The organism is Arcobacter sp. ISO1 (genome assembly GCF_058105185.1).
In genome coordinates this window covers 1,960,704-2,076,046 of record NZ_CM176573.1, presented here as the reverse complement: position 1 = coordinate 2,076,046, position 115,343 = coordinate 1,960,704, and the positions used below count along the sequence as shown (strand labels likewise).

Below are 115,343 nucleotides of genomic sequence, written 5' to 3'. Positions count from 1 at the left end.
TCATATAGAGAAAATGAAGCCCAATTGATTATGGCTAGCTATGAAAAGTCTATTGCTCAAGCAAGATTAAAACTAGCCCTTGGAAAAAGCTTAAGAGATTAAAGGATTATAAGCAATGAAAAAAAAGTTAATAACTTTAATAATATTCTTAACAAGTGTGATAAATTTAAATGCACTTGAATTAAGTGGAACGGTAATTTCTGATAATGAAAAAATAATTACAAGTAGATATATGGGATTTATTAAAAAAGTATATGTAAGTGAAGGAGATTTTGTTAAAAAGGGTCAGCTTTTATATAAAATAGATTCTTCAAATATTGACAGTTTAAAACGGGAAGCTCAATTAAATCTTCAAATCCAAGAAAACAATTTTAACAATGTAAAAACAAACTATGCAAGATATAAAAGATTATATGAAAAAGATTTAGTTCCAAAATATGATGTTGAGCAACTAGAACTAAAACTAAAAAATATAAAAAATATGATAGCAATTGCAAAGGCAAAATTAAAAGAGGTAAAAGCCCAATATGATTACTTAAAAATAGTTGCTCCAAATGATGGACTAATTATTAAAAAAAGTATTAAAAGTGGTGAGATGGCCATGCCTTCAAGTCCTGCAATTATACTTTCTGATTTAAATTCACTTAAAATTAAAACTGATATTAGTGAAAGTAATCTAAAAAAGATAAAAATTGGAAAAGAAGTAGAAGTTCAAATTGAATCATTAGATTTAAATACAAAAGGGAAAGTTGCCTCAATTATTCCAAACGTACAAAATATGACCCATTCTTTTACCATAAAAATTTCTTTTGACGCAAAGGGTATGAATATATACCCAGGTATGTATTCAAGAATATTTATTAAAGTGGATGAGAATGGAAAACAATAATCTAAATATTGCAGGAAGACTTGCACAAACTTTTATAGACCACCCTTTAACTTTTATATTAGGAACATTTACTTTAATTTTGGGAATATTATCTTTGGAGTTTATGCCAAGGGAAGAAAATCCACAAATAAAAGTTAGTGGTGGTGCCGTAATTGTTGCCCTACCAGGAGCAAAACCAAGTGAGATAAAAAAAGTAGTAATTGAACCTTTAGAGAAGAAGATAAAAGAGATTAAAGGTGTTGAACATATCTATTCTTATGCTAAAGATTCTGTGGGTATAGTTCAAGCGCAATACTACATAGGAGAAGATAAAGAGGAATCAAATCTTAAACTTTATAATCAAATAATGAGAAATATAGATATGCTTCCAAAGGGTGCTATGCAACCTATAGTTAAAACTATGGATATAGATACAGATATTCCAATAGCCACAATAGCTTTTTATCCAAATGAAAAAAAGATTTCCCAAACTGAACTTTTTAATGAAGTAAATAAAATAGCTTTTGAGATTAATAAGATTGATCAAGTTGCCCTTGTTGCTTTAAAAGGAGAAAGAAAAGATCAATACAATATTGAAGTTAATGCTAGTAAATTGTCAGCTTATAATTTATCTCTAGGACAAATTGCAAAACAAATTAAAGCTTTATCTTTAACCACTCCAAATATGGTATCAGATAATTTGCAAGATTCACTAACTGTCTTAAGTATAAAAAATGCAATTGAAAAAAAAGAAGACTTAGAAAATATAATCATTTCATACAATTTTAATACACCAATCTATTTAAAAGAAGTTGCAAAAATTTCTAGAAGTTTTGATATACAAAACAAAAAAGAGGCACTTATTTATACAAAAGATTATAAAAAAGGCTTAAATCAAGTAACCTTAACAGTATCAAAACTAAAAGGTGCAAATTCTGTTACTATAAATGAAAATATTTTTGGATATATTGATTCTATAAAAACTGATTTAGAAAAGAAAAACATAAAAATGGTAATTACAAGAGATGATGGGTATACTGCAAATAATGCAGTTAACTCTTTAGTTCAAAATCTACTTATCTCTATATTGATTATTGCAATATTACTTATATTTTCTTTAGGTTTTAAAGAAGCAATGATTGTTTCACTTCTTGTTCCATCAATTTTGTCAATTACCCTTTTTGTAGGATTTATGATTGATGAAACCATAAATAGAATCACTTTATTTGCATTGATTGTAAGTCTTGGGATGCTTGTTGATGCAGCAATTATTGTGATTGAAAATATAGTTAGACATAAAAAAGAAGATGCTGGTAAAACTGATATAAAAACTATTTCAATTGAAGCTACAAATGAAATAGGTAATGCCACAAATGTTGCAACAATAGCTATTATTATGACATTTATTCCTATGTTTTTTGTAGGAGGAATGATGGGGCAATTTATGCACCCTCTTCCTGTATTTGTTCCCATTGCTCTAATAGTTTCACTATTTGTAGCCTATGTTTTTACACCATACTTTGTAAAAAAATTCTTATAAGGAGATAATAAATGAAATTAGAAAAATTTATTTATAATATTATTGAATCTCCTTTTAAATCAATGTTAGTTTATCTAATAACCTTAGGGCTTTTTGCCCTTTCAATTGCAACATTTCCAACTGAGATTATAAAAGCTAAAATGCTTCCAAGCAAAGATTCTGATACCTTTTCTGTTTATGTTGATTTAAAAGATGGAAGTTCAACAAGACAAACTAAAGAGGTGACTTCTTGCATCTCACAAAAACTAATATCAAAGGACATGGTGACAGATGTTTCTGTATTTATTGGAGAGGGACAACCCCTTGATTTTGCAGCATTAGTTAAACAAAGTGCTTTAAAAGATAAAGAGTCTCAGGCTGAGATTATGGTAAATATCAAAAAAGCTCATAATAGAGATATGAGTAGTTATAATTTTGTTAGTGAAGTTCGAGATGAATTACAATCTTGTTCTAAATATGATGCTAATATTAAGTTAATAGAACTGCCTGCTGGACCCCCAGTATTAGCATCAATAGTTGCAGAAATTTATGGAGGAAATTCTTTTGAAAGTAGAAGAGAATTTTCAAAAAAAATTGCAAAAATCTTAGAGAAACAAGAAACTTTAGTTGATGTTGATATTATGGCAGATGATGAGTATTCTAAATTTGAAATTGAATTAGATAATAATAAAATCATTAAAACAGGTATCTCTTTAGAACAAATTAAAAATGTACTTTATATAGCCTATGAAGGTGTAACCTTATCAGTTGTCAATGAAAATGATACAGAATCACAAGTTCCAATTTTCTTAAGGCTTGATAACTCAAGGGTTTTTAAATCTAATAGTGTTGAAGATATATTAAATAAATTATCTACTCTTAAACTTATGAGTAAAAATGGTTTTTCTGTTCCCCTTAGTGAACTAATAAGTGTAAAAAAAGTGATTAAAGAACCAACCTTAACTTCGAAAAATTTAACACCAATGATAAATGTTATTGCTGAAACAAATAAAGATAGTCAAATATACCCTTTATTAGACGCTAGGGATGCTTTTCTAAACGATTTTGACACAAACTATGAAGTGAGTAAATCTAAGCTTTTAAACCTAGAATTCAAAGATAAAAATACAGGTGAAAAATTTAAACTTGTATGGGATGGAGAACTTAAAGTTACTATTGACACATTTATTGATTTAGGAGGAGCTTTTATTATCGCTTTAGTTTTAATATTCTTCCTTATGGTTATGTATTATAAATCTTTTGCAATCTCTGGTGGAATAGTATTAGCTTCATTTGTCTCAATTATTGGAGTTATCTTTGCACACATAATTATGGATATAATTACAACAGATACATTTTATTTAACTGCAACTTCACTTATAGGATTTATAGGGCTTATTGGTATTAATTCAAGAAACTCTACATTAATCATTGATTTTTCTAAACAATTAGTTGAAGACAAGGGATTAACAATAAATCAAGCAATAGCACGGGCAACAGCCACAAGGTCAAAACCAATTATTCTTACAGTTTTAACTATGGTTTTTGCTTCATCTTTACTTGCAACAGATGCTGTATTTGGAGGATTAGGAGTTGCACTTATTGGAGGAACATTAATCTCCTATGTTGTTTCAATGTTTTTTGTTCCTGTAATTATTAGAAATCAAATGAAAAAAGTTATAAAAAATTAATCAGCAATATGGATTATAAATTCTAATCCATCGCTGAGATTTTTAGCACTAATTTCTCCCCCAATTTTTTCCACAATATTTTTTACTAGATATAAACCTATTCCTGTTCCTTCATCTTTTGTAGTATAATGTTTATCAAATAATCTTTCTAAAGTATAATCACTTACTCCACCCGCATTATCTTTAAAGATAATGCTAAAACCTCTTAAATCTTTTTTTGTATATATATCTATATTTCTAATTCTGCTTTTATTTTGCACAAAGGCATCAATTGAGTTGTTTATTAAATTTATAAACACATGGGTAAACTCATTTTGGTGTACATGTATACAAAAGTCAGGATCTATATCAATATTTAAAATTACATTGTTTTTTACTAAAACATCTTTTAGAAGCATTCTTACATATGTAATTAGCTTCAAAAGTTTAACACACTGTAAATCACCTTTTGGTTTTAAAAAGTCTCTAAACTCCCTAAGTGTAGTGATTAAGTGATCAATGTTATCAATTTGCTCTTGGGCATAGTTCTCAATAATATTTTTATCAATTTTTTCTTTTTTGCACTCATTTTTTATAAACTCTGTTTTAAGCTTAATTCCATTTAATGGGGATATCCATTGATGAATAATTATCTCAATTAACTCACCCATAGAAGCTAATCTTGACTGTTCTTTTAACATTTCAAGTTGTGTAGAACTTTTCTTCATCTCCTCATCAACTTGGTGTTGAAGATTTTCTTTTCTTTCATATTGTTCTTGAATATCTACCAATATAAAAAAATAAAGTTGTTTATTTGTAGGATGTTCTATTGCTTTAATTTGAAATTTTCTAGTTGAATTATCATAACACTTAAAATCAACTTCCAAATCATTTATCAAATAGTCTTTATAAGTCATCCAATTACTAAAAGTACCTAATAAATCCTTTTGTATTAAAGAGGTAATTTTTGTGTTTGTATCAATTTTTTTAAAATATTTTTCCACATAGTTATTAGTTTTTTCTATTTTAAAGTTACTATCTACTATAAAACATGGGATTGGAGCATTAAGAAAAAGGGTTGTAAATTCTTCCTTATTTTCAAGTATATTATCTGGTAATTCTTCATTTTTATATGTTTTAATCTCTTGAATAATACTACGTATATCTTTCTCACTAATAGTATTACTAAGACTCTTATTATTTTTGTTCAATCTTAAAAAGATTTCATGGCTTAAATTATCTTGCATAATTAAATTTTATAAATTATCAAGTTAGCTTTAGTATGCAGTTAAATTACAATAATTTATAATCTCCTATTTATTATTATAAATAACATCTTATCATATATTTTTAATATTTTTTATTAATTTTTTAATATTTATTAAAAAAATATTAAAATATTTAACTATTTTGTATAATTAAGACTAATAATTTCAGGTGTTTTTATAAAGTTGTATTGTAAAAACAGCTCCATTATCTCCATTTCTAACCTTTAAAGAACCTCCACAGTGATCATTTATAATAATTTTACTCATATACAAACCAAGTCCGGTTCCATCTTTTTCACTTTTTGTTGAAAAATATGGATCAAAGACTTTATCAATAATATCTTGCTTAATCCCACTACCATTGTCACTTATCTCAATATAAACATTTTGCTCATCACTATATGTTTTTATTTTTATTTTTGAATCTAGAACTAAGTTTTCAACTAATACATCTTCAGCATTCTTTATTATGTTTAATATAACTTGGTTGATTTCAGTTGCATGAACCATTATCTCTTCATTTGAATTTAGTTCTATTTCTAATTTTATGTTATTTGAATCTAATGAGCCTTTTATGATTGAAACTGAATTATTAATAATATTCTCAAGACTAATAAGAATTTTTTCCTTATCAGTTTTAAAGAAATTTCTAAAGTCATCAATAGTAGTTGATAAGTGAATAGAGTAATCACTTATTAAAGACAACTCTTTTTCTAACTCTTTTTTAGGAAGATTTTCATCTAACATCAATCTTATTAAAATATTATTTGTAGTTGCCGAAATTGCTGTTAAAGGTTGTCTCCACTGGTGGGCAATCATTGATAACATCTCACCCATTTGAGCCAACCTGCTTTGTTGTATCAACTGTTTAGTTTTTTCTTCATTTTTTGCAATCTCTTTTTGGACTTTTTCTTCAAGTTTAATTGTTAAAGAGTTTAATTCTTCTTCAATATCTTTTCTTTTTTGAATATCTCTCCATACATTATGGATTAGTTTTTTATTTTGAAATTCAATTGCTGTAACTACAACATCAAGCCATATTAAAGAGCCATCTTTTTTCTTATGAAGCATCTCAAAAGTGCAATAACCCTCGTCTAATGCTCTTTGTAAATATTTATCTATTAACTCTAAAGAATGACTTCCATCAGGCTGAAAAGTTGGTAAAACATTTTTTCTATGACTATTTATAAACTCTTCTTCATTTTCAAAGCCTAATAATTCATATGATTTAGAATTACATTTTACTATCTTAGGCTCTCCATCTATTGTTGCTAAAAAAACACCATCAGATGATTCATTAAAAGTTTTTTCAAAAAGAATTTTTTGAGAATGTAGTTCTAAGGTCTTTTCTTCAAGTTCTTTTGATTTTGATTCAATGTTTTTATTTGCTTCTTGGAGTTTTTTATTATGAGTATTTAATACTATTTGTCTATATATCATAATTATAAGAATAATTAAGATTACAATAGCAATTTGCCAAAACTTTGTATAATCAATGAAATTCTCATATTTTACAGACATCCATTTATTTTTTAATTCTTGTACCTTTGCAATTGAAATAGATTTGATAGCTTTATTTACAATTGAAACTAATAAATCATAATCATCTCTAATCATAATTCTAAAATCAAGATTGAATTCTGTAGTACCTGATATTTTTATATCATTAAAACCATATTTTCTAATATAGTGTGATAATTCAGGAAGAATACCTATAGTTGCATAAACCTCATTGTTTGATAATGCTTTTAAAGCATTAAATTTATTATTATAACTTGTGAACTTAATTTTAGGATATTTATCAATTAAAATTTTATATATTCCTGTACCCTTTACTATACCAACAGTTTTCCCATCTAAAATAGCTGTATTAGTAATATATCTTTTATCAAGTTTAGTTGCAATTGCAAGGGGATAAGACATATATGGAATTGAGAATTTACTATACGAAAGTTTATCCTCTGTTATAACTGCAGCAATTGATAAATCAGCCTCTTTATTTTTTATTTTCTCTTCAATTTCTTCAAAACTATCGACAACCTTACAAGAAGAATCAATCAAGGCTTTTTCTTTTATTATGTTCCAAAAATCAACAGATATTCCAGAAGGCCTATCTTTTATAAAAATAAATGGATGCCAATTAGTAGAGATACATTTAAATTTTTTCTCAACTAAAAATAATCGTTCATCTACTTCTAGCTCATCAATAATATTAATTTTCTCTTTCTCAAAACCATAGGTATCAATCCATTTTTTTCTTAAATTTGTCCACTCTATTTTAGAAATAGAATCAAAAGATTTTTTCATGATTTCATAAAGAGTTTTATTCTCTTTTGTTATTCCAAACCTTAAATCTGTTTTGTTTAGGTTTGGTAGATTTAATTCATCTAACACTTTCATATTAGTGTACTGTTTATTTTTAATTGCATTTTGAGTACTTAAAAGGTGTCCAAAAATAATATCTACTTCACCAAAAGCTAAAGCATCTAATTTTTTCTCAAAACTATCATATTCAACTATTTCAAATAAATTTAGATCTTCAATCATTTTTTTATAGAAAATATTTTTTGTCATACCCAATCTCATGTTTTTTAATGAGTTTAAATCTTTGTAGTCTGTTAAATCTTTTCTTGAAAAAATCATTAAAGGGATTTCATAATAAGGTTTTGTGTAGTTTGTAAAACTTAATCGATTATCTTTGTAAGAGATTGCATCGATTATGTCAATTTGTTTTTCTTTAAATTTCTTTAGATTAATTGGCCACTTATTAACTTCATATTCAAAGGTTAAAGAACTCTTTTCTGATATTAATTGTAAAATATCATAAGAGAATCCTTCTAGTTTTCCATTTTTTAAAATAGAAAAAGGTGGAAAGTCAGGTAACATTGCTACCTTAACTTTATTCTTTTTTATATAATCTTTTTCTTCTTGTGTAAAATTTAGTTCTGCAAATAGTGTAAGGTTAAATATTGATAGTAAAAGTAAGAGTTTTAACAATCTACTCATAAATCATAAACCATTGCAATTTCATCACAAATAGGAAAGTGTTTACATCTAATACAATCAGCCCATATTTTATGTTCTGGTATCTTCTCTTTCTCTATTTCATAAAATCCCAATGATTCAAAAAAACCTTTTTGATAAGTTAATGAAAGTATTTGTTGTAAACCTAAGGATTTAGCCTCTTTTATACAAGCTTCAACCAATTTCTTACCTAATTTTAAACCTCTAAAGTTTTTAGACACAACTAAACTTCTAACTTCTGAAAGTCTTGCAGAATGCACATGTAAAGCAGTAAAACCTGCCATTACACTATCAACTTCCACAACTGTATATGATCTAATTGTATTAGCCATTTCATCTTCTGTTCTAAGAAGAATAATTCCATTCTCAACCTCTTCTTTAACTAAAGATTGCATTGTTTCAATATGGCTAACATCTGGTTTATAAAATTTAATTTCCAAAAAGATATCCTGTAATTCTGTCTTGAAGTTCTTGTAAACCTCGTTTTTTTAAATTTGAAATAAAAATACCCTCTGGGTATTCTCTTTTTAATTTTTGTAAATCATTTTGTTTCAATTTATCAATTTTTGTAAAGGCATTTATGATAATTTGATCACCTCTTTTTATTGTCTTTAAAAACTCATCAACATTTTGATCAATTACTAAATCTGTATGTCTAGCATCAATCAAATGAACAAAAATCTGTAAACATGGTCTTTGTTCTAAGTATCCAGTTAAATTTTTATTCCAATCCCTTTTTAAACTTTTTGAAACCTTTGCATATCCAAAACCTGGTAAATCAACAAACCTAGAATAAACATAAGGCAACTCTTCACTTTGGGTTTTAAATTTAATATCAAAATAGTTTATTAACTGTGTTTTTCCTGGAGTAGAAGATGATTTAGCTAAACCTTTTCTATTTGTAAGGGTATTTAATAAAGAAGATTTTCCAACATTACTTCTTCCTAAAAAAGCAACTTCTGCCTTATCTGGACTTGGAGAGTCCATAATACTTTGGGCTGAAGTTAAAAACTGTGCATCAACGATTTTCATTATTTCTTCTCTTCTTTATTTTTATCATTATTATTAACATTAATAATAAATCTTACTGGTTTATTTTGAGTTCCCTTAACTTTTGCATTACCTGTTAATTGATTAATAAAAATTGTTTCCCCAAAAAGTTCCCTTTGCTCTATTTCTTCTTTTACATAACCATTACCAATGATTGTATATTCCTGTTTTTTTGGAGAATAGATAACTCTATTTCCTTTCCCTTTATATACTTTTCCATTACTATGAATTTCAAAATCTGCATTTCCTGAAGCTACATATTTAAATGGTGTATTTGACTTAGCCTTTTTATTAGCTTCCATAAAAATCTCTAATTTGTAAGCATTAAGTTTATCTTTACCCATTTTTAATTTTACATTTCCTGTAAAAATAGTTATCCCTTTTGAATCATCTGATTCAAAACTATCAGCATCAATAATTAATTTATCATTTGCAAAAATCAAAGTTGTAAAAAACAACAATGTTATAAAAAATTTCATTTATTAATTTCCTTTATTTGTATCAATTTCAAAATGAGTATTCTTAGCACTCATATAATATTTATTTAAATCAAGATAAATATTTTTACCCTTTATATAGTTTTCATAATAATTGCCATCAAAAGGTTTTGAATTAAACGCAATTTTTGTTTTTGCATTATAATCTAATTCATCAGTATTTAAATTAATATAATCATTTCTAGTAAACTTTACATTATTTAAAAACTTAAATTCATCTGCTCTTTTCACAATTTTATCAGCTACTAGTGTATCAGTTATAATATCACCATTTGAATTTGTATTTCTTGTAGTTAAAGAGCCATTATGCAATACATCTCTTGTTTTATATCTAATTGCCTTCGTTGAGTAAACTATCCTATTCATATTTTGTGGACTTAATGTGTACATTATTGAATCATCAAATACTAAAAGGGGCAAATCTTTAATTGATTCTTTTTTGTCAATTCTATCAACAGGGATAAAGTAACTAAAAGTTGCAAGAATCAATAAAGCTAAAACAAAAACTCTTATAACCATGCTTTAATAAAATCCTCTTCTATTCCATCTTCTTTTATGATATGTTCAATCATTTCTCTGACTGCGCCTTTACCACCATAAGAGTTGCACTGGATATTTACAATCTTTTTTATATATTTTGAGCCATTAGCTGGAGTAAAAGATATTCCAGCTTTTTTTAACATATTATAATCGTTCAAATCATCACCAATAGCTGCAACTTCACTCCAAGAGATACCCTCTTCTTCTAAAATTTTTTCTAAAACTTCATCTTTATTATGAACACCTTGATATAGATGTTCTATTTTTAAATCTTTTGCTCTTCTTTCAACTATTAAAGAGTTTCTTCCAGTGATAATTGCAGCTTTTTTACCAAGTTTTTTTGTCCATGTTGCAATTGCTAAACCATCTGCAACATCAAAGGTTTTAAGTTCATCACCACTATTTGAATATGTTATTCCACCATCTGTTAATGTTCCATCAACATCAAGAACAATTAACTTAATCATAAAACACCTTTTGTACTTGGAACTCCAAGCTTTTCATTTTTTGCTAGTGCTCGTCTTAAAGCAACAGCAAAGGCTTTAAAACTAGCCTCTAAAATATGATGTTTATTTCTTCCTCTTTCATTTATGATATGTACAGTTAGACCTGCATTTCCTGAAAGTGCATGGAAAAACTCTTCAGCTAACTCAACATCAAACTCTCCAACTTTTCCAGTTACATTAACCTCATAAACTAAAAAAGGTCTATTTGATAAATCTAAAGCACATGTTGTAGCTGCTTCATCCATTACAACTGTTGCATTTCCATATCTTTCAACATTTTCAATTGGGAAAATTTCATCTTTTAAAGCTTTTCCTAAAACAATACCACAATCTTCAACTGTATGGTGAGCATCAATATGCAAGTCACCTTTACAAGTTAAATCAATATCAATACCACTATGCTTTGAAAGTGCTTCAAGCATATGGTCAAAGAAACCTACTCCTGTATCTATTTGAAAAGAACCATTTCCTAATATATCAACTCTACATTTAATATTTGTTTCTTTAGTTTGTCTATTTAATTCTGTCATCTATTTTCCTATTCAGCAATAATCATTGCCCCAGTTAAACCATTTTTATTTCTATAATCTCTAGCTTCTTCTTCTGATCTAAATCCAGCAATCCAAACTCTATTTATTGGTCTACTTTCAAAAATGCCTTCTTTAATAACAACATTATACCTATCTTCTAAAGCTATTTCAAATTTTCTTTTTGTAATTTTTGCACCTTCAAGTCTTCTAAAAGCACCAACTTGAATATAATATTTACCAACAGTTGCTGTCTCTTGTTTTTCCTCTTTTGTTCGGGCAATTTTTGCATGGAATCCTAAAACTGTAATTTTAACCCTTGCAGTTCCTTTTTTTACCATATCTATATCATGGGCAGCTTTATTTGAAAGGTCAATTATTCTTCCACTAACAAATGGTCCTCTATCATTAACTCTAACTATTGTTGATTTTCCATTTTCTAAATTTTCAACTTTAACCATTGAGTTCATCGGTAAAGTTTTATGGGCAGCAGTTTGAGCATACATATCATAAATTTCGCCATTTGAAGTTCTTTTTGCATGAAAATTTGGGCCATACCAAGAGGCAATACCCCTTTGTGTATCCCCAACCTTTGCTAAAGTTGGATAATACCATTTTCCAGCAATTTTATATGGTCTCATAGTTGCTCTATGCATAGCTTTAGAGTTTTTGATTTTTTGAGTTCCAAGTGGTTTATTCACTTTTTTACCAAGTATAGGTATGTAACTACTATAATTTGTCGATTTTGAAGAACACCCAGTAAATATTACTCCAAAAGCCAAAGCTGAAAAACCAAATTTAATTATTTTATCTGATAACAAGTCTATCCCCTATTTTAAGAAAACTACTTTTTAGATTATTGTCCTTCATAATTTTCTTCACATCAACCTTATATTTTCTAGCAATTGAATATAAAGAATCTCCACTTTTAACAGTGTATCTTTTTTTAGAAGGTCTACTACTAATTTTGAAAATATTCCTATTTTTTATCATATCATTTGGAATAGGTAATAAAAGTTTTTGCTTTAACGATAGAAAAGATGATTTTAATTTATTTTGTTTTTTTATCATTGCAACTGTAATATTATACTTTCTTGCTATACCAATTAAAGTATCTCCACTTCTTACAGTATGAACAGCATAAACTGTATCTTTAATGCTATTTTTATTTAAATTAAATCTACTTAATCTACTATAAGGGATATTAATTGTGTAGAATTTTTGGCTAGGTGGAACAATTCCTCTTTTAAGATGTTTATTTAATTCATATAACTCTTCATATTTCATCCCAATTGCTTTTGCAATATTGTTTAAATGCCAACCACCCTTTACAGGAACAGTTGCTATTGTTTTTGAAATACCAATATTTAGTAGGTGCGAGTTATCATTGTTTTTTATAAAATTTTGAGAATTCAACATAGCTAATGAGATGATTTTTCTAATATATCTTCTTGATTCCTTTGGAAGATATTGTCTATCTAAACCTTTTTGCTCCTGAAGTAAATCTTCAATATCAGGAGTTATTCCCCAAGTTTTAACCTCCTTATACACTTTTCTTAATTTATAATAAGAGATTCTTCTTTTTTGATATTTTGCAATAGTTTTTCTAAATTCATATATCTTTTTACTTCTTTTTTGTGATGGGTGTTTTTCAACATAAATATCTAAAATAGCTCTTGTTAATGCTTCAACAACCCTTCCTTCACCACAGTTATATGCAATTGCAGCTAAGTACCATTTATCAAATCTACCATGTAATGCATTTAGATATTTTGCAGCAGCAACAGTTGATTTAACAAGATCCATTCTCTCATCAACATAAAAATCATTTTTTAATCCATACATTTTTGCAGTTCCATGCATAAATTGCCAAAGACCAGTTGCTCTTACATAAGATTTAGCATCAATATCAAAGTTTGATTCTGCCATTGCCATATAAATAAATACATCTGGAATATTTTGTTGTCTTAGTATATCTTTTACTCTTGGTACAAATAATGATGCTTCATTAAGTTTTTCTACGTAATTATGGGAATTTCTTCTATTTTGAAATTGCTCATACACCTCTTGAAGTTTATAGTCAGTTATAAAAGAAGATTTTATATCTAAATCTTCTAAAATTTGTAAATCTCTTTGTGTGAAATTTGAACCTATTAAGGATGCATAAGAATAAATAGAAAAAACAAAAATAAGTAATAATAGTTTTTTCAAATTCACTTTCCTATATATAAAAATAGACAATATCATATCTAAATTATCGTAGAAAGTTCCTTAAATAGCCTTATTGCATTATTAGTAGTAAGATCTTCAACCTCTTCTTTTGTCATATCTAATAATTCAGCCATCTTACTAGCTACTAGATTTGTATAAAAAGGTTCATTTCTTTTCCCTCTATGAGGATGCGGTGTTAAGTACGGACCATCAGTTTCAATAATAAGCTTTTCCTTTGGAATCTTTGGTAAAACCTCTACAAGTTTTTTTGCATTTTTAAATGTTAATACTCCACCTATTCCGTAATAAAAATTATGTTCAGCTAAAGGCAGTAGATGTTCACTTGCATTATAGCAATGTAATACTCCACCAACCTCTTTTGCATTTGTATCAATTAATATTTCTCTTGAATCATTAGAAGCATCTCTAATATGAACAATAAGAGGTTTATTTACTTTTTTTGCAAATTCAATTTGAGCTTTAAAAACCTCTTTTTGTTTTTTTATATTTAGTTTTTTTTCTTCTTCATCTTCAGGGAGTCTAAAATAATCAAGTCCACATTCACCAATTGCAATACATTTTGGATGATTAACATATTTTTCCATAATTGTTTCATCATACATATCAATATCATAAGGATGAATTCCAACAGCAAAAAAAACTTCATCATATTTTTCTGCTAGCTTTATAGCTTGAGGTAAGTCATTAAAATCTGCCCCAGGAATCAAAAAGCCTTTAACTTCATTTTCAAGTGCACGATTTATAACTTCATCTATATCTTCATAGTATTGTTTATTATCAAGATGTATATGTGTATCTATTATGATGCGAAATACCTTTTCTCAATTAAGTTTAATAAACCATTGATATCTTCAATATCATCAGTTTTAATCCAAGCATCAACTCCAAAGTTTTTGAAGGCATCAAAATCACCTTCATCATCAATCAATGCAATAGAAGTAAATTTTTCAGAACACGCTTCTGACTTGTTTTCTTCAAAATCAAATATTGTGTTAATATCTATAATAGCAATTTGTGCATCACCACTACTACTATTTTCAAAATGCTCAACGTCATGCTTAGAATCTATTACAGATTCATCAAAATCACAAAAAGTTACAATTTTCATATACGACTCCTAAAGAAGGTTTTATAAATTCTATCCAAAAAAAAATAATAATAAATTAAAAATTAGATTTTTTAAAGAATATATCTCGCTGTATCCTCATTTTCTACAATATCTTCAAGTTTCTCTTCCACAAGTTCTTTTGTGATAATAACTTTTTCACCTGACATTTCATCAGCTTCATATGAAATATCTTCAATAACCTTTTCAATCACGGTATGAAGTCTTCTTGCCCCAATATCTTCAGTCTTTTCATTGGCACTTACTGAATATTTTGCAAAGGCTTTAATAGCTTCATCATCAAACGCTAATTCAACTTTTTCTACTTCTAAAAGTGCCTGATATTGTCTTAAAAGAGAATTCTTTGTATTAGTTAATATTTTATATAAAGCTTCTTCATCAAGGTTTTCTAATTCTACTCTTAATGGAAATCTTCCTTGTAACTCAGGAAGTAAGTCACTTGGTTTACTAACATGAAAAGCCCCAGCTGCAATAAATAAAATATGATCAGTTTTAACTTGACCAAATTTGGTATGAACTGAACTTCCTTCAACAATTGGAAGTAAATCCCTTTGAACACCCTCTTTACTTGGGTCTTGATTTTGAGATTTTGTTCCTGTAGCAATTTTATCAATCTCATCTAAGAAGATGATTCCACCATTTTCAGCTCTTTTAACTGCTTCTATTTTAATAGCTTCATGGTCAAGTAAAGAATCACTAGCTACATCTTTTAATAATACTTTTGCATCTTTTATTGTAACTTCTTTTTTGATTTTTTCTTTATTTAAACCACCAAGCATCTTACTTAAACTTTCTTGCATAGAGCTCATATCCATTGGCATTGATGAATCAATAATTTCAACATGAGTCTTTTTAGGAACTTCAATCTCTATCTTTCTTTCATCAAGTTCGCCACTCAGAAGTTTTTGTTCCATTTTATTATAAGTTTTAATAAATGATTCTCTTGCACTATCACTTGCACCTTCAGGAAGTGGTGGCACTAGTTTTTCAATTATTTGCTTATTTACTTCATCATCAATTTTATCTTTGATTTTTTCTTCAAACTCTTTTGTTACTAAATTAATTGATTCATAAACTAAATCTCTAATCATAGATTCAACATCTCGACCAACAAATCCAACTTCAGTATATTTTGAAGCTTCAACTTTAATAAATGGCAATCCCATCATTTTTGCAAGTCGTCTAGCAATTTCTGTTTTACCAACCCCTGTGCTTCCAATCATCAAAATATTTTTTGGCATTATCTCTTCACGTAAGATTGGCTCAACATTCATTCTTCTATATCTATTTCTCAAAGCTAGGGCAATAGTTTTTTTAGCATTATCTTGCCCAATTACATAATCATCTAAATATTTTACAATTTGCTTTGGTGTCATTTCCATTTAATATTAATCCTCTATCTCTAAAATCTTTATATTTTGATTTGTATATATACAAAGTTCACCAGCTACCATTAATGATTCTTTAACTAAATCTACTGGTTTTAAATCTGAATGTTTAGCAAGAGCCCTTGCTGCACTAATAGCAAAATTTCCTCCACTACCAATAGAAGCAATTTGTCCATCTTCAGGTTCAACTACATCACCTGTTCCACTTAGAATAAAAATATGTTCTTTATTTAAAACTATCATCATAGCTTCTAATCTTCTTAGAACCTTATCTTTTCTCCACTCTTTTGAAAAAGCAACAACTGCTTTTAATAAATCACCTTTAGAATTTTCTAAGTGACCTTCAAACATATCAAATAGATTAAAAGCATCTGCAGTACTTCCTGCAAAACCTGCTAAAATCTGATTTTTATATAATCTTCTAATTTTTGTAGCATTTCCTTTTAAAACTGCATTTCCAAAGGTAACTTGTCCGTCACCTCCAATTACAGCTTGTCCTTGGCCTTTATATGCAAGTATGGTTGTAGCTTCAAACATCTATTCAACTCCAATAATATCAACTTTTAAACTTGCATGAATAGCATGACCTAATTTACAATCAACTGTAAAGATACCTGTTGCTTTTATTTTTTTGTCTAAAGTAATTGCTTTTTTATCTATTGTAATTTTAAAATCACTTTCTAAAGCTTCGCTAATCTCTTTATTTGTAACTGAACCAATCAAGTGACCATTAGCACCAACTTTATGTTTAATTGTTAATTTTGTTGATTCTAGTTTTTCTGCAAGCTCCTTTGCATCCGCAATCTCTTTTGCTTCATTTTCTGCTTTAACTTTTTGTTCTTCTTCAAAATTTGCAATAACTTCATCAGTAGCATGTAAAGCAAAACCTTTTGCAATTAAAAAGTTTTTTCCATATCCATCTTTTACATCTTTAATGTCACCAGCTTTACCAGTTCCTTTTACATCTTTTATTAATAGTACCTTCATAATTTCTCCAATTCTTTTTTAAAAAGTTGAATATTCTACAATAAGTTATTTGAATTGAGTATTAAGATTGAGATTAAGATTTTAAGACTTGTGAGTATAGTTTTCAAGCTTCAAAGAATTTATGAAGCTTGAAAATTTTATTTATTTGTTTTTATTGAAGTTACTAATTCAGTACACCCTTGTTTATAATATCTATTATCAGATGATTTTGTTACAACAACTTCTTGTTTAAGTTTTTTATTTTTCATTGTCATAGTAAGTGGCAACTTTTCATTGATCTCTTTTGCTAAATTAATATCCTTTTTAGTAAAAACATCAATAGCTGAGCATTCATTTTTTACCTGAGGACAATTAACTTCATAATAAGACCCATCTTTTGCTTTTTGGACAAACACTTTTTTTGCATTTAATTTAGCATCCAAAACATTACCATTTTTTGAAGCCAATGGGTAACAAGCCTCTGCCATATCTTTAATTCCAAAAACCTTTGCTTTTCCTTGAAATAAATATTGTAATCTTACAAGATTATCTGCTTGATCGGTACCTGTTCTACAATAACTATAAATTGCACCAATAGTACTACTATGTAGATTTTTATTATTGAAAGCAACATTCCAACCTCTAAGATTTGGTTTTAAAGCACCTTGTAAATATAAACCATCTTGTTCTGCTTTTGTTCTTGAATCAGTAACTACAACTTTTTTGCCATCAATTCTTGCACCATTTAATGCAGCTTCAACCTCTTTTGTACTTGCGTAATAACCCAATTTTTTTATTAAAGATTTAATATCTTTATTTGTACTAGAATAACCTTTGTTCTCCTCTAAAACACCAAATTTTTTAATAAACTTACCAAACTCAGTGTTATCTACATCATGATTAAAAACATTCCCATATTTACCCTCTGTTGCAAATAAACTTAGACCTAAAAAAAACGAAACACAAACTATCTTTTTCATCTAATCTTCCCCTTAATAAATTAATTTGTTATTATAATACCATATTTTTAGATTTATCAGAAATTTTTAATAAGTAATTTTATAAATTTCGTGTTTATCACTATTAGTAGGTGTTATTCCACAATATAATTATAATTTTAGATTATAATTATTATTGAAAAAATACAATCATAACTAAAGAAAAAATGATTTGAAATTTAAATACATAACCAGCTAAAACAAAAGCATCCCAACCACTTTCTTTAATAGCTTTAAATGAGATTTTAAGTCCAATTGCACTCATTGCTACTAATAAACAAATCTCTGAACTTTCAGAGATAAAAGTAGTTAGCCCTTGAGGTAAGATTGAAGTTGAAGCAATAATTGAAAAAAAGATAAATCCTATAATAAATATTGGTATTTGAAAACCTCTTTTTTGATTATTTTCAGTTGTGTTGTTTTTTGCCACTGTATAAACTAACCATAAAATTAAAGGGCTTAAAAGCAATATTCTTCCCATTTTTACAATTGTAGCACTTTGTCCAACTATTTCATTTACTCCAAAGCCTGCTGCAATTGCATGACCAACAGATTGTAAAGTGTTCCCTAATAAAATCCCTATTTGAACATCACTTAATCCTAATAAAACTCCAATAAAGGGTAAAACAAATAAGCCAATAGTTCCTAATAGATTAACAATAGCTATAGCTAAAGCAGATTTTTCTTTATCAAGTTTAACTATATCTTTTGTTGCAGCAATTGCTGCACTTCCGCAAACAGCATTACCTATACCTAAAATTAAAGCAAAATTACTATCAAAGTTTTGTTTTTTTGCAAGAAAATTTGTAAATGCTATAGTTGCCATTAATGAGATTACAATTAATAAAATTGTTTCAAAGCCAAGCTCTTCTAAAACATTAAAATCTAAATTTATTCCTAACAAAGAAATAGCAAGGGCTAGGATAGTTTTTTCACTAAAAGTTATTCCTGAATTAAACTTTGAAGGGAATTTGATTAGATTTCCAACTACAGCACCTAAAATGATTGCAATTGCAACAGAGCCAATTGGTATATAAGAAGATAAAAGAAAGGCAAAAAATGCAATTAAAATGCTTAATAAAATTCCGTATATTTTTTCCATGGGCAAATTATATAAAAAGAAATTATAATTAATGCTTTGAGAAATAAAAGTTTTACTTATACTTGACTATTTAACCCCAGATTTGCATTGGAGGAGTATTTGCAACTGCTTTTAAAATATTCGCCCTTGAAACAATTCCTAATAAATTGTCATCTTGATCAACTACAGGAATAGCAGTTAAAGAAAAATCAACCATAACCTTTGCAACCCTTCTTATATCAGTTATGGGATCACTTGTTATAACTTCATTAAAATCGAAAGTTGACAATTCCCTCTCCATAATATTTTGAGCAAATTCTAAATCACCAACAAGTAAATCTAAAATAAACTCTTGTGTTGCTAAGCCAATGATTTTATTATCATCTTTATTTAAAATAGGAATTTGTCTAAATTCATGCTCTTGCATCAATTCATAAGCTTCATGAAGAGTATTATCTTCATTTAAACTTATTACATCCCTTGTCATTAAATCTTGAACATGAAAAATTGGCTCTTTGGTATCAATATTAGCCATTTTTTTGTAAACAGACTTAGCCTCTTCAATATTTTGATTTTCATAAAGCTTTTTTTTAGATTTCAAGCTATGGTCTTTAGGAAGACCTTCTTCAGTATTGTTTCTAACCCTTGCAATAGAATCAACATTTGAAAGAGTATATAAATTATCAATTGTACTTCTAAAACTCAATCCATTGTTATTATATATTGCAAACATTTAATTACCTTTTTTCTTGGAGTTTCAACTAGCTATGTCTAGTGTGTTTGGCAAAGAATGTCTTATATTTCTTTTTTTAACATAATTGTTTAAACCAATGTGATTATTGTACCCTAATAGTTTGGCTATTTTTCTAACTGATAACCCCACTGCTAATAGTTCTTCTATTTTGTCCCTTTGTTTATCAAACTTAGATTTTTGAATTGTTCCCTTTGGTTTTCCTAAACTTTCACCTTTTAATTTTTTTGCAGTAAGAGCTTCTTTTGTTCTTAAACTCATTAAATCTTTTTCAAGGTGTATAGTCATTGAGATAACACCAAGTATCATTTGTGTCAACATATCTTTATCATCAATTAAATCAAGATTTTGTTTAACAACAATAATTCTAATTTTATTTGAAAGCAAAAATTTAACTATCTCTAAAATTGTCTCGATGGTTCTGCCAAAAACATTTAAATCATAAACAACAACAGTTGAAGAGGACTCACAATTTTTTAAAAAGTCAAGAATATTTTTCTCATCATCCGGAGTATCTATAACTATTTCAATCTCTTTATTGATAGAAATATTGTGCTTAGAAATATATTCTTCTAAGCCATTTTTTTGATCTTTTGTATAACTCTCATTATTGTTGTTAACTCTAACATATGTGAAAACTTTAGACATATTAATTCCTTTACAAAATTTATAATTAAATATATAAAATAGACAAAATGTTTAATTATATATATTTAAAACTTATACAAAATGATATACTTTTATTTATTAAACCAAGCTTAAAAAAAGCTTATTTAGATAATTTTTTAATGATATTCATTATTCTTTTGAAAATAAAGTCTTTTTTGGCTAATATCACCTTTTATTAGTACTTTATGAAGGTTTTAAAAGTGAAATTAGTAATTGGAATAACAGGAGCAAGTGGCACAAAACTTGCACTAAAATTTGTACAAAAACTGCCTTCAAGTGTTGAAGCATTTGTAGTGGTATCAAAAAGTGCCCGAAAGGCTTTGAAACTGGAGCAGAATATCGACATAAAAGATGAACTTTTAAAAAGAGAGAATACTCATATTTTTAAAGAGCATCAAATAGAAGCATGTATCTCATCTGGATCTTTTAAAACTGACAAAATGATAATACTTCCTTGTTCAATGAATACCCTTGCAAAGTGTGCTGTTGGTATGTCAGACAATCTAATAACTAGAGCTTTTACAGTAATGTTAAAGGAGAAAAGAGAGGTTGTTTTAGCACCAAGAGAGATGCCTTTATCTACTCTTGCATTAGAAAATATGCATAAACTATCAACTCTTGGAGTGGTTATCGCACCTCCTGTATTAGCCTACTATTCAAAACAAGATTCTATAGAGCTTATGGAAGATTTTTTAATAGGAAAATGGTTTGATTTATTAAAGATCGAACACAATCTATATGAAAGATGGAAATAAAATGGGAAATTGCAAAAGAGAAAAAAACGTAGAAGGAACTTATAAGAAAGCTATTTATAGTGGTACTTTTGATCCAATCACAAATGGCCATATGGATATAATTTGTAGAGCTTCAAACATTTTTGAAGAGGTGATTATTGCTGTTGCAATAAGTGAAGCAAAAAACCCAATGTTTGACCATAAACAAAGGGTTGATTTTGTTAAAGCTGCAACAAGTAAAATTAAAAATGTTAAAGTTGTAGGATTTGATACTTTACTTGTTGATTTAGCAACAGAATTAAAGATAAATACTATTGTTAGAGGCCTTAGAGCCGTTTCTGACTTCGAATATGAGCTTCAAATGGGTTATGCAAACTCATCTATAAATAAAGATATTGAAACACTTTATTTAATGCCAAAGTTAGAAAATGCTTTTGTTTCATCAACAATTGTTAGAGAAGTTATTAAATTTAAAGGAAAATACCAACACTTGGTTCCAAAAGAGGTTCTAGAATGTATATAGTAATTGAAGGTATAGACACAGCTGGGAAATCTACACAACTAGATATCTTAAAAGAAAAATTCCCTGAAGCAGTTTTCACAAAAGAACCAGGTGGCACAGAACTTGGCTTAAAACTTAGAGCCATGGCCTTAAATGGTGAAGCAAAAAGTAAAATTGCTGAGATGTTCATATTTCTAGCTGATAGAGCTGAACATATTGAAGAGGTAATAAAGCCAAATAAAGAAGGTATAGTTGTAAGTGATAGAAGTGTAATAAGTGGTATTTCGTATGCTTCTAACTTACCCCTTGAAGTTGTTACAAGTTTAAATCTTATAGCTACATCAAATATTCTTCCTAGCCATGTAATATTGTTAGAATTATCAAAAGATGAATTAACAAAAAGATTAAGTGGTAAGACAAATGACTCAATAGAGTCAAGGGGTATTGATTATTTGATTGATATTCAAAATAGAATGAAAAAAACAGTAGAAATACTAAATTTAAATCATATTTTTATCGATGCAAGCCTTAGTATCGAAGAGATTTCAAAAAAGATAGAGGATTTTATTAATGGCTAACATTCAAAGCTTAAGAGGAATGAATGACATATTAGGTGATGACAGTAAACTATTTACCTATTTTGTAGAGAATGCATCAAGAATTGCTAAAAACTATGGGTTTACTTACTTAGAAACTCCAATTTTGGAAGAAACAGCATTATTTAAAAGAAGTGTTGGTGAGAGTTCTGATATTGTAAATAAAGAGATGTATCAATTTATTGACAAAGGTGAAAATGACGTTTGTTTAAGACCTGAAGGTACAGCAGGAGTTGTTAGAAGTTTTGTAGAAAATAAATTTGATAGAGCTGGTGGTACATATAGATGGTTTTATTATGGACCAATGTTTAGATATGAAAGACCTCAAAAAGGTAGATTAAGACAGTTCCATCAATTTGGTGCAGAGGTGTTTGGTCAAGCATCTGTTTATGAAGATGCTACTATTATAATGATGCTTAAAGATATTCTTGATTTCTTTGGAATTAAGTTTAAATTACAACTAAATTCATTAGGTTGTCCTACATGCATGCCTCCGTATAGAGAAAATCTGGTTAAGTATTTAACAAATATTAAAGAAAACCTTTGTGAAGACTGTAATAAAAGGATTGAAACAAATCCTATTAGAGTTTTAGATTGTAAAAATGAAAACTGTCAAAAACTATTATACAATGCCCCTAAAATCACTAACAATTTATGTGAAAAATGTGATAGTGACTTTATAAGTCTTAAAGAGGTATTAGACTATAACAACATTGAATATGAAGTTGATACAAATCTTGTTAGAGGTTTAGACTACTACTCTCAAACTGCCTTTGAATTTACCTCTTCAGAGATTGGTTCTCAAAGTGCAATAGCTGGTGGTGGAAGATATGATAGATTAGTTGAGTTTTTAGGTGGAAGGTCAACTCCTGGAATAGGATTTGCAATAGGTATAGAAAGACTTCTTGAATTAATTAAAATGAAAGAAGAAGATAATGATACAATATATCTTGGAGCAATGACAGAAGATGCATTAAAACCTTTAACAAAAATTGCTTCTAAAAAAAGAAAAGATACTAAAACAATAATGGAATATACTCCAAGAAGTTTTGGAAAACATTTTAAAATTGCTCAAAAACAAGATGCAAATATTGTAGCTTTAATTGGAGAGAATGAATTAAAAGATGGAACAATTTTTATTAAAAATATAAAAACACAAGAAGAAAAAACAATCAAAATCGAGGATTTCTAATTTTGAATAATTATGGTATTGATATTTGGGCTGATGATAATTTTATAATTGAAGAGGGTGTTGTTAAAGTCAACCATGCTTCAAAGCCTTCATTAATTGAAATGGTTAAAGAGATAAGAGAGCAAGACTATAAAGGACCCTTGTTATTTAGATTTCCTCACCTTATTCAAAAACAAATAGATAAGCTATTTAATCTATATAATAATGCTATAGATGAATATAACTACAAGGGAAAGTTTAATGCTGTATTTCCTTTAAAGGTTAATCAACTTCCAAACTTTATCCTTCCTTTAATAAAGTGTGGTGAAAAATACAATTATGGGTTAGAAGCTGGAAGTAAAGCTGAGCTTATCTTAGCAATGACCTACAATAGATATGGTTCACCCATAACGGTAAATGGTTTTAAAGATAAAGAGATGATTCATTTAGCTTTTATTGCAAAAAAAATGGGTCATGATATTACTGTAATTATTGAAGGATTAAATGAACTTGAAACAATATTAGAAGTTGAAAGACAAACTAATTTACCAACTCCTAATATTGGAGTTAGAGTTAGACTATTCAATAGTGGAAGTGGGGCTTGGGCAAAATCGGGTGGAATTGATGCAAAGTTTGGATTGAGTTCAACTGAGATTCTTGAAGCCTTTGAGATGCTTGAAAAAAACAATTTATCTGACATTCTTACAATGATTCATTTCCATATTGGTTCAGCAATGAATACAATTAAGCCCCTTAAAAATGCCCTTAAAGAAGCTGGACATATCTATGCAGAATTAAAAAACCTTGGTGCTACAAAATTAAATGCAATTAATATTGGTGGTGGTTTAGCAGTTGAATATTCCCAATTTCAAAGAACACTACAATATAGTTTACAAGAGTTTGCAAATGATGTAATATTTACACTAAAAAATATTGCAAAGCAAAAAGGTGTAGAGGAACCAAATATTTTCACAGAATCAGGTAGATTCATAAGTGCATCTTCAACTGTTTTAATTACTCCTGTTTTAGAACTTTTTTCAGCTGAATTTGATGAAGAACATTTAAGATTAAAAGAAAAAAACCCACCATTAATTGAAGAATTAAAAGATTTATATAATGATATAAATTCAAAAACAGCATTAGAATATATGCATGATAGTATAGATCATTTAGATTCACTATTAAAACTTTTTGATTTGGGGTATATAGATTTAGAAGATAGAAGTAATGCAGAGATTTTAACAAACTTAATTATAAAAAAAGCTATTTGGTTTTTAGAGGTTGATGATTACGATGAATTAAAAAGAATTGATAATAAAATACAAGAGAAATATCTTCTTAACTTCTCTATATTTCAATCATTACCTGATTTTTGGGGGATAAAACAAGAATTCCCTATTATGCCAATTACACATTTAAATAAAAACCCAACAAGAAGTGCATCTTTATGGGATATAACATGTGATAGCGATGGAGAAATTGGATTTGATCCAAATAAACCACTTTTTTTACATGACATAGATTTAAAAAAAGAGGAGTATTATCTTGGTTTTTTCCATGTAGGAGCATATCAAGATATACTAGGGATGAGACATAACTTATTCTCTCACCCAACAGAAATAAATGTTATATTTGAAGACAATAATGTTAAACTAGAGAATATTTTAGAGTCTCAAAAAATAATCGATATCCTTGAAGATATAGATTATGATACAAAACAGATGAAAGAAGTTTTAAAAAAGAATTTAGATAATAATACATACAAGATACTAAAAAAATATTTACATGACAATAGTTATCTAAAAACAACTTGGAGCTAATATGGAAGAAACAAGAAATATACATGAATTAATAAAAGAAAAGATTTTAAAAGAGGAAAAAGAGTTAGGTTTATGGAAACAGATAAAAGAGGATTTTTCTGTACCTAAACTAAATGACCCTGCACTAGATTCAAGTTTTGAACTATTTTTTAATTATCCTGGTGTTTGGGCAATAATAAACCACAGAATTGCAAATAGACTTTATAATAAAGGATGGATAAAACTATCAAGGGCAATTGTTGGAATTGGTTCATTATTTACTAAAACTGATATACATCCAGCAGCAACAATAGGAAGAAGAGTATTTATCGACCATGCTATTGGAGTAGTTATTGGAGCAACAGCTATTATTGAAGAAGATGTTTTAATCTATCAAGGTGTTACGCTTGGTGGGGTAAGCCTTGATAAAGGTAAAAGACACCCTACTATTAGAGCAAACTCTGTTATTGGAAGTGGAGCAAAGGTATTAGGAAATCTTGTAATTGGTAAAAATGGCAAAATTGGAGCAAATTCTGTAGTTATTTGCGATGTACCTAAAAATTCAACAGCCGTTGGAGTTCCAGCTAAAATCATAAAAAGAGAAGACAAAAATGGAAGACTTAACCATAGTGATCTTCCAGATATCAATAAAGAGATGTTTGAATATCTACTAAAAAGAGTTGCTATTTTAGAGCATCATATGAATTCTTGTGAAGACCTCAGTATGGAAAAAGAGGAAAATGAATTAGAACACATTTACACAAAGTTTATTAATGCTATGAACTCAATTGAAAAAAAGTAAACTAGTTGATTGAACTTTTACTATTTGGATTAATCACCGGTTTTGTATCTGGTTTCTTTGGTATTGGTGGAGGTACTATTTTAGTTCCAATGTTGATACTTTCTGGTTTTATTATCAAAGAAGCAATTGCAATTTCAATAATGCAAATGGTATTTAGTTCAATATATGGCTCATTTTTAAATGCAAAAAAAGCCAAAGATATTTTTAAAGATGGCTTTATCTTAGGAGTTGGAGGCTTTGTAGGTGGTCTTCAAAATAGTTTTGTACACTCACTTGTATCAAATGAGTTTTTACAGTACTTATTTATTATAATAATTGTTCTATCGATTATTAAAATTTTTATCTCCCCTGCCCAATCTTCCCAAAAAGTTAAAAGTCATAGTAAAGCATCATTGTTTATAATAGGTTTTATTGTAGGTGTTATAGCTATGAGTATTGGTGTTGGAGGTGCTATTATGTTAATACCTCTTCTTGTAGGTGTTGCTAAGTATCCATTAAAAACAGCTACAAGTCTAAGTCTATTTTTTGTGATTTTTTCTTCAATTGCTGGATTTATCTCTTTATCTTTAGCAGGACAAATGCTTTTTCATGAAGGTCTTATAGTTGGTTTAGCTTCACTTATTGGTGTATATTTTGGAATAAAAATAAAAAATACAACACCTATTACTTCATATAAACAATCAATTTTATTTTTAAATTTTTTAATTTTAATCACAATGATTTATGATACTTTTTTTAAAGTCTCTTAATCAATACCTTTTAAGATAAAAGGAACTAACCCACCATTTTTATATATTTGAATTTCAAATTCATTATCAAGTCTAAGTTTTAACTTTATTTGATATAGTTGTTCACCTTTATATATAAAAGCATTTAATTTTAAATCTTTTTTAATTTCACTGTTTTTAATACTTATTGATTCATACCCTTTTAAATTTAAAGATTTTATATCCTCATCAATAAATTGTAAAGGTAAAATTCCCATCTTTATTAAATCTTTTCTATGATTTTCACCAAATGATTTTGCAATTATTGCCTTTACACCTAACAGTTTTGTAGCTTTTGCTGCCCAATCATTTGTATCTCCAATCCCGTAGTTTTCATCTGCAATTATAATTAAATCTTTTTGGGATGCTTGAACTCTTTTTGATTTTTCATAAAAAGAGATAATCTCTCCCGTTTGAAAATCTTTTGTAAATGCCCCCTCCTTTGATACCATCATATTCTTTATTTCATTTGTATCAAAGGCACCTAAAACCATAAGTTTACTACATCCTCTCCTATCTTCAAAAGTTCCAAAATCAAAAGATTTTACACCTTTTTCTTGAAGAAAACTTGCAACACTTATATATGGAGTTATTTGGATATTTGAAGAGATATTTTTAGTATTTATTTGACTATTGAATAAAGCCAAGATTTCACCATTTTCAATATTTATTTTGTCTTTAAAACTTTCTTCTTTAAAAGGTAATACTTGTATAAAAGTTGAGTCTTCATTCCATGGGAATGATTCACTTTGTTCAACTATAATATCTTGCCATTTTTCATTTCCTAAAAAAATATTTTTGTAAATATCTTTATACAAAGTATCATCGATTTTTTCTAAATAACTTAAAACTTCACTATGTTCTGGCCATAATTCATTTGGATTTAGTTTATCAAAAACCTTTAATTTCATACTTCCTATTAAAGAGTGAATAACAACTAAAGATGCTGACATAGTGTAATTAAGTTTGATATTTTCATTTACATAGTTGTTTTCTAAAGTTCCTGAACTAATTGAACAATCAGTTAAAATATTTGGACTTATTTTTTCTTCAATTTTTGTATTTGTATTTACAAAATAAAAACCAATACCCTCTAAATATTTTAATAAATCAAGATTTGCTAAATAATCATAAACAGTTAAATCAGTTTTAAAAAAAGTTTTTATTTTTGAGTCTATTCTAAAACCTTTTTCATATGCTTTTTTAGCAACTAATGCACAATGGATAATTAAAAATGGATTTAAAAAACCATTTGAAGTATCAATTAATGATAAAACTACATTTTTATCCTTAAAAATCTCATTTTTCAAATTTGGTACAACTCTTGGGAAAATATTACTTAGATCAAAATCTATATTTTCATCATATTCTAAATTGTTTTGCTCATTTAAAAAAAGTTTTTGAGTTTTTAAATATTTATCAACTAATTTACTAAAATCCTCATTTTGTCTAGTTTTATTGTAATACAAAATAGTTTTTTCATCAATTGCAAAAAATGAGCACAGTGCATTATAAGAAGAAGCCTTATTTAAAAGCTTAGTTCTATTTTCTAGAGTTAAAAATTTTAAACCATCTCCATAAAACTCTACAATCTTTTCATCTAAATTTGCATTTTGTAAAAGATCAAGTAAAACTTGTAAAAAATCTGAAGAGAGGACTCCATCCCTTGGTTTTCCAACAATTTTTATTCCAACAACTTTAGGTAATTTTATTTTAAGGGGCATTCCTAATATTGTAGCTAAGGCATCAACAGATTCTAGTTTATGCCCTAAAACTCCAAAAGAATTTGTCATATTTTCTTTATAATCAGAAATAGCAATTGTTTCAGGGAATAAAAGAAACTTCTCTTCAATTTTTTCTATGTGCAAGACAGTTGAAAGATATTCTAAATTAATTGGATGAACTATCTTAGAACCTGGTGGAATAACTCTTAAATTTGAAAAGTTTTTGTCACACCATTTTGCAAGTTTATATGGATCTTCATTCTCCTTCATATACTGAAGTAATAAGTCAACACTTAAATTTAATTTTTTGCTTTTTAACTTTTTTTCTTTTAATTTTGCAAGTTCTGCAATTGTAGGAATGGCAGTATATTCTTTTAAAACTACCCTTGAGGGATAAAAATTTATAAACTCATCTTTTCTATTTGTAAATATATCTAATATCTTTTTTGTAGTTAAATCATTTTTTGAGTTTCTAATATTTGCTTCTAAAAGAATTTTTAATGAAATTGGTAATTTCTCTAATTTTGGATTGTTATTTATTATTTTGTCTAAACTAAAATAAAAAAATCTTTCATTTTCAATTACAAAACTATCGATATATTCCAATTTTTAACCCTTTTATAACTTTATATAAAAATTATCTAATCATTATAATAAAGATTTGATTAGTTTTTAAAGTTTATAGATCTAAATATGTACTTATATCTTCTTTTGTATCAATATCTATGGCATCTTTTTTTTCTAATTTTATTGCGGGAGCATTGTTTTTTACCAAAATTGATTTAGCTCCTTTATCCCCTTTTAGTTTTAACAAACTAGAATAATACTTTTTAGAAAATATTGCGGGAACAGTTGCTGAACTTCCATATTTTGATCCAATTAAAGAGTCTTGTTCCAAGTTTTCAATTAGTTTTTCATAATGGGATACTGGAATAAAAGGTTGGTCACATAACATAATTAAACATCTATCATACTCTTCAATTTGCGTTACACCAAAACAGATACTACTAGCAATACCATCTTGAAACCTTTGATTCACTGCAATTGCAATTGGGTAATCGATTATCTCTTCAACAATAGCAGTTGCTTTATCTCCTAAAACAACAGTTACATTATCACTTATAGCTAATGCTTTTTCAACAACAATTTTTATTAAAGTTTTGTTTTTGTATTTTACTAATTGCTTAGGTTTTCCTAATCTACTTGAGGTACCCGCAGCTAAAATTAAAACTGCTAAATCATCAACTTTTTCCAATTATAACTTCCCATTTTTATTTGCTTCTATTTCAGAACAAATAGATAAGGCGATTGATTCGGGGGTATAACTTCCAATATTTATCCCAATTGGAGCAAAAAATCTTTTATCCTTTTCTAAATTAAATTGCTCTTTTTTTCTTTTAGCATTTGTTTTATTACTCATTAGTCCAATATACCTTATATCTGTTTTTAATAAACTTTCTAAATAAGTATCATCTGTTTTTGGGTTATGACTTAAGATTACAGCAGCATCATAACTAAAAAAGTCAACATTGTTTATATCTTCTAATTTTTCTAAATCAATTAGTTTATCTGCTTCTTTGCAAAACTGTTTTTTTAATTGAACATCAATTATTGTAGTTTTCCAACCCATTAAATTTGCCATTGATATTAAAGGACTAATATGTGCACCGCTTCCAAAAATCAAAAGAGAAAATACTTTATTCATATATTTGCCAATCCCTTCATAATCATTTTCAAAATAAAAGGGGATGGTTTTATACTCACTATTTCCATGTCCAGAACTTGGGTCTTTTGTAATTGTTTCAAAAACTATTTCCTTTTTTGATTTTAAGGCAATTTCTGAATTATCCTTTACTTTTTCTTGTAAAAAACTACTTCCCAATACACCTGCAAACTCAGATTCTGAGTTTACAAGCATAAGGCTTCCTTTTTTAGAAAAACTTGAGCCAGTTGTAGTTTCCACATAGCTTAAAGCGATATCTAATTTTTTCTTCCTAGAATCATCTAAAAACCCATGTAATTGTTTATTTGAAAACATTATTTATCCAAGTTTTATCGGAAAATTTGTATATCTTTTTCCCGTTGCATCATATAAAGCATTGATTACTGCTGCAAACATTGGGGGAACTCCAACTTCACCAATACCACCAATCTTTTCACCAGAATTTATAATTTCTACATTTATAGTTTCAGGTGCATCTTTAATTCTATTTACCTCATAATCATAAAAATTGTTTTGAACAGTTGCCCCATTTTCCAATGAAATTTCTGCATATTTTATATATCCAATAGTAAAATTAATACACCCTTCTATTTGGTTTTCAATTCCTAATGGATTTATTGCCATACCACAATCAACTGCACCCCATACATTTTGGACTTTAAAATCATTATTTTCAACTTTTATTTTTACAACATATGCAACTATACTTCCAAATGATTCAGCAATAGCTACACCATAACCGCTATTTTTTTCCCTTTTATACCAATTTGATTGTTTAGCAACATTTTCCAATAACTTAACAAACCTAGGACTTTTTAGATTTTTAATTCTAAAATCAAGGGGATCAATATCTGAAGCAATAGCAGCTTCATCAACTATATTTTCAACAACAGGTGCTGAAGTTGTATGACCAACAGATCTTAACCATAATACAGGAACTGGTGATTCGGGACAAAATGCTTTTAAATCATGACTTGCAATATTATATGGATGTGTTTCTAAACCTTCTCTTTGTGATGCATCTATACCATCTTTATACATAAAGCCTTCAAAGATAGTACCTTTTGTTAAAGACTGATTGATAACATCTGCTTTAAAAGCTGTGATTTTACCATTTTCATCAACTGCCATTTTTGCTTTATTTACAGTAAGAGGTCTATAATAACCCATTTTAATATCATCTTCTCTAGTCCATAAAGTTTGTATTGGCCATTTTTCATCTTTTGCAACTAAAACAGCATCCACAACAAAATCACTTGATGGATTAGCTCGACGTCCAAAACTTGAACCTAAATAGTTATTATAATACTCTACATCATCAGGCTTTATTCCTAAAATTTTTGCACAAGTTCCTCTATAAAGTGTTTGAAGCTGACCACCTACAGACATAAATGCTTTTTCGCCTTTGTGATGAACAGTACAATTTAATGGTTCCATTGGTGCATGAGCTAAAAATGGGAAAGAATATTGTGCTTCAACTACTTTTTTAGCATTTTTAAAAGCATCATCTGTATTTCCATCTTTTTTCATAACTGGTAAATCATCTTTATCTAAATAGCCTATATACTCTTTTTCTAAGTCTTTAGAACTAACTTTTCCAAAATCACCTTTATCCCATTTTACTTCAACCTTTTCAATTGCCATTTTTGCTTGATACCAATTTTCAGCGATAATTGCAATTTTTTCATTTGAAAGTTTTTTAATCTTTAAAATCCCTGGCATATTTTTTGCTCTAGAATCATCATAACTAATAATTTTAGCTCCAAATGAAATAGGCTGAACAAGTGCCGCATATTTCATATCTGGTAATCTAACATCTATACCAAATTTTGCTTTTCCTGTAATTTTCTCTTCTACTTCAAGGGGATGTCTTTTTATTCTTTTACCAATTAAAGTATGATCTTTTGGATCTTTTAGTTTTACATCTTTTGGAAGTTTCATATCTTTAATATCATCAATTAATGAACCATATGAGATTTTTTCTTTAGTCTTTTTATTAATCACATAAGAATCTTTTGTTGATACATCATACATTCTTACTTGCCATTTTTTAGCAGCAGCACTTTTTAGCATATATCTTAGAGTCGCTCCAACTTGTCTTACTCTTTGTTGTTGCGTTTTAATACTCATTGAGCCACCAGTTAACATCATTGGCAGTCCTGGGATATTAAAGACATCATCTACAGGAGCTGGTTCAAAAATAATCTCATCCCAAAAGGCATCAAGTTCATCTGCTATGCACATTGCAATACCAGTATAAGCTCCCTGCCCCATTTCAACTTGTCCAAGATAAAATGTAATTGTATTATCTTTATCAATTTTTATAAATGCATTTGGTTCAATAACTTCACTTTTTTTCTCTACTTTTGCAGCCATTCCTTTTGTTGGTAAATGAAATCCTATAACAAAAGCTGAACTTAAAAGGGCACTATTTTTTACAAAATCTCTTCTATTTAAACTCATATTATGCTCCTTTACCAACAGATGAAACTGCTGTTAATATTTTGTTATAAGTTCCACATCTACAAATATTTCCATCCATAGCTGAAATAATCTCTTGTTTTGATGGGTTTGAATTAGACTTTAATAATCCTGCTGCATTTACAAGTTGTCCAGATTGACAATATCCACATTGTGCAACATCATGTTCTCGCCATTGAACTCTTAATGCTTTTAACTCTTTATCTTCTTTATTATCAATAGTTGTGATTTTTTTGCCATATGCTTTATTCACTGGAGTTGAGCAACTTCTAATTGCTTGATTATCCAATAATACTGTACAGGCTCCACACATACCAACACCACACCCAAATTTAGTTCCAGTGAGGTCTAAATAGTCTCTTAATACCCAAAGTATTGGTGTTTCTTCCTGAATATCTTTTAATTCAAATTTTTTTTCATCTACAAATATATGGTTCATATTTACTCCTAATTTCGAAATCTTACTAGTTTATTCTATGTGATTTTTTAAAAAATCAATAGAACAATCATCTATATTAATTGCCTAATTCTCCAAATTTATTAAATTTGATAATCAATTTAAATATTAATTTTAATCAAATTCTAAGTTAAATTTTAATTATAAATATATACAAAATCTGATTTATTAATTTCTATTTTTAAGTCTTCTTTTTCTGGGATTTTTTCATTAGAAATTGTTAAAAAAGGAATATTACTTAATCTTGCAAATCGTAAAGGAATCCCCAAATCATATTCAACATGCATTGATCCCACAAAAACCAACAACTTGTCTTTTTTAGTTTTCAAAACCTTTTTTGCAAGTTCTACAACATTTTTAGCCATATAACTATCCCAAGCAACCTGAACTCTATACATTCTTTCCTCACAGGGTTCATTTGTTTTATTTGGCATTTTTTTACAATGATTTAAATATGGCATAACTAATTTTCGATGGGCACTTACATTTAAATCTAAAGAATTATAAAAAGCTTTTTCATCTTTAGACATATCACTTATATTTCTAGTTGAGATTTTTTTTCTTTCTTTTTCTGTAAGATTAATTCCGTATAACATTCCACCATTTTTCTTAACAGTTTCATAAATTGGTTCTAGATACTCCCATTTAAACTTAGTGAACTTATCCCACTGCCTTTTTTCTTTTAAAGTTTTTAAATCTATTTTATCATCTGTATAATCTTTTAGTAGTTCATTCTGATTAGGAGAAAACCATTCATTTGCTAAATTTAGTTTATACCCTTCTTTATCCATCTGTTTTAGTAATCTAGTAAAAAATTCGTGGGTTTTTTTTGTATTATGATGATCGCCTACAAATATTACAGGATAGTGTTCAAATTGTTTTACAAGAGTTTGAATCTCAATCATCTTTCCCTCTTTATTTGAAAAAACACCCTCTTCTTTTTTCAAGTCATAACTTAAAACCAAATCTTTATTAGAACAAGCAGTAAAAACAAATAGTGTAAATATCAGTAAAAAAATATTTTTCAAATAAAATCCTTTAAATAATGAAAAATGATACAAACCATAATCTTAAAAAAACATATCTTATAAAATTTCATTAGATTTGTAAGGTATAAATAAACTTCAAGTTTAAAGTTTTTTTAGTATATATAAATAGTACTTGAAATTACTACATATTAATAAACTATTATGATATAATGCGCCCTTAAATTTTTTTTAATGGACTATAAATGACTGATACAATTAAAATATATAATGCAAAAGAAAACAACTTAAAAAATATAAATTTAGAGATCCCAAAAAATAAACTTATCGTTTTTACTGGTCTTTCAGGTTCTGGAAAATCAACTCTTGCTTTTGATACACTTTATGCAGAGGGGCAAAGAAGATATATTGAATCTCTTAGTGCTTATGCTAGACAATTCTTAGATAAAGTTGGTAAACCAGATGTTGAAAGGATTGAAGGATTAACTCCTGCAATTGCAATTGACCAAAAAACCACTTCTAAAAACCCAAGATCTACAGTTGGAACTATTACAGAGGTTTATGATTATTTTAGACTTTTATATGCAAGGGTTGGTAAACAACATTGTCATAAATGTGGACAACCAATCTCTCAAATGAGTGCAAGTGATGTAATTGATCAAGTTTTAAAACTTCCAGAAAATTCTAAAATAGTTATATTGGCTCCATTAGTCAATAGAAAAAAAGGAACCTTTGCAGATTTACTTGATAGCTTAAGAGGCAAAGGTTATGTAAGAGCTATGATTGATGGAGTTATGGCAAGACTTGATGAAGATGTTGAATTAGAAAAAAACAAAATGCATACTATTAAAGTTGTAATTGATAGAGTTGTGATAAAAGAAGAAAACAAAGATAGAATTGCCCAAGATGTTGAAAAAGGTTTAAAAGAATCTTTTGGAGAACTTGAAGTTGAAGTTATGAATCATGAAGAGGTAGGAGTTGATAAACATATTCACTATTCTGAACATATGGCTTGTTTTGATTGTAAAATCTCCTTTGAACCACTAGAGCCATTATCTTTCTCATTTAACTCACCAAAAGGAGCTTGTTCTTCTTGTGATGGTTTAGGTATTAGATATGCTTTAGATATGAAAAAAGTTATAAATGAAGAACTTCCTTTAGAAGATGGTGCCATAAAAATCATATATGGATTCAATAAAGGTTACTACTTTAAGATGCTTATTGCTTATTGTCAAGGGGCTGGAATAGATATAACAATTCCATTTAAGCAGTTACCAGAACATCAACAAAAATCTATTTTACATGGTGGAGTTGAAGAGGCAAAATTTGTTTGGAAAAGACATAATCTAACTAGAAAATGGGAAGGTATTGTAAAAATTGCCTATGATATGATAAAAGATGAAAAAGACATGGCTGAATTTATGACTGAGAAAAAATGTTCAGATTGTAATGGAAATAGATTAAAACCCTCATCTCAAAGTGTTTTTGTTGCAAAAAAGACTATTTCTGATGTAATAAACAAACCAATTGAAGAAGCCCATGCCTTTTTCCAAGATGAAAAAAACTTTGAATACTTAAGTGACCAATATAAAATGATTGCGGCTCCTATTTTAAAAGAGATAAAAGAAAGAATCTTCTTTTTAAATGATGTAGGTCTTGGATATATAACCTTAGGAAGAGATGCTAGAACTATTTCAGGAGGGGAAGCTCAAAGAATTAGAGTTGCTTCACAAATTGGTTCAGGACTAACAGGAGTTATGTATGTACTAGATGAACCATCAATTGGACTTCATGAAAGAGATACAAGTAAACTAATTAAAACATTAAAAGCCTTACAAGAAAAAGGTAATAGTGTAATTGTAGTTGAACATGATAAAGAAACAATTGAAGCTGCTGATTTTATTGTTGATATTGGTCCAAATGCTGGTAAATATGGTGGAGAAATTGTTTTTGCTGGAACATTAAAACAAATGAACAAAGCTAAAACATTAACTGCACAATATATAAATGGAAAGAAAAAAATAGAATATCTACACAATAGACCTCAAAAAGAGTTTATTGAAATAAAAAATGTAAATATCAATAATATTGAAAACCTTGATGTAAAAATACCATTGAAAAACCTATGTGCTATTTCAGGGGTTAGTGGAAGTGGTAAATCATCACTTATTTTACAAACCCTACTTCCTGTTGCAAAAGAGTTATTAAATCATGCAAGAAAAGTAAATAAAGTTGATGGTGTAGAGATTCAAGGTTTAGAAAAACTTGATAAAGTTATATATCTAGATCAATCTCCAATTGGAAGAACACCAAGATCTAACCCTGCAACATATACAGGTCTAATGGATGAGATTAGAACACTTTTTGCAAAAACAAAAGAAGCTGAAATTAGAGGATATAAAATAGGTAGATTCTCATTTAATGTTAAAGGTGGTAGATGTGAGAAATGTCAAGGGGAAGGTGAGATAAAAATTGAGATGCATTTCTTACCAGATATCATGGTTAAATGTGATGATTGTGGAGGGCATCGATATAATGCACAAACACTTGAAATCCTTTATAAAGGGAAAAATATCTCTGATGTACTTAATATGAGTGTAGATGAAGCTTTAGAATTTTTTCAAAAAGTTCCAAAAATAAAAGCTAAACTTCAAACATTAAGTGATGTTGGACTTGGATATATTACCCTTGGGCAAAATGCAGTTACCCTTTCAGGTGGAGAGGCTCAAAGAATTAAATTATCAAAAGAGCTTAGTAAAAAAGATACTGGAAATACTTTATATGTATTAGATGAACCTACAACAGGACTTCATTTTGCAGATGTTGATAGATTAACAAAAGTGTTACACCATCTAGTTGAAGTTGGGAATTCAGTTCTTGTAATTGAACACAATCTTGATGTTATTAAAAACTCTGATTGGGTTATAGATATGGGACCTGAGGGTGGAAACAAAGGTGGAAAAATTATTGCAGAAGGTACACCTGAAGAGTTAGCAAAAACATATAAAGAAACCTCTTCTTACACAGGATACTATTTAGATAAAGAATTAAATGGTAAATAATAATATCTTTATCCAAGAAACTTCTATTGAGAGGTTTATTTATGCAATTGAAAATAAAATGTTTATACAAGCCCATGAGTTATTAGAAGAGGATTGGAGAGAATATAAAAATATTTATAAACAAACAGATGATAAAATTTACTGGATTAGAGCAAAGGCAGTTCAAGGACTTATAAATGGTGCAACTGCGCTAGCTTTGTATTTTGATAAAAAAAGACCACATAGTTATGAAAAGATTTGGAAAGTTTTTGAAAAATATGATCCTTTATTGAAAGAATCAGGCTTAAAAGATTTAGAAAAATATTTTTATGCCAGAGATTTACTAATAAAAATAAATAGCACAATCAAGTAGCCAAACTAATTAATTTAATTCAGCTGCTTGTTCTGCTTTAGCTTGAGCTATAAAATAAGCTTTCAGTTTCATCATCTCATCAGTGGGAAACTGACTTTCAGACTCTCCTCTTACAGCTTTTACAAAAAAGTCTTTCGAATCATTATTAAACCCAAAATTTAGATTTGTAAGTACCACCTCTTGATATTTTGCAACATCTTGTGCAGTTACCTCTTTTGTTTCCTTTGATTCAGAAACCTCATTATTTATTTCATTAGTAGACGAAGATTCTTCTATATTTTTCAGGAAAGAATCTTTAGCTAATTGTTTTGCTTCATCACCACTTTTTATTTTCGCAATTTCACTTGAAGGTTGTATTTGTTGAATCAAAATCTGCTGATTATCAGCATACTGATTCATATTAGAAATCAATCCATATTCCATGACTACCTCCTTTTTTTATTATTATACAAAAATTTTGTTTTTTTTGTCAAAAAAAATTCATTTTCATAATTTTTTTGGTATTATACGTTGTTAATTTTATAATAAAGGAGTAGTGATTGGAAGATAGTTCCCAGAGGTGCAGTTTAATAAATAAAGGTGTTAAATGGATATATTAATATTTCTGTTTATACTTGTAATTGGCACGTCATTTTTATGTTCTGTTTTAGAATCAGTTATTCTATCTACGAATTTTAGCTATATCTCAGTAGTTGAAAATGAAAATCCAAAAGCTGGAAAACTTTTAAAAGATCTTAAAACAAATATTGATCAATCTATTGCTTCAATATTAATTTTAAATACTATAGCAAATACTTTAGGTGCAACAGCAATTGGTGTACAAGCTCAAAGCGTATTTGAAGGTGATTCAACATTAGTAATGATTGTTTCAATAGTATTAACTTTTGCAATTTTATTTGTTGCAGAGATTATTCCAAAAACAATTGGTGCAGTTTACTGGAAGCAACTAGCTCCAATAAGCGCAAGAATAATTAAATTATTTGTATTTTTCACTTATCCAATAATTTTAATTACGCAATTTGTAACTAAAAAAATTAAAGGCAATGAAAACTCTGACTCAATATCAAGAGAAGAACTAATTCATACTACACTTTTAAGTGAAGAAGAAGGTGTTATTGGAGATTTAGAATCAGATATTATTGAAAATACTTTAACATTAAATGAAATAAAAATAAAAGATATTTTAACCCCAAGATCTGTAATGTATGCAGTTGAAAAAAATACTGTAATTAAAGATATATTAGAAGATAAAAGGACTTATAAGTTTTCAAGAGTTCCTGTATATGAAGGTACAATTGATAATATAATTGGAGTTATTTTAACAAAAAAGCTTTTTAAACAAGCTATTAAAAATGAGACAGCTACAATTGAAGCAATTATGAAACCTGTATTTGCTTTAAATGAAAATATTCCTGTTGGAAAAGCTTTAAATAAATTTATTGAAAAAAGAGAACATATGTTTATTGTTCTTGATAATTATGATCAAACTGAAGGAATTATTACTTTAGAAGATTGTATTGAAACACTTTTAGGCTTAGAAATTATGGACGAGTCTGATACAACAGCTGATATGAGAAGATTAGCACTAAATAAGATGAAAGCAAAAAGAAAAGAAAGAGCAAGCAAAGGAGCTTAAGCTTTTTCTTTTTTGAGGATTTAAATATGTTAAAAGAGTTTATTAATTCATTTAAAAGTTGTGTTTTGTCAACTATTGATGAAAAAGGAAATCCCTTTACAAGTTATGCACCTTTTATTATTCAAGATGGCAAATACTATGTTTATATTAGCTCAATGGCTAAACATACTAAAAATCTTGACTTACATAAAAAAGTAGCATTATTTTTTATTGAAGATGAAATTTCTTGTGAAAATATATTTGGTAGAAAAAGAGTGATTTTACAATGTCATTCAAAAAAACTTCCAAGAGACACTGATAGTTTTGAAAAACTTGTAAATATTTTTGAAGAAAAACATGGTTCAACTATGAAAATGTTAAAATCAATGAAAGATTTTTCATTCTATGAATTTGAAGTTTTTGATGGTGAAGCAGTATTTGGCTTTGGAGAAGCCTATAATGTAGGTGGAAAAAATTTTGATGAATTAGTAGAAAGAAAAGGATTAAGCGGCCATAAGAAATAAATTTCTTATGGTGCCAGTCTTTCTATTTTCCAAGTATTATCTTCTTGTAAAGTATAAACAAATCTATCATGTAATCTATTTTCTCCACCTTGCCAAAACTCAATTTTAATAGGCTTTACAATATAACCTCCCCAAAAATCAGGGAAAGGTATCTCCCCTTTTACAAACTTGTTTTTTATTTCGTTAAATTTTGCTTCAAGTAAAGACCTTGAGCTAATAACTTCACTCTGGTGAGAAACCCAGGCACCTATTTGACTACCCTTAGGTCTAGATAAAAAATATTTTAAAGACTCTTTTGTAGAAATTTTTTCTATAGTTCCTTCAATTTTTACTTGTCTATCTAAATCTAGCCAAGGAAATAACATCCCCGCATAAGGATTTTCTTCTACATCAACTGCTTTTTTTGATTTATAATTGGAAAAGAACACAAATCCTTTTTTATCAAAAATCTTCATCAAAACAGTTCTTACACTTGGAATTTTATCATTTCCAACCGTTGCAAGAGCAAAAGCATTGGGTTCAGTAAGTTTTGCATCAAGAGCTTGTTGAAACCATAATTCAAATTGTACCATGGGATCAGGATTTAAATCTTTTTCATCAAGACCTTTTTTTCTATATTCACGTCTCATAGATGTTACATCAATCAATTTTTGTTCCTAATGTTAATATTTATAATTTTAACATTTTTAAATGTAAGTTTGTAGGAGATTTTTGAAGACAGAAGCAGAAATAAAAAAATTATTCTTCTATTTCTGCTGTAGTTTGAGTTTCTAATTCTTTTTGTGAATCAGTTTTTAGAAGCTCTGAGATTTTTTCATCAATTATTGTTAAGGTCTCTTTTTGTGTTTGATATGAAATTTCAGGTAATGTTCCACCCCACATTTTTTCAGCTTCTTCAAAACCTTGAACAACACCTCTTCTTGCTTCTTGCAATGCTTCTACATTATCTCCTGCAAGATTTATAACAAAAGAACTAACTCTTTTAGATGTCTCTGTAATACCAAAAAAACCTTCATCAGAAACTAAATCTTTTGCTTCATCTGTAGATAATTCGGTAATAGGTTTACCGTCATATCCAATAGATTTTAATGAAAAGCCACCATCTATCTCTTTTCCAGATAAAAAATCATACACTTCTGTATTATTAATAATGTTCATTAATGAACTTTGAGCTGAAGTATTGGTTTGAGAGTATTCAACACTTTTAATATTTAAAAATACTTTCAAACTTTCCATTGAAATTGAAACATTAACTGCAGAATTATGAATTTTACTTTCATTGCTTGCTGGGTCATGAATCTTATGGCCTTCTAAAGGGTTTTGCACCTTGTTATGTTCAGCCACTTTTTCATAAGCTTTTGCTTTTTCAGCTTGAAATGTACTATTTAACTGGTTATCAACGTTTAAACTGACTGCATCCATTTCAAACTCCTTATTATATATTATCTAACTGTACTATTACATTTCTTAATATTAGCTTATGTCTTAATCTTTATTTATATAATATTTAGTTTTATCTTTAATTTTATTTCTATATTTTATTTTAGTTTTTTTTCACTATAATATTTGCGATTAGGGGAAACATTAATGGGAAAATCTTTTTATTTTTTATTTTTTATAACTATTTGTGCATATGCAAACACTTCAAGTTATACTACTACTGAACAAAATGTTTTTAAAATAAACCAGGGAAATAAGGTACTTGTACCCTTTGAAGATGAATTTCTAAAAAAAGAGATTAATGTAGAGATAAAAAAATTATTAAAAATAAAAAACCCTTCAAAACTAAGTTACAATCTAACAAGAAAATATTACAAACACCATAATTATAAGCCTTTCTTTATATCTGACAATGGGATTAAAAATATTGCCTTTGAACTTCTTACAACTATTAAAAAAGATGAAGTCTTAAAACCTATTATCTCTAAATTTTTTGATATTGATTCAATTCAAAGACAAATTGATCTAATAAATCAAACTACTTTAGAAGCAGAAGAATTAGTAAAGTTAGATTTCATGTTAATTTCCACTTATCACATATATATGAGACATCTATCAAAAGGTGTAATTGATTGGGTTAAGTTTGAAGAGGACTTGGTAAAACTTGACGAAAAAGAAGAGATAATTGCAAAATGGCAAAGATACAAAGTTTATACTAACTATAGAAAACTACTTTATAAAGCTGTTAAAAATGATGATATTTCTTTAGCTATAAATAAAGTAAACTATACTTTTCCTAAGGTAAAAGAGTTATCAAATACAATTGATAAATATGAACAGATTAAGAAAAATGGTGGTTTTATAAAAATTCCAGAAATTACAAAATCATTAAAAAAAGACAACTATTATTCACAAATTTATTATTTAAGACAAAGACTTTATCAAAGTGGTGATTTAGAAAATGTGGATTGTGAAATAGAAGATAAAATTGATAAAAATAATAATATAAAAAACTGTTATGATTATTTTGATAATTCAGTTTTTGAAGCAGTTAAAAAATTTCAAAAAAGACATGGCTTAATTGTTGACGGAATTATTGGAAAAAATACAGTTAAATGGTTAAATCTTTCTATTGATAAAAGAATTAAAATCATAAGGCTAAATCTTGAAAGAATGAGATGGATGCCAAGAAATCTTGGAGAAAAATATATAATTGTTAATATCCCTGATTTTCAATTAAAAATGTATAATAACTCAAAAAAGATTTTAGATATGGCTGTAGTTGTAGGAGAAAGAGAGCACCCTACTCCAATCTTTAGCCATAGAGTCTCAACTGTTGTTTTAAACCCTTATTGGAGAATACCTCAAAGAATTGTAAGACGTGAAATTATTCCAAAACTTGTAGAAGATTCTATGTATTTAGTTGAAAATGAAATTAAAGCATTTGAAAACTGGGATCATAAATCAATGGAATATGATGTATCTGCTGTTGATTGGAATATGTATTTAGACAATGAATTAATTGGTACAAGTGAATCTGCTCCAATGAGATTTATTCAAATCCCAGGAGATAAAAACCCTTTAGGAAGAATGAAATTCTTATTTCCAAATAAATATTCGGTATATCTTCATGATACACCAGCTAAATCATTATTTAAAAAAGCAACAAGGGCATTTTCACATGGATGCATTAGAGTTTCCCAACCAAATGAATTACTAAAAGCAATAGCAAAAGAGGATAAAACTTTTAAATATGAAGAAGCTCAAGAGATTTTAGATGATATTGAAAAGAAAGACCTAGATTTAAAAAATAAAATTCCTGTTCATATAGTTTATTTAACTTCTTGGATTGATGAAGAAGGAAATATCCAATTTAGAGATGATATTTACAATTATGATAGGATGCAAATGAAATATATTTATGAAAATTAAGAAACGAATTTAAAAGTTTTTAAACTCTCTTTTAATTGTTTTATATCATCCAATTCTAAAAAGGACTCGGGGGTTACAAGATATTTCATAAATCTAACTTCTGCATTTGTAAAACCATCTAACTCTTTATCTTTTATAGAGGTTTCTTTAGTAGTTATTCTAACTCTTTTTAGTCTTCCATTTTTATTTTTTACATAAAAGACTAAATCAAAATCCCTTGTATTTATTTTCTCAATAGTTACAAATACATTAGAAATATAATCTGAATATGAAGGTACAAGTTTTAAAAACTCATCAATATCTAAAAATCCTATATAAAGTTTTGTATAAATACCAAAATATAAAGAGAGTTTTTTTGATTTGAAAAAGTTTAAATCCACAAAACCTTTTTCTCTACTTTTTTTAAATATCCATTCTAAAGTTTGAAAATAGATAAATTTTGAATGTCTTATTGTATAAGCTTCTATAAATTTCTCATGGGTATATGGTGTTTTAAAATTACGTTTTTTTCTATTAAAAACAAGTTGTTTTAGTAACTCATCATCATTTAAATCTTTTGTAATCCAAATGGTACAGTATTGAGGGAACCTCTTTAATCCGATTGTTCCTTGTGTTAAAATTATCAAAGCTCTAATATGATACTTTGGAAATAAAACCTTTAATAAAGCATATTTCTTTTCTAATCTTTTATTTAAACTAACTGTTTTTTTAGAAGTACTCATTTCCACAAAATAAAGTGCATCGTCAGTAAAAAAAAGTGCATCAAATTCACTTATATCTTTATAATTTGATTTATAAGCAATTTGTAGCTTTTTATCGATCATCAAGCCTGTTTTATAAAATTTATCTATTCTATTTTGGTGAGGACCTTTTAGAACAAACTTTGTAATAAATTCATTATGTAATGCATATTCTAATAGTAATTCGTAGATAACATTTTCAAAAACTTCACCTTTAAAGCTATTATAAGTAGCAATATCCTCTAAAGGTATCTCTTTATTTTCTGATTTTAAAAGGGGTTTTACATTTCTTGAATCATATTTATAGAAGTATAGATGTTCTTTAATTTTTGTTATGTCTAAATTTTTTATTTCTTTTGATATTTTTAATTGTTGCAAATCACTTAACTTTCTTTAAAAACCTTTAATTTTGGGGATTATACCTAAACTTGCTAACTTTGTAAAGTGAATTTAAATAAATAAAAATATAATTATTTAAAATAAAAGAAAATGGGTTATATGAAACATATTACAGTTTTAATTATTATAGTTTTTACTTTTGCAGCTTGTGGTACAAAACAGATTACAAAAAATAAAATTTTGGAACAAAAAGAATCAAATGTTTTAAAACTTTATTCTAAAGTTATCTCCTTATCAGAAAAAATAGATAGAAAAGAGGCAAAAAAGTTTTCACAAGAAGTTATATTCTTCTCAAAAAAATTAGCCTTTGAATATGAGGTTCAAACTCCTGCTTTGATGCACAATACCTTAATCAATTTAGGTTTAAAACAAAGAGGACTTTGTTATCATTATGCTAATGATCTATTAGATTTTCTTAAAAGTAAAAAATATAAAAGTATAGGTTTTAAAAAAGTCATTGCAAAAAGAGGTGAATATTTTGAACATACTGCTTTGATTTTGACTAGAGATGATATTAAATTTGAAAATGCTATTATATTTGATGCTTGGAGAGATTCAGGTGAACTTTATTTTAGTAAAATAAAAAATGATACAAGATACAAATGGGAGTTAAAATAGATGAAAAAAAATATATTAATCACAGGTTGTAGTTCAGGACTTGGACTGGCATTAACAAACTATTATTTAGATAAAGACTATATAGTTTATGGAATTAGCAGAACTAAACCAAATATTGAACATAAAAACTTTAATTTTAAAAAATATGATTTATCAAAAATTGAACTTATAAACCAAGACTTAAGCCCATTTTTATCACAAATAAGAGAGTTTGAAGTGGTTTATTTAAATGCTGGAATGTTAGGTGGAATTAAAATTTTAAAAGATTTATCTGTAAATGAAATAAAAGAAGTTTTAGACCTAAATGTTTTTGCAAATAAAGAACTTCTTGATATCTTAAGCCCAATGCAAATAGAAACAATAATTGGTATATCCTCAGGAGCTTCAATTAAAGGCTCTAAAGGATGGGGAGCATATTCGCTTTCAAAGGCTAGCTTAAATATGTTACTTTCACTTTATTCAAAAGAGATGTTGGATACTAAACTTTTAGCAGTTGCCCCTGGAGTTATTGAAACACCAATGACTGATGTGATTAGGTTTGATGTAGATGATAATATTTTCACCTCTGCAAAGGTTTTAAAAGAAGGAGAAATCCAACAGCCACTTGATGCAGCTGCTAGATTAGATGAAGTTGCAAAAAGAGCTGATGAGTTTGAATCAGGCTCTTTTATTGACATAAGAAATATATAAACTTATATACCTGTTTCTTTTTTTATTTTTTTGATATTTGATAACATCAAGATTGAAATAACTAAAGCTATTAAGAAAAACCCTGAAAATACATATAGTGTTTGAGAATAGCTTCCTGTTACATCTTTTACAATTGATATAATTAATGGACCAACTAAACCAGCAGCTGCCCATGCTGTTAAGATATATCCATGAATAGCACCTAACTCTTTTGTTCCAAAAATATCACCAATATAAGCTGGAATTGAAGCAAAACCTCCACCATAACAACTCATTATAAAATATAATATCACTTGAAAAACAACAATTTCACTAATTGAAGGTAACATATAAAAAGCAACTGCTTGTGTTGCAAAAAATATTATATAAACAACTGGCCTTGTTAAAAGATCTGATAATGAAGCCCAGAAAATTCTTCCTGCACCATTAAATATACCCATTAAACCAACTGCAGCAGCAGCTGCGATTGCTGAGATACCAACAACTTCTTGAAGTAAAGGAGAAGCAACACCAATAATTGCAATACCACATGTAACATTTATAAACAGCATCAACCATAAACCATAAAACCTTGGAGTTTTAATAGCTTCATTAACAGTTAAATTTGCTAAGTCTTTTTTTAACTTTTTCTTACCTGATTCAATTTTCTTTTTAAATTTTTCTGGCATAAAATCTTCTTCTGGTTTTTGTAAATAAAGTGCAGATAAAAACATAACTACAAAATAAATGGCACCCAAAATAAAAAATGTATTTGAAATTCCAACTTTTTCTATTAAAATCTTAATTGTAGGACCCCAAATAGCCGAAGCAAAACCAAATCCCATAATTGCTAAACCAGTAGCCATCCCTCTTTTATCAGGGAACCACTTCACTAAAGTTGAAACTGGTGAGATATAACCAATACCTAAACCACATCCCCCTAATACTCCATAAAAAAAGTATAAAAGTAGTTTTGATTCCATCAAAATTGCAAGTCCTGAACCAATGGTACCCAAACCAAATAATGAAGCAGCAATTAATGCTGATACCCTAGGTCCATTTTTCTCTACAAATTTACCCATAAGTGCAGCAGATAATCCCAAAAAGAAAATTGCAACACTAAATGCAATAGTTACATCAGTTAAGTTCCATTGCATTTGTTCTTGGATTGGTTTTACATAAACACTCCATGCGTATACAGAACCAATACAAATATGTACACCAACAGCAGCAAGTGCCATTAGCCATCTATTTTTTTCAATCATTATTTTATTCCCCATAAGTAAAATGAAAAAAGATTTTATCTATATTTTTTATTAAAAAGCTAAAAGAAGAGAATTAGTAAGAACTAAGCTAAAGCTTAGTTCTTTTGGTGACAAGCAGCTGTAAAAATTACATCTGTTGAAGAGTTAAGTGCAGTTTCCATAGAGTCTTGAACAACTCCAATTACAAAACCAATTGCAACAACTTGTAATGCTATATCATTTGAAATTCCAAATAAAGAACAAGCTAAAGGGATTAAAAGTAAAGATCCTCCTGCGACACCTGAAGCTCCACAAGCAGCAAGTGCAGAAACAACAGAAAGAAGTAAAGCAGTTCCTATATCAACACTCATTCCTAAAGTATGTACTGTAGCTAGTGTTAAAACAGTAATAGTAACTGCTGCACCAGCCATATTTGTTGTTGCTCCCAAAGGGATAGAAATAGAATATGTATCTTCATTTAAATCAAGTTTTTTACATAAATTTAAATTAACAGGGATATTTGCTGCACTACTTCTTGTGAAAAATGCAGTTATTCCACTCTCTTTTAAACAAGTAAGAATAAGAGGATATGGATTTGTTCTTCTTTTAATAAATACAATTATAGGGTTAATAATTAAAGCAATAAACAACATTGTTCCCACTAAAACAAGTAATAATTTTGAATAACTTAATAATGCTGCAAAACCTGTTTGCGCAAAAGTATTTGCAACAAGTCCAAAAATACCAAAAGGCGCAAGTCTAATAATAAATCTAACAATTTTTGTAATTCCTGTTGACACATCAAAAAATACTTTTTTTGTTTCCTCTGCACTATAATGCATTGCAAAACCAATTGCAATAGCCCAAACTAAAATACCAATAAAATTTCCAGTTTGTAATGCATTTACAGGGTTATCAACCATATTAAACAATACAGTTTTTAATACATCAATAACACTATCAGGTGGAGTTAAAGCCTTTTGTGCTCCTTCAATAAGTACTAGTTCAACAGGGAATAAATAACTTGCAAGAACCGCTATTAAAGCAGCTAGAAAAGTTCCTATTAAATAAAGTATAACAATAGGTTTCATTCCTGTTTGAACCCCAACCTCTTTAGTTGCAATAGCTGTAGCAACTAAAACAAAAACTAAAATTGGCGCAATTGCTTTTAATGCACCAACAAACAATGTCCCTAAAATTGAAAACGACATGGCCAATTCCTTTGAAACCATGGCCACAAGAACACCTAACACTATCCCTATAAGAATTTGTAAAACTAAATTACCATTTGCATATTTTGAAATGATACCATTATTACTTTGCATATCTAATCCTAATAATTAATTTTTAAATTTAAGAATTATATCAAGTAAACTTTTCAATTTAGATTATAAAAGTTGCATATAAATTGCAAATAGTTACATTTATAGAATTTAAGAATTTTTTTTGTTAACTCTTTCAAAAATTAAGTTTTTTAAACTTTTCTCTTTATTTAAAGATGGAAAAGTATCTAAATTTTCTAAACTCTTTTTATATATAAAAGAAGGACAATGCTCTTTAAATAACTCTTTTAAATAATTAGTATCCAATTCAGGGGCGTTTAAACAAGCTAATATAGTACAAGTACTTGAAGCTAAGGAATCAAGTTTTTTTACAATTTTCACATAATCTTTTGTTGCAGCAAAACTTCCTTTTTGAAAAGATGGTGGATCAATTACAATCAAATCATAGGGGGCTTCTTTTTTTATTCTACTCCAAGATTTTAAAATATTGTATGGCATAAATTTAACTTTTTTTGTATTATGATTATTTAAATGATGATTTCTTCTACCTGTAGTTAATGCCCCTTTAGCCATATCAACATTTACTACTTGTTTTGCACCACCTTCTATTGCACAAACTGAAAAAGCACAAGTATATGAAAAAAGATTTAAAACGTTTTTATCTTTAGCAATATCTTTAACAAACTTTCGCCCTATTTTCATATCGGGGAAAATCCCTATATTTTTATTTAAAAAACTTATTGAATATTTCAAACCATCTTCAATAACTATCTCTTCATTTTCTACATTACCAAAGATTAAATCACTTGGAGCTTTTTCCTCATATCTTCTTTGAACTATAAATGTCTCAAAGTGAAAATTTTTTGCTATTTTTTCTAAAATATTTATAATTTGTTTTTCTTCATCTACTTTTTCAAAAAAAGATGCAAATAAAATTTTATCGATGGAATCAACTGTTAAAAAATTGAATCCATCATAAAAATTCCCCCTTCCATGAAAAAGCCTTTTTATTTCACAAAACTTATTTTCTAAGTTTTTTTCAATAATATCTTTAAGAGTCTCTAAATCCACTAGCTTTTACCTTTGAATTAAGTATCTCAAATATAATTTCTTGAGATTTTATAAATTGATTTAACTCTTTAAATCCTAATTTATTAGAGATTTCTTCTTGTAATGACTGGATATATTTATTTGCAACACTCATAAGGCTTTCACCTTTTTTTGTAAGCCTTACAATTTTTTCTTTCTTATTATCAGAAGATTCAAAATAAATATAATCAGATTGTTCAAGCTTTTTTAGATTTTTATGCATTGCTTGTCTGGTATAACCAAGTTTTAAAGATAAATTACTTATTGATATATTTTCAAATTCCATTATATAAGGGAAAATAGTAATCAAAGAGTTTGTTAAATCCCCAAAACCTTCATCTTGAAGCTTTTTAAGAATTAGATCATTAAAAATTTTACTTGTTTCTAAAGATAAAAAACATATCGACATTGTAAACCTAGTTGACAAAATTTATTTTTTTTGTTAATATTTAAAAAATTAACAGGAGTATAATAACATGAAATACCTTTTACAGTTGGACTTCGCTTACAATGGACCTTTTAAAGATGAAATGTATCAAGCAATGAAAGAACTAGCAAAAGACATCGCAACTGAAGATGGGCTTTTATTTAAACTTTGGACTGAAAATGAAGAACAAAAAGAAGCTGGTGGTATATATGTATTTAATAATATTGATGATGCAAATAGATATTTAGATAAGCATACTAAAAGACTGGCAAGCTTTGGAATTGAAGATATAAAAAGTAAAATTTTTAATATAAATGAAGAATTAAGTACTTTGAGTAAAGCTACATTTTTAAAAGATATGAGTTAATTGAACTCATATCTTTTAATATCAATAATTTCATATTCAAAAGTTTGATTATTTATAGAAAATTCAAATTCTTCACCTACTTCTTTTCCAAGTAAAACCTTGCCTAAAGGGGATTTGTTTGATATCATATATTTATTTGGGTTTGTTTCAAAAGTACCTACAATTATAAAAGTTTTTTCTTCTTCATTATCTAAATCTAAAACTTTTACTTCTGAGCCAAAATTTACTTTTTCATGGGGGATTTTTGTTGTTTCAACTACAGTGGAATTATTTATGATTTTTTCTAAAAACCTAAGTCTTTTATCAAGATTTCGAAGCATCTCTTTAGCTGAAATATATTCTGCATTTTCACTTCTATCACCATGCTGTGCAGCTATCTCTTTTTCTTTTACCCAATAAGGTTTTTCAACCTCAGCTAATTGCTTAAACTCTTTTACGAATCTTTTATATCCAAACTCTGTTATTAACTCTTTTTGCATTTGCTATTATACCAGAAATACTCCTTTGTATTTTGCAAAGCTTTGCTATACTTCTAAGTAATATGGAAAATTTAAAACAACTTTTATACAAAATGCTTATTATCGGCTTTGATGGTAAAGAGATACTTAATAATAAAAAACTAATTACAAATATACAAAATGGTTTAGGTGGAGTGATACTTTTTGATCATTACATTGATGATAAAACAAAATCTAAAAATATACAATCGCCACAGCAAGTAAAAGAACTCAATGAGTCACTTCAATCTATTTGTGAAAGCCCTTTAATAATTTGTATTGATCAAGAGGGTGGGAAAGTTGCTAGATTGAAAGAAGGAAAGGGTTTCAATAAAACTCTTAGTGCAAAAAAGATTGCCTCTTTAGAAGAAAAAGATGCAAAAAAAGAGTATGAAAATCTTAGCTTTGAACTTAAAAATCTTGGTATAAACTGCAATTTTGCTCCCCTTGTAGATTTAGCAATAAACAAAGAATCTAAAATAATCTATGGTTTAGATAGAGCTTATGGAGAAGATAGTGAGCAAGTGGTTAAATATGCCCAGATTTTTATGGATGCTTTAAGTGAAAATCAAATCATTTCTGTACTTAAACATTTTCCTGGTCATGGTAGTGCAAAAGGTGACAGCCATGAAAGCTTTGTTGATATAAGTAAAACTTGGAATGAGATAGAACTAATTCCATACAAAAAACTTTTATCTAAAACAAAGATGATTATGAGTGCCCATGTTTATAACAGTAAATTGGATGAAAATTATCCAGCAACTTTATCTTTTAAAACAAATACTGAACTTCTAAGAAAAAAACTTGGATTTAATGGGGTTTTAGTAACTGATGATTTACAAATGTTAGCAATAAAAAAACACTATAAAAAAAAAGAAGAAGCCATTGAATTAGCAATAAACTCGGGAGCTGATATGTTAATGTACTGTAACCAATTAAACAATGATGATACAGAAGAGACAATAGATATGATGAACCATTTAGTTCAAAACAAGAAAATCTCAATTGATAGAATCAAAGAAGCAAATCATAGAATAAATAGATTAATTAAAGGTATATGATGCAAGCTGGTTTTTCATTTATTGATTGGTTTATCTTTATCTCTTATTTACTAATTTTACTTTTTTTAGCTTCTTATCTTTCAAATAAGAATATAAACTCATCTAGGGAGTTTTTTACAGCTAAAAACTCTTTTACTGCTTTACCTGTTGCTCTATCACTTCTTGCAACTGCACAGTCTGCGGCAACATTTTTAGGAGCTCCTGAGTTTTCATATAGATATGATTTAACTTTACTTGGTTACTCTATTACTTCTTTATTAGCAATCTACATTGTAGTAAAAGTATTGATACCAAAACTATATGAGATGAAAGCAATAAGTGTTTATGAACTACTTCAAGAAAGATTTGGGGGAAATAGTAGACGAGATGTTGGAGTAATGTTTTTAGTAGGAAGATTGTTTGCAAGTGGAGCAAGACTTTATATGGCAGCACTTGCACTTAGTATGATACTTTTCTATGATATAAGTTTAGTTCATGTTAGTTTTTCTGTTATATTACTTACACTTGGTGCATTGATTTTTACTTATTTTGGTGGAATTAAATCTGTAATCATTAGTGATATACTTCAAATAATAGTTTATTTAGGTGCGGGAATTGCAGTTCTAGTTTATCTATATTTATCATTATCTATGGACTTTAATCAAATTTTTCAAAGCTTAAGTGAAGCTCAAAAGTTAGAATATATTGATTTTGAACTAAGTTTTACCAATGAGGGTAAATTTAATATCTTTTCACTTTTTACAGGTTATATGCTTTTAAATATAGCAGCCTTTGGACTTGACCAAGATTTAGCCCAAAGGGTTTTATCTTGTAAAGATAAAAAACAAGCAGGATTTTCACTTTATGGAGCAACCCTTTTAAGTATCCCTGTATCTTTACTATTTTTAAGTATTGGATTACTTCTATTTTTATATTATCAAGAACATACCATAAATCAAAAGTTTGAAGGTGAGAGTATCACTATTTTTATGTATTATATTTTAAATGAAATGCCAAATGGACTTAAAGGTTTTGTAACTATTGGAGCAATAGCAGCTGCACTTAGTAGTACAAACTCTGTTTTAGGAGCAATGAGTAGTGTTGCCATTGAAGATATATATAAACCGTATAAAATTAAACATCAAAGAAACATTGATGAGACCCATTTTGTAAAAGTTGCAAAAAAATTTGTTTTAATATTTGCTTTTCTACTTTCTTTAATGGCTATTCTTAGTTTTATTATACATAGTAACTCTTCAATCCCACTAGTTAGTTTTGCTCTTGGAGTTATGGCATATGCCTATAGTGGTTTACTTGGAGTGTTTGCAAGTGCATTTTTTACCAAAAGAGGAAATGCTAAGCTAATTCCATACTCTTTGTTTATTGGTTTTGCAAGTGTATTTTGTATGCAAGGATATACCTTTGGGTTAAATATTGGTTTTGCTTGGCAATTGCTAATTGGTACTATACTTTCATTTGGAGTAATGCAACTTGGAAAAAAATGATTTAAACACTAAACTTTATATTGGTGTAATGAGTGGAACTAGCCTTGATGGGATAGATATAGCCTTATGTAATATAGATAAAAATAGTATACAAACTTTACAAACAAAAGAGTACCCCTTTGATATACAGATTAAAAAAGATGTTTTAACTGCTATTTCAGATCCTATAACTTTAGAGTTTCTAGGTACTTTAAATCATAAATTAGCTCTTATGTATATAGATGCAATAAAAGATTTTTTAAAAAAGTTTAAGATTAAAGCAGAAGAAGTTATTGCTATTGGTTTACATGGACAAACACTCTGGCACTCACCAAACAACCCCTATGCTTTTTCAATGCAATTAGGGGATGGTTCACTTGTGGCAAAAAAGCTTCAAATTGATGTGATAAATGATTTTAGAAGCGCAGATTTAGCAAACGATGGACAAGGGGCACCTTTAACCCCTGCTTTTCATAAATCTTTATTTGATGATAAACAAACTGCAGTTTTAAATCTTGGAGGTATTGCAAATATCACTATTTTAACAAAGGAATACCTAGGTTTTGATACTGGTGTTGCAAATATATTAAGTGATTACTGGATACAAAAAAATCAAAAAACCCCTTTTGATAAAGATGGTTCTTGGGCTAAAAGTGGAAAAGTAAATAAAGAGCTTTTAAAAGTTTTATTAGATGATCCCTACTTTAAAAAACTTCCCCCTAAAAGTACAGGTAGAGAGTATTTTAATAGCACATGGTTAGAAAATAAGTTAAAAAGTTTTTCTTCCATAAGTGCAGTTGATATACAAGCTACACTTTTAGAATTTACTATTTTTCCTATAATTGAAATATTAAAAACAAAAGAGATTAAAAGATTAATTGTATGTGGTGGTGGAGCCCAAAACAAATATTTAATGGAACAACTTTCAAGTAAACTAGATAATATAAAAGTAATAAGAAGTGATGAACTTGGAATAAATAGTAACTTCTTAGAAGCTATTGCTTTTGCATGGTTAGCTTACAAAAGAGTTAATCATCAAACTATTGATTTGTCATCAATTACGGGATCATCGAAACCAACTATTTTAGGAGCAATTCATGGAAAAGATTAAAGAGTTTTTAAAGGGTACTTCTTATGAAAACTTCACCATTGAAGTTGCTTCTAGTGATGCAAGTTTTAGGCGATATTTTAGACTAAAAAATAAAAATAATAGTTTTATTTTAATGGATTCATCTTTAGAAAAATCATCTTTAAAACCTTTTATTACTGTAACAAATCTTTTATTAAGTGTAAATTCCCATGCTCCAAAAATCGTCTTTGAAGATTGTGAAAAGGGTTTTTTAATTTTGGAAGATTTAGGCTCTTTAAATCTACTTGATAAATTAAACAAAGAGAATTTTAAAGAGTTATATAAAAAGTGTATAGATGAAATTATTACTATGCAAAAAATTAATGCGAAAGATTTACCTTTATATGATGAAGCTTTTTTAAAACAAGAGATGAATTTAATGAAAGAGTGGTTTTTAAATAAATACTTACAAAAAAACTTAAATAAAGAAGAAATTAAAGTTATTGAAAAGAGTATTGATTTAATAGTAAAAAAAGTACTTTCTCACCCTCAAGGAGTATTTGTACATAGAGATTTTCATTCAAGAAATATTATGTTTTGTGAACCACTTGGAATAATAGATTACCAAGATGCTATGAATGGTTCTATTGTATATGATTTAGTATCATTATTAAAAGATTTATATATAAAATTTGATCCAAAAGATATTCAAGAATTGGCACTTTATTTCAAAGAGCAAAAGAAACTTCAAATAGATGATGAAGAATTTTTAAAATGGTTTGATTTTATGGGATTACAAAGACATATAAAAGTTTTAGGTATTTTTGCAAGACTTTATATAAGAGACAACAAAGATGGCTATTTAAAAGATTTACCTCTTACTTTAGAGTATGTTCTTGAAAGCTTAGAAAAATATCCAGAGCTTAATGAACTTCATGAAATATTATCAAAGGTAAAATTACCATGACAGCCCCAAATATGACGGCCCCAAAAGGACTGTAATGACAGTATTAATACTTGCAGCGGGGAGAGGTGAAAGAATGAAACCTTTAACCAATACCACACCAAAACCACTTTTAAAAGTAAAAAATAAAGCTTTGATAGAGTGGCATATTGAAAAGTTGGTTTCAAAGGGATTTACAACAATTATTATAAATATCGCCTATTTAGGTGAACAAATCATAGAAAAACTAGGTGATGGTTCAAAATGGGGAATTAAAATAATCTATAGTGATGAGAGACAAAGTGGTGCTTTGGAAACAGCAGGTGCTATTATTAAATCTTTACTACTTTTAAGTGAAACTTTTTTAGTGGTAAATGCAGATATATGGTGTGATTATGATTTTGATTTAAATTACAAATTAAATAAAAGCTTAGCCCATCTAATTTTAGTAGCAAACCCCGAACATAATCTAAGTGGAGATTTTAAATATGAAGGTTCTTCTTACACATTTAGTGGTATTGGATATTATAGTAAAAAGATTTTTGAAAATATGAAACTAGAAAAAAAAGCTTTAGGCCCACTTCTAAAAGAACTTGACTCTCAAAATAAAATCAGTTTTGAAGTTCATAAAGGTGTTTGGAGTGATATTGGAACTCCACAACGTCTAAAACTAGCTAATAGTTTCTAAATATTTAGCCACAGCATCTTCATCATTTGTATAAGAGGAAACATATGTAGCTATTTTTTTTAAGTCGTCATGGGCATTAGAAACTGCAACACTAGTTTGAGCAAGTTCAAACATTCCCATATCGTTTAAATTATCACCAAAAACTGTAAAATCTTTATAATCAACTTGCATCAACTCATGAACAGTTTTTAATCCATGGGCTTTATCTGCATCTTTATGTAAAATTGTTAAAAAATAACATCCCATATAAGCTTCAGGGGCTAAAATAGATTTAATTTCATCTTTAAAAACTCCATGAAGTTTTTCTTGTAATTCTTCTAACTGCTCTTTAGTAGAGAAATAGACTATTTTAAAATTCTCTTTCATTGCTTTTATATTACTACATTCTTGAAGATTATCATCCATATGATATCTTTTTATCAATTCTTCTGTGTAACTATTTTTTTGTTTTGGATATAAGAAAGCTTCATTAAGATTTTTATCTTTTAGAGCCAAAACAACTGGATAGATTCCAAGTCTTTTTCCACACTCAATAATCTCATCTCCAATCTCTTGGGATAAGATTTTCATATCAAGAATCTTTTTTTCAGGGGATACAATTAATGAACCATCAAGTAAAATCATTGGTGCATTTGTATTAAGTCCTTTTAAAAACTGTTCACTTTTTTTATAACTTCTAGCTGTTGCAATACTCATAATATGTTTTTTTGACATATTATTCCAAGTATTTAAACTATAAGGGCTAATAGATAAATCATTACGTAAAAAAGTGTGGTCAAGATCAGTTAAAAAAAGTTTAGCCATAATTATCCTTCAAATCAATCTTGACAGTGTATTATAAAATTGGTGGAAGATATATTAAACTGCACCCATAAGTTGTTTTGAACTTTCCCCTACAAAAGTTAACATCTCTTCATATGATGCACTTTTTTCTTCTACATCAGTATCAATTAACTCATCATATACTGCTTCAATTTTTTCTTCTTGTTTTTTTAATCTTTTCATATCAGATTTATCTAAATCTGCTAGTTCTAAAAGTTCATTCCAAACAGAACTCTCATCTAAAGGGAATGCTGTAAATTTAATACCTTCATACTCAAAAGTACCAGCTTTTTCTAAATCAGTTACATACAATAGATATAAACTACCCGATACTAAAAAATCTTTGTATTTTTCTACTAGTGGTGCTAAGTCATGAAAACTTTCTAATTCACAAGCAAAAAACTTCATAGTACCATCAATAATAGTAATAACTTGTTTTGCTTGAATCTTTGGAGGCAGTTTTCTATCAGGAGAGATTTGTTTTCCAGCTTCTACTATTAAAGCCCCTCTATAGCCATAAGTTCCATCACTTAATTCACCTTGAAATGATGGTTGCCATGCTAAATCATTTTCCTTTAAAAACTCTACGAAATTTGCCATTTTTATTCCTTGTAATTATATTTTTCAATATAATGCAAGAAATATTCCTTAAGTTTTTAAACTTTACATAAATCTTTCAAAACTTTGGGGATATGGAGTATTCAATAAATCACCCTTTTGCATAGGTGGGAATAATTCATCATATCTTTTGTAAGTAGTTTGATCTAATCTTCTAAAAATATGCGTTCTATTAAGTTTATGTGGATTATCAAGTCCAGCTGAAGCAATTATCTCAATAAAACTTTCTAAAGTTACTTCATGAAAATTTGCAACCCTTTGTTTTTTATCTTCAACTACAAGTCCCTTTGTTAATCTTGGGTTTTGAGTAGCAACACCAGTTGGACAAGTATTTTTATGACATTGTAAAGCCTGAATACATCCAAGACTTAACATCATCCCCCTTGCACTTGCTACTAAATCAGCTCCAAGAGCAAAGGCTTTAGTTATATCCATACCATTTAAAACTTTTCCAGAAGCAACAACTTTTATCTCATCTTTTAAATTAAATCCATTTAAACAATCAACTACAAAAACCAAAGCCTCTCTAAGTGGCATACCAACAGAGTTTGTATATTCTAAAGGAGCGGCTCCTGTTCCACCTTCACCACCATCAACAGTTATAAAATCTGGTCTAATGTTATGTTCAACCATTGCTTTACAAATATCTATAAATTCCTCTTTTCTACCAATACAAAGTTTAAATCCAACTGGTTTTCCTTCACTTAAATCTCTTAATCTTTTAATAAATTTTAAAAGTCCTAAGCTTGAATTAAATGCACTATGCGTTGGAGGAGAATCAACTCTTGTGTGGGGCTTAACATCTCTATCTTCGGCTATTTCAAGGGTGTTTTTATTTGCTGGTAAAATTCCACCATGACCAGGTTTTGCACCTTGAGAAAGTTTAATCTCAATCATTTTTACACTTTCATTTAATGCTCTTTTTGTAAACTTCTCTTCATGAAAATTTCCATTTTCATCTCTACATCCAAAATAGCCTGTTCCTATTTGCCATATTAAATCACATTTTGATGCTAAATGATATCTACTTAATCCACCTTCACCTGTATTTAAAGCAAAATTTCCAATTTTAGCCCCATTGCCTAAAGCCATAATAGCATTTGCACTTAATGCTCCAAAACTCATAGCAGAAACATTTAAAATAGATGAATCATATGGAGCTTTACAGTCACTTCCACCTATTAATACCCTTGGACTTAAGTCTAAATCATGGGCTTTTAAAGCATTTAAAGAATGACCTATCCACTCATAACCATCTTGATAAACATCCATTTTAGTTCCAAAAGGAATTGTACTTTGTTGTTTTTTTGAACGTCTATAAACAACGCTTCTTGCTTGTCTATTAATTGGCACACCATCTATATCTGATTCAATAAAATATTGTCTTATAGGAGGTCTAAGCTCTTCTAGAACCCATCTCATACGTGCAACTACAGGGAAGTTTCTCCATAAAGCATGTTTAGTTTGTTTTGTATCATAAATACCAATCACAATTAAAATTGCAAAAATCAAACCAAGCCATAAAAATGACAAATCAATAATAGAAAGGATAATTATAAAAATAGAACCGAAGATGATAATTTTTTCAAATAGTTTAGGCATAAGGAAGTCTCTTTTTTTATTTTTATTATACAAAAAAGAGATTAATTAGAAGGTTTATACTTTTTAGTTATCCTTGCAAAATCATAAAAATCACTTAACATCAAATAGCGAATTTGAATATCTTCAAATTTCTTATGAACTATTTCTAAACCTTCATTATATAATCTTACATCTTCAATAAATTCATTTGGATAATCAAGCTTTTCCTCTTTTATCTGGGGGAAACATTCCATAAATTGAAAAAAAAGTTTATTTATAAGTTCCATTTTTTCATTAGTTGGTTCTTTTAAAAAACCTTTTAGAGTTTCAAACTCTTTACAAATTTCGACTAAACATTTGTGCATGAGTCACTACTACTTTGACAAGTGCCAATTTGTTTTTGTGTATCTAGTTGTAAAGCTAAGATATCATTTAATTTTGTCATATCAAATCCACAGATTTTATTATCATCTATAATTATCAAAGGTCTTTTTATCAAAATTGGATCATTAATCATTTTATATATTAATTGTTCTTTGGTGATTGAATTTAAGTCTATTTCACCTTTTTTTATCTTTGGAGCAGTTTCATTTACAATATCATTTTTTTCTAATCCTACAAAAAATAACTCTAAAGTTTTTTTATCCCATTTTGTATCAAGTATAGATTTAACTTCAAACTCAAGGCCATTGGATTTTAAAAGCTCTTTTTGTTTTTTATTTCCTAAACAACCAGGCTTCTCATAAAAAACAATCTTTTTTTTAACATAAAACATTTTGTCTCCTTAATTCTAATAATTCATATGCAAATATCATGCCTTTTATTGTTTACGGTATTATTTTTGCATATAATACTTTTTTTCAATTACAAAGGTATTACATGCTTTCAAAATATTCATTCGGAACTTATAGAACAACTTATCAAAACCCAATTCATAAAGAAGCTTTAAATTTTGCATTAGATAATGGGATTACTCATATTGATACTTCATCAAATTATATGCATGGCGAAGCAGAAATTATGATAGGTCAAGTAATAGAAAATAGAAATAGAGAAGATTTTACAATTGTTTCAAAGGGTGGATATATCCAAGGTGAAAACCTAAAAAGAGTTATGGAAGGCTTTAAAGTTGAAGATTTAGTAAGATATGATGAAAACTGTTTTCATAGTATCCATGAAGAGTTCTTAGAAGATCAGATCAATAGAAGTTTAGAAAGATTAAAAACAAAATACATCGATGTCTATCTACTTCATAATCCTGAATACTACTTATTAAAAGAGATAAAAGTTGGTATGACAGAACAAGCTATATTAAAACACCATGAGATTATGCAACAAAGAATAAAAAGAGCCTTTGCCTTTTTAGAATCAAAGGTTAAAGAAGGAAAAATAAAAGCCTATGGTATTAGCTCAAACTCCTTTGCAAAAAAAAGAATAAATTACCACTTTTTAGAGTATAAACACTTAATAAACTATGCAAAAGAGATTGCAGGTGACAAGCACCATTTTAAAGTAATACAATTACCTATGAATATGTTTGAAAATGATGGTGAAGAGTGTGCAAAATGGGCCTATAAAAATGATTTAGAAGTTCATATTAATAGACCTTTAAATGCGATGAAAGAAGATAGAATGATTAGGCTTGCTTCATATGAAGAGTGTATAAATTATGATTCCCTTTTAGCTCAAATTAGAGAGATAAACAATGATGCCTTTCAAGAGGTTATTGACCAGATTTTAAAGATAGAAAATGATTACAGATGGGCTGGCGATGTTGATGATATATTAGAGTATCAAGTAATCCCTTATATTGTTCAAAATATCAATTTAGACCCAGTTTATTTTCAATTAGTTGATAACTTTTTAAACTGTTATAAAAGTAATATAAAAAGTAGAATTTCAAAAGAAGTAGCAAAGGAGCTAAATATAAATGGTCCAATAGATGGTGTTGCTTTAAAATATTTGGAACAAAAAGAGTATATTACAAAAATACTTGTGGGAATGAGAGATAAAAGATATGTAAAAAAGATTTTAGATTACTCTAAAATCTAATCTTTTAAGCTCTCTTTTTTTATACCATTGTAGTAGGATATATGAGATTATAATAGCTGCAATGGTTCTAATTACTACAACCATAGTAAAATCTGCACCAAATATTACAAACAATAAAGTATCTTCAATAACTGCATGGCAAATCATCAAAAAAGTACCTATATAAAAAATATCATCTTTAGAGATATTCCCACTTTCTACCTCTTTTATTAAAATTCCAGCACCATAAGTAATACCTAAAACTATACCAACTGTTATAGAAAAACCTTTACTAACATTTTTTTGTGATTGTTTTATAAACTTTCTACTTTTTATAAAATCCATCAAAAAAATCAATGCTGTTATTAGGATAATTACTGTGATACTTAATTCAATTGAATTTAAAATGGAGCTTTGCAATAAATCACTAATGCTCTCATATGTTTGTTTTTCAAATACAGCATCAGTTAAACTAGCACTAAAAAATTTTGCAGGTAATAATGAAGTAAAAAAAGCAACTATAAAAGCACTAATTATCCTAAGAGAATATGAATAAAAATTACCTATTCCAATTTTTTTCATAATTACACCTTCTACAGGAAGAGCATGGGCAATACCAACAAAAACAGCTAGAATTGACCACTGATGGATACTTAAATCTAATGGTGCAGCAAAGGCAACAGAAGCATAAACATTTAGAAACATTCCACTAATGATTGCAAGTGAAGTTTCAGGTGGCAAACCAATTATTGAAGTAAAAGGTTCTATTAAAAAACTAACATAAGATAAAGTATTATAGTAAAATAGTATATCTGCAATAATATAAATAGGTATGATTAGCTTTAAAACTATCCATGCACTTTTTATTGATGATTTGAAACTTTCTTTGTAATTCATAAATTAATCTAAGCCATTTACAATATTTATTGGTTTTTTGCCATCAAGAACTCTTTTTACATTTAAAGCAGCTTTTTGTCTCATTTCAAAATAGGCTTTATCACTATAAAAAGCAGAATGTGGATTAATCATAAATCTTCCATCAAGCCACTTCTCTTTTGCTTTCCAAGCATCTATCATCTTACCACTTGCTGGTGGTTCACTTGGAAGAACATCTAAACTAACACAATTTAAATGTCCAGATTTTAATGGTTCATAAAAAACGTCTAAATCTTTTACAATAGCACCACGTGCAGTATTTACAAGTGAACTGCCTGGTTTCATTTTAGCAATAAACTCTTCATCAATCATTGCATTTGTGTCTTTATTTAAAGGCGCATTTATAGAGATAATATCGCAAGTTTCAAGTAATTCGTCAAGATTATCAAATCTATAAGAGCCAAGCATTTTTTCAGTTCCACTTGAAAGATATGGGTCATAAAATGAAGTTTGAAATCTTAGGGCATTTGCTTTTAATAAAACACTGCCACCAATTCGCCCTGCTCCAATAACACCAAGCTTATAATCACTTGTTCTTTTAACATATTTTAATGTATTTGTTTGCCATGTTCCATCATCATACTCTCTACATTGATAATCATATCTAGTAATTCCACGGGCAATATTCATAATCATAGCAATTGATGTATCACTTACTTCATCTGTTCCATAATCAGGTGTATTTGAAGCATAAATCCCTTTTGACTTGATATATTCCAAATCTTGAAACACATCATAACCTACACCGTATCTAACTAAAGCTTTTAGATTTGGTAGTTTATCAATATATTCATTTGTAATTTTATGATGCCAAACTAAAAGTACCTCTATACCCTCATGAAGTTCAGATGATAATTCATCCCCTAAAACATCTCTTTCAATATCAGGGTTTGTAACCTTGTCTGTAATATAAACTCTTTTCATAATATCTCCAAAATATCTATAAATATTAGCTTGATATTTTAGTTAAATATTACAAAAAGTTAAGAATTTTTTACTCAATTATTCTTTTAGCTAGTTTTTCTATAACTTTCTTTTTTAGGATATGTATATCACTTTTCTTTACCCATAACAAGGCTTCTTTTTTATAATATTCTAAAATAAGAGGGGCAATAGATTCTTTTTTTTCTTCTATTTCTTCTAAGAACTCTTTTAATTCACCCTCATCAAAATCTTCAAATTTTTCTAACTTGAAATATAAAGCTTCCAAAAAATCATTATCAATAAAATCTTTACTTCTTTTTAAAAACTTTGTAGCTTCTATTTCTAAAGCTTTTATATCATTCCATTTTCTTCCAGTTTTAAGCTGATCAATTGCCACAGGTAAAAACACAGGAACTAAATCTAAAACTTTGTTTAACTCACTAAAATCATTATCAACTAAGCTTCTAAAAAGCATTCTAGTTCTGTTTCTAATTTTTACTCTCAGATTATCATCTTTTATTACATCTTTATGAATTAACTGAAATCTTCTAAGAGCAGGTAATTTTGAATGATTAAAAGCCATAATAGAAACAAGTGGAGCACTATCAGCTATTTGCTCTTCTCTAGAGCCATTTGGTCGACAAAAAGCCCAGTAAAGTCTAGCTTCCATATCTTCATGATTTAGATATTTTTCATCCCCTAAGCTTTCAAAATCATCCTCATCTTTTAGTAGTTCTACTTCATCTTTATATGTTAAATTGAATAACTCTTCCAAAACTTTCAAACCTTTTAATATTTTTTTTCTCACTTATTATAAATAATGTTTTACAAACTAAACTTTCATAGATCTCAAATTCACCATCAGTTAAAACCATAAGCAAGTTATCACTTCTAATATCACTTGATTTTTTTAAATATCTTAAAACTTCATCAAAATTTGTTCCACCATCACTTTTAGGAATAAAAAGTTCCTTTTCTATCAAAGGGTTAAAGGAATCAAATTCTATTATATGCTCCTCTTTAACTTTTAAATCAAAAGGAAGAACCTTTACTTTATATTCATAGAAACCTTCACAAACATCTTTTACTACCCCTAGAAACTTTTTATAATCATCTAGAGTAACACTTGAACTACTATCAAGTGCTATAAAAACCTCAATCATCTCATCACTTTTTTTACTTCCAGGTAAATACAATCCACTATGAAGAAATTTTCTATTTGGTCTTGAGTAAGTTGATGTTTTTTCAAATAGTGATGAGATTAGATACTCTTTTAATGTATCTTGTAGTGAAATTTCAGGTTTTATCAAAGTATCTATTTCTATTTGCATTCCCTGATACTCTTTTGAACTTTTTTTAGCTATTGAGAGTGCTTGTATTATGATTCCATCTAATTTTTCTCTATCTCCATCATCAGTTTTATCATCATTCACTTCTTCTATGTCCATCTTTGATTCATCATAGATATAAGCTTTTAATTTACCATCTTCTTTTGGTTTAGTTTTTATCTCATCATCTTTTTTTTCTTCTGAAGAACTTTCATTGTTTTCTTCTTCTTTTCTAAGAATTTCATAGACCTCTTCGACACATTTATTTTCTAAATCAAAATCTAACATCTCATCAGTTGGTATTTTTCCTATATTTGAAAAACTAGATAAAACCAAATTTGTAACTAAATCACAAGCTTGATTCCAAAGTTTTTTCTCTCTTGTTCTTTGTCTAAAGGGGTGTTTTAAAACTATGTGTAAAAGTGTATGGGCATAAAGATAAGTTATCTCATCACTAGAATAGCTTTGTAGTTTTTCTAAATCAATAAAAATTTCTTTACCATTGGTTTGAAAAGCGCTATTACTATTATCTTTAAAATTAGTTGGAATTGATAATGCTAATACAGAAAGAAAGGGATGATTAAATAAAAAATTTATCCTTATTTTCTGAAAAACTTCGTCATATGATATACTCACCATACTGCTCCATCCAAGTATCAAACTCTTCAAGTTCTGCTATATTTTCATCTTTGACTATTAAATCTTTAATAAGCATCACATTAAACTCAACTGGAAGACAATTTACATATGCAAATAAATTCTTTCCTTGAGAATTCCCTTTATATTTTTCAATTATTGCTGCACATAGGGCATATAAAGCACTTGGTTCATCTGGTACAACATCACTTTGTCCTTCTAAAATAGCATCAATATCAGGCAAAGTTTTATAAACCTTTACAAAAGAGATAAACTCAATTCCAGCGCCATAGCCCACTGTTCCATAAACAACTGGATTAATTCCTGTTAAAGCTTCATTCTTTTTTAAGATATTAGATAACATATTCCAAGCTCTTGGTGTACAAAATGCTGGATTTGTTTCAGTTGAACTTGGCACTTCATTACTTAATAAATCTGGACGAAAGCCTAAAAAGCCTAGAACAAAAGGATGTATCTCATTTTTGATTGCCCAAATTTTAAAATCATCATATTTAGCTTCTAAAACAATATGTACCATTCTGTTAATAAGTGGACTTGGAAGTTTAAAAACAATACCTCTATCATCTATTTTATTCCCTGCACAAATTATTCTCCAACCACTAGGCAAAGTATACTCACCAATTTTTCTATCAAGTACTAATTGATAAATTGCTGCTTGAACTGAAAGTGGAGCTGAATTTAACTCATCTAAAAAAAGTATCCCTTTTGAATTTTCATCGAAGGGTAAAAAAATTGGTGGCATCCATTTTGTTTGATTATTAGATATTGTAGGTATTCCTCTTAAATCAACTGCATCAAGTTGGGAAAGCCTTACATCTATAAGCTTTAAGTCATTTTGTTTTGCAATATCATTTACGATATATGATTTACCAATTCCTGGACTTCCATGGATAAATAAAGGTATATCTACATCTATTAAAACTTGGATTTGTTTATATAATTCAGTGGTTCCTATAGAAGGTGTAATCATTTTTTATCCTATGAAAGTTTTAGCTCTTTTAGTATCTCTTGTAAATCTTTATTTAAGTCTGTGATTTTTTCTAAAACTTTATCTTTTTGCTCATTTGACATTGAATATTTGCTATCAATGTTTTCATAAATTTTTAAAGAGTCAGTAAAAATTTTTTGCATCAAGTCTTGTTTTATTTTTTCTTCTAAAATACCCATAATATCTCCTTTTTTAAACTTTTTTTAGAAAGCTAGCTAAATCACTATCCATACTTATTAGATGTAAATCAAACCAATCTGGAAGCTTTTGTATATAGTAAGATTTTAATAGTTGCTTACCAATAGAAGTGTTACTTTTTTCTAAAAAAAACTGCATTTCATGTAGTACTTTTTGATGTTCCTCTTTATGCTCTCTTGAAGTTGGATAATTAAATTGATCCATTTGAGATTCTTCATAAAAAAAATGTCTTTTTGTATGTTCTATTAACTCTTTTGTTTTATTTATTATACTGCCAATCGAATTGTTGTCTGCACCATTATATATATGAATAAACTCTTTATGAATCTCATCCATTTCATCGTGATTAAGAAGATGCTTATTATCTTTAAATTCCATTTTTTTCTTACCATTTTTTTAAAGCTTATATGCAATAACTATACCCCATTGAAAAAACTCTTTTAAACAATGTTTTGTATAATCATATATTAAAAGGAGATTTATGCAGTTTGAAAAACTTATACATGGAAAACTAATAAAAAGATATAAAAGATTTTTAGCAGATATTATACTTGATGATGGAAGTGAAATAACTGCCCATGTTCCAAATAGTGGTGCAATGACAAGTTGTATTGAAGAAAATTGTGATGTTTGGGTAACACACCATGATAATCCAAAAAGAAAATTAAAGTATACACTTGAATTAACAAAAATGGGCAAAGAGTTAATTTGTACAAATACTGGTGTTGCAAATAAAATAGCTATTGAAGCTATTGAAAATGGTATAGTAAAAGAATTACAAGGTTATGATAATCTAAAACCAGAACAAAAATATGGAAATCAAAACAGTAGAATTGATATTTTATTGTGGAATAACAATAGTGATAAAAAATGTTTTGTTGAGATTAAAAGTGTGAGTTTAAACCTTGGTGATACATTAGCATTTCCTGATGCAAAAACAACTAGAGGTCAAAAACATTTAGAAGAGTTAAGAGATATGGTGCAAGAAGGTCATAGAGCAGTAATGCTTTATATAATCCAAAGAACAGATAATCTTCCTTTTAGAATAGCACATGAAATTGATAAAAAATATAATGAGATTTTTGAAGAAGTAATAAAACAAGGTGTTGAAGTTTTAGTTTACCAATCAGATATAAACTTTGAAGAGATAAAAGTGGCTAAAAAAGTAGAGTTTAAGTAAATCAACTTAACTCTACTCCACAACTTTGGCACTCTTTTCTAAACCAACCTCGTCCAGGAAACTTACCACAACTTGGGCACTTCCATAAAAAAACTGTAAACCCCATATATATTACAAATCCAGCAATACCTGCTCTAAACCAAAAGTCTTGACTTTGACCAAATATTTGTTCAATATCTTTGATAGCAATAACAACACTAGGTGTTAAAAGGATAAAAAATATTCCTGCAGCAATTTTTGCATTTAATATCACTTTAGCAAATTCCTTCTTCACATCTTGATTTCTCATTTTTGTCCTTAATAAAAATATTGAGAATAGTACCTACAAAAAGTAGCAATAACAAAACAAATGATAATAAAATATAAGATTTTCTTAATAATTTTTATTAAAAGTTGCTTAAGTTTCATAAGATATAATTATGAAAAAATTATAAAGGTAAGTTATAAATGAATAAATTTGACAAATTTAGAAATTTTTGTAGAAAGTTCAGAATTATTGTAGGAGTAGTTTTAATTGGAATTGGTTTTTTTACAGGAATTGTATGGTTTTATTTAGGAGTTATTCCATTAATTGCTGGAGTTTTAGACTTCTGCCCAACATGTCTTATTACAAAAAAATGTACTCCTAAAAATTTACAAAAAAATGAATCTCAAGCTTAATTGCTTGAGATTTTATAAATATTACCACTATCAGTTGAGATAAAAAGTTCCCCTTTTTTAGATTCAACTATATTTCTAATTCTTTCACCTAAGTTTTCTAAAAAACGTTCTTCTTTAACTAATGATAAATCATTACTAACTTCAACTTTATTTAGATGTCTTAATTTTAATGCAGTAGATAATATATCCCCTTTTAAAGATTTAAATAATTTACCACTATAAACAATTAGTGAACTTGGAGCGATTGATGGTATATAGACTTTTTTAGGTTGTTCCATACCTTTTTTATGTGTCCCTTCACCAACAGCTAATGGAGCCCAATACTCTTTCCCATATGAGATAACTGGCCATCCATAGTTTTTCCCTTTTTCAACTAAATTGATTTCATCACCGCCTCTTGGGCCGTGTTCTATACTCCATAAACGTTGAGTTTTTTTATCATAAAAAATTCCTTGGGGATTTCTATGACCATAACTATAAATTTCTGGAAGTTTTCCTCTTTTTTTAACAAATGGATTATCACTAGGTATACTTCCATCTAAATTTAATCTAATAATACTACCTGCATGATTAGTTAAGTCTTGTGCATTTTTCCTGATTCCTCTATCTCCTATTGAAAAAAATAGGTGACCATTTTCATCAAAAGTGATTCTACTACCAAAATGAACATTCTTATCTGTAGCAGATTTACTAATAAACAAATCTTTAAAATCTATAAGTTTTTTTCCATCAAACTTAGCACTTGCTAATGTTGTAACCCCTTGATTATTTACAGATTTTGAATAGGTAAAATAAAAAGTTTTATCAGTCTTGAAATTTGGAGATTTTTTGACGTCTAATAAGCCACCTTGACCACGATTGTGAACATTTATTTTATCTATTAATGGTCTTAATTTTAAAGTGTTTAAATCTAAAAGCATTACATCGCCAGCTTTTGCAGTAAGAATCATCTTTTCATCATCGATAAAATCTATTCCCCAAATTATTCCAAGGTTTGTTTCTATTTTACTTATTTTAAATTTTTCATTAGCGAATAAATTTACAGACAACAGAAGAGTTAACATAATTTTTAATAACCATTTCATAATAAATTCCTTTATTTTGAATAATTAATTTTATGATTAAAAAGTTAAATAAGTATTAAGTGAAAAATTAAATTCAAAATTCAAAGAAAGTTAACTTCTTTAAAAGCTAGCTTCTTTTAAATTTTAAATCAGCTTTCTATTTCAACCATGATTTTATTAAATTAGATAATAATTTAGGAGTTTCTAAAGGAAGCATATGAGATGTACCCTCCCTAGATATCACTTCAATATTTGTATGTTCTTTTTTTATCTTTTTAAGTGATTCATGATTTATAAGTCTGTCACTTAATGAATAAAAAAACTTTATTGGGATTTTTAAAGCAGTTAACTCTTCATAGATATCATTTCTTTTGAATGTACTTTCCATCTGTACATTATAAACATCTTTTCCCATTGAAGAGAACATATCTTGAACTAGTGAAATCAATTTTTCATCATCTCTATTTGATTCTTCTAATAAAGATTGTGTTTTTTTGTAAGATAAACCCTTAAAACCTAAGTTATTCATTTGTTTTAAAGTAAGTTTTCTTTTTTCTATCTCATCTTGATTCATTGAACTAGGAGTCCCTGCAACAAGCATAAGTTTTTTTATCTTTTCAGGAAACTTTGTAGCAAAATAACATGCTGTGTAACCACCTAAAGAGAAACCCAAGAGATTAATCTTTTCATCTTTTATTTGTTTATTTAACTGTTCTACTGACTCATCAAAATCAGAAGTATGGGGTAAAGGTAAATGTATTAATTCATAATCAGTTAATAAAGGTCTTAGTTTACTCCATAATCTTTCATCAGTCATAAGACCAGGAAGTAAATATATTTTTTCTTTCATCTTCTATCCAGTGTATAATATTTTTTTATTTTAAGTTTGTATCAAAATTTTATTAAAACTTTACTAACAAGTGATGTTATATTTTTCAACTAATGTTGAAATCTCTTTTCCTAGAAAGTTTAATTTTTCTATAGCAAGTCTTTCTTTACTACCAGATATTCCAACTGCTCCAATTAATATATTTTCATGATTAAATAAAGGAACAGCGGTACAACACATATTATCTTGGAATTCACTATAATCAATTGAATATCCATTTTTTTGAACCTCTTCTAAAGTCTCATTCAACTCATTTAAGTTTTTTATTGTGTTGTGTGTATATTGATTTAATTTCAAATTTTCTAAACTATAGTTACCAAAGGCAAGTATTGATTTACCCAAAGCACTAGTATGTAAAGGTGTTTGAAGACCTATATTATTTCTAGTTTTAAGCTTTCTAGAACTATTATCAACTTGATTTAGATATAAAACCTTATTGTTATCAAAAATACCTAAATAAGCACACTCATTTGTTAATTTTGATATCTCTTCAAGAAGTGGTTTTGTTTTTTGAACTAGAAGCTGGATTTTAGTTTTTTTATTTTGTTCGTTCTCTAAAATCTTTGGGACAATCTCATTTGATTCGTCTAAATATTCAATATAATCTTCATGATTTAATGTCTGTAAGATTCTTGACATAGTACTTTTATTTATATTCATTTTACTACAAAGAGTAGAAGCTTGAATAGGTTTTCCATAATTTACAATCTCTTTATAAACTTGTAAACCCTTAGAAAGAGATTTTAAAGAATCTGACATTTTCACCCTTTATGCAAAACTAATAAAATTAGTTTTGCATATTTTCTATAAAAGTTCGTTAAACTTTGCTAACCATGTTGGATGAGCTGGCCAAGCTGCTGCTGTAACTAAATGTCCATCAACATAAGCATCTTCAAAACCTACATCAATCCATGTTCCACCATTTGTATTAATATCAGGTGCGCAAGCTGGATAAGCTGAACAAGTTTTATCTTTTACAACACCTGCTGCAACTAAAACTTGTGCTCCATGGCAAACAGAAGCAATAGGTTTTTTCTCATCATCAAAATATTTTACCATTTCGATAACTCTTCCATTAAGTCTAATATACTCAGGTGCTCTACCCCCTGGAATCAATAAAGCATCATATTTTGTTTCATCAATTTCATCAAAAGAAGCATTTAATGTAAAATTGTGTCCTGGCTTTTCAGTATATGTCTGATCACCTTCAAAATCATGAATTGCTGTTTTTATTTGTTCCCCTGCTTTTTTATCTGGACAAATAACATCCACATCATGACCTAACATTTTCAAACATTGAAAAGGTACCATTAATTCGTAGTCTTCAACAAAGTCACCAGCAATAATTAATATCTTTTTTGACATTTCACTCTCCTATAATTAGATTTAGTTAATCTTATAGAAAGTGAATTTAATAGTAACCTTATTAGAAAGATTAGTTTAAAGTAGTTTCACTATATGAAACTAGCTTTCATATCCATATAATTTACTACTAATGAAATAAAAAATAGTATCTTTATATAAATATAAAATGGATAAAATAAATTTTTTAAAATATCATTTTAGGATAAGTATGAATTATTTAATAAAATATAAAGAGGAAATCAAAAACTATATTTTAATAATACTTGGAGCTATAATTTTAGCTTTAGGAGTAGTAGGTTTTTTATCACCAAATAAGCTACTAACTGGAGGGACTGCAGGTCTTGCATTATTACTTTATTATGTAACTCCATTAACAATTGGAACCCTAATTGTTCTAGTAAATGCCCCTTTAATTATTTTAGGAGGAAAAGTCCTTGGAAGACTTTTTGTAATAAGAACCATTTTTACAATTATTGCTATTTCTATATTTATAGATTTTTTTGACAAAGTATTAAATATTAATCCATTTATTCAAGACACTATTTTAGCTGCTATATTTGGAGGAATTTTTATTGGAATTGGATTATCTTTAGTAATAAAAGCAGATTCAAGTGCAGGAGGCTCTACGATAGTTGCAAAAATCGTTGCTTCTAAAAGTGAAATTAGGCCAGCAACTATAATACTTATAATTGATGCAATTATAATACTCTCATCCCTTTTTATATTTGAAGATAGAGTAAAGATTCTTTGGAGTGTAATAAGTATTTATATAACAGCAAAAATAGTAGATAAAATTCTAACAGGAAGACTTGATAAAAAAGTAGTTCATCTTGTAACAGATAAAACCGATGAAATGAAAATGAAAATAAGGGAAGAACTAGGTCCTAAAGGAACTATCATACAAGGGGATGGACTTTTTGATAAAGAGCATAAAAAAATAATCCTTTTAGTTGTTGATGTAAGTAAACTTCAAAAACTAAGACAACTTGTAAAAGAAAATGATTCTGAAGCTTTTATTGTTATTTCAGAAGCTAGTGAATTTTTAGGAAGAGGTTATTAAGATATTTTGTAAATAAGCCTTCCCAAAAATATCAATTTAAAGTAGAAATATTATTGTCACCTATCTCTTTTAATCTTCTTTTATATCCCTTTGCTGCAATTGCGTATCCACCATTTGTAGTATCAACAAAATGGATATGTTTTCCATGCCTTTCAAAAATTAGACATGTCATAAGAGCATGTTTTGATTTATTTATTCCATATACAAGTTTTTTATTTTGATACTCTTTTTCCAAATACTCTTCAAGTTTTTTCAAATCTTTATTACTAATAGAAAAAACCATTCTAACAATATTATCAAACTTTTCAATATCAGTAGTTGAGATGATTCTTTTTTTATATTTTTCCCATTCTCCAATTTTAAATTTCATTAATAAAAGACCTAGAAGATTTATAAACCTTAGTTTAAATAAAGTAGCCACTTTACCTAGAAATGATTTGGATAAAAAAGAGGCTTCAACATTTAAATCTTTAGCTTTAAAACTTAATAATAGTTTAGCCTCATCAATTGGATGTCTAGAGCTAATATCACCAACAATTTTTTCAATATTTGCTAAAACCTCTTTATAATCTTTTTCATCAAGACATTTTAAAATAAATGACAAAGTTTCATCTTTAGAAGATTCTATAAAAGACCATCTACACTCTAAACCTTCTAAATCTAACTCATAAAGTTCATCTTTTTTATCTTTTATGTGATATTTATCATCTAGTTTTAAAAGATAATCAAAATAATCTAAACCCTCACCTTTTATCAAAGCTTGTTCATGATTTTGTGTAGTTTTATATTTAGCTATTAAAATCTCTTTTTCAAAACTTGCAAGTTTTTCTAAAGAAATTGATCCTACTCTAAGTTCTAAGCCATAAGCTTCTTTTGCCATTTCTCTAACTGCAACTAAAGCTCGTCTTGCACTTTTGTAAGCTCGTCTTGGGACTAAAACAAAAGCACCATCACCACCAAAAATAAAAGGAAGTTCTAAACTTCTGTCAACATTTAAAACAGAGATAATACTCATAGCTCCTAGCATATTTATCTCTTTATATTTTCCATTTTCAATATTTTTTGTAGAATCTTTAACATCTGTTGCTAAAAGGTGCCAGTCATTTGGTATTTTTGTATAAATATCAGGGTTTGATAACTCTGTAAAATCACTTACAGTTTTAAGATTTTTATAAAAATAATAAGTTGCCATTTAACTCTTTTTTAATTTATTGGTTCAGCAGTGTTAATCATCCAAATAGAAAAAATATCAACATAATCCCAAAACGATTTTTTTTCCTCTTCGCTTAAGTTTGTTTCCTCAATTGCTTTTGCAAACATCTCTAGCCAAACTATCCTTGCACTAGGAGTGATTTTAAAAGGCATATGTCTTGCTACCATTCTTGGAGCACCTCTACTTTCATTGAAATATTTTGGTCCTCCACAAATTTGAATAAAAAAATCAGCAGAGTGTTTTTTTGCCATTGCTAAAGCTTGTTCATTTTCAGGGAAAAGATCTTTAATTTTACTTTCCGCTAGTAAATCATAGTGTCTGCTTATTAAATTTCTCATACCTTCTTCTTTTAAAGTTGCTAATATTATTGGATTGGGAAGACTTACATTTGGTCTATTTCCCATTGAAGTTTCAGATATATTATATTCCATTTTTTTCCTTTTTTGATATGTGAAAATATACACTTTTAATGATTTATAAACTATATGAAAATAAGGTAAATTAAAAAATTAATCAAATTTTGATAAAATTCATAAAAACTTGGAAATTTTATGAATACAAAAAATCTTTTTATAGTATCTTTTATTGGGATACTTACTACATACTATTTTATACTTGGCATTGACAAATCAGTTCAACTGGTAAAAGATGAATATCTTTCAATAATAGCATTGTTTGTAATTGTTCTAAGTCTTATATTTTTTAAAATAAAGCTAAAAAACCATCAAACCATAGATTTTGTTCAAAATAATCAATTCTCTTTAAGATCTACAATTTTATTTTTTCTAGTATTTCAAGTTGTAGATTACTATTATGAAGATGGATTTATTGGAATGATTTCACAATGGTTTTTATATTGGATAATGGGACTTATTGCTATAACATTAATGGAAACAATAAACTGCTACAAAAACTATAAATATCTAAAAAACAACTCCTAATATTAATTTTAACTTAATTTTTTTATTAGTACACACTTTTAAGCCACTTCATAATTATAAAATTATGTAAATGTATTAAAAGGATAATTAATGAAACAAAAATCATTATTCAAAAATGTAGGTGTCCAGATCATTATAGCAATGATTCTAGGTACTATTGTGGGTATACTTATGGGGAAAGATGCCTCTATTTTTGCACCTCTAGGGACAATATTTATTCACCTAATCAAAATGCTGGTAATACCTTTGATTGTAATTTCAATCATCTCTGGTGCTGCAAACCTAAGTGATAGTCCAAGTGCAGGAAAAGTGGGGATTGGAACCATTGCATTCTTTTTAGGAACTTCTGCATTTGCAGTTGCACTTGCACTTTTAGCAGGTGAAGTTTTTAAACCAGGTGTTGGATTAGACTTAAGTAGTGTAAGCCATATGTTTTCAAACCAATATGCTGATAAAGGAGCCCTTCCTGGTGCTATGGATACACTTATTGGTATGATTCCAACTAATATTTTCCAATCACTTATGGATGCAAACATCTTACAAATTTTAGTTTTTTGTTTATTCTTTGGTATTGCAATTTCTAAAATTCCAAAAGAGAAAAGTACTCCACTAATCAATGGTTTAGAAGGAATGATTCAAGCTTTAATTTGGATGGTTACTGTTGTAATGTTGCTAGCACCAATTGGTGTTTTTGGTCTAATGGCTGATTCAATTGGTACTTATGGATTTGATATGCTTGGTCTAGTAGCAAAACTTTTTATAGTTTATATGGGAGCGCTTTTAGTTTATGGATTTATTTTCTACCCATTAATTATAAAACTATTTTCTAATTTATCAATCAGAAAATTTATTAGTGCAATAAAAAAACCTCAAATTGTTGCACTTTCAACAGCTTCATCTATGGCAACGCTTCCTGTTACAATGAAAACTTGTGAAGAAGATTTAAATGTTTCAAAATCTACTTCATCTTTTGTTTTACCACTTGGTGCAACTATTAATATGAGTGGAAATGCAATCTATTATGGACTTGTGGCTATTTTCTTTGCACAAATGTATAATATTGATTTAGGACTAGCTGGATATGCTGCTATTATTTTTACAGCTACTATTGGTGCTATTGGACAAGCAGGTGTTCCTGGCCCTTCATTTTTAGTTGTTGCTGTTTTACTAGCTGCTGGAATTCCTATTGAAGGTTTACCTTTATTATTTGCCCTTGATAGAATCTTTGATATGACTAGAACTGCTTTAAATATCACAGGTGATGCAGTTTGTGCAGTTGTTATTGATAATTTAAATGAAAAACAAGACAAACTTCAATCAGTTGAAGTTTAAATAAAAGAAGAGATTAACTCTCTTCTTTTAAAATCTTTAAATTGCAATATTTTAAGCTAAAAATAAAATATAAACTTTAATTAAATCTAATTAATGTATACTGATTTAGAATATATTTTAGGTATTTTAAATGAAAACATTAAATACATATTTCAATGATATTAAAGATCTTGAAAGATTTATTAAAGATAATTTTATTGAAGACTCTTCAAAACTTTTAATTCAAGTTTTCACTCATGAAAACAATCCTTCGTTTATAGAAAATATAACAAACTATTTTTCAGAAAATTTTCCTTTATCTTCTTTAGTAGGCTCAACAACAGATGGAGAGATAAAAGATGGTTTAGTAAGCACTAATACTACAGTTATAAGTTTTACAATATTTGAACAAGTATCTTTAAAAACAGAAATCACAAACCAATTTGAAAATCATTTCCAAGTAGGAAAGGATATAGCCTCAAAGATAATACAAGAGGATACAAAAGTTATAATATCTTTTATTGATGGACTATTAGGAAACGGTGAAGAGTATATTAAAGGGATAGAGTCAATTGATAAAAGTATTATTGTTGCAGGAGGACTTGCCGGAGATAATGCAAAATTTGAAAATACTTATGTTTTTACAAAAGAGCAAATATACACAAAAGGTTTTGTAGCAGTATCTTTAAGTAGTAAAAGTTTAAATATTGCTACTGATTATAGTTTTAACTGGCTTCCAATTGGACAAAAATTAAAAATTACAAAATCAGATAAAAATGTAGTTTATACGATAAATGATAGAACTGCTTTGGAAACATATGGGTATTATTTAGGTCATGATATAAGCAAAAACCTTCCATATGTAGGAATTGAATTTCCTTTAATTGTTGAAAGAAACGGTATACAAATAGCAAGAGCTGTTATTGGGAAAAATGATGATGGTTCTTTGGTATTTGCAGGAAATTTAAATGTTGGAGATGAAGTAAGTTTTGCTTATGGAAATTGCAATGAGATACTTGATAAAACACAATACCACATTGACAAAATTGCTTCTAAACCAATTGAGAGTATATTTATCTATTCATGTATGGCAAGAAGAAGATTTATGCCAGACAAAATTGAACATGAAACACTCATATATAACGATTTAGCTCCTACCACTGGTTTTTTTACTTATGGAGAATTTTTTAGTGAAAAAGATAATAAAGAACTTCTAAATCAGAGTATGACTCTTTTGGCTTTAAGTGAATCAGAAAATATCAATAATAAAAAACCAACATTAAATATAAAAAAAGGCTCAAGTTCAACAGTTCAAGCTTTATCACATTTAATCTATGTATCAACAAAAGAGCTTCAAAGAAAAGATGAAATTATGATTTCCCAATCAAGAAATGCTGCTATGGGAGAGATGTTAAATATAGTTGCCCACCAATGGAGGCAACCTTTAAGTTCTATTTCAATGATTGCTAATAATGCATTAGCTGATTTAGAACTGGATAGTTTAGATAATAATTCCCTTGAAGAATATCTTAAAAGTATACAAAAGCAAGCATTAGATTTATCAAATATAATTAACAATTTCAAAAACTATTTTAAACCTAGTGATAAAAAAGAGGAAATATCTTTAAAGAAACTTTTTCAAGATATAAAAGATATAACAAATGCAAACCTCAAAAATAATGATATAGAACTAATAATACAAGATGAAAATGATTCAATCATTTTTGTTTATAAAAGAGAATTAATACAAGTTCTTCTTAATTTCATAAACAACTCAAAAGAAGCATTTACATCAAAAGAAAAAGAAAAAAAAGCTATTGTGATATCTGTAAAAGAATCAAAACAAAATATTATCATAAGTATTTGTGACAATGCAGGTGGGATAGATGAAAAGATTATTGATGAGATATTTAATCCATACTTTAGTACAAAAAATCAACTAAATGGGACTGGCCTTGGACTTTATATGAATAAGATAATTATTGAAAAATATATGGAAGGTATAATAAGCGTAGAAAATAGAAAATATGGTGCTTGTTTTAATATTCAATTAAAAAAATAATATTTTATTTATATAGTTAATCTCTTAATTTCTAAGTGTTGCTATAAGCCTATTTGAATCTTTTAAAAAGCCAAATACATCATCTATTGATTTTACTAAAATATCTGAAGATAAAAGAGTTTTAGTGCATAAACCTTCATCTTGTAAAATAGCAATACCTAAAATACTATTCTCTAACATCAAAAGATCATTTCTACCATTACCAACACTTAAAACTGTTTTACTTCCTAGCTTCTTTACAAACTCTAACTTGTCTTTGTCTTGATTTTGCTTCCCTATTACTATAACTTCACAATTTGTATTTTCTAACTCTTTTTTTACTGTGCCATAAGTATCTGCTGTAATTACATAAAATTTAAAATCTGATGCAAGTTTATTAATATTTTCAGAAACATTTTTAAGTAGTTTTCCATCAACTGCAATTGTTCCATTATAATCAAATACAACACTTTTTATTTCAAAAGCTTCTCTTCCTGGAATCTCAATTCTCATTTCTATCCTAATTATTTTACTTACTCAAATCTCTTATCAGAACGTCTATTTATGACATCCTCAGCACTTGCTTTCAACCATCCAGATTTACTATCTTTAACACCATCAAATTTTTCAATATATGGTTTTATATCTAAAAGTGGTGTACCATCTAAAACATCTATACCATCAACAATGATTTTATTTTCTTCAACTCTATTTAGCTTCACAATAGAAAGACCAATATGATTAGGTCGTAAAGGAGACCTTGTTGAAAAAACTCCTCTTTCTTGAGTATCCATAAAAGGAGTTACAGTAAGTTCAGTTCTTTTTACTTCATGAAAACTATATATTAAATAGATATGACTAAAGCCATCTAAATCTTTTAAGCCTTCTGTTAGCTCTTCATTGAGGATTATAACCCCTTCTACATCTTTTGCACCTTTTGGCTGAATTGGCATATCTTCAATAGCCTTAAAAGGTGTTTTTATTGTTCCAATTGGTTTTATATTATGCATTTTCTAATCTCTTTAAATATATTAAGGCTCTATTTGTAACTGCTTGGCTGTAAGTATTTATCTTAAAGTGTTCTGGACTCCAACCTTTTAAAAATCTTTTAAAATCTGCCCAAGATAGACAAAATAACATTCTCCATTCATCCTCAATATCTTGTGGATCAATACTAGGATGATAAATCTCTATAGCCTTATGTAATTCATCAAAATAGATATCTTTTATAAACTCTTCTAAATCTTCACAATCTTCTGGTTCAACTGCACTACTCATAAAGTATGCTAAATCTTTCATACCACAACCATGACCAACATATTGAAAATCAACTGCCGCACATCTTGTAACTGATTTATTAAAACAAAAATTTGCTAGTTTTGCATCCCCATGAACTATTGTTTGATATTTAGTATTTTTAAGTATTTCATCTATTGTACTTGCATATTGCTTTAACTCGCCCTCTTCAAGTCTTTCAAACTCATCGGGTCTTGTTTCAAGATGCCAGTAAGTTCCAGTTTCCCAAAGTAGTTCATTTTTTACATTTAAATATTTGGCATGAAAATTTGCAAGCCAAGATAAGCAAATTTTTATATGGCTTTCATTTGCATCTAAGGTGGTATTAACAAGCTCAATATCTGCTAAATCTTCCATTACTATTAGATACTCATTTTCTGTTTTAAAAGTTTTTAGACCCTGAGGGATTCTACATCTTTCGTCAATTTCTTTACTAAAATTTTCATACCAATTTACTTCAACTTCATAGGAGTGTAGTTTTCTTTGATGGGAAAAATCAGTATTCCAGCCCCTTGGATGAAGTTCAGGTTTTGGAAGTTTTATATGTTTGACAATAATATTTTTTGATTCGAATTTTAGTCTTACTAGTTCACCATATCCACTCCAAAGAGTCTGGATGGTTTCCTTTGAGATTAATTCACCAAGATCTAAGTCATTGCCAATATTTTGATATAAAGAGTTCATAGTTACGTATTATATTTAAAATAAAGTCAATAAATACTAATACAAGTAATTATTGACTAATTAAATCTAAATTTTTACTTCACTTATTTGGATAATAGGGTTTGAATTTGTAAAGTTTGGTAAATCATTCATGATTTTATCTGCATGGGGAGTAAATGCTTCTTGAAAAGCTTCTACTGATTCAAATGTTAAATGAGTCATAGCAACAAAAGGAATCTCTTGACCTGGAATTGCATTTGCTAATCCATAATCAACATTTGCACCTTTTAAAGCATCACCAATTAACTCTCCTGCCATTGGGATATGAGTATCTAAATAATAATCCATATCGAACTTAATATCTTCACCATTTGGGTATAAAACACTTACTCTTACCATCTTCTCTCCTTAGTGATTATGTATTAAGATTAGTCTAACCAATTTTTTTAATAAAAACAATAGTTATTTACTATTTTTTTGAAAATTTAGAACTAACTAAAATACCACCAAAGATTACAAGCAAAATACCCATAAATGTAGTTAAATCAGGGAAAGCATCACCTAAAGCAACTCCAAATCCTATAGAAAATGGAATATTTGTATAACTAACTACTCCAATAATACTAGCTTTACTTACACTATATGCTCTTGTAATAAACCACTGTGAACCAGTAGAAATAATTGCCATAAAAGCAATTAAAGCCCAAATAATAGGATCAGTATGGAATTTAAACTCAAAAATTGGAGTAAAAAAATAAATTAATAAAGGAATAATCAACCCAATCCCCATAAATGAAAGCATTATAAGTCTTGCATCAAATATATCTTTTATTTTTTTTATAGTTGCATAAGCACAAGCTGCAAAGAAACCACCCAAAACTCCTAAAACATGTTCAAATGAAAACTCTATTCCAAAGGGTTTCATCACAAGTATAATTCCTATAAATCCAATAATAAGTGCAAAAAATGTTTTTAAACTAATGCTCTCTTTTACTAAATAATAGGCAAGTATTGTTACAAAAAATGGTGAAGTTCTATTTAAAACAACTGCTTCACCAAGGGGAATTGTTGCAATTGTATAAAAAAACAATACCATTGCTAAAGCTCCAAACAAGCCCCTTAATAATAGTAAATGAACCTTTGATTTATCAAAGGCTACATTAAATTTTTTTAGTGTAAATAGTATAATAAAAACGCCTATTAAGTTTCTGTAAAAAACTATTTCCAAAGGATCCATACTAGTTGATAAATACTTTGCAACTGCTCCATTTAGTGCTCCTAAAACAGAACTTGCAAGCATAAAAAGTACACCTATATCTATTAACTTTAATCTTTCATTCATATAATTTTATTCTCTTTATTTATTCATATTTTTTTTAGTTTTATTGGTTGCAATTGCCTCATAGGGATTATCTGGCCAATAATGTTTTTTGTACTTAGAAAATAACTCTTTTTTCACCTCAGCATAAGAGTTTTCCCAAAAACTTTTAAGGTCGTATGTTATTTGAATAGGCCTTAAAGCTGGACTTAAAAGATGTATTTGCAAAGCGATTTTTCCATTTAAAATTTTTGGTGTTTCATGAAGACCAAAAACCTCTTGTATTTTAACTTTTAATATTGGTGTTTGAATATTAGTGTAATCTATTTTTATATTTGAGCCACTTGGTACCCTTAAAAAACTAGGAGCTAAAATATCTATTTGTTGTTGTTTTTCCCAAGGAATATATGAAAGTAAAATAGCATAAATATCCAAAGACTCTAATTGCTTAATTGATTTAACATCACTTAAGTATGGTTTTAACCAAGATTCAAGGGTCTCTAATAAATCTTCATCTTTGAAACTTACCAACTCATCTTTCATATTTTCATTTATAAAGTTTACTCTATTTTTTAAATCAATCGCCTTTTTACTCCATGTTAAAAGCTCTAATCCTTCTTTTTTTATAAGTTCACAAAAAAGATTAGAAAAATCGATATTATTCTCAACTGAAATAGCTTTTGAAGTAAGTTCAACTTCATAAAAATTGCTAACTTCTCTTATATCAAGCCTTTTTGACTCTTTATTGTAAGTTATTGTCTGTGTTGTTTTTATATATTCACTAAAGTACTCTTGTATCAATTCAAGTGAAATTTTAATTGCATATGAGATATATGAATCTTTATTTTGAGCATTTAGTATTGGTGTTACTAGAAACCTTTCATTAAATAATGAATCCTCAATATCTATTATGGCACCTTTACCATTGCTAAGTTTATATCTATTACTATTTTTCCCTCTTTGCTTTGCTAATCTATCGGGATAAGCAAAAAGGATTAATACACTTAAAATCTTTTCATCAACTCTTTTTTTAGCTTTTTGCACTTCCTCTAAAGAGTTTAATTTTTTAAATATAAACCTAGCTTGTTTTAAAATATTTGAAGCTAAGTTTTTATTTATAAGATGACTATTTAAATCATTCTCATATAAGTGAATAAATCTAGAATAGATATTAGTATCACTAAAACTACTTTTAAAAATATCTTTTTCACTAAGTAGTGTTGTTAAAATTGATGCTTCATAGGCAAAGCCTAACTCATTTGCTTTTAATATCATAAATGCAAACCTTGGATGAATTCCAAGTAATAGTGCTTTTTCCCCTAGCTTTGTTATCAAAGAGTTTTCATCCAACATCTTTAACTCTTGAAGAACTAATTTTGTGCTTTGTTCAACTTCTTTTGAAGGATAATCCAAAAGTTTTAGCTCTTTTATATCTTTTATACCCCAAAGTGAAATTTCAAGAAAAAATGAACTTAAATCTGTTCTTAGTATTTCAGGTTTTGTTGACTCTTGTAATATCTTTTTCTCATGCCAAATTCTATAACACTTTCCACTACTTAATCTTCCTGCACGCCCTGCTCTTTGAACTGCAGAATCTTTTGAAATAAAAGTAAGATTTAGATGATTCATACTTGTTGAATAGTTATAAGAGGATTGTTTTTCTAATCCTGAATCAATAACAACACTAACACCTTCAATAGTTAGTGATGTTTGAGCAATATTAGTTGAAAGTATCACTTTTCTTTTATCACTTCTTAGTAAAGCCTTATCTTGTTGCTCTTTACCCAAAGCTGAATATAGAGGTAAAACTTCTATATCACTTTTTTTACCTTTTAGTTTCTCATTTAAACTATTTAGCAAGTTTTTTATCTCTTTAGTCCCTGCTAAAAAAACTAATATATCTCCATTATTCTCTTCCAATGCTTTTAAAGTTGTATCACAAAGTAAGCTATTTAGAGTTTTAAAATCAGGTTGTTTTATACTCTCTTTTAAATAAATATTTTCAACATCATATAACTTCCCCTTTGAACTTATAACAGGTACTTTTCCTAATAAATTTACTAGGTCATTTGAATTTAATGTTGCAGACATAATCAGAAGTTTTAAATCATCCCTTAACAACTCTTGCACTTGTAAAGATAAGGCCAAGGATAAATCAGTATGAATACTTCTTTCATGAAACTCATCAAAGATAATCATCGCAACATCTTCCAAAGATTGGTCAGATTGAAGTTTTCTCACAAGTATTGCTTCTGTTACAACAAGAAGCTTTGTTTGTTTTGAATAACAACTTTCCATTTTAACTTGATAACCAACACTTTGTCCAACTTCTTCTCCAAGTAATCTTGCCATTTGCACTGCAACCATTCTTGCTGCTACTCTTCTTGGTTCTAACATAATAATCATCTTAGAGTCACCATCAGAATGAAGCCATGATTCTTTTAATAAAGAGATTGGAACAACTGTACTTTTCCCAGCTCCGGGAGGAGCTTCAAGTATAAGTGTAGAGTTTGTATTAAGAGTTTTTTTTATATCAGTTAAGACTTCACATATAGGTAGGTTTTTCATTTAGCGTATTCTACTTTAAAAAAAAGTTTTTCAATTCCAATTAGATTAAAATAATTTATTCATGTACTGCACTTCAAAAGGCAAATAGTCAAAAGTTTTTTTTGAACCTAGCTCAAACCCTAGTTTTAAATACCAATTTTTCAATATAGTGTGATTTGATATAATACCAATACTCAGCCTTTTTATATCTTTCTTTTTTGCATAAATAAAAATATATTCTACTAATTCTTTTCCTATCCCTTCTTTTCTAAAAGATGGCAATACTGATAATCTATTTAAATAGGCAACATCTTCTCTAGGGTTTTCAAAGGCTACACATCCAACAGCTTTTCCATCAATTTTATATAAAAAATATTCTTCAGATTTTTCAAAATCTTTTTTAACCCAATCTTCAGTACAAAAAGATGGATGTTTAGGACAATTTTTACTATCTAAATTAAATTTTTTAGCAACATCTTTATTTGATTCACAAATTAAAAAAGAGATAATTTTTGAGTCTTTAATTGTTGCTTTTTCTATAACTTTATTCATAAATAAACCTTTATTATCTTTTCCCTTGCTCTCTTAATTTGTCTTTTTTACTTTTTCTTTTCCCTTTTATAGGTGCAGTTCCCTTTTGCTTTGTAGTATTTGAAATAGTAAAATCAAAGCCTTCAATTTGCTCTTTTGTTATATCTAATTTATATCTTTTTTCAATTAGTTTAAAGTGGTTTAGGTTTTCATTATCTAAAAAAGAGATTGCAACTCCACTTTTTCCTGCTCTAGCTGTTCTTCCTATTCTATGAATATAATCTTCTGTGCTTCTTGGTAAATCAAAATTTATAACACAATCTATATCATCAATATGCAAACCCCGTGATGCAATATCTGTAGAAAAAAGAATATCTATCTTTTTATTTTTAAAATCATTTAGAGTGAGATTTCTTTCTTCTTGACTTAAATCTCCATGGAAAGACTCAGCTTCAAAACCTTTTTTTATAAACTTATTTGCTATATTATCTGCTGCTCTTTTATTTGCCATAAAAACCAATACTGATTTAAAGTTATTCTCTTTTATTAGATGTCTTAAAAGTGCACTTCTATCCTCTTTTTTTACAAATATTGCTCTTTGAGTTATCTCTTCCACATTTGTATTTGAATCTTCTATTTCTACTTTTATAGCTGTTGTAGTTATCTTTGAAGCAATATCTATAACTTTTGGTGAATATGTTGCAGAAAATAAAAGATTTTGTCTATTCTTTGGAATAATATTTAAAATCTCATCAAGCTCTTGAACAAAACCTAAATCAAGCATCTTGTCAGCTTCATCTAAAACAAAATATTCAATAGTAGATAAATCAATTTGTTTTTTACCTATAATATCAAGAAGTCTTCCTGAAGTTGCAACAACCACATCACAACCTTTTTGTATCTTTAAAAGTTGTTCCCCAATCTTTTCTCCACCTATAACTGAAACGATAGAAAGAGTTTTTGGGAAATTTTGACTAAGATTTGAAAATGTTTGGGCAATCTGTAAAGTCAATTCCCTTGTTGGAGCTAAAACCAATACTTTTATTTTTGCTTTTTTATTATCTTTATTTTCTTTTAGTGTTTCAAGTATAGGGATTACAAAACTTGCTGTTTTTCCAGTTCCAGTTTTTGCTTGAGCCATAATATCTTGTTTTGTTTTTACAAGAGGGATTACTTCTTTTTGAATAGGAGTTGGTGTTTTATAATTGTTTTGCTCTAAAGATTTTAAAAGTTCTAAAGATAGATTAAATATATCAAATGACAAGATTTTCCTTTTAGTTTATTATATAGATTTTTCAGAGTTTTTAGGAAACTGAGTATTGTAAATATTTGCGACATGAATTAAACTTGTGACTTTAATTAGAGGTTTTATCAAAAGTTGTGCACTTCCAACTATAAATAGCCAAGTTCCACTATTCATTAATGTATCATTTAAAAAGAAAAAACTACCTGTTAAAAACCATATAGCAATAAGCAAATCATTAAAAGCACCTAAAAACTCATAACGTCTTTGTATAACAATATGACGATTCCCAATATCTAAATCAAGTTCATTTTCTTTTTCATAAAAATTCAATTTTTCTCCTCAATTTTTTTATTCACCATTTAATACAGACATAACAGTAGACCTACTAGTTTTTAATTCACTTGTGATTTTACTTATATTTATATCACCATTTTCAGTATAATACTCTTCATCATCCAACATTTTTAATATAGTATCTTTTTTATCAAGTATCTCTTGAGAGGTTTGTCTAGTTTGAAAAGTAAAATCCTCTTCATTCATAGTTTCCATAGCCTCTAAATCTCTTTTTATAGTTTGAACTGTAACCTTAAGCTCTTTTGCTAAATCCTTTGGGTCTTCAATACCCCGCAAGATTAAATCTCTTATGGCAATTCTTCTTGTTTTCATTCTTCTTCTACGATGATATGAGATTTTCATAAAATACCTTTAATCAATTTCTATAGGTAATAGAGTTAAAAAACTTAAAGCCTCAGGAAGAGAAAACTGTGCTTTTGTTAAATCATTTTGTTTTGGATCAATTAAATAATTTCTAGATGTTCTAAAATCAGCTTTTTTCAAATTATTATTTACAAAAGTAGTAAATTCTAAATCACATTTATCGAATATTGAACATTCTAAATTGCACTCTTCAAAACCACTATCTTTTATAAGTGAATTTATAAATTTCATTTGTCTTAAGTCTAATAAATGAAAAGAATTTTGTGAAATATTACATAAATCAAAACTTATATCAAAAGGTTCATCACAAGAACTCCAAGAGATTCCAATAAGTTTTGATTTTTCAAACTTGACATCATTAAAAGTGCATGATTTTAAATTAGCAAGTGATATATCACAATTAATAAAAGTACACTCTGTAAACTTACATTTATGCATCAAAGCATTTGAAAAATCACACTTATTAAAAGTACAATTATCAAAATAAATAGAATCAAATTCTTTTTCGCTTAAGTCTTTAAACTCTTCTTCCCAGTAATCATTTTCATCAAACATATTATTTAGCTTCACTTTTTGATAAACTCATAAATCATAATATACAGATAATCCTAGTATATTATTTAAATGAGATTCTATTTAAATATACTGATAATTATATAAAATCTAAACTATTAGTATAGATTTTATTTCAAAATATGGGTTTTATTTTTATTTGATTTAACTCTTCCTGTTTTTATGGTGTTAAAAATATGCTCAAAAACTTTTCCTGCTTTACCTTTTTTATTTGTTAAAAAATATGAATGACCTTTTGGATAATCATATTTATTACTTAATTCTTCACAATCAATTGAATAAACATTTTTTTGAACTTTTGACATATCTTCAGGGCCTGTATGACCTAATCTTCTAGATGCAATTCTATTTTTAAGATTTGATACTTTGCTAGCTCTTAAAGCTAAATCGCTAGATGAAAAGTAAACTGAGACATTACTACTTGATTGACTTATAAATCTTCCTTTTTTGTCCTCTTCTAAAGATTCATTTACAATATCTGCAGCTACTAAAAAGCTATGTCTAAATAAAAGTGGAACCCCATTTGCTAAATCATATCTATTCCATTGGTGCAAAGTTTCTCTATAAACTCTATTTCCCATAGAATGACTTAATACACTTATTCTTTTTAAACATATATCTTCATCTTTTGTGTAGGCATCTCTCCATTTCATAAACTTTTGAAGCACCCTTGCAAAAGAAAAAGAGCTGACATCTGCTGATTTTTGATCATCCCAATAATCTTTTATAATACCTTTGTCATTATCACATGGCCAAATTATAGGTATCACCAAAACCATGTCTTTCTCTTTGTCATCAAATAATTTTTGAAGGGTCTTAACTCTAGGAAATATATCACTTTCTGGAAGATTGGAAAATCCATGAATAAAAAGAAGTATATTTTTAGCTTTTGACAACTTCAATTGTTTCATTAGTTTTGTTGAACCAATCTCCAGATAGTCGTTTTCGCTATTTCTTTCACAATAATACACTGAATTAGAAGGTGCATTTTTATCTAAATCAAACTCATACTCAACGCCAGCAGTCTGCTTTGCAAAGCTACCTTTTGGTTCTCTATTTGTTATAAAATACATAATTTTCTCCTTAATTTTATTATTTTAGAAATCACAACATTTTATATATAAAGCTTTTTAATAAATTTAATTGAAAATTAATAATATCATATATTATAACAATATAAGTATTTTTTTGGTTTTTTTTGGTTTTGCTTCTATATTATTTTAGATAAAATCTTTTAGTCCTGAAGTTTTCATAGGAAATTGTTTTGAATATTTAATTATCTCTTCATCTAAGGTACTAACTCCTGCTTTTGTTTGAACTAAATAGATATTGAAACTATTATCTTCTATTGTGAATTTTACATGGTTAAAATAAACCTTTGCATCTTTAAATATCAAATCTAAGGTAAGTGTATCTTTTCTAAAAAAAGGAAAGGCTTGTTGTGATTCTCCTAAAACTTCTGTGATTAGATAATAGCCTAGAGTATCAGGAGTCAAGTTATCAGTACTAATTCTTTTTTTCTGTTTATTAAAATATTCATCAACTAATCTAATAAAAAAACCAAACGACATAACACCAATATCTTTTAATATTACACAATTTATATATTCATAAAGCAAAGATTCATTCTCTTTTATAAATGCTTTAAGTTCTTTTTCTTGCATTTTTTGTTTCCTATAATAATCTATTTATTTTAAAAAATATTTTATCTAATTAGTTGTTAAATAGTGAAAATATAGATTTTTATACAAACTTCTAAGAATATACTATGTAGTGGTACTAAAATTGCATATATAAAAAGATTAAGAAAAGGAATATATTATGCAAGATTTTATAGATATGTACAAAGAAACTTATCAGATTAAACAGCAACTTAAACTTGATGAATCACTAAGTCTAGGTGACATACAAATTATAGAAGATGGATATAAACTAAATGCTAGTAAAGATGCTGATGCCTTGGAGATATTAGGGAAAATAAAACTTCACACAATAGTTAAAGATGATAGAGTATTTAAACCAACAACTAATTTTATGGAAATTATTGTTTTAGCTTGGATATATAAAACTATGTCAATTCAATTAGAGGTTTTAGAGATGGATTTATTACTTGAAAAACTTTTAATAAAAAAAGAACATGATCCAATATCATCATATGCTGTACTTAAAATACTTGAAGCTAATCCACTACTCTCAGGAGCAGACTCTAGTATGATAGACCACTATTTAGCAATGGAGCTTACAAGCGAACTTATGAATCAATTGGAAGAAAAAAAAGAAGAAGTTAATTAAGATAGTTCTGTTGAATCTGTAGTTGATTCATCAGATGATTCCTCAGTTGATTCATCAGATTTACTCTCTTTTAAAGCTTGTTTCTTTTTACGTTTTTCTTCTTTTTTTCTAAGTTTTTCTAACTCTTTTGCTCTTTTTTCATAATTATAATTAGTTTTTGCCATTTACTATCCTTGCTGTGTTTTATAAATTCGTAAAACAATTAATTATTTTAATATTAAAAATATAATAAATGCTCTAAAAATCTATGTTTTATTATATTATAGAGTTTAGCGTAGCTTAATGGCATTTTATCTTAAGTATCAAAACTTATTAACTCCAAAATAAAAATAAATATTCTACTAATATGCATAAATACTAAATATAAGTATTTATATAGTTATTATTTCGTATAAATACAAAGTATTATGATATAATATTTCAAAAGGAGTTCTTATGGATTTTAACTTATTAACAAATGAAGATATTATAAAAGAACTTGGTAAAAACTATGAAGAGTTAAGACTTCAAAAAAGACTTTCTGATGATGATATTCATAAAAAAGGTGGTGTTAGTATTGATGCCATCCAAAGACTAAAGAATGGTTCAAATATAAATTTACTAAATTTTATAAAGATTTTAAGAGGACTTGGAGAGTTAGACAAGCTTCAAAAACTACTTGAAGTAAAAGAAGAGTTTAGTATTCAAGAAAAAGTAAAAAACACTAAACCTAAAAGAATATTCAAATCAAAAAGAGATACCAATAGTGACTTTATTTGGGGAGAAGATAAATGAGTAAAATAGTTGAAGTAAAATTATGGGGTACAACTATCGGATATCTTGGTTACCCAAAAGATTCAAATATAGCGCAATTTGAGTATGACAAAAATTTTATGAAATCCAATATTTCACCCTCACCTTTACTAATGAAATATCCACCTGATAAGTTTTATTTTGAGGATATTAGTTTTAGAACTTTTAAGGGAGTTGCAGGTGTTTTTGCAGATTCATTACCAGATAAATATGGGAATCAACTAATTGACCAATTTATGGCAGAAAAAAAGATACCTCAAGAAGAGATAACAACTCTTGATAGATTGTTATATGTGGGGAAAAGAAGTATTGGAGCTTTGGAATATCATCCTTGTGAGTTTGAAGATGATTTTGAAAAAAGTGCAAAAACTTTAGATATATCTTTACTTTCTCAATTAGCTGAATTGGTAATTTCAAAAAAGGATAATTTAAACGATAAGTTAAAAGATTCAAAAACAAAAAAAGAGGCACTTGATTTGATTAGAGTTGGTTCTAGTGCAGGAGGGGCAAGAGCAAAAGCACTTATTGCAAAAGATGAAGATAAAGAAAATAGATATATTGATGGAACAAACTTATATGAAGGAAACTATTCTTATTGGCTTTTGAAGTTTGATTCATCAGCAAATCAAGATAGGGATGCAAAAGACCCAAAAGGTATGACAAGAATTGAATATATCTATTCATTACTTGCAAAGAAATGTGAAATAAATATTCCTGAAACTTCATATTTAGAAATTGATGAAGATTTTCATTTTATGATTAAAAGGTTTGATAGAGTTGTAGAGAATAAAAAAACCTCAAAACTACACTATATTTCTTGGGCTGGATTATCACACTACGATAGAGATACAACAGGGGCATATTCATACGAACAACTCATCTTAAACTTACGACAATTAAACTTTGGACAAGAAGAGATTACAGAAGTTTTTAAAAGAGCTGTTTTTAATATAGTTGGAAGAAACCAAGATGACCACACAAAAAACTTTGGCTTTTTGATGAATAAAAAAGGTGAATGGAGTTTATCCCCTGCTTTTGATATGACCTACTCTTTTGATCCAAATGGAGTTTGGACAAAAGTACATCAAATAAGATTAAATAAAAAGCAAGATAATTTTACAAAAGAAGATATTATCGCATTTGGAAAATATTGTAATCTAACTCAAATACAATCAACAAAAATACTTGAAAAAACTATCAAAGTATTTAAAGAGTTTGAAAAACTCGCAGATGAATATAAAGTACCAAAAAAAGTGAAAGATATAATCTCTAAAAATTTAAGAAGAGATTTGATTTAGTACATCATTTATATTAGATAAAGAAGCAACCTCACCTGGCATTAGACTATCAATATAAATCTCACCAATTCTAATTCGAACAAGTCTTAATGTAGGGAATCCAACAGCAGCAGTCATTTTTCTAATCTGACGTTTTTTCCCTTCACAAATAGTAATAGATATCCAACTAGTAGGACCATGTTTTGGATGACGAATATTACGACCACGAGGAGGAAGTTCAGGTTCCTCAGCAAAGGCAAATGCTTTGCAAGGAAGAGTTAAATACTTACTCCCACTTACAGTAATTTCAACACCCTTTTGTAACTGTGCTATTGCTTCTTGGGTAATTTCTCCATCAACTTGGACGTAGTATTCTTTTTCTATACTTTTATTTCTAACTTTATGACTTATCATACCATCAGTTGTGAGTAATAGTAATCCTTCAGAATCGTGGTCTAACCTACCAATCGCCATGGTATTTTCAGGAAAATCATAAAAATCACCTAATAAACTTTTGTTTTTCATTTTCTCTTGAACAAACTGACTTAAACACCCATATGGTTTAAATATTTTAAAGTGTTGATGGGTTTGATTGGTATTTGGCATGAATAAAACATCTCCTTGAAATTATGTGAAATTGTAACTTTTATTTTATAAAATGCCGATTCAAAATCTAGGATTTAACTTTTAATGGGTACATATAGCTCTGTTTGTAAATCTTCTTCTTTTATTCCTGTAGGGTCTAGATTAAGATATTTTTGAAATGACGGTTCATCTCTTAAGCTTACACCTGATGTGACAATCCAATCACCTATATTTCTAAAAGTTTCTCCTATAAGTGAATAAGGACCGTTGTGCATAAAAAGAGCATATTCCCCACCAGCAATTTGCTTAATAGAGACTTCTCCATTTGGGATTACTCTCTCATTTAATTCTAAACAAGCATCATATCGCAAATTAAGTTCATCTATTACATTTGGATTATCATGAGAAATCCCATACCTTGTTACTGCTTTTTCAAAAAGTTCATTTTCACTAATAAATGCCACCATAGTTTTCCATGCTTCATCAGCAGATTTTATATAATCTCCAGTTTTTCTTACATATAAAACTTCAATAGGTTCTATCTCTACAATTTTTGGCTCTAACATTCTATTTCCTTTTTTCTTTTTTGCATTTTTTGAAAACTCTTTTGGAGTTATCCCAAAATGGTTTTTAAAAGCTTTTGAAAAAGAGGCATTTGTTTCATATCCACTTGTTTGTGCAATTTGCGTAATATTTAGATTTGTTTTGAACTTCATTGTCGTACTAGAAAGCCTTACTCTTCTTATATAGTCACTCAAATTTTCACTTACAATAGAATTGAAAATTCTATGAAAATGGTATTTTGAAAAACCTGCAACTTTTGATAACTCTTCAAGGGTTAAATTATCATCATAATTTTGTTCAACATAATAAATAACTTTGTAAATACATTGAAGATACTCATCTTTAGTTGTTTTTTTCATACTACCTCTTTTTAAAACTTTGTAGTGAGATTATAGGAAATAACAATATTTAAAACTACTCCTGGATTGCTATTTTATTTCTATAGATAACGTTTAACTTAAGAAATAGTTTTGCTCTCTATAGATTTGTTATACATCTATGTTTTCAGGTCCAACCCAAAAGAATGGATTATATGCGATTTCCCACAAATGATTATCTAAATCTTTAAAATATCCATGATAACCACCCCATGAAGTATTTTGGGGAGATTTTACAGAAATTGCACCAGCCTTTAGTGCTTGTTCATAAACTGCTTCAACTTCTTCCTTTGATTCAACATTGTGTGATAATGTAAAATTGTTAAAACCTTCACTTTGAGATGAAACAGATGCATCTTCGGCTAAAGCATCTTTTCCATATAGCCCAAGCCAAGATCCATTTAATGTAAAAAGTGCAAGCTCTGGTGGTGAATCCATTTGTGGAAAACCTAAGCCCTCTTTATAAAACTTTACTGATTTAGTTATGTCTTTTACTCCTAAAGTAATCATACTTATTCTTGGATTCAAGTGTACTCCTTTTTAATATATTACGTTTTTTTAAATGCTAAAGTATCATTTTTCCCAGAGCCTTGTCACTGCAGTATAAATATCAAGACGAGTATCAAAATTTTCGTCAATAATTGCCTTGTCTGCTTTTCTATCTGTTTAAGTACTGCATGTTGTTTAAACTTTTATCCTTTTATTATGTTAAAACCTTCACTTTTAGATGGAGTTTCAAAGTATTGTGTAACATGATTAAATACTTCTTCGTTGTCAAATTGTGCTCTATGTGGTTGTTCATTTCTTCGTTTAGCAATCTGAACTAAACACTGTTCATCACTTAAATCAAGAAAAATAAGCTCATGATTACACTTTATCTCATCACATAATTGTTTGAACCATGCTCTTTGTTTTTTTGTATTTGCAGGAAAATCCATAACTACATTTGTACCTGTATTTAAAATCTGTTGCACATGTGACTTCACAAAAGGTTTAATAAGTGTGGAGAATTTTATAAAATCATCAAAAGAGTTTATTTGCTTTGGATAATGAGCTTCGAGCCAATCATCTTCTGAAAGAAGTACTGCATTTTTCTCAAGCGATACGGTTTTTGATTTTGTAGTTTTTCCAGCTCCCATTTTTCCACAAAAAAAAATGAGTGTTCCTTTTTGGTTCATTGATTTTCCTTTAGTGTGTAACGATTGTCGTGAGCAATAATTTTCCCGCAGGGTAAATTATTGGTCTCCTCGTATTTGTTAACACATACAACCATTATTTAGATACTTTTTTTATATGTGCACATAATTTCTTTGTAGCCCAATCATAATGACTTGATAGGGCTGATACACAATAACTCCCTAGTGAAGTTGTACCTGTCCAGTCAAAGTGTTGTTTGCTAAAAAGTTCTTCATTGGAAAAAGTTTCTATTGAAGAGACTACATCTTTATGACTTTCTTTAATCATATTTTTAGCATTTTCAAGCTTAGTTTTTTGATGTATTTCCCAAAATTTAATATTCATCTCTCCATATGTTTTCCATGTATATGGTTCAGGAAGAAAATTTAATTTATTTCCGTTTGTGTTAGATTTGATCCAGTTCAAAATTAACTGATGCCATTCGTAAAGATGAATTAAAACATCTCGAAGATTCTTATCTCTTCCCCAATGAGCTTCTTTCTTTTTCAAATCTTCTGAAAAATCAAATTCAGTATTTAATACCTCTTCAGGTATAGAATCAATCAATTTCCATAGTTTTTCAAAATTAATATTTGCTAATTCTAATAGTTGCTCTTTGTTTTGAGGTCTTGGCATTTTTAGGATTCTCCTTTTGTAGTGTTAACGGTTGACTTCACCGACAGTTCACTGTTCGGTGCTAGGTTTTGTTAGTTTCTAATTAGTCTTCTTCATAATTAAATTCAAGTCTACTTTGTAAAATAATCTCATCTAAAATATTTTTTGTATCTCCGGAGTTTATTAGTGCCATCAATATTGAAGTTAAATCATCTATGTTAATGATTTCTTCTACTGCATCCATATATCGTTTAACAACACTTTCAACTTTATATGATTGAATAGCATTGTCTTTTATTGCAGCAAGCATTTCTTTATGTGGCATTTTTGTTTTGACAACAAAACTAACTGGAAACCTTTGTACTTTGTCTATATCAAGAAAATACTTTTTGAAGTCAAGAGTTTCAGTAACTTGAAAAAACCTACCTAATGGTCTCATCACAAAATCAATCCCACCATCATTAGCATTAGTTCTACCTGTTTTAAAAAGATGAAGATTTTCTTTTACTAAATCCTTTAAGTCTCGTCCCCAATATATGTGTTGGTTTTTATAATAATTTTTTAAAATAGCATAGCTGACAATTTCAAAAGTTCTTGCATCTGATGTAGGAGACAATTGTTGATGAATAAAGTCAACAACTATTTCAGGTTCCTTATCTACAATAGAAGATAATTCAGCTGTGTAGGCAATAAATCCTTCAAATTCTTCTTTAACAACTTTTATGAAATTTTGGATGATAGTTAATACTTCTTCTGAAATATTATATTTTTTTCTATTGTATTCAATATCAATAAGATTTTCATTGATCCAATATCTTTTTGTTTCTAAATTTCTAATAATAGGTTGATATGGACAATCTTGATACAATTTTTTAAACTTTTCATTTAATCTATGGTTAAAAGCATGATTTTGTAATTTATCGCCACCGGGTAAAGCATTAGCAACTTTTTTTAAATCAGTAAACCTTGCGCCTTTATATTCTTCAGAATATCCATCTTTACTATGATATCCATGGTCTCTATAATCTAAAACTAATGAATAAAGAGCAAATAGGTTACCATTAGACTTTCTTGATTTACTATTTTTAGCAGCAGCTCTTGTTTCACTATTTAAATATTGTAGTAATGGACTTCTAAGATATATATCTTGAGATTTTTCTCCAAAGCTATCTTCTAATATTTTAAATATTACTTTTGTAAATTCATGTTCCAACATCAAATAAGCCTTTTGTATTATTTTTAATTTGATAACTTTTTGGTTCTTTAGTTAAGGTCTCACCGTTAAATTCGTTAGAAATGTTTAACCTTCGTAATCCAATCTTTATATATTCTTCTTGATTCTCTATACCAATAGATTTTCTTCCTAGTTTTTTAGCAACTGCACAAGTAGTAAACGTTCCTGAAAAAGGGTCTAGAATTGTATCTCCTTTATTGGAACTAGCTTTGATAATTCTTTCTAAAAGTTTTTCAGGTTTCTGAGAAGGGTGTTCTTCATATTCATCCATTCTATATCTTACTCTTGGGAAGTACCAAGTATTTCCAGGTACTTTCTTTGTATTATATGGTTTCGGTGTTTTACCTCTATAATCAATTAGTTTTCTTGTTGACCCAGTTTTTGCTTCGACTAAAATATCTTCAGTATTGAAAGTGTAATTAGATTTGCTTTTTACACAAAAAAGAATAGGCTCATAAAGTGACCCGTAATACTTTTTAGCTTGAACTCCAGAACTGTCATAAGACCAAACAATACGAGATAAAATTTTCATTTTTTTTCTGATATAAATATCAAAATATGGCATTGCTTCTGTGCTAGTCATAATATACATACTGCCATTCTTTTTTAATTTGTTAATACATATCTCAATCCACTTGTGACACCATTCAATATAGTCTTCTTCATTTTCCCATTTTTCTACAAAATCACCAAATTTTTTGCCAATATTATATGGTGGATCAACAAATATTAAATCAATAGAATTGTCTTCAATTAATTTTAATCCATCAAAAACATCATCATGTATAATTTTTGTTAGTTCATTTTCATATAGTTTCATTTTTTGCCAATAATAGTTTTTTGAATTATATCTTTCTTTTGGTTTAGTATATATTATAGATAAAGTTCATTTATAAACTAACTATTTATTGAATACATATTGTATATATAAAGCACTTTATTTCTTATAAAAAACAACATTATTTAATGACCTTAGATAAGTCCCTTATTTAGGTATTTTTATTAAAAAGTATTGCAATTTGTAATATCATTAAACAATATTTATATTTTTCAATATTATTTTAATGTATATAAAATATTAAAATCCAGACCTTAAACATACATTTTGTATATTGAAATGTTAAATAAGGACTTAAACCAACATATTGGGAGTTTTATAATGGCTAAATTACTTGATATTATGAGGGATAAAATAAGAGTAAAACATTACAGTATAAAAACTGAAAATGTATATATTTATTGGGCAAAGAAATATATCATATTTCATAATAAGCGTCACCCCAAGGAAATGGGCAAAAAAGAAATTGAACAGTTTCTAACTCACCTAGCAAAGCAAAACTTATCTCCAACATCTCAGAATCAAGCATTTTATGGAATAATCTTTTTATATGAACAAGTATTAAATATCTCATTAAAAAACCAAAATATTCAAGCTTTAAGAGCAAAAGAAAGAAAACATATTCCAGTTGTTTTAACTATTGATGAAGTAAAAAAAATCATCTTAAATATTACAGGCATTTATCAACTTATGGTTAAGCTTATGTATGGATGCGGATTAAGAATGAGTGAAGTCCAAAATATCCGTATAAAAGATATAGATTTTCTCAAAGAGAGTGCAAGCACAAGGGATTTGATAAAATCTATATTTGGGACAGCAAGTCTCTCAAAGATAGAAGCTTACCTCTTCCATTAAAAATAAAGGATGAACTTAAAATACAAATACAAAAAGTCAAAGAGTTACACCAAAGAGATTTGCAAGATGGCTTTGGAAGTGTATATATCCCTTATGCGTTAGAGCGAAAATTTCCAAAGGCTAAATATGAACCAAAGTGGCAATATGTTTTTCCTATGAATAAAATTTCAAAAGACCCTAGAACTGGAGAACAAAGACATCATCATATTTTAGATGTAACTTTAAGTCGAAATATTAAAAATGCTGTAACAAAATCTAATATAGATAAAAGAGTTACATCACATATTTTTAAACAAATATAGAAACTCAAATAAAACTCTAACCTTTAGTTTAAAATAAGTGATAGATTTTGTTTAGATTATACTAGATTTAGGTGAAGATGTACTAAAAGTACTTCGAACCTAAATCTAGTGCAAGAGGAATAAAAGCTATCGCTTTTATTCCCATTCTATTGTTGCTGGTGGTTTACTTGAGATATCATAAACCACTCTATTAATCCCATCAACTTCGTTGATGATTCTTCTAGAAATAGTTTCTAATACATCATGAGGGATATGTGCAAATGTAGCTGTCATACCATCTGTTGCTTCAACTATTCTAACACAAACAGTATTATCATAAGTTCTATTATCACCCATAACACCTACTGATTTTACATTTAAAAGTACTGTAAATGCTTGCCATGTTTTATCATATAATCCTGTTGCATGAAGAACGTCTAGCATGATAACATCTGCTTTTCTAAGTAGTTCTAAATCAGGCTTATTTACATCTCCCATAACTCTAATAGCAAGTCCTGGTCCAGGGAAAGGATGACGACCTATCATATCTTTTGGAAGTCCTAATTCAAGTCCTAAAAGTCTTACTTCATCTTTAAAAATTTCTCTTAAAGGCTCGATTAACTCAAAAGTCATCCAATCTGGAAGTCCACCAACATTGTGGTGTGATTTAATAGTTTTAGAAGGCCCTTTAACTGAAACAGACTCAATAACATCTGTATAAAGTGTACCTTGTGCTAAGAACTCAATTCCATCATGTTTTTTTGCTTCTTTATCAAATACTTCAATAAAAGTTTCACCGATGATTTTTCTTTTTGTTTCTGGGTCTGTTACTCCAGTTAATCTTTCAAGGAATAATTCACTTGCATCAGCAGTAATAAGGCTCACACCTCTTGCTTTAAACATAGCTTCAACTTGTTCTCTTTCATTTGCTCTTAATAAACCATTATCAACAAATACAGGGATAAGTTGGTCACCAATAGCTTCAGCTAAAAGTGTAGCGACAACAGAAGAGTCAACACCTCCACTTACACCACATAATACTTTTTTATCTCCAACTTGGTCTTGGATTTTTTTGATTTGTTCTTTTGCAAATGAACCCATGTTCCATGTTGATTCACAACCACAAACATATTTTGCAAAGTTTTTAAGAATCTTAGCACCTTCAGCTGAATGATAAACCTCTGGGTGAAACTGGAAAGCATAGATGTTTTCATCTTCTTTTGCAATTGCTGCATATGGAGAGTTTTCACTTGTTCCAATAATCTCAAAACCTTCTGCTAATTTGTCAACTTTATCCCCATGTGACATCCAAACAGTCTGCCCATCAGTTGTGTCTTTAAAAATAGGACACTCTTTTTCAAATGTAAGTTTTGCTTTTCCATATTCATGATGATCTGCAGGAATTACTGAACCACCATAAAATTGCGAGATAAGTTGCATACCATAACAAATACCCAAAATTGGAAGTCCCAGATTAAAAATCTCTTCATCAGGATGATATGCATCTTGTGCATATACTGAAGCAGGTCCACCACTTAAAATAATACCTTTTGGAGTTCTAGCTAAAATATCTTCGATTCTTTCACTAAATGGTACAATCTCAGAGTAAACACCAGCTTCTCTTAATTTTCTTGCGATAATTTGTGTATATTGACTACCAAAATCTAATACAACTATTGGTACATGTTTCATTAAATAGATTCCTTATTTTCTAATTAGTATCCGCGATTGTAGCTAAAGAGTAATTTAAAATTGATTAATAAAAAAAGAAGAGAGTAAAAAAAGAAGATGTAAAAGTGCAAAAAGCACTTTTACAGATTGGCTTATCCTACGTGATAAAAGCCTAAGATTTCATATTGAACATACCAAATTGCAACAGAAACAAAATATCCAATAAGAATAGTCCATGCATATTTCATATGTGAACCAAATGTATATACACCATGAAGTTTACCCATAACTCCAACACCTGCTGCTGAACCAAATGAGATTAATGAACCACCAACACCCGCTGTAAGTGTTACTAACATCCATTGGTCAAGTCCCATTTCAGGAGATGCTTTAAGTACTGCAGACATAACAGGAACATTATCAACAATTGCAGATAAGAAACCAACACCGATATTTGACCATGTTGGCCCTAATACTGATGGGTCATAAACTACAACTGCAAGTCCTAGCCATCCAATAAAGTATAATGCACCAACTGCTGCTAAGATACCAAAGAAGAACATTAATGTATTGTTTTCAATTTTTGCCATAGAATGGAAAATATTAAAGTGGTCTTTACCATGTTTTCTTTTTAAACCATAAGAATAAACTTTAAGTAAAGAAAGTCCAAACATCATACCCCACATAGCAGGTAAATGTAATACTTGGTGAGACATTACAGCACAGAAAATTGTAAATACACCAAGTCCCATTACTACTTTTGCACCCTCTGCCATTTCTGGTTTAGGCTCTTTTGATATATCAAAATCAGGTTTTGTTTCTGGAACAAATTTAGAAAGAATAAATGCAGTAATTAGATATCCACCAATAGAAGATGGGAATAAAAATAAGAAGTCTGTAAATGTACCCTTACCTGCAGTCCAAGCCATAAGTGTAGTAATATCTCCAAATGGTGACCATGCACCACCTGCATTTGCTGCAACAACGATATTAATTGCACCAGGTACTAAGAAGTCTTTTCTTGTCTTTTCAATTGTGATTAAAACAGTAGAAAGAATTAGTGCTGTTGTTAAGTTATCTGCAATTGGTGAGATAAAGAATGCTAAAATACCAGTTACCCAGAAAAGTTTTCTATATGTATAACCCTTTGAAACTAAATTATACTTTAATCTATCAAATACTCCCATATGGATTAATGACTCAATATAAGTCATCGCAACAAATAAGAAGAAGAAAATTCCAGCAATTTCTAAAATTAGGTGTTGTGCTTCAATGTGAACCAAGCCTAAATCTAGACCATTTAAAGCATAATATAATGCAACTAGAATAAACATAAATGTACCAATAAAAAGTGCAGGCTTAGCCTTATCAATTTCGTACTTTTCCTCAGCGGCTACAAAATAGTAACCTACAACAAAAATAAATAGACAAGCGAATCCTACCCAAGTCATAGTTAAATCAGGTGCAACCTCTGCCGTACCAGAAGCTCCACTCGCTGCTAACAGCGATAAAGATGATAAAAATAACATCATCAACAGTTTTAACATTTTTTCTCCTTAATAAAGTGTGCTCCAAGTGATTTTTTTCTTTCAATTGCAGCATTTAGAATAGATTTTGCCGTAAGCAACCTTAAAAATAGTAGTCTACCAATGTTTTCATCGAAAAAATTATTAATTTCATTTAAGGCTTTTTTTAGTGCTTCTTCATCTCTTACTATTCCTGCACTTTCCCACATAAGGTGTCTAACTCTCTCTTTAATAGGCTTGTCAGCCTCTTTATTACGAACATATGACCGTATGGCTTTATCATAATTTAAAGCTTCAATTTTAAAATTTTCTTTCATTGAAATATCTACTGCAATTTTTGAATAAACTACACCTTCAAGTAAAGAATTTGATGCTAATCTGTTTGCACCATGTAATCCTGTACATGCACATTCACCAATTGCATATAAGTTTTTCATCCCTTTGACTTTTGCATCAACATTTGTAGCAATTCCACCCATAGCATAATGAAATGCAGGAGAGATAGGAACTCTTTCAAAGGGTAAGTCATAACCAAACTGTTTTAAGTTTTCATAAATATTAGGGAATCTTTTTCTAAATGAGTTTTTTTCAAAACTATCAAAAGAAAGATAAATTCCTAATCCTGTCTTACTATGATAATCATAAATTGACCTACTTACAACATCCCTTGGTGCTAATTCACCATCATGATGGTATTCAAATAAAAACCTATTGTTGTTTTCATCTACAATTTCAGCACCCTCACCTCTTAGTGCTTCACTAAGTAATGATTTTCTTGCAAAAGAGGTACCTTTAAATACTGTTGGATGAAATTGCATCATTTCCATATCTTTTAACTCAAAGCCTTTTTCTGCACAAATACCTTGTATTTCCCCTGCAATTGCTGTTGAATTTGTATGATATTTATAAATTGACCCAATACCACCACTTGCTAGTATTGTATTATGTGCATATACAACTTTTTGTTCAGTTTCACTAGTATAATACTGCACTCCATAACAAACATCATCTTTAATTAAAAGATCATTTACAACACAGTTTGTTTCTATTTCATGTTCACAAGTCCCCATCAAAAATAGATGAATCATCCTTCCTGTGGCATCACCATCTGCATGCAATATTCTACTTCTACTGTGAGCTGCTTCTTTTGTAAAAGCTAAATCACCGTTGTTGTTTAAGTCAAATTGCATACCTGCAGTAATCATATCATCAACACAAGCCCTTGAATTTTCACTTAAAACTTCAACGGCATTTTTATTGTTGTGATTAACTCCTGCAACTAAAGTATCTTTTATATGTGCAGGGATATCTGTTTTATCAACTGCAGTTGCAATACCACCTTGCGCATAAAAAGTATTACATTCCCATGGAACTTTTTTACAAAGTACCAATACTTTTTTATCTTTTGGTATTAGTCTTGCTGCATTTAATCCAGCAACACCTGAACCAACTATAATATAATCATATATAATCATTATTTTGAAATTTCCTTATTGTCATCAACATAAACGGGAGGGGCTTTATAGCCACACCCACTAAAAGATAATATAAAACCTGCTATAATAATTACATGAAAAAAGTTAATGAAATTCTTAGTCATCTTAAAAATAATCCTGAATTCAGGAAGATCAATACACAAGCTACAATAATAAAATTCATTGAGCTTTTACCAGACAAATTAAAAAAAGGTGTTAAATTTGCCTATATAAAAAGAGAAATACTCTTTTTTGTACTTTCTCATCCTGTTTATAAAATGGAGTTTGAGTATAACAAGAGTTTAATAAATGACTTATTAAAACAAGCAAGGATAGCAAATGTCCAAGAATTAAGATTTTTTGTTACAAACAAAATTGAAAAAAAGAAAAAAGTAGAAGATATTCCAATGACATTTAAAGAAAGATCATATGGTATATTTGAAAATAAAATCTCAGATGAAAAACTTCATGAAAAAGTTGAACAAATAAGAAAACTTATAAAAAACTCTTAAGTAAATTTTCCCTTTGCTTGTAATCAGGGCAATACACTTCAACTAAATCCCAAAACTTTTTAGAATGATTTTTATGTTTTATATGTGCTAATTCATGGATAACAACATACTCAATAACTTCCATAGGAAATTTTACAAGTAGAGTATTAAAATTTAATCCATTTTTATAATTACAACTACCCCAAGTTCTTTTGTTTTTTCTATACTTTAAATTAGTTGGAAAAAGATTCATAATATTTGAATATTTATCAACTATTGGCGGTATTATCTTTTTTGCTTCATTTTTATAAAAAGTATCTATATTTCTTAAATCTAAGTTTTTATGTTTAACTCCTAAAAAATGGAACTCATCATCTTCTAAACTATTTTCTTCAAACTTCAAGATAGAGTTTTCTATCCATTTTTGTTTTCTTTTTAAAAGATTTAAAGCATCATCTTTTGTGAAATAATAATTTGAATTAATTTGTATCATTTGAGCAGACTTAACCCTTAGATAAGTGTTTTTCATAGCCCTTTTTTTTACCACTTTAACTGTTAGTGTTTTATTGTTGAATAGAAGTTCAAATTCCAATTTATTCCTTAAGTATAATATAGATATAATCCGTACCAATATTAGTTACAAACTATATTAACATATTGAAAATTATTCAGAGGATAAGTGAATGAAAATTGCAAAAAGAATGGAGAATTTATCTCCGTCGGTTACAATGGCTATTACTGCGTTAGGGAGAGAACTAAAAGCGCAAGGTAGAGACATTTTAAGTTTTAGTGCTGGTGAGCCAGATTTTGATACTCCACAAGTTATTAAAGATGCTGCAAAAAAAGCAATCGATGATGGACACACTAAATACACAGCAGTAGAGGGAACTATTGCAACCAAACAAGCAATTATCAATAAGTTAAAAAGAGACCATGGTTTAGATTACGAATTAGGTGATATTGTTGTTAGTAATGGGGCAAAACACTCGTTGTTTAACCTTTGCCAATTGTTAATTGAAGAGGGAGACGAAGTAATTATTCCTGCTCCATACTGGGTTACATATCCAGAGCAAGTTAAATTTTCTGATGGAACACCAGTAATTATAGAAACTGATGATTCTACAGAATTTAAAATTACAGCAGAACAGTTAAAAGAGGCTATCACGCCAAATACTAGAGCATTGATTTTAAATACACCTTCAAACCCAACTGGTGGAGTTTATACAAAAGAAGAATTAATCGCTATTGGAAAAGTATTAGAAGATACTGATATCTTAGTATGGTCTGATGAAATGTATGAAAAAATCATGTATGATGGGAAAGAGTTTACTGCAGCTGCAAGTGTAAGTGAAGATATGTACCAAAGAACAATCACTATTAATGGTATTTCTAAAGCAGTTGCAATGACTGGATGGAGATATGGATATATAGCAACTCCTAAAAAAGATTTAGTTAAAGCTATGATTAAACTTCAAGGTCAAGTTACATCAAATGTTAACTCGGTAACACTTCAAGCAGCAGTAACTGCTTTAGATGGAAGTGCAGATGCTGATATTGAGATGATGAGAGTTGAATTTGAAAAAAGAAGAGATGTTGCAATTGAACAATTTAATGCAATCAAAGGTTTATCTTGCGTTAAACCAGATGGAGCATTTTACCTTTTTGTAAATATCAAAGAAGCTTGTGATGACTCTTTAAAATTTGCTGCTGATCTTTTAGCAGAAAAAGGTGTTGCAGTTGTTCCTGGTGATGCTTTTGGTCTTCCAGGTTACTTTAGATTCTCTTTTGCTACAGACTTAGCAAGTATTGAAGAGGGAATTAGAAGAATTAAAGATTTTGTGGAAAAATAAGAGTTATGACTCCACAAAAAAAAGCTACCGTTGTTTCAAGTAGTGTTGCTGCTTTATTAACACTAATGAAACTAGTTATTGGTATAGCTAGTGGGTCTGTTGCAGTATTAGCATCTGCAATAGACTCAGTTCTTGATATGTTTGTATCACTATTTAACTACTTTGCTGTAAACAATTCTGAAAAACCAGCTGATGAAACTTTTAATTATGGACGTGGAAAAATTGAAGCCTTAGCTTCTGTAATAGAAGGTACAATTATTACCATCTCTGGTTTATTTTTACTTTACCAAGCTATTGAAAAAGCAATAAATGGTAAAGTTTCTCAATATCTTGGAATCTCTTTAGGTGTTATGGTTGCCTCTTTAATAATTACCGTTAGTTTAGTAATCTATTTAAATAAAATTGCAAAACAAACTAATAGTATGGTTATTAAAGCTGATGCTTTACACTACAAAACTGATGTTTACACAAATGCTGCTGTTTTAGTATCATTATTACTTGTAAACTTTACAGGTATTGAGTTAATTGATGTTATTGTTGGTGGTGGTATCTCTATATTTATTATCTATTCAGCTTATGAATTGATTCAAGAGGGTGTTCTTGTATTATTAGATAGAGCAGTAGATGAAGAGATAGTAAAAGATATCAAAAAAGCTTTAATGTCAGAAGAAAGAGTTAACACATTCCATATGTTAAAAACAAGGGAAGCAGGAAGTCAAATCTTTGTTGATGTTCATTTAGTTTATGATTGTTTAATCACTCTTATGGAAGCTCATAAAATCACTGATAAAATAGAAAATAAAATAAGAAAATTAGATAGATCAAAAGATTGGGTTATCAATATTCATATGGACCCTTATGATGATCTTGATAGTAATGAAGATAATCACCTAGCAGAAGGTGCACATTGAATTATATAAATATACTTGGAGCTAGTGGAACAAAAACACAATCTACAGGAACAACTTCTTTTCAAATTTATAAAAATATTATAATTGATGCAGGAAATGTAATAAAACCTTTAGGTGAAGAGGTTTTAAATATAAACCATATATTTCTAACACATACACATTCTGACCACATTATAGATTTACCTTTTATTATTGAAAGTTTTTTTGAACAAAGAAAAGAACCTTTGATAATATATGGTTCAAATCAAACTATTCAAGCTTTAAAAAAGCACACATTTAATGATGAGATATGGCCTGATTTTTCAAAAATAAAACTTATAAATTCTGACGAATATTCAATAAAATATCAAGTTATAAAAGAGAATGAAGCTATAAAAATAGATTCATATAGTATAACTGCTGTAAAGGCAAATCACATAGAAGGAGCCTTTGGATATGTTATTGCAAAAGGTAGTTTAGATTCATATTTTATTAGTGGTGATACATATACAAATCCTTTGATATGGGAAACAATAAACACTAATAAAAAAATAAAATCATTAATTATAGAATGTTCTTTTCCAAATAAATTTGAAAAATTAGCTCAAGATAGTAAACATTTAACTCCAAAACTTTTAAAAAATATTATTTCAAAAATCAATAGAGATGATGTTCAAATATTTATATATCACTTGAAACAATCCTATAAGACAAAATTAATAGAAGAGATTAAAGACTTAAATATCTTATCAAATGGTGGGAAAATCCTAGAAGATGGTGATGTCATTCATCTAGAAACAGGGAAAACACAAACTAAAAATATAAGTCATGATAAGTTTGATAGAATAATGGCAATCAACAATCAGCTTTCATCACAAGTTGATAAAGACAAGTTATTTGAAATGATTTTATCATTGACAAGAGATTTGACCAATTGTGAAGCTGGTACTTTATATATCGTTACAAAAGATAGAAAAAACTTAGAGTTTAAAGTTATTCAAAATGATCCTTTAAATATAAAAATAGAAAATTGGGAAAAACCTATTTCATGGAATTCTCTACCAATTTACTTAGAGGATGGAAAAGAAAATATAGAAATGGTTTCTGTTGTATCTGCATTAGAAAAAAGAATTATTAATATTCCTGATGTGTACAACTGTAAAGATTATAATTTTGAAGGAACAAAAAAATTTGATAGTTCTTCAGGTTATAGATCCAAATCTATGTTAGTTATCCCTTTAGTTAATCATGAAGAAGATGTTATTGGAGTATTGCAGCTAATAAATAAAACTAACTTTTCATATGAAGAAATCATTCCTTTCAATAAAGAAGATGAAAACATATTAAAAGCATTAGCTTCGCAAGCTGCTATGGCATTAACAAATTCATTTTTGATAAATAGTTTAGAAGAGTTTCTAAACTCATTTGTAACAACAATTGCCCATGCAATTGATGCAAAATCAAAACATACAAGTAATCATATTGATAAAGTTGCTAAAATAGCAAGCTATTTAGCAAAATCTATTCATAAAGACAATACTATCTATAAAGATGTAAAATATACTGAAAATCAATTTAAGCAAATTGAACTTGCGGCTTGGATGCATGACATAGGTAAAATTTCTATGCCTGAATCAGTTATAGATAAAAGTACAAAACTTCAAACTATTTTTGACAAAATTGAAAATATAAAAGAAAGATTTGAAATAATAAAAAGAGACTTGGAAATCTCTTACTTAAAAAATGAAATTTCAAAAGAGAATTATCTAGATCAAATTAAAAAAATAGATGATGATTTTGCTTTTTTACAAACGGCAAATATTGGTGGAGAATTTATGCAAGATGAAGATATTGAAAGGATTGAAGAGATTTCTAAATTTCAATATATAAAAAGAGGCGAAGTCTGCACAATCTTAACAGAAGATGAAGTGAAAAACTTATCAATAAGAAAAGGTACTTTAAGTAAAGAAGAAAAAGATATTATGAATAGTCATGCTCAATTAACCCTTGATATGTTATCAACTCTTCCTTTCCCTAAAAAATATAAGAATACTCTAGATATTGCTGTAAATCATCATGAGAAGCTAAATGGTAAAGGTTACCCAAGAGGATTAGAGTCAAAAGACTTAAGCCTTGAAGATAGAATTATGATACTTGCAGATATATTTGAAGCATTGACAGCTAGTGATAGACCATATAAAGAAGGTAAAAAATTATCAGAAGTATATAACATCCTCTCATTTATGGTTAAAGACAATGAAATAGATGGAAAACTTTTAGAATTTTTCTTTGAAAGTGATGCCTTTAAAAAGTATATTAAAGAAGAATTAAAACCAGTTCAAATAGATTAGGTTATAATAACTTTATTATGAATAAAAAGAATCTATTAAAAAAATTTATGATTTTTCTAGGTTTAGGAATTTTCCTAAGTTTTATAATTTCTACAATATATATCAATTTTGACAAGCTCCCAAACTCTATAGATAATCGACTAAGAGACTATTTCTTCACTAGTAGAGGAGAGATACCACATGAAGATAACATTGTAATTATTGATATTGATGAGGCATCATTAAAAGAGGTAGGACAATGGCCTTGGTCTAGACCTAAAGTATCCCAACTATTAGAAAAGCTTACAAATATGGATATAGGATTAATTGCTTTTGATATGGTTTTTGCTGAACCAGATAAAAGTTCACCCCATAAAGTATTTAAAAAATATGGTATATCTAGAGAAAACACTCCTAACTATGACTTGATTTTAGGAAATACTGTTGCAAACACTCCTACAGTATTAGGGTATGTTTTTGAATTTAAAGATAATGAATATATAAATAAAAAAGCTCCTCAAATTCCTGCAATCTTTATAGAAAAAAATAAAAAACTAGGAGATAACTTTTTATTAAAAGCAAAGGGTGCTATAGTAAATGTACCAGAAATACAAGATAAAGCATATACAAGTGGTTTTTTCAATAACATACCTGATGAATCAGGGGTAATAAGAAGTGTTCCACTTATAATATCTTATGAAGATATGATATACCCATCTTTATCTTTAGAAATTATACGTTTAATTTCAAAAACTAAAAAAGTAGTTGTCAACTATGATGAATATGGAATAGTTAATATAAAATTAAATAATTTAACAATTCCTACTGATAGATATGGAAGACTTTTAATAAACTTTAGAGGTAAATCAAAAAGCTTTAAATATTATTCTGCAAAAGATATTTTAAATGGTTCAATAGAAAAGAAAGAACTGGAAGGAAAAATTGCCTTAATTGGAACTACAGCAGTTGGACTATTAGACCTTAGAGCAACACCCTTTGAATCAGTTTATCCAGGAGTAGAAGTTCATGCAAATGCAATTGATAACATTTTAACTGGTGATTTTTTAGCCAAAGAATCATGGGTTGATGGTGCAAATATATGGATTATATTTTTCTTAACAATCTTAACTGTTTTGTTAATAACATATTTACCATTTTGGTTAAATCCAATTATAACGCTTTTTTTACTTGGAGCAACAGTTTTTATTCTTTATAATTTATTATTTACTTATGGTTTAGTTTTAAATATATTTTTCCCTCTTTTATCAATTGTTATAGCAGCTATAATTGTAACTTTATTCGATTATTTTTATGAAATAAAAAAAGAAGAAGCAATAAAGAAAAAATTTGCCTCAAAAGTTTCAAAGTCAGTTATGGAAAACCTTTTAAAAGATATTGATAATAATGAGTTTCAGGCAGAAGAAAAAGAAGTAACAGTTTTTTTTAGTGATGTTAGAAATTTTACAAATATCTCAGAACAAATGGATGATGCAAATGAATTAATTGCATATCTTAATAGATATATGGAACCAATGAGTAATATAATTACAGAATATGAAGGAACAATAGATAAATATATTGGCGATTCAATAATGGCTTACTGGAATGCTCCAGCGCAAGTAATAAATCATGCAGATAAGGCTGTAACAGCTTCACTTAAACAAATAAAACATCTTGTTCCACTAAATAAAAAACTAAAAGAAGAGAATAAACCTCCCCTTGATATGGGTATTGGTCTGAATACAGGAAAAGCAATTGTAGGTGAAATGGGTAGTAAAGGAAGAAGTGATTACACCGTGATTGGGGATGCAATTAATCTTGGAGCAAGATTAGAATCACTATGTAAGTTTTATGATTCTAAACTTAATATTTCAAATTTTACGAAAGATGAACTAAAAAATAATTATACTTTTAGATTTCTTGACTTAGTTAGAGTTAAAGGGAAGGAAAAGCCTGTAGAGATATGGCAAGTGATTGATTTTGGGGAACCTAAAGGAGAATTAAAAGAAGAACTTGAACGTTATCATGAAGCAATTAAGCTTTATAAAAACTCTAACTTCAAAGAAGCATTAAAGATTTTTGAAAAATTGGGAAGCTATAATAAAAAAACAAATAATAAAATATATCCAATTTATATAAATAGATGTAAAGAATTTATATATTCACCTCCAACTAATTTTAATGGTATATACGAACATCATTCAAAAATCTAACATAATTCTTTATTTATTTTTTTGTGATATAATAATTTTTAATTAATCAAAATGAGACCTATTCATGAAAAAAAAACTTTTTTTATTTTTTTTATTAACAACTTTAGTTTATGCTAAGAATTATACTCTTTATCTTACTTCAACAAATTCTCTTGAATTAGCAAAAAAATATTATGAAAATACTAAATTTCACACTCCTGATATTTTTGAAATAATAATTCATCAAAGAGAAAACAAAAGTTATACTCTATTAATAAGAAATATAGAAAGCTTAGAAAAAGCAAAAAAAATTAAAAAGCTTCTTTTTTTAACTAATAATTACAAAGACAGTTATATAAAAGTTTTTGATAAAAAACCTAACTATAAAGTAGTTCAATTTAAAGAAAAAATAGTAAAAGAGGAAGAACCCTATAAGCAAAACTTAGAACAATCTAATAAATATATAACTGCTGCAACAATGTACAATGCAGAGCAATTTGATAAATCTTATGAACTTTTTAATAAGCTTTTTTTAGAGAATAACTACAATCTAAATGTAAACTATTTTTTAGCAAAAAGTGCTTTTAAAATAAAAAAATATGATGAAGCTATGGCTGCATACGAAAGGGTTTTAATAATAAAACCTGATTTCAGCCAAGCAAGATATGATTACGCTAGAATATTGTATAAATTAAAACAAAAAAAAGAAGCTAAAATAGAGTTTAATAAACTTCTTTCTTCCAATATAAACCCAGAAATTAAAACTCAGATATCAAAATACTTAGAAATTTTAAATAAAAAGATGAAAGGTAGTGCAAATATTATATTAGGTTTTAGTAGAAGTACCAATATAAATAATGGTTTATCATCTCCTGAATATAGGTTACCTGGGCTAAATGACATATTAGTTGAAGGTGAAGATCCAATTTCAGATAGTGCTCACAATGAAATGTTGGATTTAAATTTTTATAATTATTTTAAAGACGATACACTAAGATTAAATAACTCATTTTTAGTTTATAATAAAAGCTATTTTAATGAAAAAGATGAAAATATAACTTTACTATCATATAAACCATCTTTATCTTATTTAAACAAAGAATACTTATATACACTAGGTTTTGGTGTTGATAGAATAATAAAATCAGAAGAAGACTTTAATTCTTTTTTTATTAGCCCTCAAATTACAAATAAAGACTTCTCAATATATTTAAAATACCAAAAAGTACAATATATAAGTGAAGGAAACAAAGAAAAAGATTTTAATAAAATTCAATTATTTGGAAAAATAAATTTATTTAAAAATATGAATTATTACACAAATCTATATAAAAATATAAGAGTTAAAAATATAAGAACAGATATAGATAAATATACAATAGGAAATGGCTTAAATCTTTTTTATATGATTGATAAAGATAATAAAGTTAATTTAAAATATCAATTTAACTATAGTAAATATAAATACGAGAATACCTTTTTTGGAACAAAAAGAGAAGACAAACAACATCTAGTTGAATTATCTTTAAACCATGCACTAAATAAAAGTAGTTTAATAAATATAAATACTTCATATATGAAAAACAATTCAAATCAAGATGCATATGTCTATGATGAAATGGCAGTTAAATTAAATTACCTTAAAGCTTTCAGGTGGTAAAATAATCTATTTAAGGACTTTAAAATGAGCAATTTCTTTATTAAAATAATTTTTTTAAGCCTATTATTCTTTTCAACATCTATTTTTGCAAATGTTGCAAAAGTTGTAGCTCTTGTAGGTGATGCTACAATAATACGTGAAGGAAAGACAATTGACCTTACAAAAAAATCTTTACTTTTAAAACATGATGAGATAAAAACATCAGATAATACAAAGGTACAATTGTTATTTAAAGACAATACCATTATCTCTATAGGAAACAACTCTACATTTCAAATATATAACTATCTTTTTGATGAAAAAAATAATAAATTTGAAGCAAAATTTAATATGTTAAAAGGAACATTTAAAACAATCACAGGAAAAATCGGGAAAAAAGCTCCTGAAAATTTTCTGCTTAAGACAAAAACTGCATCTATTGGAATTAGAGGTACACAAATTGTATTAAGTATTAAAGATGGTCAAGAAAAGATTTTTTGTACAGAAGGTAGAATATTTGTTCAAAAAAATAATTCAAACTTAAGTACATCAGTAAATGCTGGTCAATTTATATCTGTTAATCAAAATACAAACAAACTTGAAGTAAAAACTATAAAACCAAGTGATATTAAAAATATAAATAAAAATATAACAATTAAAAGTAATCTAGCAATAGATAATATTACGGTAAAAGATGAAATATCTGAGAAAACAGAGAAAGTTGAGAAGACAGAATCAACGGAATCAACGGAATCAACGGAATCAACGGAATCAACGGAATCAACGGAATCAACGGAATCAACGGAATCAACGGAATCAACGGAATCAACGGAATCTACGGAATCAACGGAATCAACGGAATCTACGGAATCTACGGAACCAACCATAGAAAACACCATAGATGATTTATCAGAACTTACTCCTGAATCATATTTCGAAAACAATAATTCAACAGTAACATACAAAGGGGATTTCAATAATTACGGTTTTAATAATGGACAACAATATCTAAAAAATGTTAATAATAGAAAAGTTGAAATTCCTACTGATACAACTATTGAAATGGATATTGATTTTGGGAAAACGAGTGATCAAATATCAAATGGAGAAATTAATATAAGTGATGTGGGAGATAGTACCTCTAGAACATTGACATTTGAAGGGGATATCAATACTTCAAAATCTACTTTTGATTTATCACCAACAGGAACTACTATAGGAAGTGGAGGTTCTGGTAAAATATATGGAAGTGAAGCAGACTTAATTAAAGGAGAAGCTAATATGCTTTCATCTGATAATATTCAAATCAAAGGTAACTTCGACGCCGAAAAACAGTAAATAAACTTTATTATATTATTCAATTGATTTACAACATAAATTAGATACAATTTATGTTTAACTGAAAGTACTTTATTATTGTTTAGACAAAAATATCTTATACTTATTTAATAGTCTAATACAAACTACTCGAAAAAATTATCTAAGGGATTTATTAAACCAAATGGCACTAATAGACTTACAAAACATTACAAAGCAATATGATATAAAAGTTATTTTAAAAGATGCAAATTTCACTTTAACTCAAGGTCAAAGAGTTGCAGTTATAGGACAAAACGGACAAGGAAAGTCTACACTTTTTAAGATAATTATGGGGCAAACAGAACCAGATTATGGTGATATTTCAATTGATAAGTCTTTAAAAATAGAGATGCTTGACCAGCAACCAAAATTTGAAGCAAACTTAAAAGTTAGAGATGCAATTGAAGCACAACTAACAGAATTAAAAACTGCAAAAAAAGAGTATGAAGATATAACAGTTCAAGTTGCCTCAGACTATGAAAATCAAGATTTATTGAAAAGACAAAGTCAACTTGCTACATTTATTGATTTTCACAACGCTTGGGATTTGGATAATACTATTGAAAGAGTTTTAAAAGAATTCAAACTAAAAGAATATGAAGATAAAGATGTAAACCTTTTAAGTGGAGGAGAACAAAGAAGAGTTAGCCTTGCCGGTTTACTTTTAAAAAAACCTGATGTATTATTATTAGATGAGCCTACAAACCACCTTGATGTTTATATGGTTGAGTTTTTAGAGAGTCTACTTTTAAAAAACAACTTCACCCTACTTTTTATCTCTCACGATAGATATTTCATTGATAATATTGCAACTTCAATTGTAGAAGTTGAAGGGGGAAAACTTAAAAAGTTTAATGGTGGATATTCTTCGTATCTAGAACAAAAACAACAACATCTTGAAAATATGCAAAAAGACCATGAAAATTTACTAAGACTTGTAAAAAGAGAAGCCCACTGGATGCAACGTGGTGTTACAGCAAGAAGAAAAAGAAATGAAAGAAGAAAATCTGAATACTTTGATTTAAAAAAGAAAGCTAAGTCTAACCCAGCAGCTATTAAAAAGATGTCCCTAGAACTTCAAAGAGAACAAAAAGCATTTAATAGTGAAGAGAAACAACAAAACAAAAGAAAAATGCTTTACGAACTAGACAATATCAAAAAATCTTTAGGGGATAAAGAACTAATAAGCGATTTTACAACAAGAATTTTACAAAAAGATACAATAGCAATTGTTGGTCCAAATGGAAGTGGAAAATCAACTCTTCTTAAAATCTTTATGGAAAAACTAAAAGTTGATGCTGGAAGATTTAAAAAAGGTGATTTTAATATTGGTTACTTTGACCAACAAAGAGAGATGTTAAATGATGACAAAAATCTAATGGAAACTTTTTGCCCAAATGGTGGAGATAGAGTTGTTTTAAATGATGGGCGTAATATGCATGTTTATGGATACTTAAAAAACTTTTTATTTCCAAGAGAATACCTTGATAAAAAAATTGGCGTATTAAGTGGTGGCGAAAAAAATAGAGTTGCCCTTGCCCTACTTTTTACAAAAAAAGTTGATTGTTTAATTCTTGATGAGCCAACAAATGATTTAGATATCCCAACAATCAATATTTTAGAAGAGTACTTACAAAACTTTCAAGGTGCCTTGATTTTTGTATCTCATGATAGATATTTTGTAGATAAAATAGCAAAAAAACTTTTTGTTTTTAAAGGGATTAATGGAATTGTAGAAGAGAGTTTCCAAGCATATACAGAATACTTGGAAATTGAAAAAGAATTAAGAGATTTAGAAGATTTAGAAAAAGAATCAGCGAAAAGTGAAAATAATACTAAGCAAATAAATACACCTAAAAAGCAAAATAAACTTTCGTATAAAGATCAAAGGGAATATGATAGCTTGCCAAAAGAAATTGAAGAACTTGAAGAAAAAATTGAAGAGATAAACCAATGCCTTTCAAATCCTGAATGTTACGAACAAAGAGGTATTGTAGCAGTTTCAAAAGAATTAGAAGAGACAGAAGCTATTTATGAAATAAAAGTAGAAAGATTTTTGGAGTTGGAAGAACTAGTTGAAAGCTTTAATTCCAAATAAGCTATAATTTAAAATAATTTAAAAAGGTTATAAATGAGTTTAAAACAAACATTAAAAGATGATTTAAAAACAGCGATGAGAGAAAAAAACATTGTAAAAAGAGATTCTATTAGAGCGATTAATACAATGATAAAACAAATTGAAGTTGATGAAAGAAAAGAATTAGATGATTCAGAGGTTTTAAAACTTATTCAAAAGGGAATAAAACAAAGAGAAGAAGCAGTAATTCAATACAAAGAGGCTTCAAGGGATGACTTAGTTCAAAAAGAGCAAGAGCAAATTGATGTTTTCAAAGAATATATGCCAAAACAATTATCTGATGAAGAACTTGAAG

The 115,343-nt window shown here is 28.1% G+C and carries 123 protein-coding genes (2 of these 123 cut by a window edge); 45 read left to right on the top strand and 78 right to left on the bottom strand.

Annotated features, from left to right (window positions below; all coding sequences use genetic code 11):
- The 4 genes in view from AC2TY9_RS10330 to AC2TY9_RS10315 are tightly spaced (at most 13 nt apart) and all read left to right on the top strand, a layout consistent with a single transcriptional unit that may run on beyond the window.
- Nucleotides 1-102 carry the end of a TolC family protein gene (locus tag AC2TY9_RS10330; protein WP_489777376.1) on the top strand. Its footprint begins 1,248 nt before the window's first position, so 102 of the gene's 1,350 nt are visible here — the last part of the coding sequence; its start codon lies off the left edge, out of view; its stop codon occupies nt 100-102.
- A 13-nt stretch (nt 103-115) separates the two neighbouring features.
- On the top strand, nt 116-889 hold the full coding sequence (locus tag AC2TY9_RS10325; protein ID WP_489777375.1) for an efflux RND transporter periplasmic adaptor subunit: 774 nt from the start codon (nt 116-118) through the stop codon (nt 887-889).
- Nucleotides 876-2,408, top strand: a complete 1,533-nt coding sequence (locus tag AC2TY9_RS10320) for an efflux RND transporter permease subunit (protein WP_489777374.1) — start codon at nt 876-878, stop codon at nt 2,406-2,408. The genes AC2TY9_RS10325 and AC2TY9_RS10320 overlap by 14 nt, the downstream gene beginning before the upstream one ends.
- Before the next feature lie 11 nt (nt 2,409-2,419).
- A complete protein-coding gene (locus AC2TY9_RS10315) occupies nt 2,420-4,078 on the top strand; it encodes an efflux RND transporter permease subunit (RefSeq protein ID WP_489777373.1) in 1,659 nt (552 codons plus the stop codon).
- Here AC2TY9_RS10315 and AC2TY9_RS10310 read toward each other — a convergent pair.
- The 19 genes from AC2TY9_RS10310 to AC2TY9_RS10220 all read right to left on the bottom strand — a co-directional run bounded on the left by AC2TY9_RS10310 (nt 4,075) and on the right by AC2TY9_RS10220 (nt 20,659).
- Nucleotides 4,075-5,304 carry a sensor histidine kinase gene (locus tag AC2TY9_RS10310; RefSeq protein WP_489777372.1) on the bottom strand — a complete coding sequence of 410 codons (1,230 nt, stop codon included), beginning with the start codon at nt 5,302-5,304 and terminating at the stop codon, nt 4,075-4,077. The genes AC2TY9_RS10315 and AC2TY9_RS10310 overlap by 4 nt on opposite strands.
- Nucleotides 5,305-5,490: 186 nt before the next feature.
- On the bottom strand, nt 5,491-8,331 hold the full coding sequence (locus tag AC2TY9_RS10305) for a transporter substrate-binding domain-containing protein (protein ID WP_489777371.1): 2,841 nt from the start codon (nt 8,329-8,331) through the stop codon (nt 5,491-5,493).
- Nucleotides 8,328-8,789, bottom strand: coding sequence for an N-acetyltransferase (locus AC2TY9_RS10300; protein WP_489777370.1), 462 nt, complete (start codon nt 8,787-8,789; stop codon nt 8,328-8,330). The genes AC2TY9_RS10305 and AC2TY9_RS10300 overlap by 4 nt, the downstream gene beginning before the upstream one ends.
- The gene (gene yihA, locus AC2TY9_RS10295) at nt 8,779-9,381 is read right to left on the bottom strand and encodes a ribosome biogenesis GTP-binding protein YihA/YsxC (protein WP_489777369.1); all 603 of its coding nucleotides are present in this window, start codon (nt 9,379-9,381) and stop codon (nt 8,779-8,781) included. Before yihA ends, AC2TY9_RS10300 begins: the two co-directional genes overlap by 11 nt.
- A complete protein-coding gene (gene lptA / locus AC2TY9_RS10290; RefSeq protein ID WP_489777368.1) occupies nt 9,381-9,878 on the bottom strand; it encodes a lipopolysaccharide transport periplasmic protein LptA in 498 nt (165 codons plus the stop codon). The genes yihA and lptA overlap by 1 nt, the downstream gene beginning before the upstream one ends.
- Nucleotides 9,879-9,881: 3 nt before the next feature.
- Nucleotides 9,882-10,415, bottom strand: a complete 534-nt coding sequence (locus AC2TY9_RS10285) for a hypothetical protein (protein ID WP_489777367.1) — start codon at nt 10,413-10,415, stop codon at nt 9,882-9,884.
- Complete coding sequence (locus AC2TY9_RS10280) at nt 10,406-10,903, bottom strand: KdsC family phosphatase (protein WP_489777366.1); 498 nt, start codon at nt 10,901-10,903, stop codon at nt 10,406-10,408. The genes AC2TY9_RS10285 and AC2TY9_RS10280 overlap by 10 nt, the downstream gene beginning before the upstream one ends.
- Nucleotides 10,900-11,472: an imidazoleglycerol-phosphate dehydratase HisB gene (hisB, locus tag AC2TY9_RS10275; protein WP_489777365.1), complete on the bottom strand. Its 573-nt coding sequence runs from the start codon at nt 11,470-11,472 to the stop codon at nt 10,900-10,902. Before hisB ends, AC2TY9_RS10280 begins: the two co-directional genes overlap by 4 nt.
- An 8-nt stretch (nt 11,473-11,480) precedes the next feature.
- Nucleotides 11,481-12,290 (bottom strand): septal ring lytic transglycosylase RlpA family protein, encoded by an 810-nt coding sequence (locus tag AC2TY9_RS10270; RefSeq protein ID WP_489777364.1) that lies wholly within the window; start codon nt 12,288-12,290, stop codon nt 11,481-11,483.
- A complete protein-coding gene (locus AC2TY9_RS10265) occupies nt 12,277-13,680 on the bottom strand; it encodes a lytic transglycosylase domain-containing protein (protein WP_489777363.1) in 1,404 nt (467 codons plus the stop codon). Before AC2TY9_RS10265 ends, AC2TY9_RS10270 begins: the two co-directional genes overlap by 14 nt.
- 38 nt (nt 13,681-13,718) lie before the next feature.
- A complete protein-coding gene (locus AC2TY9_RS10260; RefSeq protein WP_489780427.1) occupies nt 13,719-14,507 on the bottom strand; it encodes a TatD family hydrolase in 789 nt (262 codons plus the stop codon).
- Nucleotides 14,501-14,809, bottom strand: coding sequence for a hypothetical protein (locus AC2TY9_RS10255; RefSeq protein WP_489777362.1), 309 nt, complete (start codon nt 14,807-14,809; stop codon nt 14,501-14,503). Before AC2TY9_RS10255 ends, AC2TY9_RS10260 begins: the two co-directional genes overlap by 7 nt.
- Nucleotides 14,810-14,880: 71 nt before the next feature.
- A complete protein-coding gene (gene hslU, locus AC2TY9_RS10250) occupies nt 14,881-16,209 on the bottom strand; it encodes an ATP-dependent protease ATPase subunit HslU (RefSeq protein WP_489777361.1) in 1,329 nt (442 codons plus the stop codon).
- A gap of 6 nt (nt 16,210-16,215) precedes the next feature.
- Nucleotides 16,216-16,752 carry an ATP-dependent protease subunit HslV gene (gene hslV, locus AC2TY9_RS10245; protein WP_489777360.1) on the bottom strand — a complete coding sequence of 179 codons (537 nt, stop codon included), beginning with the start codon at nt 16,750-16,752 and terminating at the stop codon, nt 16,216-16,218.
- The gene (rplI, locus tag AC2TY9_RS10240; RefSeq protein WP_489777359.1) at nt 16,753-17,202 is read right to left on the bottom strand and encodes a 50S ribosomal protein L9; all 450 of its coding nucleotides are present in this window, start codon (nt 17,200-17,202) and stop codon (nt 16,753-16,755) included.
- A 137-nt stretch (nt 17,203-17,339) separates the two neighbouring features.
- A complete protein-coding gene (locus AC2TY9_RS10235; protein WP_489777358.1) occupies nt 17,340-18,161 on the bottom strand; it encodes a hypothetical protein in 822 nt (273 codons plus the stop codon).
- Between the two features lie 151 nt (nt 18,162-18,312).
- Nucleotides 18,313-19,281: a YeiH family protein gene (locus AC2TY9_RS10230; protein ID WP_489777357.1), complete on the bottom strand. Its 969-nt coding sequence runs from the start codon at nt 19,279-19,281 to the stop codon at nt 18,313-18,315.
- A 70-nt stretch (nt 19,282-19,351) separates the two neighbouring features.
- On the bottom strand, nt 19,352-19,993 hold the full coding sequence (locus tag AC2TY9_RS10225; RefSeq protein ID WP_489777356.1) for a CBS domain-containing protein: 642 nt from the start codon (nt 19,991-19,993) through the stop codon (nt 19,352-19,354).
- Nucleotides 19,994-20,017: 24 nt separating this feature from the next.
- The gene (locus AC2TY9_RS10220; RefSeq protein WP_489777355.1) at nt 20,018-20,659 is read right to left on the bottom strand and encodes a recombinase family protein; all 642 of its coding nucleotides are present in this window, start codon (nt 20,657-20,659) and stop codon (nt 20,018-20,020) included.
- Nucleotides 20,660-20,880: 221 nt separating this feature from the next.
- Between AC2TY9_RS10220 and AC2TY9_RS10215 the strand changes: the two genes are divergently transcribed.
- From AC2TY9_RS10215 to AC2TY9_RS10185, 7 genes are read left to right on the top strand one after another with little or no spacing between them, the layout of a single operon-like run.
- On the top strand, nt 20,881-21,435 hold the full coding sequence (locus AC2TY9_RS10215) for a UbiX family flavin prenyltransferase (RefSeq protein WP_489777354.1): 555 nt from the start codon (nt 20,881-20,883) through the stop codon (nt 21,433-21,435).
- 1 nt (nt 21,436) lies between these two features.
- Complete coding sequence (coaD, locus tag AC2TY9_RS10210) at nt 21,437-21,937, top strand: pantetheine-phosphate adenylyltransferase (protein WP_489777353.1); 501 nt, start codon at nt 21,437-21,439, stop codon at nt 21,935-21,937.
- Nucleotides 21,928-22,494 carry a dTMP kinase gene (gene tmk, locus AC2TY9_RS10205; protein WP_489777352.1) on the top strand — a complete coding sequence of 189 codons (567 nt, stop codon included), beginning with the start codon at nt 21,928-21,930 and terminating at the stop codon, nt 22,492-22,494. The genes coaD and tmk overlap by 10 nt, the downstream gene beginning before the upstream one ends.
- Nucleotides 22,487-23,704, top strand: coding sequence for a histidine--tRNA ligase (gene hisS / locus AC2TY9_RS10200; protein ID WP_489777351.1), 1,218 nt, complete (start codon nt 22,487-22,489; stop codon nt 23,702-23,704). Before tmk ends, hisS begins: the two co-directional genes overlap by 8 nt.
- Nucleotides 23,704-25,503, top strand: a complete 1,800-nt coding sequence (gene speA / locus AC2TY9_RS10195; RefSeq protein ID WP_489780426.1) for a biosynthetic arginine decarboxylase — start codon at nt 23,704-23,706, stop codon at nt 25,501-25,503. Before hisS ends, speA begins: the two co-directional genes overlap by 1 nt.
- A gap of 1 nt (nt 25,504) precedes the next feature.
- The gene (gene cysE / locus AC2TY9_RS10190) at nt 25,505-26,284 is read left to right on the top strand and encodes a serine O-acetyltransferase (protein WP_489777350.1); all 780 of its coding nucleotides are present in this window, start codon (nt 25,505-25,507) and stop codon (nt 26,282-26,284) included.
- A 5-nt stretch (nt 26,285-26,289) separates the two neighbouring features.
- Nucleotides 26,290-27,033: a sulfite exporter TauE/SafE family protein gene (locus tag AC2TY9_RS10185; protein WP_489777349.1), complete on the top strand. Its 744-nt coding sequence runs from the start codon at nt 26,290-26,292 to the stop codon at nt 27,031-27,033.
- On the opposite strand, the gene AC2TY9_RS10180 is transcribed toward AC2TY9_RS10185, so the two are convergent.
- The 6 genes from AC2TY9_RS10180 to AC2TY9_RS10155 all read right to left on the bottom strand — a co-directional run bounded on the left by AC2TY9_RS10180 (nt 27,030) and on the right by AC2TY9_RS10155 (nt 34,464).
- Nucleotides 27,030-29,381, bottom strand: a complete 2,352-nt coding sequence (locus AC2TY9_RS10180) for an aconitase family protein (RefSeq protein ID WP_489777348.1) — start codon at nt 29,379-29,381, stop codon at nt 27,030-27,032. The two genes, AC2TY9_RS10185 and AC2TY9_RS10180, sit on opposite strands and share 4 nt — an antisense overlap.
- Nucleotides 29,382-29,454: 73 nt before the next feature.
- Nucleotides 29,455-30,030: a nucleotidyltransferase family protein gene (locus tag AC2TY9_RS10175; protein WP_489777347.1), complete on the bottom strand. Its 576-nt coding sequence runs from the start codon at nt 30,028-30,030 to the stop codon at nt 29,455-29,457.
- Complete coding sequence (locus tag AC2TY9_RS10170) at nt 30,031-30,813, bottom strand: XdhC family protein (protein ID WP_489777346.1); 783 nt, start codon at nt 30,811-30,813, stop codon at nt 30,031-30,033.
- Between the two features lie 3 nt (nt 30,814-30,816).
- Nucleotides 30,817-32,961, bottom strand: coding sequence for a xanthine dehydrogenase family protein molybdopterin-binding subunit (locus AC2TY9_RS10165; RefSeq protein WP_489777345.1), 2,145 nt, complete (start codon nt 32,959-32,961; stop codon nt 30,817-30,819).
- Nucleotide 32,962: 1 nt separating this feature from the next.
- Nucleotides 32,963-33,418, bottom strand: coding sequence for a (2Fe-2S)-binding protein (locus tag AC2TY9_RS10160; protein ID WP_489777344.1), 456 nt, complete (start codon nt 33,416-33,418; stop codon nt 32,963-32,965).
- A 155-nt stretch (nt 33,419-33,573) separates the two neighbouring features.
- Nucleotides 33,574-34,464, bottom strand: a complete 891-nt coding sequence (locus AC2TY9_RS10155) for a ChaN family lipoprotein (protein ID WP_489777343.1) — start codon at nt 34,462-34,464, stop codon at nt 33,574-33,576.
- A gap of 203 nt (nt 34,465-34,667) precedes the next feature.
- Here AC2TY9_RS10155 and uvrA point away from each other — a divergent pair, with 203 nt between their 5' ends.
- A complete protein-coding gene (gene uvrA, locus AC2TY9_RS10150) occupies nt 34,668-37,484 on the top strand; it encodes an excinuclease ABC subunit UvrA (protein ID WP_489777342.1) in 2,817 nt (938 codons plus the stop codon).
- Nucleotides 37,474-37,836: a DUF309 domain-containing protein gene (locus tag AC2TY9_RS10145; protein WP_489777341.1), complete on the top strand. Its 363-nt coding sequence runs from the start codon at nt 37,474-37,476 to the stop codon at nt 37,834-37,836. Before uvrA ends, AC2TY9_RS10145 begins: the two co-directional genes overlap by 11 nt.
- A 9-nt stretch (nt 37,837-37,845) precedes the next feature.
- On the opposite strand, the gene AC2TY9_RS10140 is transcribed toward AC2TY9_RS10145, so the two are convergent.
- Complete coding sequence (locus AC2TY9_RS10140) at nt 37,846-38,259, bottom strand: hypothetical protein (protein ID WP_489777340.1); 414 nt, start codon at nt 38,257-38,259, stop codon at nt 37,846-37,848.
- Between the two features lie 163 nt (nt 38,260-38,422).
- Here AC2TY9_RS10140 and AC2TY9_RS10135 point away from each other — a divergent pair, with 163 nt between their 5' ends.
- A complete protein-coding gene (locus AC2TY9_RS10135) occupies nt 38,423-39,472 on the top strand; it encodes a hemolysin family protein (RefSeq protein WP_489777339.1) in 1,050 nt (349 codons plus the stop codon).
- Between the two features lie 26 nt (nt 39,473-39,498).
- A complete protein-coding gene (locus AC2TY9_RS10130) occupies nt 39,499-39,975 on the top strand; it encodes a HugZ family pyridoxamine 5'-phosphate oxidase (RefSeq protein WP_489777338.1) in 477 nt (158 codons plus the stop codon).
- A gap of 5 nt (nt 39,976-39,980) precedes the next feature.
- Here AC2TY9_RS10130 and pdxH read toward each other — a convergent pair whose 3' ends face one another.
- Entirely contained in the window at nt 39,981-40,622 is a 642-nt protein-coding gene (gene pdxH, locus AC2TY9_RS10125; RefSeq protein WP_489777337.1) for a pyridoxamine 5'-phosphate oxidase, read from the bottom strand.
- 91 nt (nt 40,623-40,713) lie between these two features.
- On the bottom strand, nt 40,714-41,397 hold the full coding sequence (locus tag AC2TY9_RS10120) for a hydrogenase-4 component G (RefSeq protein WP_489777335.1): 684 nt from the start codon (nt 41,395-41,397) through the stop codon (nt 40,714-40,716).
- Nucleotides 41,398-41,562: 165 nt separating this feature from the next.
- Between AC2TY9_RS10120 and AC2TY9_RS10115 the strand changes: the two genes are divergently transcribed.
- Nucleotides 41,563-43,347 (top strand): L,D-transpeptidase family protein, encoded by a 1,785-nt coding sequence (locus tag AC2TY9_RS10115; protein ID WP_489777334.1) that lies wholly within the window; start codon nt 41,563-41,565, stop codon nt 43,345-43,347.
- Here AC2TY9_RS10115 and AC2TY9_RS10110 read toward each other — a convergent pair.
- Nucleotides 43,344-44,465, bottom strand: a complete 1,122-nt coding sequence (locus AC2TY9_RS10110; RefSeq protein WP_489777333.1) for a hypothetical protein — start codon at nt 44,463-44,465, stop codon at nt 43,344-43,346. The genes AC2TY9_RS10115 and AC2TY9_RS10110 overlap by 4 nt on opposite strands.
- Before the next feature lie 120 nt (nt 44,466-44,585).
- Between AC2TY9_RS10110 and AC2TY9_RS10105 the strand changes: the two genes are divergently transcribed.
- Nucleotides 44,586-45,104 carry a hypothetical protein gene (locus AC2TY9_RS10105; RefSeq protein WP_489777332.1) on the top strand — a complete coding sequence of 173 codons (519 nt, stop codon included), beginning with the start codon at nt 44,586-44,588 and terminating at the stop codon, nt 45,102-45,104.
- Nucleotides 45,105-45,794 (top strand): SDR family NAD(P)-dependent oxidoreductase, encoded by a 690-nt coding sequence (locus AC2TY9_RS10100; protein ID WP_489777331.1) that lies wholly within the window; start codon nt 45,105-45,107, stop codon nt 45,792-45,794.
- A gap of 2 nt (nt 45,795-45,796) precedes the next feature.
- Here AC2TY9_RS10100 and AC2TY9_RS10095 read toward each other — a convergent pair whose 3' ends face one another.
- The 4 genes from AC2TY9_RS10095 to AC2TY9_RS10080 form a co-directional block, all read right to left on the bottom strand.
- On the bottom strand, nt 45,797-47,038 hold the full coding sequence (locus AC2TY9_RS10095) for an L-lactate MFS transporter (protein ID WP_489777330.1): 1,242 nt from the start codon (nt 47,036-47,038) through the stop codon (nt 45,797-45,799).
- 95 nt (nt 47,039-47,133) lie between these two features.
- Nucleotides 47,134-48,342, bottom strand: a complete 1,209-nt coding sequence (gene sstT, locus AC2TY9_RS10090; protein WP_489777329.1) for a serine/threonine transporter SstT — start codon at nt 48,340-48,342, stop codon at nt 47,134-47,136.
- A 108-nt stretch (nt 48,343-48,450) separates the two neighbouring features.
- Nucleotides 48,451-49,371, bottom strand: coding sequence for a class I SAM-dependent methyltransferase (locus AC2TY9_RS10085; RefSeq protein WP_489777328.1), 921 nt, complete (start codon nt 49,369-49,371; stop codon nt 48,451-48,453).
- Nucleotides 49,352-49,798, bottom strand: coding sequence for a MarR family winged helix-turn-helix transcriptional regulator (locus tag AC2TY9_RS10080; RefSeq protein WP_489777327.1), 447 nt, complete (start codon nt 49,796-49,798; stop codon nt 49,352-49,354). Before AC2TY9_RS10080 ends, AC2TY9_RS10085 begins: the two co-directional genes overlap by 20 nt.
- Before the next feature lie 67 nt (nt 49,799-49,865).
- Here AC2TY9_RS10080 and AC2TY9_RS10075 point away from each other — a divergent pair, with 67 nt between their 5' ends.
- Complete coding sequence (locus AC2TY9_RS10075; RefSeq protein ID WP_489777326.1) at nt 49,866-50,183, top strand: monooxygenase; 318 nt, start codon at nt 49,866-49,868, stop codon at nt 50,181-50,183.
- Here the strand turns inward: AC2TY9_RS10075 and AC2TY9_RS10070 are convergent.
- A complete protein-coding gene (locus AC2TY9_RS10070) occupies nt 50,180-50,662 on the bottom strand; it encodes a GreA/GreB family elongation factor (RefSeq protein WP_489777325.1) in 483 nt (160 codons plus the stop codon). The two genes, AC2TY9_RS10075 and AC2TY9_RS10070, sit on opposite strands and share 4 nt — an antisense overlap.
- 62 nt (nt 50,663-50,724) lie before the next feature.
- Here AC2TY9_RS10070 and AC2TY9_RS10065 point away from each other — a divergent pair, with 62 nt between their 5' ends.
- The 5 genes from AC2TY9_RS10065 to AC2TY9_RS10045 are packed head-to-tail and all read left to right on the top strand — an operon-like array spanning nt 50,725 to nt 55,904.
- Nucleotides 50,725-51,741 carry a glycoside hydrolase family 3 N-terminal domain-containing protein gene (locus AC2TY9_RS10065; protein WP_489777324.1) on the top strand — a complete coding sequence of 339 codons (1,017 nt, stop codon included), beginning with the start codon at nt 50,725-50,727 and terminating at the stop codon, nt 51,739-51,741.
- Nucleotides 51,741-53,225 (top strand): sodium:solute symporter family transporter, encoded by a 1,485-nt coding sequence (locus tag AC2TY9_RS10060; RefSeq protein ID WP_489777323.1) that lies wholly within the window; start codon nt 51,741-51,743, stop codon nt 53,223-53,225. Before AC2TY9_RS10065 ends, AC2TY9_RS10060 begins: the two co-directional genes overlap by 1 nt.
- Entirely contained in the window at nt 53,212-54,315 is a 1,104-nt protein-coding gene (locus tag AC2TY9_RS10055) for an anhydro-N-acetylmuramic acid kinase (RefSeq protein ID WP_489777322.1), read from the top strand. Before AC2TY9_RS10060 ends, AC2TY9_RS10055 begins: the two co-directional genes overlap by 14 nt.
- Nucleotides 54,302-55,240, top strand: a complete 939-nt coding sequence (locus AC2TY9_RS10050; RefSeq protein ID WP_489777321.1) for an aminoglycoside phosphotransferase family protein — start codon at nt 54,302-54,304, stop codon at nt 55,238-55,240. The genes AC2TY9_RS10055 and AC2TY9_RS10050 overlap by 14 nt, the downstream gene beginning before the upstream one ends.
- Nucleotides 55,241-55,274: 34 nt before the next feature.
- Nucleotides 55,275-55,904: a nucleotidyltransferase family protein gene (locus tag AC2TY9_RS10045; RefSeq protein ID WP_489777320.1), complete on the top strand. Its 630-nt coding sequence runs from the start codon at nt 55,275-55,277 to the stop codon at nt 55,902-55,904.
- Here AC2TY9_RS10045 and AC2TY9_RS10040 read toward each other — a convergent pair.
- From AC2TY9_RS10040 to AC2TY9_RS10020, 5 genes are all read right to left on the bottom strand, one after another.
- A complete protein-coding gene (locus tag AC2TY9_RS10040) occupies nt 55,887-56,708 on the bottom strand; it encodes a Cof-type HAD-IIB family hydrolase (RefSeq protein ID WP_489777319.1) in 822 nt (273 codons plus the stop codon). The genes AC2TY9_RS10045 and AC2TY9_RS10040 overlap by 18 nt on opposite strands.
- A 54-nt stretch (nt 56,709-56,762) precedes the next feature.
- Nucleotides 56,763-57,326: a hypothetical protein gene (locus AC2TY9_RS10035; RefSeq protein WP_489777318.1), complete on the bottom strand. Its 564-nt coding sequence runs from the start codon at nt 57,324-57,326 to the stop codon at nt 56,763-56,765.
- A gap of 63 nt (nt 57,327-57,389) precedes the next feature.
- The gene (locus tag AC2TY9_RS10030) at nt 57,390-58,946 is read right to left on the bottom strand and encodes an FMN-binding glutamate synthase family protein (protein WP_489777317.1); all 1,557 of its coding nucleotides are present in this window, start codon (nt 58,944-58,946) and stop codon (nt 57,390-57,392) included.
- Between the two features lie 41 nt (nt 58,947-58,987).
- Nucleotides 58,988-59,290 carry a hypothetical protein gene (locus AC2TY9_RS10025; protein ID WP_489777316.1) on the bottom strand — a complete coding sequence of 101 codons (303 nt, stop codon included), beginning with the start codon at nt 59,288-59,290 and terminating at the stop codon, nt 58,988-58,990.
- Nucleotides 59,275-59,700 carry an ArsC/Spx/MgsR family protein gene (locus tag AC2TY9_RS10020; RefSeq protein ID WP_489777315.1) on the bottom strand — a complete coding sequence of 142 codons (426 nt, stop codon included), beginning with the start codon at nt 59,698-59,700 and terminating at the stop codon, nt 59,275-59,277. The genes AC2TY9_RS10025 and AC2TY9_RS10020 overlap by 16 nt, the downstream gene beginning before the upstream one ends.
- 104 nt (nt 59,701-59,804) lie before the next feature.
- Here AC2TY9_RS10020 and AC2TY9_RS10015 point away from each other — a divergent pair, with 104 nt between their 5' ends.
- Nucleotides 59,805-60,977 carry an aldo/keto reductase gene (locus AC2TY9_RS10015; protein ID WP_489777314.1) on the top strand — a complete coding sequence of 391 codons (1,173 nt, stop codon included), beginning with the start codon at nt 59,805-59,807 and terminating at the stop codon, nt 60,975-60,977.
- On the opposite strand, the gene AC2TY9_RS10010 is transcribed toward AC2TY9_RS10015, so the two are convergent.
- The 7 genes from AC2TY9_RS10010 to AC2TY9_RS09980 all read right to left on the bottom strand — a co-directional run bounded on the left by AC2TY9_RS10010 (nt 60,957) and on the right by AC2TY9_RS09980 (nt 66,365).
- Nucleotides 60,957-61,853: a nucleoside recognition protein gene (locus AC2TY9_RS10010; protein ID WP_489777313.1), complete on the bottom strand. Its 897-nt coding sequence runs from the start codon at nt 61,851-61,853 to the stop codon at nt 60,957-60,959. The genes AC2TY9_RS10015 and AC2TY9_RS10010 overlap by 21 nt on opposite strands.
- 3 nt (nt 61,854-61,856) lie before the next feature.
- Nucleotides 61,857-62,816 (bottom strand): C-terminal binding protein, encoded by a 960-nt coding sequence (locus AC2TY9_RS10005; RefSeq protein ID WP_489777312.1) that lies wholly within the window; start codon nt 62,814-62,816, stop codon nt 61,857-61,859.
- A gap of 70 nt (nt 62,817-62,886) precedes the next feature.
- Nucleotides 62,887-63,591: a hypothetical protein gene (locus tag AC2TY9_RS10000; protein WP_489777311.1), complete on the bottom strand. Its 705-nt coding sequence runs from the start codon at nt 63,589-63,591 to the stop codon at nt 62,887-62,889.
- Entirely contained in the window at nt 63,563-64,783 is a 1,221-nt protein-coding gene (locus AC2TY9_RS09995) for a vWA domain-containing protein (protein WP_489777310.1), read from the bottom strand. Before AC2TY9_RS09995 ends, AC2TY9_RS10000 begins: the two co-directional genes overlap by 29 nt.
- Nucleotides 64,764-65,771 carry an ATP-binding protein gene (locus AC2TY9_RS09990; RefSeq protein WP_489777309.1) on the bottom strand — a complete coding sequence of 336 codons (1,008 nt, stop codon included), beginning with the start codon at nt 65,769-65,771 and terminating at the stop codon, nt 64,764-64,766. Before AC2TY9_RS09990 ends, AC2TY9_RS09995 begins: the two co-directional genes overlap by 20 nt.
- Before the next feature lie 8 nt (nt 65,772-65,779).
- Nucleotides 65,780-65,968 (bottom strand): hypothetical protein, encoded by a 189-nt coding sequence (locus tag AC2TY9_RS09985; RefSeq protein ID WP_489777308.1) that lies wholly within the window; start codon nt 65,966-65,968, stop codon nt 65,780-65,782.
- Nucleotides 65,969-65,981: 13 nt separating this feature from the next.
- The gene (locus AC2TY9_RS09980) at nt 65,982-66,365 is read right to left on the bottom strand and encodes a bacteriohemerythrin (protein WP_489777307.1); all 384 of its coding nucleotides are present in this window, start codon (nt 66,363-66,365) and stop codon (nt 65,982-65,984) included.
- Nucleotides 66,366-66,468: 103 nt separating this feature from the next.
- Between AC2TY9_RS09980 and sfsA the strand changes: the two genes are divergently transcribed.
- Nucleotides 66,469-67,167: a DNA/RNA nuclease SfsA gene (gene sfsA, locus AC2TY9_RS09975; protein WP_489777306.1), complete on the top strand. Its 699-nt coding sequence runs from the start codon at nt 66,469-66,471 to the stop codon at nt 67,165-67,167.
- Between the two features lies 1 nt (nt 67,168).
- Here the strand turns inward: sfsA and AC2TY9_RS09970 are convergent, their stop codons facing one another.
- Complete coding sequence (locus tag AC2TY9_RS09970) at nt 67,169-67,456, bottom strand: hypothetical protein (protein WP_489777305.1); 288 nt, start codon at nt 67,454-67,456, stop codon at nt 67,169-67,171.
- A gap of 158 nt (nt 67,457-67,614) precedes the next feature.
- Between AC2TY9_RS09970 and AC2TY9_RS09965 the strand changes: the two genes are divergently transcribed.
- Nucleotides 67,615-67,827 (top strand): YgaP family membrane protein, encoded by a 213-nt coding sequence (locus AC2TY9_RS09965; RefSeq protein WP_489777304.1) that lies wholly within the window; start codon nt 67,615-67,617, stop codon nt 67,825-67,827.
- Here AC2TY9_RS09965 and AC2TY9_RS09960 read toward each other — a convergent pair.
- From AC2TY9_RS09960 to AC2TY9_RS09945, 4 genes are all read right to left on the bottom strand, one after another.
- Nucleotides 67,824-68,912 carry a PQQ-dependent sugar dehydrogenase gene (locus AC2TY9_RS09960; protein ID WP_489777303.1) on the bottom strand — a complete coding sequence of 363 codons (1,089 nt, stop codon included), beginning with the start codon at nt 68,910-68,912 and terminating at the stop codon, nt 67,824-67,826. The two genes, AC2TY9_RS09965 and AC2TY9_RS09960, sit on opposite strands and share 4 nt — an antisense overlap.
- Before the next feature lie 136 nt (nt 68,913-69,048).
- Complete coding sequence (locus AC2TY9_RS09955; RefSeq protein WP_489777302.1) at nt 69,049-69,741, bottom strand: alpha/beta fold hydrolase; 693 nt, start codon at nt 69,739-69,741, stop codon at nt 69,049-69,051.
- A 63-nt stretch (nt 69,742-69,804) separates the two neighbouring features.
- Complete coding sequence (locus AC2TY9_RS09950) at nt 69,805-70,539, bottom strand: IclR family transcriptional regulator (RefSeq protein ID WP_489777301.1); 735 nt, start codon at nt 70,537-70,539, stop codon at nt 69,805-69,807.
- A 45-nt stretch (nt 70,540-70,584) separates the two neighbouring features.
- Nucleotides 70,585-71,145 (bottom strand): DJ-1/PfpI family protein, encoded by a 561-nt coding sequence (locus AC2TY9_RS09945; RefSeq protein ID WP_489777300.1) that lies wholly within the window; start codon nt 71,143-71,145, stop codon nt 70,585-70,587.
- Nucleotides 71,146-71,353: 208 nt separating this feature from the next.
- On the opposite strand from AC2TY9_RS09945, the gene AC2TY9_RS09940 reads away from it, so the two are divergent.
- A complete protein-coding gene (locus AC2TY9_RS09940; protein ID WP_489777299.1) occupies nt 71,354-72,205 on the top strand; it encodes a YitT family protein in 852 nt (283 codons plus the stop codon).
- A gap of 31 nt (nt 72,206-72,236) precedes the next feature.
- On the opposite strand, the gene AC2TY9_RS09935 is transcribed toward AC2TY9_RS09940, so the two are convergent.
- On the bottom strand, nt 72,237-73,397 hold the full coding sequence (locus AC2TY9_RS09935; protein ID WP_489777297.1) for a DUF3095 family protein: 1,161 nt from the start codon (nt 73,395-73,397) through the stop codon (nt 72,237-72,239).
- 11 nt (nt 73,398-73,408) lie between these two features.
- Entirely contained in the window at nt 73,409-73,849 is a 441-nt protein-coding gene (locus tag AC2TY9_RS09930; protein ID WP_489777296.1) for a globin domain-containing protein, read from the bottom strand.
- A gap of 120 nt (nt 73,850-73,969) precedes the next feature.
- On the opposite strand from AC2TY9_RS09930, the gene AC2TY9_RS09925 reads away from it, so the two are divergent.
- The 3 genes from AC2TY9_RS09925 (at nt 73,970) to AC2TY9_RS09915 (ending at nt 77,732) form a co-directional block, all read left to right on the top strand.
- Entirely contained in the window at nt 73,970-74,359 is a 390-nt protein-coding gene (locus AC2TY9_RS09925) for a hypothetical protein (RefSeq protein WP_489777295.1), read from the top strand.
- Between the two features lie 90 nt (nt 74,360-74,449).
- Entirely contained in the window at nt 74,450-75,691 is a 1,242-nt protein-coding gene (locus tag AC2TY9_RS09920) for a dicarboxylate/amino acid:cation symporter (protein WP_489777294.1), read from the top strand.
- 130 nt (nt 75,692-75,821) lie between these two features.
- Nucleotides 75,822-77,732 (top strand): FIST N-terminal domain-containing protein, encoded by a 1,911-nt coding sequence (locus tag AC2TY9_RS09915; RefSeq protein ID WP_489777293.1) that lies wholly within the window; start codon nt 75,822-75,824, stop codon nt 77,730-77,732.
- Between the two features lie 24 nt (nt 77,733-77,756).
- Here AC2TY9_RS09915 and AC2TY9_RS09910 read toward each other — a convergent pair whose 3' ends face one another.
- From AC2TY9_RS09910 to AC2TY9_RS09850, 13 genes are all read right to left on the bottom strand, one after another.
- Nucleotides 77,757-78,224: an HAD family hydrolase gene (locus AC2TY9_RS09910; protein ID WP_489777292.1), complete on the bottom strand. Its 468-nt coding sequence runs from the start codon at nt 78,222-78,224 to the stop codon at nt 77,757-77,759.
- Nucleotides 78,225-78,244: 20 nt separating this feature from the next.
- Nucleotides 78,245-78,721 carry a tRNA (N6-threonylcarbamoyladenosine(37)-N6)-methyltransferase TrmO gene (tsaA, locus tag AC2TY9_RS09905; RefSeq protein WP_489777291.1) on the bottom strand — a complete coding sequence of 159 codons (477 nt, stop codon included), beginning with the start codon at nt 78,719-78,721 and terminating at the stop codon, nt 78,245-78,247.
- Complete coding sequence (locus AC2TY9_RS09900) at nt 78,714-79,691, bottom strand: phosphotransferase (RefSeq protein WP_489777290.1); 978 nt, start codon at nt 79,689-79,691, stop codon at nt 78,714-78,716. The genes tsaA and AC2TY9_RS09900 overlap by 8 nt, the downstream gene beginning before the upstream one ends.
- 66 nt (nt 79,692-79,757) lie before the next feature.
- Complete coding sequence (locus AC2TY9_RS09895) at nt 79,758-80,069, bottom strand: EthD family reductase (RefSeq protein ID WP_489777289.1); 312 nt, start codon at nt 80,067-80,069, stop codon at nt 79,758-79,760.
- A 70-nt stretch (nt 80,070-80,139) separates the two neighbouring features.
- Complete coding sequence (locus AC2TY9_RS09890; protein WP_489777288.1) at nt 80,140-81,012, bottom strand: DMT family transporter; 873 nt, start codon at nt 81,010-81,012, stop codon at nt 80,140-80,142.
- 15 nt (nt 81,013-81,027) lie between these two features.
- The gene (hrpB, locus tag AC2TY9_RS09885) at nt 81,028-83,556 is read right to left on the bottom strand and encodes an ATP-dependent helicase HrpB (RefSeq protein ID WP_489777287.1); all 2,529 of its coding nucleotides are present in this window, start codon (nt 83,554-83,556) and stop codon (nt 81,028-81,030) included.
- A gap of 45 nt (nt 83,557-83,601) precedes the next feature.
- Complete coding sequence (locus tag AC2TY9_RS09880) at nt 83,602-84,087, bottom strand: GNAT family N-acetyltransferase (protein ID WP_489777286.1); 486 nt, start codon at nt 84,085-84,087, stop codon at nt 83,602-83,604.
- A gap of 13 nt (nt 84,088-84,100) precedes the next feature.
- A complete protein-coding gene (locus AC2TY9_RS09875; protein WP_489777285.1) occupies nt 84,101-85,330 on the bottom strand; it encodes a DEAD/DEAH box helicase in 1,230 nt (409 codons plus the stop codon).
- An 18-nt stretch (nt 85,331-85,348) separates the two neighbouring features.
- Nucleotides 85,349-85,642, bottom strand: a complete 294-nt coding sequence (locus AC2TY9_RS09870) for a YrhK family protein (RefSeq protein ID WP_489777284.1) — start codon at nt 85,640-85,642, stop codon at nt 85,349-85,351.
- A gap of 18 nt (nt 85,643-85,660) precedes the next feature.
- A complete protein-coding gene (locus AC2TY9_RS09865) occupies nt 85,661-86,008 on the bottom strand; it encodes a hypothetical protein (protein ID WP_489777283.1) in 348 nt (115 codons plus the stop codon).
- 9 nt (nt 86,009-86,017) lie between these two features.
- Nucleotides 86,018-86,584 carry a pentapeptide repeat-containing protein gene (locus AC2TY9_RS09860; RefSeq protein WP_489777282.1) on the bottom strand — a complete coding sequence of 189 codons (567 nt, stop codon included), beginning with the start codon at nt 86,582-86,584 and terminating at the stop codon, nt 86,018-86,020.
- 128 nt (nt 86,585-86,712) lie between these two features.
- Entirely contained in the window at nt 86,713-87,675 is a 963-nt protein-coding gene (locus AC2TY9_RS09855; RefSeq protein ID WP_489777281.1) for an alpha/beta hydrolase, read from the bottom strand.
- Nucleotides 87,676-87,822: 147 nt separating this feature from the next.
- Nucleotides 87,823-88,266, bottom strand: coding sequence for a hypothetical protein (locus AC2TY9_RS09850; RefSeq protein WP_489777280.1), 444 nt, complete (start codon nt 88,264-88,266; stop codon nt 87,823-87,825).
- A gap of 157 nt (nt 88,267-88,423) precedes the next feature.
- Here AC2TY9_RS09850 and AC2TY9_RS09845 point away from each other — a divergent pair, with 157 nt between their 5' ends.
- A complete protein-coding gene (locus AC2TY9_RS09845) occupies nt 88,424-88,894 on the top strand; it encodes a hypothetical protein (protein ID WP_489777279.1) in 471 nt (156 codons plus the stop codon).
- Here AC2TY9_RS09845 and AC2TY9_RS09840 read toward each other — a convergent pair.
- Nucleotides 88,891-89,058: a hypothetical protein gene (locus AC2TY9_RS09840; protein WP_489777277.1), complete on the bottom strand. Its 168-nt coding sequence runs from the start codon at nt 89,056-89,058 to the stop codon at nt 88,891-88,893. The two genes, AC2TY9_RS09845 and AC2TY9_RS09840, sit on opposite strands and share 4 nt — an antisense overlap.
- A 271-nt stretch (nt 89,059-89,329) precedes the next feature.
- Between AC2TY9_RS09840 and AC2TY9_RS09835 the strand changes: the two genes are divergently transcribed.
- Both AC2TY9_RS09835 and AC2TY9_RS09830 read left to right on the top strand, forming a co-directional pair.
- Nucleotides 89,330-89,668 (top strand): transcriptional regulator, XRE family protein, encoded by a 339-nt coding sequence (locus tag AC2TY9_RS09835; RefSeq protein WP_489777276.1) that lies wholly within the window; start codon nt 89,330-89,332, stop codon nt 89,666-89,668.
- Nucleotides 89,665-90,984, top strand: a complete 1,320-nt coding sequence (locus AC2TY9_RS09830) for a type II toxin-antitoxin system HipA family toxin (RefSeq protein WP_489777275.1) — start codon at nt 89,665-89,667, stop codon at nt 90,982-90,984. Before AC2TY9_RS09835 ends, AC2TY9_RS09830 begins: the two co-directional genes overlap by 4 nt.
- On the opposite strand, the gene AC2TY9_RS09825 is transcribed toward AC2TY9_RS09830, so the two are convergent.
- The 7 genes from AC2TY9_RS09825 to yhdJ all read right to left on the bottom strand — a co-directional run bounded on the left by AC2TY9_RS09825 (nt 90,964) and on the right by yhdJ (nt 96,334).
- On the bottom strand, nt 90,964-91,569 hold the full coding sequence (locus AC2TY9_RS09825; RefSeq protein ID WP_489777274.1) for a pseudouridine synthase: 606 nt from the start codon (nt 91,567-91,569) through the stop codon (nt 90,964-90,966). The two genes, AC2TY9_RS09830 and AC2TY9_RS09825, sit on opposite strands and share 21 nt — an antisense overlap.
- A 74-nt stretch (nt 91,570-91,643) precedes the next feature.
- A complete protein-coding gene (locus tag AC2TY9_RS09820; RefSeq protein ID WP_489777273.1) occupies nt 91,644-92,471 on the bottom strand; it encodes an AraC family transcriptional regulator in 828 nt (275 codons plus the stop codon).
- Nucleotides 92,472-92,600: 129 nt separating this feature from the next.
- Nucleotides 92,601-93,017 carry a VOC family protein gene (locus AC2TY9_RS09815; protein ID WP_489777272.1) on the bottom strand — a complete coding sequence of 139 codons (417 nt, stop codon included), beginning with the start codon at nt 93,015-93,017 and terminating at the stop codon, nt 92,601-92,603.
- Between the two features lie 164 nt (nt 93,018-93,181).
- Nucleotides 93,182-93,667 carry a P-loop nucleotide/nucleoside kinase family protein gene (locus AC2TY9_RS09810; RefSeq protein WP_489777271.1) on the bottom strand — a complete coding sequence of 162 codons (486 nt, stop codon included), beginning with the start codon at nt 93,665-93,667 and terminating at the stop codon, nt 93,182-93,184.
- Between the two features lie 94 nt (nt 93,668-93,761).
- Nucleotides 93,762-94,301 carry a ClbS/DfsB family four-helix bundle protein gene (locus AC2TY9_RS09805; protein WP_489777270.1) on the bottom strand — a complete coding sequence of 180 codons (540 nt, stop codon included), beginning with the start codon at nt 94,299-94,301 and terminating at the stop codon, nt 93,762-93,764.
- Nucleotides 94,302-94,383: 82 nt separating this feature from the next.
- A complete protein-coding gene (locus tag AC2TY9_RS09800) occupies nt 94,384-95,496 on the bottom strand; it encodes a hypothetical protein (protein ID WP_489777269.1) in 1,113 nt (370 codons plus the stop codon).
- Nucleotides 95,483-96,334, bottom strand: coding sequence for an adenine-specific DNA-methyltransferase (gene yhdJ / locus AC2TY9_RS09795; protein WP_489777268.1), 852 nt, complete (start codon nt 96,332-96,334; stop codon nt 95,483-95,485). Before yhdJ ends, AC2TY9_RS09800 begins: the two co-directional genes overlap by 14 nt.
- 339 nt (nt 96,335-96,673) lie before the next feature.
- Between yhdJ and AC2TY9_RS09790 the strand changes: the two genes are divergently transcribed.
- On the top strand, nt 96,674-97,207 hold the full coding sequence (locus AC2TY9_RS09790) for a phage integrase N-terminal SAM-like domain-containing protein (protein ID WP_489777267.1): 534 nt from the start codon (nt 96,674-96,676) through the stop codon (nt 97,205-97,207).
- A 59-nt stretch (nt 97,208-97,266) separates the two neighbouring features.
- Nucleotides 97,267-97,509, top strand: coding sequence for a hypothetical protein (locus tag AC2TY9_RS09785; RefSeq protein ID WP_489777266.1), 243 nt, complete (start codon nt 97,267-97,269; stop codon nt 97,507-97,509).
- Nucleotides 97,510-97,644: 135 nt separating this feature from the next.
- On the opposite strand, the gene guaA is transcribed toward AC2TY9_RS09785, so the two are convergent.
- From guaA to AC2TY9_RS09770, 3 genes are all read right to left on the bottom strand, one after another.
- Nucleotides 97,645-99,180: a glutamine-hydrolyzing GMP synthase gene (gene guaA / locus AC2TY9_RS09780; RefSeq protein WP_489777265.1), complete on the bottom strand. Its 1,536-nt coding sequence runs from the start codon at nt 99,178-99,180 to the stop codon at nt 97,645-97,647.
- 131 nt (nt 99,181-99,311) lie between these two features.
- Nucleotides 99,312-100,706 (bottom strand): sodium:proton antiporter NhaD, encoded by a 1,395-nt coding sequence (gene nhaD / locus AC2TY9_RS09775; RefSeq protein WP_489777264.1) that lies wholly within the window; start codon nt 100,704-100,706, stop codon nt 99,312-99,314.
- Nucleotides 100,700-102,157, bottom strand: a complete 1,458-nt coding sequence (locus AC2TY9_RS09770; protein ID WP_489780425.1) for an L-aspartate oxidase — start codon at nt 102,155-102,157, stop codon at nt 100,700-100,702. The genes nhaD and AC2TY9_RS09770 overlap by 7 nt, the downstream gene beginning before the upstream one ends.
- A 98-nt stretch (nt 102,158-102,255) precedes the next feature.
- On the opposite strand from AC2TY9_RS09770, the gene AC2TY9_RS09765 reads away from it, so the two are divergent.
- Nucleotides 102,256-102,672, top strand: a complete 417-nt coding sequence (locus AC2TY9_RS09765) for a DUF721 domain-containing protein (protein ID WP_489777263.1) — start codon at nt 102,256-102,258, stop codon at nt 102,670-102,672.
- Here AC2TY9_RS09765 and AC2TY9_RS09760 read toward each other — a convergent pair.
- Nucleotides 102,656-103,243, bottom strand: coding sequence for a M48 family metallopeptidase (locus AC2TY9_RS09760; RefSeq protein WP_489777262.1), 588 nt, complete (start codon nt 103,241-103,243; stop codon nt 102,656-102,658). The two genes, AC2TY9_RS09765 and AC2TY9_RS09760, sit on opposite strands and share 17 nt — an antisense overlap.
- A gap of 91 nt (nt 103,244-103,334) precedes the next feature.
- On the opposite strand from AC2TY9_RS09760, the gene AC2TY9_RS09755 reads away from it, so the two are divergent.
- The 8 genes from AC2TY9_RS09755 to AC2TY9_RS09720 all read left to right on the top strand — a co-directional run.
- Nucleotides 103,335-104,501, top strand: a complete 1,167-nt coding sequence (locus tag AC2TY9_RS09755; protein WP_489777261.1) for a pyridoxal phosphate-dependent aminotransferase — start codon at nt 103,335-103,337, stop codon at nt 104,499-104,501.
- Nucleotides 104,502-104,506: 5 nt separating this feature from the next.
- The gene (locus tag AC2TY9_RS09750; RefSeq protein WP_489777260.1) at nt 104,507-105,412 is read left to right on the top strand and encodes a cation diffusion facilitator family transporter; all 906 of its coding nucleotides are present in this window, start codon (nt 104,507-104,509) and stop codon (nt 105,410-105,412) included.
- Nucleotides 105,409-107,742 carry an HD domain-containing phosphohydrolase gene (locus AC2TY9_RS09745; protein WP_489777259.1) on the top strand — a complete coding sequence of 778 codons (2,334 nt, stop codon included), beginning with the start codon at nt 105,409-105,411 and terminating at the stop codon, nt 107,740-107,742. The genes AC2TY9_RS09750 and AC2TY9_RS09745 overlap by 4 nt, the downstream gene beginning before the upstream one ends.
- Before the next feature lie 17 nt (nt 107,743-107,759).
- Nucleotides 107,760-109,934 carry a CHASE2 domain-containing protein gene (locus tag AC2TY9_RS09740; RefSeq protein WP_489777258.1) on the top strand — a complete coding sequence of 725 codons (2,175 nt, stop codon included), beginning with the start codon at nt 107,760-107,762 and terminating at the stop codon, nt 109,932-109,934.
- 64 nt (nt 109,935-109,998) lie between these two features.
- Nucleotides 109,999-111,573 carry a tetratricopeptide repeat protein gene (locus tag AC2TY9_RS09735; protein ID WP_489777256.1) on the top strand — a complete coding sequence of 525 codons (1,575 nt, stop codon included), beginning with the start codon at nt 109,999-110,001 and terminating at the stop codon, nt 111,571-111,573.
- A 24-nt stretch (nt 111,574-111,597) separates the two neighbouring features.
- Entirely contained in the window at nt 111,598-112,890 is a 1,293-nt protein-coding gene (locus tag AC2TY9_RS09730; protein ID WP_489777255.1) for a FecR family protein, read from the top strand.
- 163 nt (nt 112,891-113,053) lie between these two features.
- A complete protein-coding gene (gene abc-f / locus AC2TY9_RS09725; RefSeq protein ID WP_489777254.1) occupies nt 113,054-115,009 on the top strand; it encodes a ribosomal protection-like ABC-F family protein in 1,956 nt (651 codons plus the stop codon).
- A gap of 33 nt (nt 115,010-115,042) precedes the next feature.
- Nucleotides 115,043-115,343, top strand: partial view of a GatB/YqeY domain-containing protein gene (locus tag AC2TY9_RS09720; RefSeq protein ID WP_489777253.1) — the 5' portion only. Its footprint extends 143 nt past the window's final position; the window shows 301 of its 444 coding nt (coding positions 1-301); it begins with the start codon at nt 115,043-115,045; the stop codon falls past the right edge of the window.

Excerpts from the sequence above, each read along its gene's own strand:
- yhdJ (WP_489777268.1), bottom strand. The coding sequence starts at position 96,334 with ATGAAACTATATGAAAATGAACTAACAAAAATTATACATGATGATGTT.
- yihA (WP_489777369.1), bottom strand. The coding sequence starts at position 9,381 with ATGAAAATCGTTGATGCACAGTTTTTAACTTCAGCCCAAAGTATTATG.
- tmk (WP_489777352.1), top strand. The coding sequence starts at position 21,928 with ATGTATATAGTAATTGAAGGTATAGACACAGCTGGGAAATCTACACAA.
- AC2TY9_RS09950 (WP_489777301.1), bottom strand. The coding sequence starts at position 70,539 with ATGTCAGATTCTTTAAAATCTCTTTCTAAGGGTTTACAAGTTTATAAA.
- uvrA (WP_489777342.1), top strand. The coding sequence starts at position 34,668 with ATGACTGATACAATTAAAATATATAATGCAAAAGAAAACAACTTAAAA.
- sstT (WP_489777329.1), bottom strand. The coding sequence starts at position 48,342 with ATGCAAAGTAATAATGGTATCATTTCAAAATATGCAAATGGTAATTTA.
- AC2TY9_RS10075 (WP_489777326.1), top strand. The coding sequence starts at position 49,866 with ATGAAATACCTTTTACAGTTGGACTTCGCTTACAATGGACCTTTTAAA.
- rplI (WP_489777359.1), bottom strand. The coding sequence starts at position 17,202 with ATGAAGGTACTATTAATAAAAGATGTAAAAGGAACTGGTAAAGCTGGT.
- AC2TY9_RS09840 (WP_489777277.1), bottom strand. The coding sequence starts at position 89,058 with ATGGCAAAAACTAATTATAATTATGAAAAAAGAGCAAAAGAGTTAGAA.
- AC2TY9_RS09865 (WP_489777283.1), bottom strand. The coding sequence starts at position 86,008 with ATGAAAATCTCATATCATCGTAGAAGAAGAATGAAAACAAGAAGAATT.
- AC2TY9_RS09845 (WP_489777279.1), top strand. The coding sequence starts at position 88,424 with ATGCAAGATTTTATAGATATGTACAAAGAAACTTATCAGATTAAACAG.
- AC2TY9_RS09855 (WP_489777281.1), bottom strand. The coding sequence starts at position 87,675 with ATGTATTTTATAACAAATAGAGAACCAAAAGGTAGCTTTGCAAAGCAG.
- AC2TY9_RS10040 (WP_489777319.1), bottom strand. The coding sequence starts at position 56,708 with ATGGCTAAACTTTTTTTAACTGATCTTGACCACACTTTTTTACGTAAT.
- AC2TY9_RS09900 (WP_489777290.1), bottom strand. The coding sequence starts at position 79,691 with ATGAACTCTTTATATCAAAATATTGGCAATGACTTAGATCTTGGTGAA.
- AC2TY9_RS10140 (WP_489777340.1), bottom strand. The coding sequence starts at position 38,259 with ATGGAATATGGATTGATTTCTAATATGAATCAGTATGCTGATAATCAG.
- sfsA (WP_489777306.1), top strand. The coding sequence starts at position 66,469 with ATGCAGTTTGAAAAACTTATACATGGAAAACTAATAAAAAGATATAAA.
- AC2TY9_RS09935 (WP_489777297.1), bottom strand. The coding sequence starts at position 73,397 with ATGGCAACTTATTATTTTTATAAAAATCTTAAAACTGTAAGTGATTTT.
- hslV (WP_489777360.1), bottom strand. The coding sequence starts at position 16,752 with ATGTTTGAAGCTACAACCATACTTGCATATAAAGGCCAAGGACAAGCT.
- hslU (WP_489777361.1), bottom strand. The coding sequence starts at position 16,209 with ATGGAAATGACACCAAAGCAAATTGTAAAATATTTAGATGATTATGTA.
- AC2TY9_RS09750 (WP_489777260.1), top strand. The coding sequence starts at position 104,507 with ATGACTCCACAAAAAAAAGCTACCGTTGTTTCAAGTAGTGTTGCTGCT.
- nhaD (WP_489777264.1), bottom strand. The coding sequence starts at position 100,706 with ATGTTAAAACTGTTGATGATGTTATTTTTATCATCTTTATCGCTGTTA.
- AC2TY9_RS10165 (WP_489777345.1), bottom strand. The coding sequence starts at position 32,961 with ATGAGTTTAAATAGAAGAGATTTTGTAAAAAATAGTGCCCTTTTAAGT.
- abc-f (WP_489777254.1), top strand. The coding sequence starts at position 113,054 with ATGGCACTAATAGACTTACAAAACATTACAAAGCAATATGATATAAAA.
- tsaA (WP_489777291.1), bottom strand. The coding sequence starts at position 78,721 with ATGCATAATATAAAACCAATTGGAACAATAAAAACACCTTTTAAGGCT.
- AC2TY9_RS09765 (WP_489777263.1), top strand. The coding sequence starts at position 102,256 with ATGAAAAAAGTTAATGAAATTCTTAGTCATCTTAAAAATAATCCTGAA.
- AC2TY9_RS09880 (WP_489777286.1), bottom strand. The coding sequence starts at position 84,087 with ATGAATAAAGTTATAGAAAAAGCAACAATTAAAGACTCAAAAATTATC.
- AC2TY9_RS09955 (WP_489777302.1), bottom strand. The coding sequence starts at position 69,741 with ATGAAAGAAAAAATATATTTACTTCCTGGTCTTATGACTGATGAAAGA.
- cysE (WP_489777350.1), top strand. The coding sequence starts at position 25,505 with ATGGAAGAAACAAGAAATATACATGAATTAATAAAAGAAAAGATTTTA.
- AC2TY9_RS10305 (WP_489777371.1), bottom strand. The coding sequence starts at position 8,331 with ATGAGTAGATTGTTAAAACTCTTACTTTTACTATCAATATTTAACCTT.
- AC2TY9_RS09910 (WP_489777292.1), bottom strand. The coding sequence starts at position 78,224 with ATGAGAATTGAGATTCCAGGAAGAGAAGCTTTTGAAATAAAAAGTGTT.
- AC2TY9_RS10120 (WP_489777335.1), bottom strand. The coding sequence starts at position 41,397 with ATGGATGCAGTCAGTTTAAACGTTGATAACCAGTTAAATAGTACATTT.
- AC2TY9_RS09970 (WP_489777305.1), bottom strand. The coding sequence starts at position 67,456 with ATGAGAAATCAAGATGTGAAGAAGGAATTTGCTAAAGTGATATTAAAT.
- hisB (WP_489777365.1), bottom strand. The coding sequence starts at position 11,472 with ATGACAGAATTAAATAGACAAACTAAAGAAACAAATATTAAATGTAGA.
- AC2TY9_RS10015 (WP_489777314.1), top strand. The coding sequence starts at position 59,805 with ATGCTTTCAAAATATTCATTCGGAACTTATAGAACAACTTATCAAAAC.
- lptA (WP_489777368.1), bottom strand. The coding sequence starts at position 9,878 with ATGAAATTTTTTATAACATTGTTGTTTTTTACAACTTTGATTTTTGCA.
- AC2TY9_RS09810 (WP_489777271.1), bottom strand. The coding sequence starts at position 93,667 with ATGAACCAAAAAGGAACACTCATTTTTTTTTGTGGAAAAATGGGAGCT.
- AC2TY9_RS10145 (WP_489777341.1), top strand. The coding sequence starts at position 37,474 with ATGGTAAATAATAATATCTTTATCCAAGAAACTTCTATTGAGAGGTTT.
- AC2TY9_RS09830 (WP_489777275.1), top strand. The coding sequence starts at position 89,665 with ATGAGTAAAATAGTTGAAGTAAAATTATGGGGTACAACTATCGGATAT.
- AC2TY9_RS10285 (WP_489777367.1), bottom strand. The coding sequence starts at position 10,415 with ATGGTTATAAGAGTTTTTGTTTTAGCTTTATTGATTCTTGCAACTTTT.
- AC2TY9_RS10060 (WP_489777323.1), top strand. The coding sequence starts at position 51,741 with ATGCAAGCTGGTTTTTCATTTATTGATTGGTTTATCTTTATCTCTTAT.
- AC2TY9_RS09945 (WP_489777300.1), bottom strand. The coding sequence starts at position 71,145 with ATGTCAAAAAAGATATTAATTATTGCTGGTGACTTTGTTGAAGACTAC.
- AC2TY9_RS10065 (WP_489777324.1), top strand. The coding sequence starts at position 50,725 with ATGGAAAATTTAAAACAACTTTTATACAAAATGCTTATTATCGGCTTT.
- AC2TY9_RS09850 (WP_489777280.1), bottom strand. The coding sequence starts at position 88,266 with ATGCAAGAAAAAGAACTTAAAGCATTTATAAAAGAGAATGAATCTTTG.
- AC2TY9_RS09735 (WP_489777256.1), top strand. The coding sequence starts at position 109,999 with ATGAAAAAAAAACTTTTTTTATTTTTTTTATTAACAACTTTAGTTTAT.
- AC2TY9_RS09790 (WP_489777267.1), top strand. The coding sequence starts at position 96,674 with ATGGCTAAATTACTTGATATTATGAGGGATAAAATAAGAGTAAAACAT.
- AC2TY9_RS09820 (WP_489777273.1), bottom strand. The coding sequence starts at position 92,471 with ATGAAAAAAACAACTAAAGATGAGTATCTTCAATGTATTTACAAAGTT.
- AC2TY9_RS10115 (WP_489777334.1), top strand. The coding sequence starts at position 41,563 with ATGGGAAAATCTTTTTATTTTTTATTTTTTATAACTATTTGTGCATAT.
- AC2TY9_RS10050 (WP_489777321.1), top strand. The coding sequence starts at position 54,302 with ATGGAAAAGATTAAAGAGTTTTTAAAGGGTACTTCTTATGAAAACTTC.
- AC2TY9_RS10070 (WP_489777325.1), bottom strand. The coding sequence starts at position 50,662 with ATGCAAAAAGAGTTAATAACAGAGTTTGGATATAAAAGATTCGTAAAA.
- AC2TY9_RS10225 (WP_489777356.1), bottom strand. The coding sequence starts at position 19,993 with ATGTTTGCAATATATAATAACAATGGATTGAGTTTTAGAAGTACAATT.
- AC2TY9_RS09960 (WP_489777303.1), bottom strand. The coding sequence starts at position 68,912 with ATGAAATGGTTATTAAAAATTATGTTAACTCTTCTGTTGTCTGTAAAT.
- AC2TY9_RS09915 (WP_489777293.1), top strand. The coding sequence starts at position 75,822 with ATGAAAACATTAAATACATATTTCAATGATATTAAAGATCTTGAAAGA.
- AC2TY9_RS09860 (WP_489777282.1), bottom strand. The coding sequence starts at position 86,584 with ATGTTTGATGAAAATGATTACTGGGAAGAAGAGTTTAAAGACTTAAGC.
- AC2TY9_RS10235 (WP_489777358.1), bottom strand. The coding sequence starts at position 18,161 with ATGAAAAAGATAGTTTGTGTTTCGTTTTTTTTAGGTCTAAGTTTATTT.
- AC2TY9_RS10020 (WP_489777315.1), bottom strand. The coding sequence starts at position 59,700 with ATGTTTTATGTTAAAAAAAAGATTGTTTTTTATGAGAAGCCTGGTTGT.
- AC2TY9_RS09805 (WP_489777270.1), bottom strand. The coding sequence starts at position 94,301 with ATGCCAAGACCTCAAAACAAAGAGCAACTATTAGAATTAGCAAATATT.
- AC2TY9_RS09740 (WP_489777258.1), top strand. The coding sequence starts at position 107,760 with ATGAATAAAAAGAATCTATTAAAAAAATTTATGATTTTTCTAGGTTTA.
- AC2TY9_RS09920 (WP_489777294.1), top strand. The coding sequence starts at position 74,450 with ATGAAACAAAAATCATTATTCAAAAATGTAGGTGTCCAGATCATTATA.
- AC2TY9_RS10010 (WP_489777313.1), bottom strand. The coding sequence starts at position 61,853 with ATGAATTACAAAGAAAGTTTCAAATCATCAATAAAAAGTGCATGGATA.
- hisS (WP_489777351.1), top strand. The coding sequence starts at position 22,487 with ATGGCTAACATTCAAAGCTTAAGAGGAATGAATGACATATTAGGTGAT.
- AC2TY9_RS09755 (WP_489777261.1), top strand. The coding sequence starts at position 103,335 with ATGAAAATTGCAAAAAGAATGGAGAATTTATCTCCGTCGGTTACAATG.
- AC2TY9_RS10315 (WP_489777373.1), top strand. The coding sequence starts at position 2,420 with ATGAAATTAGAAAAATTTATTTATAATATTATTGAATCTCCTTTTAAA.
- AC2TY9_RS09895 (WP_489777289.1), bottom strand. The coding sequence starts at position 80,069 with ATGGTAAGAGTAAGTGTTTTATACCCAAATGGTGAAGATATTAAGTTC.
- AC2TY9_RS09825 (WP_489777274.1), bottom strand. The coding sequence starts at position 91,569 with ATGCCAAATACCAATCAAACCCATCAACACTTTAAAATATTTAAACCA.
- coaD (WP_489777353.1), top strand. The coding sequence starts at position 21,437 with ATGGGAAATTGCAAAAGAGAAAAAAACGTAGAAGGAACTTATAAGAAA.
- AC2TY9_RS10160 (WP_489777344.1), bottom strand. The coding sequence starts at position 33,418 with ATGAACCATATATTTGTAGATGAAAAAAAATTTGAATTAAAAGATATT.
- AC2TY9_RS09730 (WP_489777255.1), top strand. The coding sequence starts at position 111,598 with ATGAGCAATTTCTTTATTAAAATAATTTTTTTAAGCCTATTATTCTTT.
- AC2TY9_RS10080 (WP_489777327.1), bottom strand. The coding sequence starts at position 49,798 with ATGTCGATATGTTTTTTATCTTTAGAAACAAGTAAAATTTTTAATGAT.
- AC2TY9_RS10255 (WP_489777362.1), bottom strand. The coding sequence starts at position 14,809 with ATGAAAATTGTAACTTTTTGTGATTTTGATGAATCTGTAATAGATTCT.
- AC2TY9_RS10325 (WP_489777375.1), top strand. The coding sequence starts at position 116 with ATGAAAAAAAAGTTAATAACTTTAATAATATTCTTAACAAGTGTGATA.
- AC2TY9_RS10130 (WP_489777338.1), top strand. The coding sequence starts at position 39,499 with ATGTTAAAAGAGTTTATTAATTCATTTAAAAGTTGTGTTTTGTCAACT.
- AC2TY9_RS09990 (WP_489777309.1), bottom strand. The coding sequence starts at position 65,771 with ATGATTACACCTTCTATAGGAACCACTGAATTATATAAACAAATCCAA.
- AC2TY9_RS10220 (WP_489777355.1), bottom strand. The coding sequence starts at position 20,659 with ATGTCTAAAGTTTTCACATATGTTAGAGTTAACAACAATAATGAGAGT.
- AC2TY9_RS09930 (WP_489777296.1), bottom strand. The coding sequence starts at position 73,849 with ATGGAATATAATATATCTGAAACTTCAATGGGAAATAGACCAAATGTA.
- AC2TY9_RS09995 (WP_489777310.1), bottom strand. The coding sequence starts at position 64,783 with ATGGTGAGTATATCATATGACGAAGTTTTTCAGAAAATAAGGATAAAT.
- hrpB (WP_489777287.1), bottom strand. The coding sequence starts at position 83,556 with ATGAAAAACCTACCTATATGTGAAGTCTTAACTGATATAAAAAAAACT.
- AC2TY9_RS10135 (WP_489777339.1), top strand. The coding sequence starts at position 38,423 with ATGGATATATTAATATTTCTGTTTATACTTGTAATTGGCACGTCATTT.
- AC2TY9_RS10035 (WP_489777318.1), bottom strand. The coding sequence starts at position 57,326 with ATGGCAAATTTCGTAGAGTTTTTAAAGGAAAATGATTTAGCATGGCAA.
- AC2TY9_RS09800 (WP_489777269.1), bottom strand. The coding sequence starts at position 95,496 with ATGTTGGAACATGAATTTACAAAAGTAATATTTAAAATATTAGAAGAT.
- AC2TY9_RS10170 (WP_489777346.1), bottom strand. The coding sequence starts at position 30,813 with ATGTTTTCAAATAAACAATTACATGGGTTTTTAGATGATTCTAGGAAG.
- AC2TY9_RS10100 (WP_489777331.1), top strand. The coding sequence starts at position 45,105 with ATGAAAAAAAATATATTAATCACAGGTTGTAGTTCAGGACTTGGACTG.
- AC2TY9_RS10025 (WP_489777316.1), bottom strand. The coding sequence starts at position 59,290 with ATGCACAAATGTTTAGTCGAAATTTGTAAAGAGTTTGAAACTCTAAAA.
- AC2TY9_RS09890 (WP_489777288.1), bottom strand. The coding sequence starts at position 81,012 with ATGAATGAAAGATTAAAGTTAATAGATATAGGTGTACTTTTTATGCTT.
- AC2TY9_RS10045 (WP_489777320.1), top strand. The coding sequence starts at position 55,275 with ATGACAGTATTAATACTTGCAGCGGGGAGAGGTGAAAGAATGAAACCT.
- AC2TY9_RS09965 (WP_489777304.1), top strand. The coding sequence starts at position 67,615 with ATGAATAAATTTGACAAATTTAGAAATTTTTGTAGAAAGTTCAGAATT.
- AC2TY9_RS10310 (WP_489777372.1), bottom strand. The coding sequence starts at position 5,304 with ATGCAAGATAATTTAAGCCATGAAATCTTTTTAAGATTGAACAAAAAT.
- AC2TY9_RS10030 (WP_489777317.1), bottom strand. The coding sequence starts at position 58,946 with ATGCCTAAACTATTTGAAAAAATTATCATCTTCGGTTCTATTTTTATA.
- AC2TY9_RS10005 (WP_489777312.1), bottom strand. The coding sequence starts at position 62,816 with ATGAAAAGAGTTTATATTACAGACAAGGTTACAAACCCTGATATTGAA.
- AC2TY9_RS09940 (WP_489777299.1), top strand. The coding sequence starts at position 71,354 with ATGAATTATTTAATAAAATATAAAGAGGAAATCAAAAACTATATTTTA.
- AC2TY9_RS10280 (WP_489777366.1), bottom strand. The coding sequence starts at position 10,903 with ATGATTAAGTTAATTGTTCTTGATGTTGATGGAACATTAACAGATGGT.
- guaA (WP_489777265.1), bottom strand. The coding sequence starts at position 99,180 with ATGAAACATGTACCAATAGTTGTATTAGATTTTGGTAGTCAATATACA.
- AC2TY9_RS09835 (WP_489777276.1), top strand. The coding sequence starts at position 89,330 with ATGGATTTTAACTTATTAACAAATGAAGATATTATAAAAGAACTTGGT.
- AC2TY9_RS09985 (WP_489777308.1), bottom strand. The coding sequence starts at position 65,968 with ATGGGTATTTTAGAAGAAAAAATAAAACAAGACTTGATGCAAAAAATT.
- AC2TY9_RS10105 (WP_489777332.1), top strand. The coding sequence starts at position 44,586 with ATGAAACATATTACAGTTTTAATTATTATAGTTTTTACTTTTGCAGCT.
- AC2TY9_RS09980 (WP_489777307.1), bottom strand. The coding sequence starts at position 66,365 with ATGGAATTTAAAGATAATAAGCATCTTCTTAATCACGATGAAATGGAT.
- AC2TY9_RS10320 (WP_489777374.1), top strand. The coding sequence starts at position 876 with ATGGAAAACAATAATCTAAATATTGCAGGAAGACTTGCACAAACTTTT.
- AC2TY9_RS10095 (WP_489777330.1), bottom strand. The coding sequence starts at position 47,038 with ATGATTGAAAAAAATAGATGGCTAATGGCACTTGCTGCTGTTGGTGTA.
- AC2TY9_RS09925 (WP_489777295.1), top strand. The coding sequence starts at position 73,970 with ATGAATACAAAAAATCTTTTTATAGTATCTTTTATTGGGATACTTACT.
- AC2TY9_RS10230 (WP_489777357.1), bottom strand. The coding sequence starts at position 19,281 with ATGGAAAAAATATACGGAATTTTATTAAGCATTTTAATTGCATTTTTT.